General features: G+C 59.1%; 114 protein-coding genes, 4 tRNA genes and 1 pseudogene (1 of these 119 running past the window's edge). 96 read left to right on the top strand and 23 right to left on the bottom strand.

Features of this window, described 5'->3' with window-relative positions:
• Positions 1-256: 256 nt before the first annotated feature.
• Positions 257-853: an FMN-dependent NADH-azoreductase gene (locus tag ACYU7Q_RS10760; protein WP_460609423.1), complete on the bottom strand. Its 597-nt coding sequence runs from the start codon at positions 851-853 to the stop codon at positions 257-259.
• A 219-nt stretch (positions 854-1,072) separates the two neighbouring features.
• Here ACYU7Q_RS10760 and ACYU7Q_RS10755 point away from each other — a divergent pair, with 219 nt between their 5' ends.
• Both ACYU7Q_RS10755 and ACYU7Q_RS10750 read left to right on the top strand, forming a co-directional pair.
• Positions 1,073-1,435: a winged helix-turn-helix transcriptional regulator gene (locus ACYU7Q_RS10755; protein WP_460609422.1), complete on the top strand. Its 363-nt coding sequence runs from the start codon at positions 1,073-1,075 to the stop codon at positions 1,433-1,435.
• Between the two features lie 61 nt (positions 1,436-1,496).
• Positions 1,497-1,913 (top strand): hypothetical protein, encoded by a 417-nt coding sequence (locus ACYU7Q_RS10750; protein ID WP_460609421.1) that lies wholly within the window; start codon positions 1,497-1,499, stop codon positions 1,911-1,913.
• A gap of 12 nt (positions 1,914-1,925) precedes the next feature.
• On the opposite strand, the gene ACYU7Q_RS10745 is transcribed toward ACYU7Q_RS10750, so the two are convergent.
• The gene (locus ACYU7Q_RS10745; protein ID WP_460609420.1) at positions 1,926-2,411 is read right to left on the bottom strand and encodes a peptidase associated/transthyretin-like domain-containing protein; all 486 of its coding nucleotides are present in this window, start codon (positions 2,409-2,411) and stop codon (positions 1,926-1,928) included.
• A gap of 246 nt (positions 2,412-2,657) precedes the next feature.
• On the opposite strand from ACYU7Q_RS10745, the gene ACYU7Q_RS10740 reads away from it, so the two are divergent.
• The 6 genes from ACYU7Q_RS10740 (at position 2,658) to ACYU7Q_RS10715 (ending at position 7,653) form a co-directional block, all read left to right on the top strand.
• On the top strand, positions 2,658-4,148 hold the full coding sequence (locus ACYU7Q_RS10740; protein WP_460609419.1) for a pectate lyase family protein: 1,491 nt from the start codon (positions 2,658-2,660) through the stop codon (positions 4,146-4,148).
• Between the two features lie 195 nt (positions 4,149-4,343).
• Complete coding sequence (locus ACYU7Q_RS10735) at positions 4,344-5,288, top strand: alpha/beta fold hydrolase (RefSeq protein WP_460609418.1); 945 nt, start codon at positions 4,344-4,346, stop codon at positions 5,286-5,288.
• Between the two features lie 84 nt (positions 5,289-5,372).
• Positions 5,373-6,509 carry a sensor histidine kinase gene (locus tag ACYU7Q_RS10730; protein ID WP_460609417.1) on the top strand — a complete coding sequence of 379 codons (1,137 nt, stop codon included), beginning with the start codon at positions 5,373-5,375 and terminating at the stop codon, positions 6,507-6,509.
• Positions 6,510-6,525: 16 nt separating this feature from the next.
• Positions 6,526-6,657 (top strand): GIY-YIG nuclease family protein, encoded by a 132-nt coding sequence (locus ACYU7Q_RS10725; protein WP_460609416.1) that lies wholly within the window; start codon positions 6,526-6,528, stop codon positions 6,655-6,657.
• Between the two features lie 6 nt (positions 6,658-6,663).
• A complete protein-coding gene (locus ACYU7Q_RS10720) occupies positions 6,664-6,816 on the top strand; it encodes a GIY-YIG nuclease family protein (protein WP_460609415.1) in 153 nt (50 codons plus the stop codon).
• Positions 6,817-6,906: 90 nt separating this feature from the next.
• Complete coding sequence (locus tag ACYU7Q_RS10715) at positions 6,907-7,653, top strand: LytR/AlgR family response regulator transcription factor (RefSeq protein ID WP_460609414.1); 747 nt, start codon at positions 6,907-6,909, stop codon at positions 7,651-7,653.
• Between the two features lie 11 nt (positions 7,654-7,664).
• Here the strand turns inward: ACYU7Q_RS10715 and ACYU7Q_RS10710 are convergent, their stop codons facing one another.
• Positions 7,665-8,024 (bottom strand): glyoxalase superfamily protein, encoded by a 360-nt coding sequence (locus ACYU7Q_RS10710; protein WP_460609413.1) that lies wholly within the window; start codon positions 8,022-8,024, stop codon positions 7,665-7,667.
• A gap of 150 nt (positions 8,025-8,174) precedes the next feature.
• Here ACYU7Q_RS10710 and ACYU7Q_RS10705 point away from each other — a divergent pair, with 150 nt between their 5' ends.
• Complete coding sequence (locus ACYU7Q_RS10705) at positions 8,175-9,665, top strand: amidase (protein WP_460609412.1); 1,491 nt, start codon at positions 8,175-8,177, stop codon at positions 9,663-9,665.
• A 9-nt stretch (positions 9,666-9,674) separates the two neighbouring features.
• Here ACYU7Q_RS10705 and ACYU7Q_RS10700 read toward each other — a convergent pair whose 3' ends face one another.
• The 3 genes from ACYU7Q_RS10700 to ACYU7Q_RS10690 all read right to left on the bottom strand — a co-directional run bounded on the left by ACYU7Q_RS10700 (position 9,675) and on the right by ACYU7Q_RS10690 (position 11,736).
• A complete protein-coding gene (locus ACYU7Q_RS10700) occupies positions 9,675-10,175 on the bottom strand; it encodes a DUF421 domain-containing protein (protein ID WP_460609411.1) in 501 nt (166 codons plus the stop codon).
• A gap of 13 nt (positions 10,176-10,188) precedes the next feature.
• Positions 10,189-10,731 carry an inorganic diphosphatase gene (locus ACYU7Q_RS10695; protein WP_460609410.1) on the bottom strand — a complete coding sequence of 181 codons (543 nt, stop codon included), beginning with the start codon at positions 10,729-10,731 and terminating at the stop codon, positions 10,189-10,191.
• Between the two features lie 195 nt (positions 10,732-10,926).
• Positions 10,927-11,736, bottom strand: a complete 810-nt coding sequence (locus tag ACYU7Q_RS10690; protein WP_460609409.1) for a S1/P1 nuclease — start codon at positions 11,734-11,736, stop codon at positions 10,927-10,929.
• 241 nt (positions 11,737-11,977) lie between these two features.
• Between ACYU7Q_RS10690 and ACYU7Q_RS10685 the strand changes: the two genes are divergently transcribed.
• From ACYU7Q_RS10685 to ACYU7Q_RS10675, 3 genes are all read left to right on the top strand, one after another.
• Positions 11,978-12,142 (top strand): hypothetical protein, encoded by a 165-nt coding sequence (locus ACYU7Q_RS10685; RefSeq protein ID WP_460609408.1) that lies wholly within the window; start codon positions 11,978-11,980, stop codon positions 12,140-12,142.
• A gap of 50 nt (positions 12,143-12,192) precedes the next feature.
• Positions 12,193-13,176: a glycoside hydrolase family 43 protein gene (locus tag ACYU7Q_RS10680; RefSeq protein ID WP_460609407.1), complete on the top strand. Its 984-nt coding sequence runs from the start codon at positions 12,193-12,195 to the stop codon at positions 13,174-13,176.
• Positions 13,177-13,334: 158 nt separating this feature from the next.
• Positions 13,335-15,395 carry a matrixin family metalloprotease gene (locus tag ACYU7Q_RS10675; RefSeq protein ID WP_460609406.1) on the top strand — a complete coding sequence of 687 codons (2,061 nt, stop codon included), beginning with the start codon at positions 13,335-13,337 and terminating at the stop codon, positions 15,393-15,395.
• 117 nt (positions 15,396-15,512) lie between these two features.
• On the opposite strand, the gene ACYU7Q_RS10670 is transcribed toward ACYU7Q_RS10675, so the two are convergent.
• Positions 15,513-16,043: a GNAT family N-acetyltransferase gene (locus ACYU7Q_RS10670; RefSeq protein WP_460609405.1), complete on the bottom strand. Its 531-nt coding sequence runs from the start codon at positions 16,041-16,043 to the stop codon at positions 15,513-15,515.
• A gap of 174 nt (positions 16,044-16,217) precedes the next feature.
• Positions 16,218-16,448: a hypothetical protein gene (locus ACYU7Q_RS10665; protein ID WP_198067431.1), complete on the bottom strand. Its 231-nt coding sequence runs from the start codon at positions 16,446-16,448 to the stop codon at positions 16,218-16,220.
• 115 nt (positions 16,449-16,563) lie between these two features.
• Here ACYU7Q_RS10665 and ACYU7Q_RS10660 point away from each other — a divergent pair, with 115 nt between their 5' ends.
• The 6 genes from ACYU7Q_RS10660 (at position 16,564) to nadD (ending at position 20,842) form a co-directional block, all read left to right on the top strand.
• Entirely contained in the window at positions 16,564-17,331 is a 768-nt protein-coding gene (locus tag ACYU7Q_RS10660) for a glycosyltransferase family 2 protein (protein ID WP_460609404.1), read from the top strand.
• The gene (locus ACYU7Q_RS10655; protein ID WP_460609403.1) at positions 17,328-18,380 is read left to right on the top strand and encodes a glycosyltransferase family 9 protein; all 1,053 of its coding nucleotides are present in this window, start codon (positions 17,328-17,330) and stop codon (positions 18,378-18,380) included. Before ACYU7Q_RS10660 ends, ACYU7Q_RS10655 begins: the two co-directional genes overlap by 4 nt.
• A gap of 287 nt (positions 18,381-18,667) precedes the next feature.
• A complete protein-coding gene (locus ACYU7Q_RS10650; RefSeq protein WP_342297556.1) occupies positions 18,668-19,312 on the top strand; it encodes a sigma-70 family RNA polymerase sigma factor in 645 nt (214 codons plus the stop codon).
• A 73-nt stretch (positions 19,313-19,385) separates the two neighbouring features.
• A complete protein-coding gene (locus ACYU7Q_RS10645) occupies positions 19,386-19,676 on the top strand; it encodes a hypothetical protein (protein WP_460609402.1) in 291 nt (96 codons plus the stop codon).
• An 18-nt stretch (positions 19,677-19,694) separates the two neighbouring features.
• Positions 19,695-20,279, top strand: coding sequence for a guanylate kinase (gene gmk, locus ACYU7Q_RS10640; protein ID WP_460609401.1), 585 nt, complete (start codon positions 19,695-19,697; stop codon positions 20,277-20,279).
• Positions 20,276-20,842: a nicotinate-nicotinamide nucleotide adenylyltransferase gene (gene nadD, locus ACYU7Q_RS10635; RefSeq protein ID WP_460609400.1), complete on the top strand. Its 567-nt coding sequence runs from the start codon at positions 20,276-20,278 to the stop codon at positions 20,840-20,842. Before gmk ends, nadD begins: the two co-directional genes overlap by 4 nt.
• A 91-nt stretch (positions 20,843-20,933) precedes the next feature.
• Here nadD and frr read toward each other — a convergent pair whose 3' ends face one another.
• The 3 genes from frr to ACYU7Q_RS10620 form a co-directional block, all read right to left on the bottom strand.
• A complete protein-coding gene (gene frr, locus ACYU7Q_RS10630; RefSeq protein ID WP_198067438.1) occupies positions 20,934-21,497 on the bottom strand; it encodes a ribosome recycling factor in 564 nt (187 codons plus the stop codon).
• A 97-nt stretch (positions 21,498-21,594) separates the two neighbouring features.
• Entirely contained in the window at positions 21,595-22,398 is an 804-nt protein-coding gene (gene pyrH, locus ACYU7Q_RS10625; RefSeq protein WP_460609399.1) for a uridine monophosphate kinase, read from the bottom strand.
• Between the two features lie 43 nt (positions 22,399-22,441).
• Positions 22,442-22,945 carry an acyl-CoA carboxylase biotin carboxyl carrier protein subunit gene (locus ACYU7Q_RS10620; protein ID WP_460609398.1) on the bottom strand — a complete coding sequence of 168 codons (504 nt, stop codon included), beginning with the start codon at positions 22,943-22,945 and terminating at the stop codon, positions 22,442-22,444.
• Positions 22,946-23,131: 186 nt separating this feature from the next.
• Here ACYU7Q_RS10620 and ACYU7Q_RS10615 point away from each other — a divergent pair, with 186 nt between their 5' ends.
• From ACYU7Q_RS10615 to ACYU7Q_RS10435, 37 genes are all read left to right on the top strand, one after another.
• Positions 23,132-25,627 carry a M1 family aminopeptidase gene (locus ACYU7Q_RS10615; RefSeq protein WP_460609397.1) on the top strand — a complete coding sequence of 832 codons (2,496 nt, stop codon included), beginning with the start codon at positions 23,132-23,134 and terminating at the stop codon, positions 25,625-25,627.
• A gap of 171 nt (positions 25,628-25,798) precedes the next feature.
• Positions 25,799-25,878, top strand: a tRNA-Tyr gene (locus ACYU7Q_RS10610).
• Between the two features lie 21 nt (positions 25,879-25,899).
• Positions 25,900-25,972 (top strand) — tRNA-Gly (locus ACYU7Q_RS10605).
• 16 nt (positions 25,973-25,988) lie between these two features.
• Positions 25,989-26,060: transfer RNA gene (locus tag ACYU7Q_RS10600), tRNA-Thr, on the top strand.
• Between the two features lie 173 nt (positions 26,061-26,233).
• On the top strand, positions 26,234-27,424 hold the full coding sequence (gene tuf / locus ACYU7Q_RS10595; protein WP_046245268.1) for an elongation factor Tu: 1,191 nt from the start codon (positions 26,234-26,236) through the stop codon (positions 27,422-27,424).
• A gap of 149 nt (positions 27,425-27,573) precedes the next feature.
• A tRNA-Trp gene (locus ACYU7Q_RS10590) sits at positions 27,574-27,644 on the top strand.
• 62 nt (positions 27,645-27,706) lie between these two features.
• Positions 27,707-27,901 (top strand): preprotein translocase subunit SecE, encoded by a 195-nt coding sequence (gene secE, locus ACYU7Q_RS10585; protein WP_460609396.1) that lies wholly within the window; start codon positions 27,707-27,709, stop codon positions 27,899-27,901.
• Positions 27,902-27,913: 12 nt separating this feature from the next.
• On the top strand, positions 27,914-28,480 hold the full coding sequence (gene nusG, locus ACYU7Q_RS10580) for a transcription termination/antitermination protein NusG (protein WP_196290995.1): 567 nt from the start codon (positions 27,914-27,916) through the stop codon (positions 28,478-28,480).
• Positions 28,481-28,600: 120 nt separating this feature from the next.
• Positions 28,601-29,044, top strand: coding sequence for a 50S ribosomal protein L11 (gene rplK, locus ACYU7Q_RS10575; RefSeq protein ID WP_198067444.1), 444 nt, complete (start codon positions 28,601-28,603; stop codon positions 29,042-29,044).
• A gap of 19 nt (positions 29,045-29,063) precedes the next feature.
• Complete coding sequence (gene rplA / locus ACYU7Q_RS10570; protein WP_331060638.1) at positions 29,064-29,762, top strand: 50S ribosomal protein L1; 699 nt, start codon at positions 29,064-29,066, stop codon at positions 29,760-29,762.
• A 15-nt stretch (positions 29,763-29,777) separates the two neighbouring features.
• Entirely contained in the window at positions 29,778-30,326 is a 549-nt protein-coding gene (rplJ, locus tag ACYU7Q_RS10565; protein ID WP_245115520.1) for a 50S ribosomal protein L10, read from the top strand.
• Between the two features lie 63 nt (positions 30,327-30,389).
• Complete coding sequence (gene rplL / locus ACYU7Q_RS10560) at positions 30,390-30,770, top strand: ribosomal protein bL12 (RefSeq protein WP_460609395.1); 381 nt, start codon at positions 30,390-30,392, stop codon at positions 30,768-30,770.
• 267 nt (positions 30,771-31,037) lie between these two features.
• Entirely contained in the window at positions 31,038-34,907 is a 3,870-nt protein-coding gene (rpoB, locus tag ACYU7Q_RS10555; RefSeq protein ID WP_460609886.1) for a DNA-directed RNA polymerase subunit beta, read from the top strand.
• Between the two features lie 415 nt (positions 34,908-35,322).
• Positions 35,323-39,675, top strand: coding sequence for a DNA-directed RNA polymerase subunit beta' (gene rpoC / locus ACYU7Q_RS10550; protein WP_460609394.1), 4,353 nt, complete (start codon positions 35,323-35,325; stop codon positions 39,673-39,675).
• A 77-nt stretch (positions 39,676-39,752) separates the two neighbouring features.
• Entirely contained in the window at positions 39,753-40,229 is a 477-nt protein-coding gene (locus tag ACYU7Q_RS10545) for a hypothetical protein (protein ID WP_460609393.1), read from the top strand.
• Positions 40,230-40,262: 33 nt separating this feature from the next.
• Positions 40,263-40,586 carry a DUF3467 domain-containing protein gene (locus tag ACYU7Q_RS10540; RefSeq protein ID WP_046245258.1) on the top strand — a complete coding sequence of 108 codons (324 nt, stop codon included), beginning with the start codon at positions 40,263-40,265 and terminating at the stop codon, positions 40,584-40,586.
• 92 nt (positions 40,587-40,678) lie between these two features.
• Positions 40,679-41,245 (top strand): hypothetical protein, encoded by a 567-nt coding sequence (locus ACYU7Q_RS10535; RefSeq protein WP_460609392.1) that lies wholly within the window; start codon positions 40,679-40,681, stop codon positions 41,243-41,245.
• A gap of 99 nt (positions 41,246-41,344) precedes the next feature.
• Positions 41,345-41,776, top strand: a complete 432-nt coding sequence (rpsL, locus tag ACYU7Q_RS10530; RefSeq protein ID WP_068191715.1) for a 30S ribosomal protein S12 — start codon at positions 41,345-41,347, stop codon at positions 41,774-41,776.
• Between the two features lie 90 nt (positions 41,777-41,866).
• The gene (gene rpsG / locus ACYU7Q_RS10525; RefSeq protein ID WP_035567919.1) at positions 41,867-42,334 is read left to right on the top strand and encodes a 30S ribosomal protein S7; all 468 of its coding nucleotides are present in this window, start codon (positions 41,867-41,869) and stop codon (positions 42,332-42,334) included.
• Positions 42,335-42,437: 103 nt separating this feature from the next.
• Entirely contained in the window at positions 42,438-44,576 is a 2,139-nt protein-coding gene (gene fusA, locus ACYU7Q_RS10520; protein ID WP_460609391.1) for an elongation factor G, read from the top strand.
• Between the two features lie 38 nt (positions 44,577-44,614).
• Positions 44,615-44,920: a 30S ribosomal protein S10 gene (rpsJ, locus tag ACYU7Q_RS10515; RefSeq protein WP_035567915.1), complete on the top strand. Its 306-nt coding sequence runs from the start codon at positions 44,615-44,617 to the stop codon at positions 44,918-44,920.
• Between the two features lie 95 nt (positions 44,921-45,015).
• Positions 45,016-46,284: an O-antigen ligase family protein gene (locus tag ACYU7Q_RS10510; protein WP_460609390.1), complete on the top strand. Its 1,269-nt coding sequence runs from the start codon at positions 45,016-45,018 to the stop codon at positions 46,282-46,284.
• 180 nt (positions 46,285-46,464) lie between these two features.
• A complete protein-coding gene (rplC, locus tag ACYU7Q_RS10505) occupies positions 46,465-47,085 on the top strand; it encodes a 50S ribosomal protein L3 (protein WP_196291005.1) in 621 nt (206 codons plus the stop codon).
• A gap of 9 nt (positions 47,086-47,094) precedes the next feature.
• Positions 47,095-47,733, top strand: a complete 639-nt coding sequence (gene rplD, locus ACYU7Q_RS10500) for a 50S ribosomal protein L4 (RefSeq protein WP_460609389.1) — start codon at positions 47,095-47,097, stop codon at positions 47,731-47,733.
• Positions 47,733-48,020, top strand: a complete 288-nt coding sequence (rplW, locus tag ACYU7Q_RS10495; RefSeq protein WP_208178125.1) for a 50S ribosomal protein L23 — start codon at positions 47,733-47,735, stop codon at positions 48,018-48,020. Before rplD ends, rplW begins: the two co-directional genes overlap by 1 nt.
• A gap of 53 nt (positions 48,021-48,073) precedes the next feature.
• A complete protein-coding gene (gene rplB / locus ACYU7Q_RS10490) occupies positions 48,074-48,901 on the top strand; it encodes a 50S ribosomal protein L2 (protein WP_460609388.1) in 828 nt (275 codons plus the stop codon).
• A 3-nt stretch (positions 48,902-48,904) separates the two neighbouring features.
• A complete protein-coding gene (gene rpsS / locus ACYU7Q_RS10485; protein ID WP_068191730.1) occupies positions 48,905-49,183 on the top strand; it encodes a 30S ribosomal protein S19 in 279 nt (92 codons plus the stop codon).
• Between the two features lies 1 nt (position 49,184).
• On the top strand, positions 49,185-49,598 hold the full coding sequence (gene rplV, locus ACYU7Q_RS10480) for a large ribosomal subunit protein uL22 (protein WP_460609387.1): 414 nt from the start codon (positions 49,185-49,187) through the stop codon (positions 49,596-49,598).
• A gap of 6 nt (positions 49,599-49,604) precedes the next feature.
• Complete coding sequence (gene rpsC, locus ACYU7Q_RS10475) at positions 49,605-50,489, top strand: small ribosomal subunit protein uS3 (RefSeq protein WP_460609386.1); 885 nt, start codon at positions 49,605-49,607, stop codon at positions 50,487-50,489.
• A 108-nt stretch (positions 50,490-50,597) separates the two neighbouring features.
• Positions 50,598-51,023 carry a 50S ribosomal protein L16 gene (rplP, locus tag ACYU7Q_RS10470; protein ID WP_196286020.1) on the top strand — a complete coding sequence of 142 codons (426 nt, stop codon included), beginning with the start codon at positions 50,598-50,600 and terminating at the stop codon, positions 51,021-51,023.
• Positions 51,024-51,028: 5 nt separating this feature from the next.
• On the top strand, positions 51,029-51,244 hold the full coding sequence (gene rpmC / locus ACYU7Q_RS10465) for a large ribosomal subunit protein uL29 (RefSeq protein ID WP_460609385.1): 216 nt from the start codon (positions 51,029-51,031) through the stop codon (positions 51,242-51,244).
• Between the two features lie 3 nt (positions 51,245-51,247).
• Positions 51,248-51,544 (top strand): 30S ribosomal protein S17, encoded by a 297-nt coding sequence (gene rpsQ / locus ACYU7Q_RS10460; RefSeq protein ID WP_196286022.1) that lies wholly within the window; start codon positions 51,248-51,250, stop codon positions 51,542-51,544.
• 9 nt (positions 51,545-51,553) lie between these two features.
• Complete coding sequence (gene rplN, locus ACYU7Q_RS10455) at positions 51,554-51,922, top strand: 50S ribosomal protein L14 (RefSeq protein WP_035567895.1); 369 nt, start codon at positions 51,554-51,556, stop codon at positions 51,920-51,922.
• 3 nt (positions 51,923-51,925) lie between these two features.
• A complete protein-coding gene (gene rplX / locus ACYU7Q_RS10450; protein WP_201985300.1) occupies positions 51,926-52,267 on the top strand; it encodes a 50S ribosomal protein L24 in 342 nt (113 codons plus the stop codon).
• Positions 52,268-52,282: 15 nt separating this feature from the next.
• Positions 52,283-52,837, top strand: coding sequence for a 50S ribosomal protein L5 (gene rplE, locus ACYU7Q_RS10445; protein ID WP_201985298.1), 555 nt, complete (start codon positions 52,283-52,285; stop codon positions 52,835-52,837).
• A 12-nt stretch (positions 52,838-52,849) separates the two neighbouring features.
• Positions 52,850-53,119 carry a 30S ribosomal protein S14 gene (gene rpsN, locus ACYU7Q_RS10440; protein ID WP_035567891.1) on the top strand — a complete coding sequence of 90 codons (270 nt, stop codon included), beginning with the start codon at positions 52,850-52,852 and terminating at the stop codon, positions 53,117-53,119.
• A gap of 14 nt (positions 53,120-53,133) precedes the next feature.
• Complete coding sequence (locus ACYU7Q_RS10435; protein WP_460609384.1) at positions 53,134-53,607, top strand: Imm51 family immunity protein; 474 nt, start codon at positions 53,134-53,136, stop codon at positions 53,605-53,607.
• A gap of 266 nt (positions 53,608-53,873) precedes the next feature.
• On the opposite strand, the gene ACYU7Q_RS10430 is transcribed toward ACYU7Q_RS10435, so the two are convergent.
• Together ACYU7Q_RS10430 and ACYU7Q_RS10425 are read right to left on the bottom strand one after the other, a co-directional pair.
• Positions 53,874-54,293: an LPD3 domain-containing protein gene (locus ACYU7Q_RS10430; protein ID WP_460609383.1), complete on the bottom strand. Its 420-nt coding sequence runs from the start codon at positions 54,291-54,293 to the stop codon at positions 53,874-53,876.
• Positions 54,294-54,541: 248 nt separating this feature from the next.
• Positions 54,542-55,276, bottom strand: a complete 735-nt coding sequence (locus ACYU7Q_RS10425) for a hypothetical protein (protein WP_460609382.1) — start codon at positions 55,274-55,276, stop codon at positions 54,542-54,544.
• A gap of 193 nt (positions 55,277-55,469) precedes the next feature.
• Here ACYU7Q_RS10425 and lepB point away from each other — a divergent pair, with 193 nt between their 5' ends.
• The 21 genes from lepB (at position 55,470) to ACYU7Q_RS10320 (ending at position 73,073) form a co-directional block, all read left to right on the top strand.
• Positions 55,470-56,636, top strand: coding sequence for a signal peptidase I (gene lepB / locus ACYU7Q_RS10420; protein ID WP_460609381.1), 1,167 nt, complete (start codon positions 55,470-55,472; stop codon positions 56,634-56,636).
• 141 nt (positions 56,637-56,777) lie between these two features.
• Positions 56,778-57,638: an NAD(P)-dependent oxidoreductase gene (locus tag ACYU7Q_RS10415; protein WP_460609380.1), complete on the top strand. Its 861-nt coding sequence runs from the start codon at positions 56,778-56,780 to the stop codon at positions 57,636-57,638.
• Positions 57,639-57,921: 283 nt separating this feature from the next.
• On the top strand, positions 57,922-58,320 hold the full coding sequence (rpsH, locus tag ACYU7Q_RS10410; RefSeq protein WP_068191741.1) for a 30S ribosomal protein S8: 399 nt from the start codon (positions 57,922-57,924) through the stop codon (positions 58,318-58,320).
• A gap of 27 nt (positions 58,321-58,347) precedes the next feature.
• On the top strand, positions 58,348-58,902 hold the full coding sequence (gene rplF, locus ACYU7Q_RS10405) for a 50S ribosomal protein L6 (protein WP_460609379.1): 555 nt from the start codon (positions 58,348-58,350) through the stop codon (positions 58,900-58,902).
• A 9-nt stretch (positions 58,903-58,911) separates the two neighbouring features.
• A complete protein-coding gene (gene rplR, locus ACYU7Q_RS10400; RefSeq protein ID WP_245115532.1) occupies positions 58,912-59,262 on the top strand; it encodes a 50S ribosomal protein L18 in 351 nt (116 codons plus the stop codon).
• A 90-nt stretch (positions 59,263-59,352) separates the two neighbouring features.
• Complete coding sequence (gene rpsE, locus ACYU7Q_RS10395; protein ID WP_035567955.1) at positions 59,353-59,844, top strand: 30S ribosomal protein S5; 492 nt, start codon at positions 59,353-59,355, stop codon at positions 59,842-59,844.
• Positions 59,845-59,849: 5 nt separating this feature from the next.
• Complete coding sequence (rpmD, locus tag ACYU7Q_RS10390; protein ID WP_190925707.1) at positions 59,850-60,029, top strand: 50S ribosomal protein L30; 180 nt, start codon at positions 59,850-59,852, stop codon at positions 60,027-60,029.
• A gap of 13 nt (positions 60,030-60,042) precedes the next feature.
• A complete protein-coding gene (gene rplO, locus ACYU7Q_RS10385; RefSeq protein WP_201985279.1) occupies positions 60,043-60,492 on the top strand; it encodes a 50S ribosomal protein L15 in 450 nt (149 codons plus the stop codon).
• 15 nt (positions 60,493-60,507) lie between these two features.
• A complete protein-coding gene (gene secY / locus ACYU7Q_RS10380; RefSeq protein ID WP_196286032.1) occupies positions 60,508-61,827 on the top strand; it encodes a preprotein translocase subunit SecY in 1,320 nt (439 codons plus the stop codon).
• 7 nt (positions 61,828-61,834) lie between these two features.
• Positions 61,835-62,620: a type I methionyl aminopeptidase gene (gene map, locus ACYU7Q_RS10375; protein ID WP_460609378.1), complete on the top strand. Its 786-nt coding sequence runs from the start codon at positions 61,835-61,837 to the stop codon at positions 62,618-62,620.
• Between the two features lie 5 nt (positions 62,621-62,625).
• Positions 62,626-62,844, top strand: a complete 219-nt coding sequence (infA, locus tag ACYU7Q_RS10370) for a translation initiation factor IF-1 (RefSeq protein ID WP_035567874.1) — start codon at positions 62,626-62,628, stop codon at positions 62,842-62,844.
• Between the two features lie 21 nt (positions 62,845-62,865).
• Positions 62,866-62,982 (top strand): 50S ribosomal protein L36, encoded by a 117-nt coding sequence (gene rpmJ / locus ACYU7Q_RS10365; RefSeq protein WP_046246595.1) that lies wholly within the window; start codon positions 62,866-62,868, stop codon positions 62,980-62,982.
• Positions 62,983-63,093: 111 nt separating this feature from the next.
• Positions 63,094-63,471: a 30S ribosomal protein S13 gene (gene rpsM / locus ACYU7Q_RS10360; protein WP_196286034.1), complete on the top strand. Its 378-nt coding sequence runs from the start codon at positions 63,094-63,096 to the stop codon at positions 63,469-63,471.
• Positions 63,472-63,558: 87 nt separating this feature from the next.
• Positions 63,559-63,951, top strand: coding sequence for a 30S ribosomal protein S11 (rpsK, locus tag ACYU7Q_RS10355; protein WP_035567868.1), 393 nt, complete (start codon positions 63,559-63,561; stop codon positions 63,949-63,951).
• A 26-nt stretch (positions 63,952-63,977) separates the two neighbouring features.
• Entirely contained in the window at positions 63,978-64,583 is a 606-nt protein-coding gene (gene rpsD / locus ACYU7Q_RS10350; protein WP_196291021.1) for a 30S ribosomal protein S4, read from the top strand.
• A gap of 90 nt (positions 64,584-64,673) precedes the next feature.
• On the top strand, positions 64,674-65,663 hold the full coding sequence (locus ACYU7Q_RS10345) for a DNA-directed RNA polymerase subunit alpha (RefSeq protein ID WP_198067467.1): 990 nt from the start codon (positions 64,674-64,676) through the stop codon (positions 65,661-65,663).
• 170 nt (positions 65,664-65,833) lie between these two features.
• A complete protein-coding gene (gene rplQ / locus ACYU7Q_RS10340; RefSeq protein WP_460609377.1) occupies positions 65,834-66,436 on the top strand; it encodes a 50S ribosomal protein L17 in 603 nt (200 codons plus the stop codon).
• Between the two features lie 232 nt (positions 66,437-66,668).
• The gene (gene eno, locus ACYU7Q_RS10335; protein WP_460609376.1) at positions 66,669-67,940 is read left to right on the top strand and encodes a phosphopyruvate hydratase; all 1,272 of its coding nucleotides are present in this window, start codon (positions 66,669-66,671) and stop codon (positions 67,938-67,940) included.
• Positions 67,941-68,015: 75 nt separating this feature from the next.
• Positions 68,016-68,333, top strand: coding sequence for an FtsB family cell division protein (locus ACYU7Q_RS10330; RefSeq protein ID WP_460609375.1), 318 nt, complete (start codon positions 68,016-68,018; stop codon positions 68,331-68,333).
• Positions 68,334-68,442: 109 nt separating this feature from the next.
• Positions 68,443-72,453, top strand: coding sequence for a CARDB domain-containing protein (locus tag ACYU7Q_RS10325; RefSeq protein WP_460609374.1), 4,011 nt, complete (start codon positions 68,443-68,445; stop codon positions 72,451-72,453).
• A gap of 92 nt (positions 72,454-72,545) precedes the next feature.
• Positions 72,546-73,073, top strand: coding sequence for a hypothetical protein (locus tag ACYU7Q_RS10320; RefSeq protein ID WP_460609373.1), 528 nt, complete (start codon positions 72,546-72,548; stop codon positions 73,071-73,073).
• A gap of 57 nt (positions 73,074-73,130) precedes the next feature.
• Here ACYU7Q_RS10320 and ACYU7Q_RS10315 read toward each other — a convergent pair whose 3' ends face one another.
• Both ACYU7Q_RS10315 and hscA read right to left on the bottom strand, forming a co-directional pair.
• Positions 73,131-74,303, bottom strand: a complete 1,173-nt coding sequence (locus tag ACYU7Q_RS10315) for an anhydro-N-acetylmuramic acid kinase (RefSeq protein WP_460609372.1) — start codon at positions 74,301-74,303, stop codon at positions 73,131-73,133.
• 72 nt (positions 74,304-74,375) lie between these two features.
• Positions 74,376-76,247, bottom strand: coding sequence for a Fe-S protein assembly chaperone HscA (hscA, locus tag ACYU7Q_RS10310; protein ID WP_460609371.1), 1,872 nt, complete (start codon positions 76,245-76,247; stop codon positions 74,376-74,378).
• A gap of 331 nt (positions 76,248-76,578) precedes the next feature.
• Here hscA and ACYU7Q_RS10305 point away from each other — a divergent pair, with 331 nt between their 5' ends.
• The 6 genes from ACYU7Q_RS10305 to ACYU7Q_RS10280 all read left to right on the top strand — a co-directional run bounded on the left by ACYU7Q_RS10305 (position 76,579) and on the right by ACYU7Q_RS10280 (position 84,214).
• Positions 76,579-78,774, top strand: a complete 2,196-nt coding sequence (locus ACYU7Q_RS10305; RefSeq protein WP_460609370.1) for a DUF4331 family protein — start codon at positions 76,579-76,581, stop codon at positions 78,772-78,774.
• Positions 78,775-78,889: 115 nt separating this feature from the next.
• Positions 78,890-80,218 (top strand): tetratricopeptide repeat protein, encoded by a 1,329-nt coding sequence (locus ACYU7Q_RS10300; protein WP_460609369.1) that lies wholly within the window; start codon positions 78,890-78,892, stop codon positions 80,216-80,218.
• A gap of 54 nt (positions 80,219-80,272) precedes the next feature.
• Entirely contained in the window at positions 80,273-80,956 is a 684-nt protein-coding gene (locus ACYU7Q_RS10295; RefSeq protein WP_460609368.1) for a HupE/UreJ family protein, read from the top strand.
• Positions 80,957-81,021: 65 nt separating this feature from the next.
• Positions 81,022-81,411, top strand: coding sequence for a hypothetical protein (locus tag ACYU7Q_RS10290; protein WP_460609367.1), 390 nt, complete (start codon positions 81,022-81,024; stop codon positions 81,409-81,411).
• Positions 81,412-81,567: 156 nt separating this feature from the next.
• Entirely contained in the window at positions 81,568-81,804 is a 237-nt protein-coding gene (locus ACYU7Q_RS10285; protein WP_460609366.1) for a hypothetical protein, read from the top strand.
• A gap of 85 nt (positions 81,805-81,889) precedes the next feature.
• Positions 81,890-84,214: a TonB-dependent receptor gene (locus tag ACYU7Q_RS10280; protein ID WP_460609365.1), complete on the top strand. Its 2,325-nt coding sequence runs from the start codon at positions 81,890-81,892 to the stop codon at positions 84,212-84,214.
• A 108-nt stretch (positions 84,215-84,322) separates the two neighbouring features.
• On the opposite strand, the gene ACYU7Q_RS10275 is transcribed toward ACYU7Q_RS10280, so the two are convergent.
• Positions 84,323-84,625: a T9SS type A sorting domain-containing protein gene (locus ACYU7Q_RS10275; protein ID WP_460609885.1), complete on the bottom strand. Its 303-nt coding sequence runs from the start codon at positions 84,623-84,625 to the stop codon at positions 84,323-84,325.
• 945 nt (positions 84,626-85,570) lie between these two features.
• Positions 85,571-86,506, bottom strand: a pseudogene (locus ACYU7Q_RS10270) (alpha-amylase family glycosyl hydrolase); the annotation flags it as partial.
• Between the two features lie 532 nt (positions 86,507-87,038).
• On the opposite strand from ACYU7Q_RS10270, the gene ACYU7Q_RS10265 reads away from it, so the two are divergent.
• The 5 genes from ACYU7Q_RS10265 to ACYU7Q_RS10245 all read left to right on the top strand — a co-directional run bounded on the left by ACYU7Q_RS10265 (position 87,039) and on the right by ACYU7Q_RS10245 (position 92,203).
• The gene (locus ACYU7Q_RS10265) at positions 87,039-87,926 is read left to right on the top strand and encodes a murein L,D-transpeptidase catalytic domain family protein (protein ID WP_460609364.1); all 888 of its coding nucleotides are present in this window, start codon (positions 87,039-87,041) and stop codon (positions 87,924-87,926) included.
• 459 nt (positions 87,927-88,385) lie between these two features.
• The gene (locus tag ACYU7Q_RS10260) at positions 88,386-89,288 is read left to right on the top strand and encodes a glycosyltransferase family 2 protein (protein WP_460609363.1); all 903 of its coding nucleotides are present in this window, start codon (positions 88,386-88,388) and stop codon (positions 89,286-89,288) included.
• Positions 89,285-90,004 (top strand): GNAT family protein, encoded by a 720-nt coding sequence (locus tag ACYU7Q_RS10255; RefSeq protein WP_460609362.1) that lies wholly within the window; start codon positions 89,285-89,287, stop codon positions 90,002-90,004. Before ACYU7Q_RS10260 ends, ACYU7Q_RS10255 begins: the two co-directional genes overlap by 4 nt.
• A 60-nt stretch (positions 90,005-90,064) precedes the next feature.
• On the top strand, positions 90,065-91,201 hold the full coding sequence (gene rffA, locus ACYU7Q_RS10250; RefSeq protein ID WP_460609361.1) for a dTDP-4-amino-4,6-dideoxygalactose transaminase: 1,137 nt from the start codon (positions 90,065-90,067) through the stop codon (positions 91,199-91,201).
• A gap of 156 nt (positions 91,202-91,357) precedes the next feature.
• Positions 91,358-92,203: a murein L,D-transpeptidase catalytic domain family protein gene (locus tag ACYU7Q_RS10245; RefSeq protein ID WP_460609360.1), complete on the top strand. Its 846-nt coding sequence runs from the start codon at positions 91,358-91,360 to the stop codon at positions 92,201-92,203.
• Positions 92,204-92,281: 78 nt separating this feature from the next.
• On the opposite strand, the gene ACYU7Q_RS10240 is transcribed toward ACYU7Q_RS10245, so the two are convergent.
• The 3 genes from ACYU7Q_RS10240 to ACYU7Q_RS10230 all read right to left on the bottom strand — a co-directional run bounded on the left by ACYU7Q_RS10240 (position 92,282) and on the right by ACYU7Q_RS10230 (position 95,384).
• Entirely contained in the window at positions 92,282-93,346 is a 1,065-nt protein-coding gene (locus ACYU7Q_RS10240) for an Ldh family oxidoreductase (RefSeq protein ID WP_460609359.1), read from the bottom strand.
• Positions 93,347-93,442: 96 nt separating this feature from the next.
• The gene (locus tag ACYU7Q_RS10235; RefSeq protein WP_460609358.1) at positions 93,443-94,396 is read right to left on the bottom strand and encodes a Ppx/GppA phosphatase family protein; all 954 of its coding nucleotides are present in this window, start codon (positions 94,394-94,396) and stop codon (positions 93,443-93,445) included.
• Between the two features lie 103 nt (positions 94,397-94,499).
• A complete protein-coding gene (locus ACYU7Q_RS10230; protein WP_460609357.1) occupies positions 94,500-95,384 on the bottom strand; it encodes a class I SAM-dependent methyltransferase in 885 nt (294 codons plus the stop codon).
• A 117-nt stretch (positions 95,385-95,501) separates the two neighbouring features.
• On the opposite strand from ACYU7Q_RS10230, the gene ACYU7Q_RS10225 reads away from it, so the two are divergent.
• From ACYU7Q_RS10225 to dapF, 3 genes are all read left to right on the top strand, one after another.
• Positions 95,502-95,990, top strand: coding sequence for a DinB family protein (locus ACYU7Q_RS10225; RefSeq protein ID WP_460609356.1), 489 nt, complete (start codon positions 95,502-95,504; stop codon positions 95,988-95,990).
• A gap of 103 nt (positions 95,991-96,093) precedes the next feature.
• A complete protein-coding gene (locus ACYU7Q_RS10220; RefSeq protein WP_460609355.1) occupies positions 96,094-97,914 on the top strand; it encodes a peptidoglycan D,D-transpeptidase FtsI family protein in 1,821 nt (606 codons plus the stop codon).
• Positions 97,915-98,076: 162 nt separating this feature from the next.
• Positions 98,077-98,874 carry a diaminopimelate epimerase gene (gene dapF / locus ACYU7Q_RS10215; RefSeq protein WP_460609354.1) on the top strand — a complete coding sequence of 266 codons (798 nt, stop codon included), beginning with the start codon at positions 98,077-98,079 and terminating at the stop codon, positions 98,872-98,874.
• Between the two features lie 84 nt (positions 98,875-98,958).
• On the opposite strand, the gene ACYU7Q_RS10210 is transcribed toward dapF, so the two are convergent.
• From ACYU7Q_RS10210 to ACYU7Q_RS10200, 3 genes are all read right to left on the bottom strand, one after another.
• The gene (locus ACYU7Q_RS10210; protein ID WP_460609353.1) at positions 98,959-99,639 is read right to left on the bottom strand and encodes a type 1 glutamine amidotransferase domain-containing protein; all 681 of its coding nucleotides are present in this window, start codon (positions 99,637-99,639) and stop codon (positions 98,959-98,961) included.
• Between the two features lie 104 nt (positions 99,640-99,743).
• The gene (locus ACYU7Q_RS10205) at positions 99,744-100,178 is read right to left on the bottom strand and encodes an organic hydroperoxide resistance protein (RefSeq protein ID WP_198067487.1); all 435 of its coding nucleotides are present in this window, start codon (positions 100,176-100,178) and stop codon (positions 99,744-99,746) included.
• 43 nt (positions 100,179-100,221) lie between these two features.
• On the bottom strand, positions 100,222-100,674 hold the full coding sequence (locus tag ACYU7Q_RS10200; protein WP_460609352.1) for a MarR family winged helix-turn-helix transcriptional regulator: 453 nt from the start codon (positions 100,672-100,674) through the stop codon (positions 100,222-100,224).
• A gap of 131 nt (positions 100,675-100,805) precedes the next feature.
• On the opposite strand from ACYU7Q_RS10200, the gene ACYU7Q_RS10195 reads away from it, so the two are divergent.
• The 6 genes from ACYU7Q_RS10195 to ACYU7Q_RS10170 form a co-directional block, all read left to right on the top strand.
• Positions 100,806-101,309 carry a GNAT family N-acetyltransferase gene (locus ACYU7Q_RS10195; protein WP_460609351.1) on the top strand — a complete coding sequence of 168 codons (504 nt, stop codon included), beginning with the start codon at positions 100,806-100,808 and terminating at the stop codon, positions 101,307-101,309.
• A gap of 176 nt (positions 101,310-101,485) precedes the next feature.
• On the top strand, positions 101,486-102,790 hold the full coding sequence (locus tag ACYU7Q_RS10190) for a glycosyltransferase family 1 protein (protein ID WP_460609350.1): 1,305 nt from the start codon (positions 101,486-101,488) through the stop codon (positions 102,788-102,790).
• A gap of 86 nt (positions 102,791-102,876) precedes the next feature.
• A complete protein-coding gene (gene glf, locus ACYU7Q_RS10185) occupies positions 102,877-104,055 on the top strand; it encodes a UDP-galactopyranose/dTDP-fucopyranose mutase family protein (RefSeq protein ID WP_460609349.1) in 1,179 nt (392 codons plus the stop codon).
• A 141-nt stretch (positions 104,056-104,196) separates the two neighbouring features.
• The gene (gene secA / locus ACYU7Q_RS10180) at positions 104,197-107,607 is read left to right on the top strand and encodes a preprotein translocase subunit SecA (RefSeq protein ID WP_460609348.1); all 3,411 of its coding nucleotides are present in this window, start codon (positions 104,197-104,199) and stop codon (positions 107,605-107,607) included.
• Between the two features lie 306 nt (positions 107,608-107,913).
• Positions 107,914-109,443, top strand: coding sequence for a T9SS type A sorting domain-containing protein (locus ACYU7Q_RS10175; RefSeq protein ID WP_460609347.1), 1,530 nt, complete (start codon positions 107,914-107,916; stop codon positions 109,441-109,443).
• A 141-nt stretch (positions 109,444-109,584) separates the two neighbouring features.
• Positions 109,585-110,905, top strand: the 5' portion of a protein-coding gene (locus ACYU7Q_RS10170) for a T9SS type A sorting domain-containing protein (protein ID WP_460609346.1). The gene runs 410 nt beyond the window's last position; the window shows 1,321 of its 1,731 coding nt (coding positions 1-1,321); it begins with the start codon at positions 109,585-109,587; its stop codon lies off the right edge, out of view.

Below are 110,905 nucleotides of genomic sequence, written 5' to 3'. Positions count from 1 at the left end.
ATTCCCAGCCTCGGAGAGTGGAGAATAATGGCTAATTTAATGAATTATTCGATATATAGTATAAATTATTTATTTTTCTGTATTAATCAGTTTTTAATGCCGGTTTAATCTTGCTATAAACCAATGATTTTGCCCCGGAATATTTTCTTGCTGCGATGGCTGAAACGAAATGGCCCCAGCAACGGCTCCACTAATGCGGAACTACTGCTGGGACCAATAACTAGTTAAACGAGCCGTTTGCACGGCCGTCCGGCTTTTATACGGCCACGCTATCGATGCCTTTTTGCAGCGCAGTGGCTTGTAAATCTGGTATCTTAATGCCTTCGGCCCGGGCCACGGTTACGTCGGTCATGCCCAGGAAGCCGAGCATGAAGCGCAGGTAGGGCGTAGCAAAATCAGCGGCCTGCATCGGGCCTTCGGAATAGACCCCGCCGCTGGCCACCGCCAGGTATACCTTCTTGCCCTTAATCAGCCCCTCCGGGCCGGTGGCGGTGTAGCGGAACGTGATGTTGGCCCGCGTGAGGTGGTCGAGCCACGCCTTGAGCGACGAGGTAATGCTAAAGTTGTAGAACGGCACCCCAATCACGAGGGCATCGGCTGCCATCACCTGCGCAATGGCTTCATCGGAGTGGCGCACGGCCTCCTGCTGTTCGGCCGAGCGCCCCTCAACGGGCGTGAAGAAGGCTTGCAGGTGCGCTTCCTCAAGGTGCGGGAAGGGATGGGTGGCCACGTCGCGCACCTCCACGGTGCTGCCCGGCTGCGCGGCCAGCAGCTTGTCGATAATGCCCTGGCTGAGGCGCGTGCTGTACGACTGGGCGCCTTGGGCGCTGGAAATGATTTGCAGAATCTGCATAAAAAAGGGGATGAGGTGAAAAACTGCGGGCTGGCCACTCGTAGCCCATCGGCCACCGGCGCCTGTCCGCTCACTGAGTAGCCAAGCTGTTGTTTGGTACTCAGATTACCTCAAGTAATCAGCTGGGCGTTTGTTAGTAACTTGCCTCAACTACAGATTACGTGGTGGTAGCTTGATTACCGGCAGGTAATCAGCCCTGTTCGTCCTTGCCTTATTGCCATGATCGTACCCGAAGACCATTCCCAATGCGCCCCCACGATGCAGGCCCTGCGCCACGCCCTACTGGTCGTGAATGGCAAGTGGAAGCTCCAGATTATTGTGGCGCTGCTGTCCGGCGCCCGGCATTTCCGCGGCTTGGAGCGCAGCGTGCCGGGCATTTCCACCAAAGTGCTGGCCAAGGAATTGAAGGATTTGGAAGCAAATCAATTCATTACCCGCACGGTGCACCCCGGCCCGCCGGTGGTGGTAGACTACCAGTTGCTGCCCTATGCGCACTCGCTCGACCCCGTTATTGAAGTGCTGAAAGCGTGGGGCACCCAGCACCAGCAGCGCCTGGAAGCGGCCAATGCGGTTTCGGCTTAGCGCCAGATGATGCACTCCTCTGTCATAACTTCCATTTCCTAATAACAGAAGCCTGCCGCCCATGTCCCCGACCCTCGACTATCTGCAATACCAGTTCCGGTCCGACCTTCAGGTACTGGTGGGCCGCTGGCTGCGGCAGCCCACCGATGAGGAGCTGCACGCCGGCTACTACCACCTGCTCGATGCGGCCGAGGCCTGCGGAGCCCGCCTCTGGCTGATTGATGGCCGCCGCCGCGACCATGCCAACCAGCAAAGCACCCCTTGGATGATGGAAGAATTTATGCCCCAGCTGCCTCGGCGCCTGGACGGTACCGTATTTATGGCCTACCTGTTCATGCCCACGCATTTGTACGAGCTGGAGCACGACCCCACGGTGCCGCCGCTCACGTACTTCGACGGGCGCCAGTACCATGTGCAGCGTTTCACCGAAGAGCAGACTGCCATGCAGTGGCTGCAGGCCTGCGCTGCCCAGAGCTAGCCGGGCGTACGCTTACTTCAGGTTGGTGCTTCGGTTGTTGAGGCGCACGACCTGGCCGGCGCGCTTGCCGCTGCGCTTGATGCGGGCGCCCTTGGCTTGCTCCAGCACCAGGCGAGGCAGCGTGCAGTCGGTGAGGGGGATTTCCTGGGGCGTGTAGCCGGCCGCGCCCACCACCAGCGTCTGGCCCTGGTACACGGGGTCGGTGAGGCGAAACTTGCCTTCCGAATCGGTTACATATACGTCGTGGGTGCCTTTTATGAGGAGTGTAGCGCCCACTAAGGGCCGGCCATTGGGCTCATAAATAACGCCGGCTAGCGGCGCGCACGCCAAGCGCATGGCCGTCCGGGGCGCGCTGCTGGCCGCAGGCCGCGCCGACATGGCGATGCGGTCTTGGGCATTGCCGGCCGGCGATAAGGTGCTGGCGCTTTGGGCAGCTACGGTCTGACTGCTGCTTACAACGAAAAGAGTGGCTGCGACGGTGAGGAAAAATTGGCGCATAGGTAAGCGGGTTAAAACGAACGTGTAGTAAGTATTATAAAGATACCGATGAGTAATTAACTATTAATAATAAAAAGTATAATTTTTATTCAAATGATGCTGAATTTAATTTTCCGTCCGGGATAAGAAAGGGTGTGGTAAGCTGCTGTGGTAATCAACTGGCCCGGTTTTTACTTAGCTTCAAAACGCGAGGTTTCACGCCCTATTCACGCAACGGGGCTTAAGTTGTTGCCTTAATCAGCCAGTATGCCCAACATTTCTGAACGTTCTTTTTCTTGTCTGCGCCCGGCGCGGGTGCTTCATTTGCTGGGCTTAAGCCTGTTGTTGCTGCCAGCGACGAGCTGGGCGCAGGGCCTGGTAGCTTTTCCGGGGGCCGAGGGCGCGGGGCGCTTCACTACCGGCGGGCGCGGCACGGCGGCGGTGCCCACCACGGTGCTCGAAGTCACGAACCTGCTCGACGATAACAAACCCGGCAGCCTGCGCTACGCCCTGATGCTGAACGAGACCAAGGCTCCGGCCCGCACCATCGTGTTTCGGGTGTCGGGCACCATTCACCTGCTGTCGCCGCTCTCCATCAACAAGCCGAACACCACCATTGCGGGCCAGACGGCCCCCGGCGACGGCATTTGCCTGGCCGATTATCCGGTGTCGGTGAAGGCCAATAATGTGATTGTGCGCTTTATCCGTTTCCGGATGGGCGATAAGAACCAGAACGGCGGCTTCGTGGATGGCGCGGGCGGCGATGATGCCTTCGGCGGCACGCGCAACAACCACCTCATCGTGGACCATTGCTCGATGAGCTGGAGCACCGACGAGGCCCTGAGCGTGTACGAGGGCGACAGCACCACCCTGCAGTGGAACCTCATCGCGGAGCCGCTGAACTACTCCTACCACTACGAAAAGGGCGATACCGACTACGAGCGGCACGGCTTCGGCGGCATTTGGGGCGGGCAGCATTCGTCGTTTCACCACAACCTGTTTGCGCACTGCAAAAACCGCACGCCGCGCTTCAACGGCAGCCGCTACACGCACCCGGCGGGCTTCGAGAATGCCGATTTCAGCAACAACGTGATTTACGATTGGGGCGAAAACAACGTGTACGCCGGCGAGGGCGGCAACTACAACATCGTAAATAACTACTACAAGCCCGGCCCCAGCACCAACCCCAGGGTGCAGGCCCAGGTGCTGAACCCGTACAAAATCGACAAGGAAAAAGGCCGCCTGCCCTACGGCAAGTTCTACCTGACCGGCAACTACGTGGACGGCGCGCCTGCCGTGACGGCCCACAACTGGCGCGGCGTGGTGATGAACGGCGGCACCGCCGCCGACACCGCACAGTCGAAAGTAGAAACCCCGTTCAACCTCGGCCCGCTGGCCCTGCAAACGGCCCCTGCGGCTTACGAGGCCGTGCTGAACGGCGCTGGTGCCATCTGCCCGCAGCGCGACACGCTCGACCAGCGCATTGTGCGCGAGGTGCGCACCCGCACCGGCACCATCATCGACGTGCAAGGGCACTACCCGCACGGCACGCCCTACAGCATCTCGCAAAAAGCCTGGCCGGTGCTAAAATCCACCCCCGCCTCCCTCGATACCGACCACGACGGCATGCCCGACGCCTGGGAAAAGGCCAACGGCCTGAACCCCAAAGATGCTGCCGACCGCGGCCTGCGCGCTACGGACGGCTACACCAATCTGGAGAATTATTTGAACAGTTTGGTGGGGATAGGGGGGAAGTAGGGCCTGAATAAAGCGAGCCCGTCATGCTTCGCTGCGCTCTGCATGACCGTTCTCATCGCAATCAGTCGTTTCCATTCAGCTGCCAATCCAACCATTCAGCGGGCTGGAATACCGTTCGCGGAAAATGCGTTTCGGCCGCTGAAACGGGCCGGTAAGTTTGGGTCATTCAATCACCATTCACCCCACACTTACCCGATGAAAACTTCTGCTTTCGCCCGCCGCCTGTCCTTGTCGCTGTTGCTGCTGAGCGCGGCGGGGTCCGCCTTCGCCACGAATCCGACTGTTGTGCCCGCCGCCAAAATCGTGGTTGATAACCCCGCCGCCCATCCCACGTTCACGGTGCGGGTGGTGGGCAAGGGCAAGCCGATGCTGCTAATACCCGGCCTGAACTGCACCGGCGCGGTGTGGGACGAAACCGTGGCCCACTACCAATCGCAGTACCAGTGCCACGTTATTTCGCTGGCGGGTTTCGGCGGCACGGCCCCGGCGGCCGTGACCGACCCGCTGCTGCCCGCCGTGCGCGACCAGCTCCTGGCCTACATCAAAACCCAGAAGCTGAACAAGCCCACCGTCGTGGGCCACAGCCTGGGCGGCTTCATGGCGCTGGCCCTGAGCGCGGCCCAGCCCAATGCCATTGGCCCGCTCGTGATTGTGGATTCGCTGCCCTATATGGCTGCTATCCAGAACCCGGCCGCTACCGTGGAAACCGTGCGGCCCATGGCCGATAAGATGCGCCAGCAGATGAAGCAGGGCCACATGCCCGCCGCTGCCCAACGCCAGATGATGGCCGGCATGGTGACCGACACTGCCCGCCAAACCCAGATTGCTCGCTGGGGCATGGCCTCGGACCCCGCCACCACGGCCCAGGCCATGTACGACATGTACACCATCGACCTGCGCAACGACATCAGCCGGATTCAGCAGCCGGTGCTGGTACTGGGGGCCTGGGCCGCCTACGCCCAATACGGCTCGACCAAGGAAAGCACCCGCGCCATCTTCGCACAGCAATACGCCAAGCTGCCGCAGACGCGCATCGAGATGTCGGAGGCCGGCCGCCACTTCCTGATGTACGACGACACGGCGTGGTTTCTGGCCCAGGCCGATGCGTTTCTGAAGCAGCCGGCCGTGGCGAAGAAATAACTCTCAACAGCCCGGATGGCAGCATCCGGGCTGTTATGCGCCGCCGCTACTCCTGTAACTTGCCGTTTGTTAATGCCCCTGCTTATGCCTCGCTCCTCCACCCGCCCCCGTTTGTATTGGCTGCTGCAGATTGGCGGCTGGGGCGCGTATGGCGTGCTGGGTGGCGTGCTGGCGGCGGTTTTCGGCAAGTTCAGGCCGCTAATTATTCCCATTGAAATCATCGTGTCGGGCTCGTTGGTGCTGGGCAGCCACTTGCTACGGCTGTACCTGCGCCGCCACGGCTGGACGCGCCTGCCGCTGGCGGCCCTGCTACCCCGGCTGCTGCTGGGCAACCTGCTGGTGTCGGTGGGCAGCATGGCCCTCACCGGGGTGCTCGTAACGCTGCTGTTTTGGGTGGTGGAGCCGACCGGCCAGGGCAGCAAAGCCTTTCCGTGGCTGCAATACGTGGGCTACACGGCCAACTCGTTTTTCTCCATGCTGCTGTGGTCGGCGGCGTATTTCAGCCTGCATTATTTCGACAACCTGCGGCAGGCCGAAATTGAGAAGTGGAAGCTGACCGCCGCCGTGCGCGACGCCGAAATGCGCACCCTCAAGGCCCAGATTAACCCGCACTTTCTGTTCAATGGCCTCAACAACATCCGCGCCCTGGTGCTGGAAAACCCGGTGCGCGCCCGCGAGATGATGACGCACCTCTCGGACTTGTTGCGCTATTCGCTCCAACTCAACACCCGGGAGCAGGTGCCGCTGGCCCGCGAGTTGGAAATCGTAGAACATTACCTCACCCTCGAAACCCTGCAGCTCGAAGAGCGCCTGACCTACACCCTCGATGTGGCTCCCGCTACGCTCGACGTATTGCTGCCGCCCATGACGCTGCAATTGCTGGTCGAAAATGCCATCAAGCACGGCATTGCGCCCCGGCCGGGCGGGGGCGATATCCACATTTCGGCCCAGGTGGAGCGGCCCGGGCAGGTGCTCATCACCGTGCGCAACCCCGGCCGCTACCAGCCCGACCCTGCCGCCCTCGACCATACCGGCATCGGCCTGCCCAATGCCCACGAGCGGCTGCAATTGCTGTTCGGCCCCACGGCCAGCCTCGTCATCGGCGATGATGCCCGGCAGGCCAACACTGTCACGGCCGAGCTGCGGCTGCCGGTGGGGGCGGCGGTTGTTCAAAAAGGCGGTCATGCAGAGCGCAGCGAAGCATCTTTACCGCTTCGTTGAACAGAACGCCTGCTCCATGTACATCTACATTCTTACCAATACCGGCCGCACGGTGCTGTACATTGGCGTAACCAATGATTTGCCTCGCCGGCTTTATGAGCACAGCACCGCACGTGGCGATGTGAGCAAATTCACCGGGCGTTATTAAGCCGATTTGTTAGTCTATTTTGAACAGTTGCCGGATGCATCACAGGCCATCCCCCGAGAAAAAGTGTTGAAAGGCTGGAGCCGGGCCAAGAAAAACGAGCTGATTCAGGCATTCAATCCGACCTGGCAACCCATTGATTTAGAAACATGGGAAGGCTGATGCAACGAAGCGGTAAAGATGCTTCGCTGCGCTCTGCATGACCCGTTTCTTTCCTGACCAATACGCCAATCGCAGGCTTCCTACCCAACCATGAACGTTTTAATCGTTGACGACTCGCGCCTGGCGCGCACCGAGCTGCACCACCTGCTCCAGGCTTTCCCCGATGTGACGGTGGTGGGGGAGGCCCGCCATGCCGATGAAGCCCGCGCCCAAATCCAGGCCCTGCGGCCCGATTTGCTGCTGCTCGATGTGCAGATGCCGGGCCAGACCGGCTTTGAGCTGCTGGCCTCGCTCGACGCGGCCCCGCACGTCATCTTCACCACGGCTTATGATGAATATGCCCTGCAGGCCTTCGCCGTCAACGCCCTCGACTACCTGCTGAAACCCGTGCAGGAAGCCCGCTTGGCCGCCGCCCTGGCCAAAGCCCGCGCCCGCATCACGGCTCCGGTGCCGGCCGAAGTTGCCGCCGCCGGCCCGGCCGAGGAAGCGCCGCAGGCCCCGCTCACGGCCCAGGACCAGGTGTTTGTAAAGGACGGCGAGCGGTGCTGGTTTGTGAAGCTGGCCGACATCAAGCTCTTTGAAATCAACGGCAGCTACACCCGCATTCATTTTGACAACCACCAGCCGCTTATCCCGCGCACCTTGCAGCAGCTGGAAGCGCGCCTCGACCCCAAAGTGTTTTTCCGCGTCAACCGTCAGCAGATTATCAACCTGAAGTGGATTGCTGGCATCGAGCCCTGGTTCAGCAACACGCTAAAGCTGACGCTGCGCGGCGGAGGCGAGGTGGAGGTGTCGCGGCAGCAGTCGGTGCGGTTCCGGGAGCTGCTGAGCTTGTAGCCGGCAGTGGGTCAGCAGGCACAGAGTTCGGCAAATACCAGACTATTGCCGAACGGGTCGGTCACTTCCACCTGCATCACTCTGTCGCTCCAGGTGGTTTTTTGCAGGGCCGGGCTGGGAAAGACCGAGTCCTTTTTGGTGAGCAGGTAATGGAACGCAATCAGGCCGTTGATTTCGGCAATGGCTTTGGCCCCGGCGCAGCTTTCCTGGGGGGCGCTGGTGAGGTGCAGCACGATGCTGCCGCGCGACACCTGCATGTACAGCGGCTCCTGTTCCGACCGGTCCTCCCAATCAATTCGGAACCCCAGCCAGTCGATATAAAAATCGAGCGCTTGCTGGTAATCAGAAATCCGAAAAATGGGGGTAACCATCAGGATAATTAACTGAGTAGCCGGTGTTGGTTTTGTGCTGATATTTCGTGGAAATATAACGAAAATTTTGTGATTTTCCGCGCCGCTGTCTTGCGTATGCCCACCGCGTCCTTTTTAGATTGCCCGGCCCGATGCGCCTACATTTAGCCCATGATTTCTCCCGCCGAATACGACCGGCTCGACGGATTGGCCCAGGCGGCCCTCGTGCGCGCCGGCCAGCTCACGCCCGCCGAGCTGTGCGCCGCCGCCATTGCCCGCGCCGAAGCCGTGAATCCACGTATCAACGCCGTAGTGTATCCGCTGTACGAGGCCGCCCGGGCGCGCGCCGCCGCTGGGCTGCCGGCCGGTACTTTCGGCAGCGTGCCGTTTCTGCTCAAGGATTTTGGGGCGCAGTACGCGGGCGCGCCGCACACCTCGGGCAGCCGGGCGCTGCGCCACTTCGTGCCCACGCAGGATGCCGAGCTGGTGCGCCGCTGGCAGGCCGCCGGCCTCAACATCCTGGGCAAAACCAACACCCCGGAGTTTGCCCTGATGGGCGTGACCGAGCCTCTGCTCTACGGCCCCACCCGCAACCCCTGGCACCTGGGCCACACGCCCGGCGGCAGCAGCGGCGGGGCGGCAGCGGCCGTGGCGGCGGGCATTGTGCCGGTGGCCGGCGCGGGCGACGGGGGCGGTTCCATCCGGATTCCGGCGGCGTGCTGCGGGCTGTTTGGGCTGAAACCCAGCCGGGGCCGCGTGCCCACCGGCCCCGAGCAGGGCGAAAAGTGGCAGGGTGCGGCCGTGGAGCACGTCCTCAGCCGGTCGGTGCGCGACAGCGCGGCCATGCTCGATGCTACGCAGGGGCCGGATGCGGGCGCGCCCTACTTCCTGCCCAACCCGGCCCGGCCTTATTTAGAGGAAGTGAGCCGCGAGCCCGGCCGCCTGCGCATTGCGTTCAGCCTGGGCCACCCGCTGGGTAGCGCGCTGCACCCGGAGTGCGCCACCGCCGTGCGCGACGCGGCCAAGCTGCTCGAAAGCCTGGGCCACGAGGTGGCAGAGGTGCCGCTGCCCTTCGATGGCCGGGCCGTGGCTTCGGCCTTTCTGATGCTGTATTTTGGCGAAACCGGGGCCAGCATCGCGGCGCTGGCCCGGCACCTGGGCCGTCCCGCCCGCCCCGGCGACGTGGAGCCCACCACTTGGCTGCTGGGCCTGCTGGGCCGCACCTACACCGCTGCCGATTTTGCCGCCGCCCGCCAGAGTTGGAACGACCACGCCCGGGCCTTTGGCCGTTTCCACCAAACCTACGACCTGCTGCTCACGCCTACGCTGGCCACGCCACCCGTGCGCATCGGCGAGCTGCAGCCCAAGCCGCTGGAGCAAAAGCTGCTGAAGCTGGTGAACACCTTCGGCCTCGGCGGCCTCATCCGCCGCTCCGGCATCGTGGAGAAGCTGGCCGAGCAGAGCCTCGAAAAAACGCCTTACACCCAGGTGGCCAACCTTACGGGCCAGCCCGCTATGTCGGTGCCCCTGCACTGGACGGCCGACGGCCTGCCCTGCGGCGTGCAGTTCATCACCCGGCTGGGGGCCGAGGACGTGCTGTTTCGGCTGGCCGGGCAGCTGGAGCAGGCCCGGCCGTGGTTTGACAAACGGCCGGCATTGTAGCCGAATTGACTACTGCTTTTTCACCACGCTGATATTGCCGTCGCGCTCCAGACGCACGGTTTGGGCTTGGTCGGGCGTGGCCAGGTTGCTGTTTTCGCGCACGCCTTCGCGCAGGTCTTCTTCGGTGAGATTGTTGCGGCGCAGATTCTCCGTGTTGGGCCGGCCGTTCTCTACCAGCACCATGCCTTCGCCCTTCACCAGCCGTCCAATGGTTTCACTGCGAAACGAGGCCCAGGCCAGCAGCCGGTGCAGCCCCACCAGCACAAAGCCGGCCAGCATGGTCCCCCAGAACGGCGACGCCGCGACTACGGCCCGGCTCATCACGGCCCCCAGCATAATCTTTACCACCATGTCAAAAGCGGCGTTGGTGCCGAAAGTACGCTTGCCCGACACGCGCAGCAGTGCCAGCGCCGCAAAGAACATGAGCACCGCGCGCACCGTCATTTGCAACGCGGTGATGGTGTGCGAATCGGCGTGCGGGCCAAATAGGGTATCCCAAAGCTCTTTCATAGCGCGGTGGGGCTCAATGGCGGGCTTGCTCAAGCAGGGCGTGCGCTCGCTCCGGACCTACGCGGTGCAGCACCCGAAGCTTCTGGCCCTTAACCTGATTGTAAGAGATGAAAAAATGCTCGATTTCGTGCAGCATTTCGTTCGATAAATCGGCGAGCGAATGAATACCCTTGTGCTCGCGCGAGTCGGCGGCTACGGCCAGCAGGCGGTCGTTGCGCACGGTTTCGCCGGTTTTTTCTTCTTGTTCAATCTCCAAGGCTCCGATGAGACGGGCCTCCACCACGCAGCCCGGAAATGCAGGCGCCGCCAGTATCAGCAGCACGTCGAGCGGGTCGCCGTCTTCGGCCAGGGTGGAGGGCACAAAGCCGAAATCGTAGGGAAAGCTGTGGCCTTCGGGCAGCACGCCTTTGAGCTTGAACACCAGCAAATCGGGGTCGAACGCGAACTTGTTGCGCCCGCCCTTGGGCGTTTCCACCACCACGTGAATGCGGTGGCGCGAGTGGGGAACATGAGCCGGTAGTTGATGCAGCGGAGGGGCCATAGGAAGCGCAGCCAAAGCAGTAGCGTACGTTTGATTGGCTATTTAGGACGGGCAATGTTGCCCTAATGTTACTAGTGCGCAGCTTAACCAGCACCATTGGCTGCGGTGCAATGCTGGCAACAAGCTTCGGCGCCATTCCGGATTTTCTACAAGCAATAAGCCCCAACTGCTTGCGCAATCGGGGCTTATTGGTGTGCATAGTCCATGTTTCTACTTATCAAACGTCTCGTTCAGCACCCCGGCCAGGCGGATGCCGGCTTTCAGCACCTGCTGCTCCACGGTGGGGCCGAAGGTGGGGTAGAAGTGCCAGTCGAACTTGGTGGGCGGGTTGGCCGCACTGGCGTAAATGGGCGTGCAGAGCTGGTACGACTCGAACAGCCAGGTCGTCATGTCGTCCTTCTGCCACTGCTTGATTTGGGTGGGCGTGGCATGGTCGTAGGCCGTGGCCATTTCGCTGTAGGTGAAGCCGGGGTATTCAATCAGGGCCGTGTCCCAAACGCTGTGCAGGTTGGTATCCTCTTTGGTGCGCCAGTTCACAATGATGCTGTTGCCGCCTTTGTCCTCGGCGTGGCCCACGTGCAGGGGCTGGTGCACATCGCCCACCAGGTGAATAACGAATTTGAGGGCCACCAGCTTTTCCTCAGCAGTTTTCTTGGGGTCTTTCAGGTCGCGGCGGGCTTTCAGCAGGGCGGTATAGGCGTTGGTGGGCGGGGCGGGGGCCAGGGTGGCCGGGTCGTTCAGCTGCTTCACGAAGGCGGCAAAGTCGAGCCCAGTAGCCACATTGAGGTAGTGCCAGGGAGCCGTGTCCTTAAACTGTGGGTCGGCGCGCAGTTCATCGGCCCAGGTGCTTACCAACGGCATGGTTTCGTGGCCCAGAATGCGGGCTACTTCACGCTTGGCGGTGGCAGAAAGGTGATTTTCGGCAATTTTGGCCACGGCCCGGTGGCCCATCACGCCCCAAGCCAGCAGGCTAAACGGGGCACACAACAAAGCCAGCAGGGCAACACTTTTTTTGAACATCAGCGAAGAGGGTGGGAGTGAGGGCGAGAGCAAGTGGTTTCCCGGGCTTTCGGGTAACTTCCGGCGCAAGCAGAACCACAAAGCTAGCGCCCGGCCGCAGCAGATGCATGCGCGGCCAGCAAAGTATTTGCGCCCCGGCATAGTCCGATGAAACTGCGCCAGTGGCCCTGCCAGAAAATCCTGACCGACGGCACCAACGTCCTCGCCGCGCACCCACTGGGGCCACCGGTGGCTCGAAGAAATGCAGGCGGCCGGCCTGCGCTACTTTGCCTGGGTGCTGCCCCACAGCCTGCAGGCCCGCCACGCCACCGAAGAGCGGGTGTACCCCATCAGCAACCCCCTGGTGGGCACTTTCGACGACCTCGCTTCGGCCTGCCTGTGGCAGCAGCAGCAGCGAGAGCACTAAGCCACCCGCCGGGTTGCCGCGTACACTGCTCCGTCACCCACCAGCTGCCCATGTTCACCAACCCCGTCATCGACGACAATTTCCCGGACCCCACCATCATCCGTGCCACCGATGGCTGGTACTACGCCTACGGCACCCAGACCAAGCGTGCTGGCGTCATCATCAACCTGCAAGTGGCCCGCTCGCACAATTTGGTGGCCTGGGAATACCTCGGCGAGGGCTTGCCAGCTAAGCCCGACTGGGCGCTGCTGAGCCAGAAAATATGGGCCCCGCACGTCAGTGAGCACGGCGGGCGCTACTACCTCTACTATTCCACCCGACCCGATGGGGCCGACTATTTCAGCCTCGCCGTGGCCGTGGCCGATGCACCTGCCGGTCCGTTCGTGGACGTCGGCCGGCCCATGCTGCCCGGCCCCGGCTTCACCTGCATCGACCCCATGGCGTTCGATGACCCGGCCACCGGCCGCCGGTTGCTGTACTGGGGCTCGGGCTTCGGCCCCATCTGGGTGCGCGAACTGGCCGACGACCGTCTGAGCTTTGCGCCCGGCAGCGCGGCCGTGGCGGTACTGCATCCCAGCGTTTCGCACGACCCTGCCGACTACCATCGCCTCATCGAAGGGGCCTGGGTGCACCAACGTGACGGCTGGTACTACCTGTTTTTTTCGGGTGATAACTGCTGTGGCCCCCGCGCCCACTACGCCGTGCTGGTGGCCCGCGCCCGCCACGCCACCGGCCCCTTCCAGACCTACGCCGCCGCCACGGCCAACCCCTATGCCGCCTTGCTCGCCGCCAATGCCCACTGGCACGCCCCCGGCCACAACTGCGTGGTGACCGATGCCGCCGGCCAGGACTGGCTGGCCTGCCACGCCATCGACCCCCGCCAACCCACGTTCGACGCCATCGACGATTCCGAAGGCTACTCGCGCCGCGTGCTCATCCTGGCCCGGCTGGAATATGATGCCGACGGCTGGCCCACCGTGGCCGACAACTCGCCCGCGTGGCAGCCCCAGCCCGCCCCGGTGGGGCTGAAATAAAGAGCCAGCCAAGCCTCCGGCAACTTTTTGAAGCCGTCCCGCACGCCCTGCAAACGGCTTTTCCGTATCTTCGGCGGCCTCGCTCTTCCGTCTTGCTTATGTCGTTTTCGTTACTGGTTAATCGTGTTGCAAGCCGCAAGTGGGCGAGCGTATTAGGAATGCTGGCAATTGCAGCCGGCCCGGCCCAGGCGCAGGCCCCCGTGCCCGCCGAAACGCGCTGCCTGATGCTGCCCCTGGAGCCGGCCAGCCGCGCCCAACAGTCGGCGCTGGTGGTCGAAGCGCAGGTGCTCGACGCGCGCAGCTTCTGGGATGCCGGCCACCGCCACCTCATCACCCGGCACCGGCTGCAGGTGTTTTCGCTGCTGAAAGGCCAGGTGGCCGACACCACCGGCCTTACCATCCTCACCGAAGGCGGCCGCCTCGGCCTCGACCAGCAAATCCTCACCAATACCCTGCAACTCACGCCCGGCCAGCAGGGCGTTTTCTTCCTAAAAGCCGCAACGTGGCCGGGGCTGCCGACCGGCCCAACGAGCTATACCCCCGTGGGCAGCGAGCAGGGCTTCATCCAATTCAACCCCGCCGAAGGCACGGCCACTGAGCCATTTCGCATCTACAAGGCGTTGGATACGGGCTTTTATCAGGAAATAACCAGCCTCACGGGGCAGGCGCGTCGGGTGTTGCAGGCCAACCCTGCCTTGGCCAAAGCCGCCACCTCCGTGCGGCGCGGCACGGCGGCTCCCACCATTGCCGGGTTTGCGCCCCTGAGCCTGACGGCCGGCACCGGGGCCGTGCTCACCATCACCGGCGACGGCTTCGGCAGCGCCCGGGGCAACGGCTTTGTCGAGTTTCGAAACGCCGACGACGGGGGCTCGACCCGCGTGAAAGCCCGCGATGATGAGTACCTCAGCTGGACCAATAACCAAATCCAGGTGCGGGTACCCTCCACGGCCAGCGGCGGCAGCCCGGTGAGCAGTGGCCACCCCGCCGGCTCCGGGCCTGTGCGCGTCACCACTTCCGACCAGCTGAATGTGGAAAGCAGCACGTCCGTTACCATCGTCTATGCCCTCACCAACGTGGAAAGCACCGACGGTAAGCTTCTGCAACGCCCCAACCACATTGCCCTGAATGCTACTGGCGGCATCACGTTCCGCTTCGGACCCAATTTCACCGCTGCACCGGCCGCGGCCTGGCAGCGGGCACTGGCCACCTGGCGCTGCCAGACGGGCATGAACTGGGAAGCTGGCTCCGCCAACGCCACCAACACCATTGCCGACGACGGCCAGAACGTCGTCGCCTTCGACCAGGGCGCCGAACTGCCCGCCCGCGTCCTGGGCCGCACCACCAGCTACTACAAAGGCTGCTACGCCTCCAACGGCGACGTGGTATTCTGGGTGAAGGAAATCGACATGCAGTTCGACGATGCTACGTCCTTTCAGTTTGGCCCGCTCCCGGCCGGCCCCAGTCAGATTGATTTCGAGTCGGTGGCCGTGCACGAGCTGGGCCACGCCCAGCAGCTGAACCACCTCAACCTGCCCCGCGCGGTGATGCACTACGCCCTGAGCTTTGGCCAGAATACCCGCGTGCTGAACCCGCTTAGTGATGTGGCCGGCGGGCGGCAGGTGCTGCGGGTGCGCAGCTTCCGCAACTTGGGCTGCAGCGGCCCGGCCCTGCTGCCCGCGCCACTCATCGGCTTGAGCGGGCAGTACACAGCCGGTACCGGTTTCACCCTGAGCTGGACCACCCGCGACGAATGCTTCCTGAACCGCTTCGTGGTAGAGCGCAGCCTGAGCGGCGACACCACCGCGTGGGAGCAGATTGCCCTTGTGGCCGCGCGCCCGCCCGCCAGCCAGTACCAGGCCGTGGATGCCCAGCCGCCCGGCGGCCTGCACTATTATCGCCTCCGACTGCAGCGCCCCGATGGCTCGCTCGACAATGCCGCCCCCATCGTATTCAGCTCGGAAAATACCAATGTCAGCATTTTCCCGAACCCGGTAACCGAATCCCGGTTGCGCCTCCAGTTCCCCGCTGCCACCGATGGGACGGTGGTTTTCTGGGTGTTCGACGCGCTGGGCCGCCGCATTCTGGCCACTGCCCTCAGCGTACCCACCGGCCTGAACGTGCTCACCCTGAACCTACCTGATAGCCGCCCTGGCCTCTACGTATTGCGCTGGCAGGACGCGCAGGGCCACACGGGCAGCCGGACGTTCACCCGGCTGTAGGCGTAGTGCCGGCGCGAGGACCGATTTATTGGTAATAAAATCGGGTTGAATAAAACGACCAAACCCCGCCGGATATGAGCCCGGCGGGGTTTGGTCGTTTTATCGCCGCTACGGAAGCTACAAGCTGTGCCCCGTGGCTGGCGTGGCTACAGCCGTGGCCACCGCTGCCACCTCATACCGCCCCAACTGGGCCTCGTCCAGGTTGCCGTTCAGCCATTCATCCTCAATGGTAGCGCCCAGCCTTTTGTAGAAGCCGATGGCGGGCTCGTTCCAGTTCAGCACTTGCCATTTCAGGCGCACCGCCCCGGTGGCGCGGGCCTCGGCCACCACGGCATCAAATAGCAGCCTACCGAGGCCGCCGCGCCGCGCCGCTTCCGTCACCACCAAATCTTCGAGGTAGAGCATCCGGCCCTTCCAGGTGGAGTAAGCGGTGTAGAATAGCGCCAGCCCAATGATTTCAGCCGCCTCATTTTCCAGCACGAAAAAGCCGAAAATAGGAGCCGGCCCAAACCCATCGCGCTGCATAGCGGCCAGCGTGTTGGTCACGGCCTCCGGCGCTTTCTCGTACTCGGCCAGTTCCTGAATCAGGCCCAGCACCTGCGGCAAATCGGCTTCCACGCCCCGGCGCAGCACAATGTTATTTTCCATGAGAATTGAATCAGAAGAAAAAGAAATTGGGCCGCCACCGCCTCAGCAGTAACGGCCCAATGAATCGAAAGCAGAAATACTAAACCACTAACTTGCCCATTCAGCTTGTCCACAACCGGAGGTCAGCGCAGCTAAAATCCGTGAAATCCGCTAAAATCCGAGCGAATCCGTGGTTTACATCTGCGGCTGCATTTTCTTGATGTCCTCCGTAGCGTTCACCGAGTTCAGCTCGCGGAACTGCTCGGGTTGCTTGGCGCCCTTGGTGGTGTCGGGGGCGGCGGGCAGCGGGGGCAGGGCGGTGGTGGCGATGTCATCGTCGCCCTCGGTGGCAGACGGGCCGCACGAAGGCAGCGTGAGCGACAGCAGAGCAGCGGCCAGCAGGCCGGGGAGGAGCGTTTTTTTCATGTGTTGAGAAACGAATTCGGGCGCAAGTTACGCACGCCCGGCGGGTTGCGATACGAAAATATTGCACAAGCGGCCGAAGCCCCGGTCAGTAAAAACGCCGGATATTTGCCCGCTCATGCCCGTCTCACTCTCCGTCGTCATCATCACCTTCAACGAAGCGGCCAACATCGCCCGTTGCCTCCAGGCCCTGGGCGACGTGGCCGACGACGTGCTCGTAGTCGATTCCTTCTCCACCGATGCCACCGTGGAAATCTGCCGCCAGCACGGTGCGCGCGTCCTGCAGCATGCTTTCGCCGGCTACGTGGAGCAGAAAAACTACGCCACCAGCCAAGCCCGGTTCGACTACGTTCTGCAACTGGATGCCGACGAAGTTCTGACCGAAGAGTTGCGTCAGTCCATCCGTCGGGCCAAGGCCAGCTGGCAGCACGCTGCCTACTCGCTGGCGCGCCTCACCAACTACTGCGGCCACTGGGTGCGCCACGGCGGCTGGTACCCCGACCGCAAGCTGCGCCTCTACGACCGCCGCCTGGGCCGCTGGACCGGCCTGCTCCTGCACGAAAAATTCGAAGTGAACCTCGGCCTGACCACCGGCCCGCTCACCGGCGATGCCCTGCACTACAGCTACCACAGCATCGCGCAGCACGTTAGTCAGCTCAACAAATTTACCAGCATCACGGCCCAGGAGCTGGCTCTGCGCGGCCGGACCAGCGTCAACCTGTTCCACCTGCTGCTCAAGCCGCTCTGGAAATTCGTGCACGGCTACGTCTTCCGCTTGGGCTTTCTCGATGGTTTCGCGGGCCTGTGCATCGCCGGCATCTCGGCCTGGGGTGTGTTCCTGAAATTTGCCAAGCTGAAAACCCGCACCGAACAAGCCGAAGCATGAGCCCGGAAAAACCCTTCACTTTCCTCGTATCCCGCACCGATGCCATCGGCGACATGGTCCTGACCCTGCCAGTTTGCGGGCGGCTTAAGCAGTTCTTTCCCGGCTGCCGGGTGGTGCTCATCGGCCGCACCTACACTGCGCCCGTGGCCGCCGCCTGCCCGTGGGTCGATGATTTTCTGAATTTGGATGAGTTAGTAAAGCTGCCCGGAACGGCCCAACTAGAAACCCTGCGCGCCTACGAAGCCGCTGCCATCATTCACGTCTTCCCCAATAAAACCCTCGCCCGCCTTGCCCAGAAGGCCAAAATTCCCTTGCGCATTGGCACCCGCAACCGCTGGCAGCACTGGCTCACCTGCAACCGGCTGGTGGCACTTAGCCGCCGCCACTCGCCCCTGCACGAAGCCCAGCTGAACGCAAAGCTTCTGGCGCCGTTGGGCGATACTTCTGAGCCTTCATTGGTCGAAATAGCGCATCTGGTGCGCCTGCACGCCACCGAGCCGCTCACTCCGCAGCTCCAGCAGTTGCTCCGGCAGCGCCAGCCTGACCAGCTCAACGTCATCCTGCACCCGCGCAGCCGGGGCAGTGCCCGCGAATGGGGGCTCGATAACTTCGCCCAGCTCGCCCGCATGTTGCACCAAGCCGGCCACCGTGTTTTCATCACCGGCACGGCCGCGGAAGGGGAGGAGCTAACCGGTTGGTTGCAGGAAAACGCCGCTTTCCTCGCTGCCGACCTCACCGGGCAGCTCAGCCTGCCGCAGTTCATTGCCTTCATCGCCGCCGCCGATGGCCTTGTGGCCGGCAGCACCGGCCCGCTGCACCTGGCCGCCGCGCTGGGCCGCCACGCGCTGGGCCTCTACCCGCCCATTCGGCCCATGCACCCCGGCCGCTGGGCCCCGCTGGGCAAGCACGCTGAATTCATGGTTTTCGACAAGCCGAATTGCGACGACTGCCGCCAGCAGCCCGCCGCCTGCACCTGCATCCGGGCCATCGAAGCGGCGGCCGTGGCGGCGCGGGTGGCCGCCTGGCAGCCGTTGCCGGTCGAACAATAAATGCCATCTGGCGGCGAACAATGGCCGATTCATCTAGTTAGTTTGCGGCTGATGCCCCGTAGCGCAACCTAGCAGACGCTGCAATCCGTACATCGGGCAATGCGCCGCACGTTGCGTTTTGCTATTTTTGGCTTCTACACAGTTGCCAATAGCATTGCACAGCGGGCGGTTTTGGTATGAAGCAACTCGGCCACCCTCATTTTCGAGTAGCAGCATAGATTGGTTCTGTTGTCATAATCCCCTATTCTTTCGTAGGTTTCGGCCTGCAATTTCCCCCGCCCACCTGTATGAGCGATTCCCCCGAACGGGTCAAACTGAGTAAAGAGGAAAAAGACCGGCGCTTTCAGGCCGAGTTGATGCCCGTGCTCGACCCGCTCTACAATTTTGCCTACCGCCTCACCCTCGACGAGGATGATGCCAACGACCTGGTGCAGGAAACCTACCTCAAAGCGTACCGCTTCTTCGAGTACTTTGAGCCCGGTACTAACGCCAAGGCGTGGCTTTTTCGTATTCTTAAGAATTCGTTTATCAACGACTTCCGCAAGAAAAGCAAGCAGCCCGCCAAAGTCGACTACAGCGAAATTGAGGGCTACTACAACCCCGACGACGTGGAGGCCGAAGGCGAAATCGGCGCTTCCTCGTCCGATATGCGCCAGCAGTCGGCCCGCGACCTGATTGGCGACGAAGTTGCCAGCGCGCTAAATTCTTTGCCAGTTGATTTTCGCACCGTCATCATCCTCTGTGACCTCGAAGGGTTTACCTATGAGGAAATGGCCAAAGTGCTTGATATTCCGATTGGTACGGTGCGCTCACGCTTGCACCGCGCCCGCAATTTCCTCAAGGACAAGCTAGAGAAATACGCCCAGTCAATGGGCTATGGCAATGATGCAATCGACGACGATACGGAACTAACCGAGGCCGAGAATAATTAACGTCTTCAACAGGGACGCATTACTCTCGGCCACCTACTTCATTGCTTCTCACCCCTTTCCTGCCTTTTCAATTATGAACCAATCTGCTACTAAAGAAACCAATACGTCGGCCCCCATTGTAACCGATGGCCCCGACTGCGAACGAGTGAATACTGTACTAGACCAACTCATCGAAGGGCAGCCCCTGACCGCCGAGGAAGAAGACTACCTCTACGACCACGCCACGGACTGCTCGCCCTGCTTCGACGACATTGAGAAGCAGCGCGTGTTCATCGGTTTTTTGAACCAGCGCGTCACCCGGCAGCCCATTCCCGCTACGTTGCACGATGCCATTTTGGCCCGTGTAGGTGCGCAAATGGCCTAATACCGGTAGCTTTGCGCGATGCAAGGCAAAATCATTGTGTTTTCGGCCCCTTCGGGCGCTGGTAAAACCACCATCGTGCACCGCCTCATGGACCGGCTGCCCGAGCTTAGCTTTTCCATTTCTGCTTGTACCCGCGACCGCCGCGGCCGGGCCGAAGTGAATGGCAAGGACTACCATTTTATCTCCGTTCAGGACTTTCAGGACAAAATCCGCAACGACGAGTTTGTGGAGTGGGAAGAGGTGTACGAGGGTGCCTTCTACGGCACCCTGAAATCCGAAATTGAACGCATCTGGGAAAATGGCAAGCACGCCATTCTCGATGTCGATGTGAAGGGTGGCCTTAGCATCAAGGAGTTCTATAAGGACCGGGCGCTGGCGATTTTCGTCCGCCCGCCGTCCATTGAAGTTCTGGAGCAGCGCCTGCAGGCCCGCGCCACCGACTCGCAATCCAGTATTTCTTCGCGGATATACAAGGCCAACTTCGAGCTGGGCTTCGAGAACCGCTTCGACGTCACCGTCGTCAACGACAACCTCGACGAAGCCACCGACCACGCCGAAAAGCTGGTGCGCCAGTTCATCAGCGGCGAGCCGGCCATCGTATGAGCGGCCGCCGGATAGGCTTGCTATTCGGTTCGTTCAATCCCGTGCACACCGGCCATCTCATCCTGGCCGAGCATTTTGCCACGCGCACCGATTTGGCCGAAGTCTGGCTCGTGGTCACGCCCCACAATCCCTTCAAAGCCGCCGCCGACCTGCTGCCCGACACCCAGCGCCTGCGCCTGGTGCAGCTCGCTATTGCCGATAACCCACGCCTGCGCGCCGAGGATATCGAATTCGGCCTGCCGCGTCCCAGCTACACCATCGCCACGCTCGACGCCCTGCGCCTGCGCCACCCCACGCACGATTTTGTGCTCCTGATGGGCAGCGACAACCTCCCCGGCCTCCCGCGCTGGCACGAATCCACCCGCCTGCTCGCCGAAGTCGATATCTACGTGTATCCCCGGCCCGGCTCGCCCAGCCCCGACTTGGCCCCGTTTCCCCGCGTACAGGTCGTAGCTGCGCCGCTGCTCGATATCTCGGCCACCTACATCCGCGAAAGCCTGCGCACCGGTCGTAGCATCCGCTACCTGGTGCCTGCCGCTGTCGAAGCTGACTTGGTGAAGTAAAGCAACGCTGCGAAGCATTAGGTGGAATAAAATCACATAAAAAAAGCCCGACGAGAATTCGCCGGGCTTTTTCGTTTTCAAATCGACCAAATCAGATGGTCATAATCTCTGACTCCTTCTTGCTGAGGACTTTTTCGACTTCGGCAATGTACGAATCCGTTGTTTTCTGCACTTTCTCCTCGGCGCTTTTCACAGCGTCTTCCGAAGCGCCCTCTTTCAGTAGTTTGCGCAACGACTCGTTCACATCCTTGCGGATGCCCCGCACACGCACCTTGCCCGCTTCCGACTCGTTTTTGGCCTGCTTCACCAGGTCGCGGCGGCGCTCTTCCGTCATCGCCGGGATATTGAGCCGTACACCTTCCGCATCAGAAACCGGGCTCAAGCCCAGGTCACTGTTCCGGATGGCCTTGGTTACTTCGCTAATCATGTTTTTCTCCCAAGGCTTGATGAACAACGAGCGAGCATCAGGCGTCGAGATATTGGCAATCTGCGCAATGGGGGTAGGCGTGCCGTAGTAATCCACCCGAACGCCGTCGAGCATTGCCGGCGAGGCTTTGCCCGCCCGGATGCGGCTCATTTCCACGTTTACGTGCGCCAGCGCTTTGCTCATCGACTCGGCGAGCTCATCAAGGTAAAACTGAATTTCTTCGTCCATTTTTGGAAGTGTTGAATTTTGAGGGTTGAATGTTGAATGATGTTGAGTTGGGGTTGAAAGTGTCATTCAACCCTCAAAACTCAACATTCAAAACTTCTTACGCTTGTTCCGGCAGCTTGCCCACCAGCGGCTGAAGCAGGCTCTGCTTGGAATCGAGGAGTGGCTTGCGGCCGTCGCGGCCGGGGCCGGTGCCGCCGGCACTCACCAGCGTGCCCATGGCCTCGCCGTTCAGCAGGCGCTCCAGGTTGCCGGCCGTGTTCATGTCGAACACGATGATGGGCAGGTTATTTTCCTTGCAGAGCGTGAAGGCCGTCATGTCCATCACGTTCAGATTTTTGCTCAGCACCTCGTCAAACGTGATTTCGGGGTAGCGCGTGGCCGTGGGGTCTTTCTCCGGGTCGGCGGTATAAATGCCATCCACGCGGGTGCCTTTCAGTACCACATCAGCCTCAATTTCAATGGCCCGCAGCGATGCCGCCGAGTCCGTGGTGAAATAAGGCGAGCCGATACCCGCCCCAAAAATCACCACACGCCCTTTTTCCAGGTGCCGCACGGCGCGCCGCCGGATATACGGCTCGCACACCCGCTGAATGGTGAGGCCGGAGAGCAGGCGCGTGCTCACTTCCAGCTTTTCCAGCGCGCTTTGCAGGGCCATGGAGTTGATGACCGTGGCCAGCATGCCCATATAATCGCCCTGTACGCGGTCGAGCCCGAAGGCTTCGGCTTCCACGCCGCGATAGATGTTGCCTCCGCCAATCACGACGGCCACCTGTACGCCCGTCGCGGCCACGGATTTAATTTCGGAAGCGTACTGCATCAGCCGCTCGGCGTCGATGCCGTACTGCTGATGGCCCATCAGCGCTTCGCCGCTGAGCTTGAGGAGGATGCGATTGTATTTCAAGTCGAGAGGATTGAGTAGGTCAAGCTAATATTGGTGGCGGGCACTAGGCGAATTGCACCAGCACCTGGCCTTTCTGCACGTTGTCACGCAGAGTCACTTTCACGCTGCCCACCGTGCCATCGGCGGGCGCTTTTAGAATATTTTCCATTTTCATGGCCTCCAATACCAGCAGTGGGTCGCCCTTCTGTACCGTCTGACCAGGCACCACCCGAATATCTACGATGAGGCCGGGCATGGGAGCTTTCAGTTCGTTTACTTTAGCGGCGGCGGCGTTGCTCATACCCAGGCGTTCAAGGAGCAAGTCGAACCGGTCTTTGGCCGCGAGGGCCACGCGCTGGCCGTTCAGCTTGAGCACAATGTTTTTGGTGGCGTGGTCAATTTCGACAACTTCCGCATTGTAGGAGCGACCTTCGTACAGCACATGAAACCGACCTTCGCCCAAATCCACTATGTCCCAGGCTAATGGCTGGCCATTGAGCGTGATAGCGTCGGCGGCGCGATAGTCTACTTCCCAAACTTGGTCGGGGGCGGTGCTGATTTGGAACATTGAAAGCGGATGGGGTGGGAGGAAAGCGGGGTTAAAGGTAGCCCAAATCTCAAATTAATTCAGAAATTGAGGCGTTTTTCGCCTGTTGCAGTTGGCATGAAGTATATGGTTCCGGGCCTTACCAGCCTATTTTTATTCGTACAGTTTCTGGCAGTTGCGCAAAGAGGCACGTCAGGTTCGGACAGGTTGCCCAGTAAAGCCCCCGTTCATAAAAAAGCCACGCCCGCACCAGCAGCTGCGCCCGCGCCAGTCGGCCTCGTTGTGCCGTCATGGCTGCCTTCGGAGGCTCCCATCCAGCCCGCCGCCACCATTCTTACTGAGGTGACGGACACCAAGCTCGATGTGCGGTTCGACTACAAGAAACAGCACCTGCTGGGCACGGCTCTGCTCACGTTGCGCTCGCATTTCTACCCGCAGTCGGAGTTGGTGCTCGATGCCAAAGGCTTCGACGTGCAAAAAGTAGAGTTGGTCAGCGACAAAAAAACCAAGCCGCTCACCTACAATTACAACCGTCGCAAGCTCGTCATTGCCCTTGACCATCCGTACCCGCGCAACACGCCCTACCAAGTGCGCATCGTGTACGTGGCCAAGCCCAACGAACTGCCGCAGGGCGGTTCCGCCGCCATCACCAACGACAAGGGCCTCTACTTCATCAACCCGCTGGGCACGGAAAAGAACAAGCCCCGGCAAATCTGGACCCAGGGCGAGACGGAATCCAACTCCTGCTGGTTTCCCACCATCGACAAGCCCAACCAGCGGATGACCCAGGAAATCAGCATGACCGTTGAAAAGCAATTCAAAACGCTTTCCAACGGTCTGCTCACTTCCTCGCACGCCAACCCCGACGGCACCCGCACCGATAGCTGGAAGCTCAGCGAGCCCCACGCGCCCTACCTCGCCACAATGGTCGTCGGCGATTTCGCCGTAGTAAGCGACTCCTGGCACGGCAAGCCCATCGACTACTACGTGGAGCCGAAATACGCCGGCACCGCCCGCGCCGTCTTCGGCCGCACCCCCGAAATGCTGGATTTCTTCTCCAAAAAGCTGGGCGTGGAATACCCGTGGGAAAAATATGCCCAGGTAGCCGTGCGCGACTACGTGAGCGGGGCCATGGAAAACACCACTGCCTCCACTTTCGGCAGCTTCGTGCAGGCCACCAAGCGCGAACTGCTCGACGCGAATTTCCAGACCTCTGAGTTCGTAGTTGCCCACGAGCTATTCCACCATTGGTTCGGCGACTACGTGACCTGCGAAAGCTGGGCCAACCTGCCTCTGAACGAGTCCTTCGCCGACTATTCCGAATACCTCTGGGCCGAGCACAAGTACGGCGCTGACGAAGCCGGCCTCGTGCAGGAAATCAAAATCAATAATTACCTCGAAGAAGCCCAGAGCAAGCGCGAGCCTCTCATCCGCTACCGCTACCAGAACCGCGAGGACATGCTCGACCGCCATTCCTACGACAAGGGCGGCCGTGTGCTCCACATGCTCCGCAAATACGTGGGCGACGAGGCTTTTTTCGCTTCCCTCAACCGCTATCTGACGCAGAATAAGCTGTCCGCCGTCGAAATCTCCAAGCTGCGCGTCGCCTTCGAAGAAACCACCGGCGAAGACCTGATGTGGTTTTTTAACCAGTGGTTCCTCAAGCGCGGCCACCCCGAACTGCGCATCACCCACAGCTACACCAACGGCCAAGTAAGCCTACGAGTGCAGCAAACCCAGGATACGCTCTTCCAACCTGTATACCGTTTGCCCGTCACCGTAGCCGTCTGGACCGGTAGCAACCAGCCCACCGAGCACCGCATCACCGTTACCAAAGCCGACCAGACCTTCCAACTGCCCGCCAACCAGAAACCCAACCTCGTCAAGTTCGACAGCGAAAGCCAGCTCCTGGCTCAGTTCGATGAAGAGCGCACCACCGATGAATTGGTTTTCCAATTCTACCACGCTCAGAGCTACCAGCAAAAGTCAGAAGTGCTGGAATTGCTCCAGAATAAAACCGACCAGATGTCCGTAAGCAGCATGCTCCGCAACGCTCTCAACGACAAATTCTGGAACGTGCGCCGTCTCGCCCTCGACCATCTCCGCCGCTACCGTGGCCCCGAGCCCGAAGGCATGCGGAAAGACATCCAACGCCTCGCCTCCGACCCTGTGTCCCGCGTCCGCGCCCAGGCCATCACCACCCTTGCCACCTTCCCCGACGGTAATTATGGGGCTATCTACGGCAAAGCTGTTGGCGACAGCTCCGCGCTGGTAGCCGCTGCCGCTCTCGAAGTACTTGCCAAAAAGCCCGAGCCCACCACGCGCCAGCAGGTAGCCGCCATCGAAAATACCACGAGCAGCCCGCTCCTCGTCGCCATCGCCAGCTACTATGCCCTCAACGGCGGCCTCGACCAGTACCCGTGGTTCCTGCGCCGCCTGCCCGACGTGACCGAAGGCGACCTCTACGCTTATTTCCAGTCCTTCGGCACGCTCATGACCCACATCCCGCCCGTAGAGCGCGACAAAGGCCTGAAAATCCTGGAAGATTACGCCCGTAATGCCCCACGCTACGAAATCCGCTTAGGTGCCTACAAGAGCCTCACCTTGTTGCTTCCATCCATGCCCAGCCTCAAAGCCACGCTCCAGAATATCCGCGAGAAGGAAACCGACGACCGGCTCAAAGCATTTTATAACCTTATGTAGGAGCAACTTCCACAAATGGAGTAAAAAAAGAACAACCTTTTTTTACTCCATCCCTTGCCTTGTGTCGAAAAACCTCTAATTTTGCGACTCCTTACGAAACACTACTGGTTCAGCAGTCAGGAAATCAAAAGGGAAAAGCCTCTCGGCAATCGGCCAAGGAGCACCAAAACTGGGGGTATCGCATAGCGGCAATTGCGGGTGACTGTAACTCACCTCCTTCGGGTTCATAGGTTCGAGTCCTGTTACCCCCACTTTTTTACATGATGCCATCTGCGGGAGTAGCTCAGTTGGTAGAGCGGCAGCCTTCCAAGCTGCAGGTCGCGGGTTCGAACCTCGTCTCCCGCTCACGTTTTCAGAATAAGCCGTTTTAGCTCAGTGGTAGAGCACTTCCTTGGTAAGGAAGAGGTCATGGGTTCAAATCCCATAAATGGCTCAGATTATTACACAAGCCCAACAGCCGGAATTATTCTGGCTGTTGGCTCGGTTCTCTCAGGCAAGCGACGCACAGTTTTCTATTACAGTAGGGGCTGAGTCTCGCTTTCTTCGTGTAGGTTCCGATTTTTACCATTCAAATTCACTTCACCACCTCTTTTTTTACTCTTTACAATGGCTAAAGAAAATTTCGACCGGTCCAAGCCGCACGTAAACATCGGTACCATCGGCCACGTCGACCACGGCAAGACCACCCTGACCGCTGCTATCACCATGGTGCTGGCTAACCAGGGCTTGGCCGAAAAGCGTGACTTCTCTTCGATTGACAATGCTCCCGAAGAAAAAGAGCGTGGTATCACCATCAACACCGCTCACGTAGAGTACTCCACCAAGAACCGTCACTACGCCCACGTTGACTGCCCCGGTCACGCTGACTACGTGAAGAACATGGTAACGGGTGCTGCCCAGATGGACGGCGCTATCCTCGTGGTAGCTGCTACCGACGGCCCGATGCCCCAGACCCGTGAGCACATCCTGCTCGCCCGTCAGGTAGGTGTTCCCCAACTGGTGGTGTTCATGAACAAAGTGGACATGGTGGATGACCCCGAGCTCCTCGAGCTGGTGGAAATGGAAATCCGCGAACTCCTCTCGTTCTACGACTTCGACGGCGACAACATTCCGGTTATCCAGGGTTCGGCCCTCGGCGGCCTGAACGGCGATGCCAACTGGGTTCCCAAAATCAACGAGCTGATGGACGCGGTTGACTCGTTCATTCCGATTCCCGCTCGTCTGACCGACCTGCCCTTCCTGATGCCTGTTGAGGACGTGTTCTCGATTACCGGCCGTGGCACCGTTGCTACCGGTCGTATCGAGCGCGGTATCATCAACTCGGGTGAGCAAGTTGACATCCTGGGCATGGGCGCTGCTGCCGGCCTGAAGTCGACGGTTACGGGTGTGGAAATGTTCCGCAAAATCCTCGACCGTGGCGAAGCTGGTGACAACGTAGGTCTGCTGCTCCGCGGTATTGAAAAAGAAGCCATCCGTCGCGGCATGGTTATCTGCAAGCCCGGTTCGGTAACCCCCCACCAGAAGTTCAAGGCTGAGGTGTACGTTCTCTCGAAAGAGGAAGGTGGCCGTCACACGCCGTTCTTCAATAACTACCGTCCGCAGTTCTACCTGCGTACCACCGACGTTACCGGCATCATCTCCCTCCCCGAGGGCGTTGAAATGGTAATGCCCGGCGACAACATCACCATCACCGTTGAGCTCATCAACAAGGTGGCAATGGAGAAAGGCCTCCGTTTCGCTATCCGTGAGGGTGGCCGTACGGTAGGTGCCGGTCAGGTAACCGAGGTTCTCGACTAAGCTCCGGCTTAATCAGTAAAAAAAGCCGCTCTCGAAACTTCGGGAGCGGCTTTTTTACGCTGAAACAGAAGCGAGTATTTGTTTTCTCCGCTGTTTCTCTTACCTTTGCACTCCCTTTAGCGAAATGCGCTTTGCGGGAATGTTTAAAAACGAGTGTAGTTCAAGGGTAGAATAGAGGTCTCCAAAACCTTTGATGGGAGTTCGAATCTCTCCACTCGTGCAATCTGGGCCAGTTGGTCCGCTCCGTGTTATTTCAGCGGCAACGCTGTTTTTCTCATCACAATGGACAAGCTGAGCAATTATTTCCGCACCACCATCGAAGAGATGCGCTACAACGTAACGTGGCCCTCGACGACGGAACTGCAAAAAAGCGCCGGCCTCGTGCTGGTTGGTTCGCTCGTATTTGCCGTGGTGGTGGGCATCATGGATGTCAGCTTTGAGTCGGTGCTTAAAGCGTTTTACAACTCGTTTCGCTAATCAGCAATCAAGATGGGCGAATTGAAATGGTACGTGGTGCGCTCCGTGAGCGGCCAGGAGAAAAAAGCCAAAAATTACCTCGAAACGGAGCTCGGTCGGCACAACCTGACCGAGCTTGTTCCGCAGGTACTGATTCCGGTAGAGAAGGTGTTTGAGATGCGCAACGGCAAGAAGCGCGTCCGTGAGCGGAACCTCTACCCCGGTTACATCATCATCCACGCCGACCTCGGCCACGGTGAGGTGGACCACATCATCACCAGCACGCCCGGCGTGATTGGTTTCCTCGGCGACAAAGACAAGAAGGACGCAACGAACAACAAGCCTGTTCCGCTGCACATTTCGGAAGTCAATCGCATCCTCGGCATCGTGGATGAAGCCGAGCAGCAAGCCGACGCTACCCTCGACAAGCCTTACGTAGTGGGCGAACTCGTGAAAGTAGTAGATGGCCCCTTCAACGGCTTCAGCGGTAACGTGGATGAAGTGTTTGAAGAGCGCAAGAAGCTGAACGTAGTCGTGAAAATCTTCGGCCGCTCGCAGCCGGTAGAGCTTAGCTACACCCAAGTAGAAAAAGAGGTTTAACCTCATCGGTTATACCACGCCGACTAATTGCTCCGGGTCGGTGGGGCTTCCAAACAGGAGTTTATACCAACTGAGGCAAGCGCGAGTTACGACGCAGGAGCCACAGCCAAAACCAACCAAATGGCCAAAGAAATCAGAGGTTATCTGCGTCTGCAGATAAAGGGAGGCGCCGCGAACCCTTCGCCGCCGGTAGGACCTGCACTTGGTAGCAAAGGCTTGAACATCATGGAATTTTGCAAGCAGTTCAATGCTCGCACCCAAGATAAAGCCGGCCAAGTTTGTCCTGTACTCATCACCATGTACACCGACAAGTCGTTCGACTTCGTGGTGAAGACGGCACCGGCTCCGGTGCTGCTCATGGAAGCTGCCAAGTTGCAGAGCGGTTCGAAAGAGCCGAACCGTAACAAAGTAGGCTCCGTGACATGGGACCAAGTGCGCACCATTGCCGAAACGAAAATGCCCGACTTGAACGCTTTCCAAGTGGAAGCCGCCATGAAGCAGGTAGCCGGCACGGCTCGCAGCATGGGCATTACCATCAAGGGTGACTCTCCTTTTGCTGAATAATTAAACGGAGAATAGACAGATGGCACAAGTAAGCAAAAAGCGCAAGGAAGCCCTTGCCAAACACGACCTGACGCAAATGCGCAGCCTCGTGGAAGCCGCAATCGTGGTGAAGGACATTACCTACACCAAATTTGATGCTTCGGTAGATATTGACGTTCGCCTCGGCGTGGACCCCCGCAAAGCGGACCAGATGGTTCGTGGCGTGGCCACCCTGCCCCACGGCACCGGCAAAACCGTTCGCGTTCTGGCGCTCGTGACTCCTGATAAGGAGGCCGAAGCCCTGGCCGCCGGCGCCGACTTTGTGGGTCTGGACGACTATATCTCGAAAATTGAGAAAGGCTGGACTGACATCGACGTAATCATCACCATGCCGGCCGTAATGGCTAAGGTAGGTCGCCTGGGCCGTGTGCTCGGTCCCCGTGGTCTGATGCCGAACCCGAAGTCGGGCACCGTAACGACCGACGTAGCCAAGGCTGTGCAGGAAGTGAAAGCTGGTAAAATCGACTTCAAAGTTGACAAAACCGGTATCATTCACTGCTCGGTGGGTAAAGTATCGTTCGAGCCGAGCATGCTGGCCGAAAACGCCCTGGAAGTAATCCAGACGTTGGGTCGCCTGAAGCCTTCGTCTTCGAAAGGTACCTACATCAAGAGCATCACGCTCAGCAGCACGATGTCGCCCGCCGTTCCGGTGGACAGCCAAGTAAATTCCGCTAGCTAATTAAACCAACCAAACATGACCCGGGAAGAAAAACAAGCCCTCGTGGATGAGTTGAGCGGAAAGATGCAATCGCACAACTCGTTCTACATTGTCGATGCTTCGGTAATGTCGGTAGCGAAAATCAACGACTTCCGTCGCCTGGCGTTCAACCGTGGCCTGGAATACAAGGTGTACAAAAACACCTTTATCCGGAAAGCACTGGATACGCTCGGCCACGACACGTCGGAAATGGATGCCGCGCTGAAAGGCCAGTCGGGCGTACTGTTCTCCACGGAGAGCGGTTCGGCTCCTGCCAAAATGCTGCGCGACTTCTACAAAGCCCAAGCTTACCCCCGCGGTGTTGAGCCCAAGCCCGTGCTGAAAGGTGCTTACGTAGATGCCAGCATCTACATCGGTGCCAACCAGCTCGAAGGCCTGACCACCATCAAAGGCAAGCAGGAACTGCTCGGTGAACTCATCGGCCTGCTCCAGTCGCCCGCCAAGAATGTTATCTCTGCTCTGTCGAGCGGCGGCAACAAACTGGCCGGTATCCTCAAAACCCTCAGCGAAAAAGAGGCCGCTTAATCCGCAGCTTTTTCGCCCTCCAATCAAATTTTCAACAACACATTTTTTTAACAATCTACAGAAATGGCAGATTTGAAAGCATTCGCTGAGCAGTTGGTAAACCTGACGGTGAAAGAAGTAAACGAGTTGGCAACCATCCTGAAGGACGAGTACGGCATCGAGCCGGCTGCTGCTGCTCCCGTAATGGTAGCCGGTGGCGGTGGCGCTGCTGCTGAAGAAGCTCCCGAAGAAAAGACGGCATTCGACGTTATTCTGAAAGCTGCCGGTGGCCAGAAACTGGCTGTGGTGAAACTGGTGAAAGACCTGACCGGTCTGGGCCTGAAAGAAGCCAAAGAACTGGTTGACGGTGCTCCCAAGCCCCTGAAAGAAGGCGTAACTAAAGACGAGGCTGAGTCGCTGAAGAAGCAGCTCGAGGAAGCCGGTGCTGAAGTAGAGGTTAAGTAATTTCTGCTCCTGAAGCATCTCCGGACCCGCTTCGAATAAGGATTAGACCTGGCAACTTAGCCAGGTCTTTTCCTGTTTGTAGCGTGTCAACCGCGCGAGCTACCCGGTTCGCGCTTTTGCTATGTCAGCTAACCATCTTGTTGCAGAGGTGGTTAGGGAGTGCACCGCACCGCTGACGGGCCGCCACCCCGGCCACCTTTATTACGCTTCTGTGTCCATCTTTTAATCCCCATCGCATTGGCTACACCGAAAGCAAAGACGGCTGCCCTGAAGAAAACGGCCGCTGAGCGAATCAATTTCGCCAAGATTAAAAAGGTTATCGAGTACCCGGACTTCCTGGACGTGCAGGTGCGCTCGTTCCAGGAATTCTTTCAGTTGGAAACCGCCGCTGAGCGTCGTTCTAACGAAGGATTGTTCAAAGTGTTCGCCGAGAACTTCCCGATTTCGGACTCGCGCGAAAACTTCGTGCTCAACTTTATCGATTATCACGTCGACCCGCCGAAATATTCGGTGGATGAGTGCATCGACCGTGGTTTGACTTATTCAGTTCCGCTGAAGGCCAAGCTGCGCTTGATTTGCAATGATAAGGACAACGAGGACTTCGAGACGATTGAGCAGGAGGTGTTCCTCGGGAACATTCCGTACATGACCGTGAAGGGCTCGTTCGTTATCAACGGCGCCGAGCGTGTTATCGTATCGCAGCTGCACCGCTCGCCGGGCGTATTCTTCGCCCAGAGCAAGCACACGAACGGCACCAAGCTGTATTCGGCTCGTATTATTCCGTTCAAAGGTTCGTGGATTGAATTTGCCACGGACGTGAACAATGTGATGTACGCGTACATCGACCGGAAAAAGAAATTCCCGGTGACGACGCTGCTTCGCGCCATCGGCTACGGCACCGACAAAGACATTCTCGACCTGTTCGGGCTGTCGGAGGAAGTGAAGTCAGACAAGAAAAACCTCAAGAAAGCCGTTGGTCGCAAGCTGGCTGCCCGGGTGCTCCGCACCTGGACGGAAGACTTCGTGGACGAGGACACCGGCGAAGTAGTATCAATTGACCGCAACGAAGTGTTGCTGGAGCGCGATGCTACCATTGAGGAAGCTGACATCGACGTGATTCTGGAGGCCGGCGCGAAGTCGGTTATTCTGCACCGCGAGAATGTGAACATTGCGGATTTCGCAATTATTTACAACACGCTGCAGAAGGATAACTCCAACTCGGAGAAGGAAGCTGTTGAGCAGATTTACCGCCAGCTCCGGAACACGGAGGCTCCTGACGAAGAAACGGCTCGTGATATCATCCAGAAGCTGTTCTTCTCGGATAAGCGCTACGACCTCGGCGAGGTGGGCCGCTACCGGATTAACAAGAAGCTTCAGATTGGCATGGACCAGGAGTCGCGCGTACTGACCAATGAGGACATTGTGCTCATCGTAAAGTACCTGATTGGCCTGAGCAACTCGAAAGCCATTGTCGATGACATTGACCACTTGAGCAACCGTCGTGTGCGCACGGTAGGGGAGCAGCTTTACGCCCAGTTTGGCGTAGGCCTGGCCCGTATGGCGCGTACCATCAAGGAGCGCATGAACGTGCGCGACAACGAGGACTTCAAGCCGGTGGACCTGATTAATGCCCGCACGCTGTCGAGCGTTATTAACTCGTTCTTCGGCACGAACCAGCTGTCGCAGTTCATGGACCAGACGAACCCACTGGCCGAGGTGACGCACAAGCGTCGCGTATCGGCCCTCGGGCCGGGAGGTCTGTCGCGGGAGCGCGCTGGCTTCGAGGTACGTGACGTTCACTACACGCACTACGGTCGTCTTTGCACGATTGAGACTCCTGAAGGCCCGAACATTGGTCTGATTTCGTCGCTGTGCGTGCACGCTCGCGTGAATGCCATGGGCTTCATCGAGACGCCTTACCGCGATGTGAAAGGCGGCAAGGTAGACATGAGCGAGAACGTGAAGTTCCTGACCGCTGAGGAAGAGGACACCCACCACATCGCGCAGGCCAACTCCCTGCTAGATGAGGGCGGCAACCTGACTCAGGAGTTGGTGAAAGGCCGTTTTGAAGGTGACTTCCCGGTGGTGAACCCGTCGGAATACTCCTACATGGACGTGGCCCCAAACCAGATTGTATCGGTCGCTGCATCGCTGATTCCGTTCCTGGAACACGATGACGCCAACCGTGCGCTCATGGGCTCGAACATGCAACGTCAGGCGGTGCCGCTGCTCCGCCCCGAGGCTCCGATTGTGGGCACGGGTCTGGAAGGCCGCATTGCCACCGACTCGCGCACGCTGATTATGGCCGAAGGCGAAGGCGTGATTGACTTCGTGGACGCCAACAAAATCGTGGTGAAGTACGACCTCACGGAGGACGACATCATGGTGAGCTTCGACGCCGAGCGGGTTACTTACGACCTCATCAAGTTCCGTCGCACCAACCAGGACACCTGCCTCAACCTGACGCCGCTCGTGAAGCGCGGCGAGCGGGTAACGAAAGGCCAGGCGCTCTGCGAAGGCTACGGCACCAACCAGGGCGAACTTGCCCTGGGCCGCAACATGCAGGTGGCGTTCATGCCGTGGCAGGGCTACAACTTCGAGGATGCCATCGTCATCTCGGAGCGCGTGGTGCGCGACGACATCTTTACCTCGATTCACATTGAGGAGTTTGAGCTGGAAGTGCGTGAGACCAAGCGCGGCGAAGAAGAGCTGACTTCGGAGATTCCGAACGTGAGCGAAGAAGCCGTGCGCAACCTCGACGACAACGGCATCATCCGCCTCGGCGCGGAGGTGAAAGAAGGCGATATTCTGATTGGTAAAATCACGCCGAAAGGCGAGACGGACCCCACTCCGGAGGAGAAGCTGCTCCGCGCCATCTTCGGCGACAAGGCCGGCGATGTGAAGGATGCTTCGCTTAAAGCGCCACCCTCCCTGCAGGGTGTGGTGATTGGCACCAAGCTGTTCTCGCGTCCTAAAAAAGACAAGAACCTGCGGGCCAAGTCGAAGAAGGAAGTGGAAGACCTCAAGTCGACCTATGCACAGGAGCTGCGTGGCGTTAAAGCTGTCATGATTGACAAGCTGGTGCAATTGCTGGAAGGCAAAACGTCGCAGGGCATCAAACACCGCTTCGGCGAGGAGATGATTGCCAAGGGCGTGAAGTTCAACCGCAAGAACATCACCGAGGGCATGTTCCCGGAGAAGAACCCCTACAAGGACGAGAGCAACTACGCCGTTCCGGAAGAAGTGAACCTGTTTAAGGACCTGATTCTCGAGGGCTGGACGGCTGATGCCCGCGTGAATGGCCTGGTGCTGGAATTGGTGCGTAACTACGCCAAGCGCCGCAACACCATCACCGCGAAATTCAAGCGTCAGCGCTTCACCCTAGAAGTGGGCGATGAACTGCCCGCCGGCATCGTGCAGCTTGCCAAAGTTTACATCGCCAAGAAGCGTAAGCTGAAGGTGGGTGATAAAATGGCCGGTCGCCACGGTAACAAAGGCGTTGTGGCCCGCATTGTGCGCGATGAGGACATGCCCTTCCTGCCCGACGGCACGCCGATGGACATCGTGCTGAACCCGCTGGGTGTACCAAGCCGCATGAACATCGGTCAGATTTACGAGACCGTACTGGGTTGGGCCGGTTTGAAAATGGGTCGTACCTATTCGACCCCGATTTTCGACGGTGCGACCGAGGAAGAAGTAGCTCGTGAGCTGACCGAGGCGGGCTTGCCCGACTGGGGCCGTGCTTACCTGCACGATGGTCTGACGGGCGACCGTTTCGACCAGCCGGTGACCGTGGGTGTGATTTACATGCTCAAGCTGGGTCACTTGGTTGACGACAAGATGCACGCTCGTTCCATCGGGCCATACTCACTCATTACGCAGCAGCCGCTGGGTGGTAAGGCGCAGTTCGGTGGCCAGCGCTTTGGCGAAATGGAAGTGTGGGCATTGGAGGCCTTTGGTGCTTCCAACGTTCTCCAGGAAATCCTGACCGTGAAATCGGATGACGTGGTGGGTCGCGCCAAGGCGTACGAAGCCATTGTAAAAGGTGACGTTCTGCCCAAGCCGAACATCCCCGAGTCGTTCAACGTGTTGCTCCACGAACTCCGTGGTCTGGCACTCGAAATCACGATGGAATAGTGTTTCAGTGGTTAATTATTAACGGTTAGTGATTAATGTCTAATTGACCACTAACCGTTAATAATTAACCATTAACAGCCTGCTGGCAGGCAACAGGAGGCGCTGATTGAGCGACTCTGGTAATGAAAGGTGAGAAAACGCTTCGGTGAAAGAGGAGCGGGGGCTGTTCCGAGATATGGTCAGTACAGCATCAAAACCCCGGCGAATCTTAATCGAAGGCCTTTTCACCGGTCAGTTCTGCCGAATGGATTTTAAATTTTCGACCTTTTGAAAGTGCCTTTGCTCGACATACCTATCTGTTCCGCAAAGGCACTTTTTTAAGCGTCAACCTGTTTGAACCTCTTGCGCCCTTCTGGCGAATGGTGCAGAATCAAACAGTCCAAAGCCACACAGCTACTAGCTTAACCCCAATCAAATGGCTTTCGCAAAAAACAAGAAAGTAATTCAGGACTTCTCCAAAGTCACCATCTCGCTGGCCTCGCCCGAAGCAATTCTGGAGCGCAGCACCGGCGAAGTGGTGAAGCCTGAAACCATCAACTACCGCACCTACAAGCCCGAAATGGGTGGCTTGTTCTGCGAGCGGATTTTCGGTCCGGTGAAGGACTGGGAATGCCACTGCGGTAAGTACAAGCGCATCCGCTACAAAGGCATCATCTGCGACCGTTGCGGCGTGGAGGTGACCGAGAAGAAGGTGCGTCGGGAGCGCATGGGCCACATCGAACTGGTGGTACCCGTGGCTCACATCTGGTATTTCAAGAGCTTGCCGAACAAAATCGGTTACCTGCTGGGCCTGCCCACCAAGAAACTCGACCAGATTATCTATTACGAGCGGTACGTCGTGGTTCAGCCCGGTACGCTGGCTGAAGAAGGCGTGCAAGTGCTCGACTTCCTCACCGAGGACGAATACCTGGACATCATCGATAAGCTCCCCCGCGAGAACCAGATGCTGCCCAATGAGGACCCCAACAAGTTCATCGCCCGCATGGGTGCCGATGCCCTGCACATGCTGCTGGAGCGCATCAACCTGGACGAGTTGAGCTACTCGCTGCGTGACTCCGCTGCCCACGAAACCTCGCAGCAGCGTAAGGCTGAAGCCCTGAAGCGTCTGCGCGTAGTGGAAGCTTTCCGCGACGCCGCTACCCGCATCGAGAACAAGCCTGAGTGGATGGTCATCCGCATGGTGCCGGTGATTCCGCCGGAACTGCGCCCCCTCGTGCCGTTGGACGGTGGCCGTTTCGCCACTTCTGACTTGAACGACCTGTACCGCCGCGTTATCATCCGCAACAACCGCCTCAAGCGCCTGATTGAAATCAAAGCGCCCGAGGTGATTCTGCGCAACGAGAAGCGCATGCTGCAGGAAGCTGTGGACTCGCTGTTCGACAACTCGCGTAAGGTGAATGCCGTGCGCGCCGAAGGCAACCGTGCTCTGAAGTCGCTGTCCGACATGCTGAAAGGCAAGCAGGGCCGCTTCCGTCAGAACCTGCTCGGTAAGCGTGTTGATTACTCGGGCCGTTCGGTAATCGTCGTTGGTCCTGAGCTGAAGCTGCACGAGTGCGGCCTGCCCAAGAACATGGCGGCTGAACTGTTCAAGCCCTTTATCATCCGCAAGCTCATCGAGCGCGGCATTGTGAAAACGGTGAAATCGGCCAAGAAGATTGTTGACCGCAAGGATGCCGTGGTGTGGGACATCCTGGAAAACGTGCTGAAAGGCCACCCGGTGCTCCTCAACCGTGCTCCTACGCTGCACCGCTTGGGCATCCAGGCATTCCAGCCGCGCCTCATCGAGGGCAAGGCTATTCAGCTGCACCCCCTCGTTTGTACGGCCTTCAACGCTGACTTTGACGGTGACCAGATGGCTGTGCACGTGCCCCTCGGCCCGGCCGCTATCCTGGAAGCGTCGATGCTCATGCTGGCTTCGCACAACATCCTGAACCCCGCCAACGGCGCGCCCATCGCGGTACCGTCGCAGGACATGGTTCTGGGCCTGTACTACGTGACCAAAGGCAAGCGCAGCACCGAAAACGAGAAGATTCTGGGCGAAGACCGGATGTTCTACTCGGATGAGGAAGTTGTTATCGCCATCAACGAAGGCCAGCTGTCGAAGCACGCCTTTATTAAGGTGCGTACCAAAGTGCGCGACGAAAACGACGACCTCGTGACCAAGGTGGTTGACACTGTGGCCGGCCGCGTGCTGTTCAACCAGCTCGTGCCCGAGGAAGTAGGCTTCGTGGACGAGCTGCTGACCAAGAAAAAGCTTCAGCAAATCATCTCGCTGGTGTTCAAGCGCACGGGCATGGCCCGCACGGCGCAGTTCCTCGATGACATCAAGACCCTCGGTTTCCAGTCGGCCTACAAAGGCGGTCTGAGCATGGGTCTAGGCGACATCAACATCCCGAAAGAGAAGGACGAGCTGGTGAAGCAGGCGCAAGCCGACGTGGCGGCCGTAACCCAGAACTACCAGATGGGTTTGATTACGGACAACGAGCGTTACAACCAGGTTATCGATATCTGGACGCGCATCAACAACCAGATTACGGAAACGTTGATGGGCCGTCTGGAGAAGGAAAACCAGGGCTTCAACTCCATCTACATGATGATGCACTCGGGAGCCCGTGGCTCGCGCGAGCAGATTCGTCAGCTGGGCGGGATGCGTGGCCTTATGGCCAAGCCTCAGAAGTCGCTGCAAGGCTCGATTGGCGAGATTATCGAAAACCCGATTCTGTCGAACTTCAAAGAAGGCCTCGACGTAATCGAGTACTTCATCTCGACGCACGGTGCCCGTAAAGGTCTGGCTGATACGGCTCTGAAGACGGCTGACGCCGGCTACCTGACCCGGCGTCTGGTGGACGTTTCGCAGGACGTGATTGTGAACGAGCAGGACTGCGGTACGTTGCGTGGCATTGAGACCTTCGCCCTGAAGGACAACGAGGACATCGTGGAGCCGCTGGCTGAGCGTATCCTGGGCCGCGTGACGGTGCACGACATCGTGGACCCGCAAACCAGCGAGGTTATCCTGGCTTCGGGTTCCGAAATCAAGGAAGACATCACCCGTCGTATTGATGCTGCCGGCATTGAGTCGGTGGAGATTCGCTCGGTGCTGACCTGCGAAAGCAAGCGCGGCATCTGCGCCAAGTGCTACGGCCGCAACCTGGCTTCGGGCCGCATGGTGCAGCGGGGCGAGGCCGTAGGTGTTATCGCCGCCCAGTCGATTGGTGAGCCCGGCACGCAGCTGACCCTGCGTACCTTCCACGTAGGTGGTACGGCTTCCAACATTGCGGTGGAATCGAGCATCAAAGCCAAATTCGCTGGTGTGGTTGAATTCGAAGACGTTCGCACCGTGGCTACCACCAACGCCGAAGGCGTGAAGGGTGCCGTGGTGATGGGCCGCTCGGGTGAAATCCGCATCGTGGAGAAAGGCACGGGCCGCGTCTTCACGTCCAACCACGTTCCCTACGGCTCGTTCATGCTGGTAGAGGAAGGCCAGGAAGTGGAAAAAGGCACGGAGCTGAACACCTGGGACCCCTACAACGCCGTTATTCTGGCCGAGTTTGATGGTACGGTGCAGTTTGATGCCATCACCGAAGGCATTACCTACCGCGAGGAATCGGACGAACAGACCGGTCACCGCGAGAAGGTTATCATCGAGTCGAAGGCCAAGGACCAGAACCCGTCCATCATCGTGCGCCCGGGCAAAAAGGGCGATGTCGAAGGCCAGAAAGCTTACAGCATCCCGGTGGGCTCGCACTTGAACGTCGAGAACAACGAGAAAATCACGGCTGGTCACATCCTCGCCAAGATTCCTCGCTCGGTGGGCAAGACCCGCGACATCACCGGTGGTCTGCCGCGTGTAACGGAGCTTTTCGAAGCCCGGAACCCGTCGAACCCCGCTGTGGTATCGGAAATCGACGGCGTAGTAACCTACGGCACCGTGAAGCGTGGCAACCGTGAAATCTTCGTGGAGTCGAAAGACGGCGTGAAGAAAAAATACATGGTGCCGCTGTCGAAGCACATTCTGGTGCAGGACAACGACTTCATCCGCGCCGGCATGCCGCTGTCGGATGGTGCCATCACGCCTTCGGACATCCTGAGCATTCAGGGCCCCGGCGCCGTGCAGGAATACCTCGTGAACGAGATTCAGGAAGTGTACCGCTTGCAGGGTGTGAAAATCAACGACAAGCACATCGAAGTGGTGGTGCGTCAGATGATGCAGAAAGTCGTGATTCTGGATGCCGGTGACACGTCGTTCCTCGAAAACCAGGTGATTGATAAAATCATCTTCATGGCCGAGAACGACATGATTATCGACATGAAAGTGGTGACCGAAGCCGGTGACTCGACCAACCTGAAGCCCGGTCAGATTGTGACGGCTCGTCGCCTCCGCGACGAGAACAGCAGCCTGAAACGCCGCGACCTTGCCCTCGTGCAAGTGCGCGACGCGCAGCCTTCGGTATCGCGTCCCACGCTGCAAGGCATCACGCAGGCCTCGCTGGGCACGGCCTCGTTCATCTCGGCCGCTTCCTTCCAGGAAACGACCAAGGTGCTGAGCGAAGCCGCCATCCGTGGCAAGGCCGACCAGCTGCTGGGCCTGAAGGAGAACGTAATCGTCGGTCACCTCATCCCGGCCGGTACTGGCTTGCGCGAGTACACGCGTCAGGTAGTAGGCTCGAAAGAGGAGATGGAAGCTGCCCAAGCCGCCCAGGCCGCCGAAGCTGCCGTTCCCGCCAAGCGCCCCAGCCGTGCTGGCAAGCGCGAAGTGTCGGCTGAGTAATCAGTCGTAGGTTTGTAATGGAAAAGCCGACTGGGGTGACCCGGTCGGCTTTTTCTTTGCCCTAAAATCTCGCGCTAATGAAACTCCCGTTACTTTTCAGTTTATTCATTCTCTTAACGGGCTGTTCTATGGATTCGAAAAATCCGCCACTCCGAGAAGCTGCTAAATCAAAGTATCAGGTGGGCCAAGTGTGGTCTTACAATACTCGTGCATCGGAGCCCGACGCAAAGCTGACAATAGTCAAAATAGAAGGCCAAGACAGCATTGGTAACATCATTCACGTTTACGTGGATAATGTGAAAGTCAAAACGTCATCGAATCCTGACAAATACAGCGAGACTATTTCGCATATGCCATTTTCTGAAGCAGCTATTGATTCAAGTGTGACTAAGCAAATCGGAACAGTGAAGGAGCTTCCTGATTTTAAAGAAGGCTACGACGAGTGGCGTCAGAGCTTTGATGCTGGCCATGCCGGCGTGTTTTCCATCACCGTTGGGAAAGCAGTCGAATACATGGAAACGACAATGCTGCAAGGGCATGAGGCTAAGGATTAGCCAAAACTTAATTGAAACCTCGTACAAACTACTATGCAACCAACCGACCAAAACCCGGACCCCAACGCCATCAACATCGAGCTTTCCGAAGCCATGGCCGAGGGCGAATACGCCAACCTCGCCATGATTGCGCACAGCAACAGCGAGTTCGTGATTGACTTCATCCGCATGATGCCCGGCCTGCCCAAGGCCAAGGTGAAGGCACGCATCGTCGTCACGCCCGAGCACGCCAAACGCCTGCTGCAAGCCCTCACTGAGAACATTGAGCGGTTTGAAGCCGCCTTCGGTACCATCAAGATGCAGAGCGAAGCCCCCAGCTACCCCATGAACTTCGGCGGCGCGGTAGGGGAGGCGTAAGCTGAACCAGAAGCCCTAGCTGCGAAAGCGCCTCCATTTTTCAGTGGAGGCGCTTTCTATCTTTAATCAGAAGAAGGAAACACTGCCGAAACATGGATAAGAAACGAATTCGTGGCTTAAAGCGACACTTGCGCAACCACCAGAAACGGGCAACAATCCAAGAGCCATTTAATGAGGAGAGGATGCATAAGCTGCATTACGATTATGCGAACCTAGGATTAGCGCCTTGGCGAGTAAACGGCAAGCCTCCGGTTGCTATTCGAAAGTTGTGGGTAAGCCAATTGGTGGCCAATTATAAGGAATGGCACAAGCAAATAGTAACTCGATACGATGACTTCTACCTAGCAGTATGGATTTATGACCCAACCTTCGGCGAGTCTCAAGTAGTAGCCGCAATCCAAGAAAGGATGGACGGTTATGCAGAAATGCATGGAGAGATATTAGACCTGCCACTGCCTGTAGAGTATCGGTCACTGCCTGGCATAAACGACTTACAATGGACTGCTCGAGAATACCTCACGGTCGATTATCCCGAATACTTCGCACAATTGGGCGCTTGGGGAAGAAGGAAACCGCATTGGCCAGTTGTGGATAGCAACGGCGATACACTTATCATCATACAATTGGGCGTCGTGTGGGTCGGCCAGATAGCGCCTTGAAAATTAACATCCTCACTCTGTTTGCTATTGCGCCGGAATACTCTTACCTTTGCAAGCCAAATTTTAGGGGCAAACGGCTCCAAACCAACCATTCTCTAAATGCCAACCATTAACCAACTCGTACGGAAAGGCCGTGAGGCTTTGACTACCAAGTCGAAGTCGCCCGCCCTTGATTCGTGCCCGCAGCGTCGGGGCGTGTGCACCCGTGTGTACACCACCACGCCTAAGAAGCCGAACTCGGCTATGCGCAAAGTGGCCCGTGTGCGCCTTACCAACGGTAAGGAAGTAAACGCATACATCCCCGGTGAAGGCCACAACCTCCAGGAACACAGCATCGTGCTGATTCGTGGCGGCCGGGTAAAAGACTTGCCAGGCGTACGTTACCACATCATCCGTGGCGCCCTGGACACCGCCGGTGTAAGCGGCCGGACCCAGCGTCGTTCGAAGTACGGTGCCAAGCGTCCGAAGCCCGGTCAACCCGCCGCAGCAGCTGGCAAGGGTGGCAAAGGCGCACCCGCTAAAAAGAAATAAATAGAATTAGTAGCGAGTAATAAGTATTGAGTGGCAGGCCAGTCCTGCTGCTCGCTACTCAATACTTACTACTACATACTTACTACTATCATGAGAAAGTCAAAACCGAAGAAGCGCATCTTGCTGCCGGACCCTAAGTACAAGGAGACGCTGGTAACCCGTTTCGTGAACTACATGATGTACGACGGCAAGAAAAACCTGGCGTACACCATCTTCTATGACGCCTGCGACCTCGTGGAGCAGCGCACCAAGGAGAGCGGCCTCGAAATGTGGCGCAAAGCGTTGAACAACGTGATGCCCACCGTGGAAGTAAAAAGCCGCCGCGTAGGTGGTGCCACCTTCCAGGTTCCGATTGAAGTGCGCGCTGACCGCCGCATTTCGGTGGGTGCCAAATGGATGATTCAGTACGCCCGTCGTCGTGGTGAGAAGACCATGAAGGACAAGCTGGCTGGCGAAATCATCGCTGCTGCCAAAGGCGAAGGTGCTGCCGTTAAGAAAAAAGACGACACCCACCGCATGGCTGAGGCCAACAAGGCCTTCTCGCACTTCCGTTTCTAAACCAAGTGCGAATGAACGAATGAGTGAATGAGTGATTTAACCCTAACGGAACCTAATCACTGATTCACTCATTCGCTTATTCACAAACTCACTCATTGTAATAATGGCCGTTAATAAAGACCTCTATTACCTCCGCAACATCGGGATTATGGCGCACATCGACGCCGGTAAAACCACAACGTCGGAGCGTATTCTGTACTACACGGGTAAAACCCACAAAATCGGGGAAGTGCACGACGGTGCCGCCACGATGGACTGGATGGAGCAGGAGCAGGAGCGCGGCATCACGATTACTTCGGCTGCCACCACCACCTTCTGGAACTACCCCACCGACATCAAGGGTGACCCGACTGCTGACACCAAGCAGTACAAAATCAACCTGATTGACACCCCCGGCCACGTTGACTTCACGGTAGAAGTTGAACGTTCGCTGCGCGTGCTCGACGGTGCCGTGGCTCTGTTCTGCGCCGTTTCGGGCGTTGAGCCGCAGTCGGAAACCGTATGGCGTCAGGCTGACAAGTACAAAGTGCCCCGCATCTGCTTCGTCAACAAGATGGACCGTGCTGGTGCTGACTTCTTCAAAGCAGTGAACGAAATCAAGGAGAAACTGGGCGCAAACCCCATTCCCCTGCAGATTCCGATTGGTGCCGAAGAAACCTTCAAAGGCGTAGTTGACCTGCTGACTGGCAAAGCCATCGTGTGGGACGACAAAACCGAAGGCAAGTCGTACGACGAAATCCCCGTTCCCGAGGACCTTGTTGAAACGGTGGCCGAGTGGCGTCAGAAGCTCGTTGAGAGCGTAGCCGAGTACGATGACGCGTTGCTGGAGAAATTCTTCGACAACCCCGATTCCATTACGAAAGAGGAAATGATGGTTGTTATCCGCCAGGCGGTTATCGACATGAAATTCTCGCCCGTACTGTGCGGTTCGGCCTTCAAAAACAAGGGTGTACAAACGATGCTGGATGCCGTTATGGCCTACCTGCCGTCGCCGCTCGACATGCCTGCCATCATCGGTACCAACCCCGAGACCGGCGAGGAAATGGAGCGTCACCCCGACAACTCGGAGCCTTTCACCGCTCTCGCTTTCAAAATTGCTACCGACCCGTTCGTAGGCCGTCTGTGCTTCTTCCGCTGCTACAGCGGCGTGCTGGACTCGGGCTCGTACGTGCTCAACAACCGCACCGGCAAGAAGGAGCGTATCTCGCGCCTCATGCAGATGCACTCCAACAAGCAAAACCCCATCGACAAGATTCAGGCCGGTGACATTGCTGCAGGTGTTGGTTTCAAAGACATCAAAACCGGCGACACGCTTACCGACGAGAAGAACCCCATCGTCCTTGAGTCGATGAGCTTCCCCGAGCCGGTAATCGGTTACGCCATCGAGCCGAAAACGCAGGCCGACGTTGATAAAATGGGCATGGCCATCGCCAAGCTCATCGAGGAAGACCCCACGCTGCGTGTGAACACGGACGAAGAAACCGGTCAGACCATTCTCCGCGGCATGGGCGAATTGCACCTTGAAATCATCATCGACCGCATGCGTCGTGAATTCAAAGTGGAAATCAACCAGGGTGCACCGCAGGTGGCTTACAAGGAGATTCTCACCAAGAAAGTTGACCACCGCGAAACCTACAAGAAGCAGACCGGTGGCCGCGGTAAATTCGGCGACATCGTGTTTGAACTGGGCCCGAAAGAAACCGAGCCGGAGAAACCCGGTCTGGAGTTCGATAACGCCATCGTAGGCGGTGTTATCCCCCGCGAATTCATCCAGCCCATCCAGAAAGGTTTTGAAGAAGCCATGAAGCGTGGTCCGCTGGCCGGCTTCCCGCTCGAAGCCATGAAGGTGCGCCTCTACCACGGTTCGTTCCACGACGTTGACTCGGACGCCCTGTCGTTCGAACTCGCCGCCCGTGACGGTTTCCGTGAGGCTGCCAAGAAGGCCGGCCCGAAATTGCTGGAGCCCATCATGGCCGTTGAGGTGGTTTGCCCCGACGAGTACACGGGGCCCGTAACTGGTGACTTGAACCGTCGTCGTGGTCTGATGAAGGGCATGGACACCAAAGCCGGTGCCCAGGTTATCAAGGCCGATGTTCCGCTGTCGGAACTGTTCGGCTACGTAACCGCACTCCGCACGATTTCGTCGGGTCGTGCTTCGGCTTCGCTCACGTTCTCGCACTACGAGCAAGTGCCCAGCAACCTGGCCGATGCCATTGTTGCCAAAACCAAAGGAGGTAAATAAGCTTTTCTAACGGGGGCAATCGGCCCCCACCAATTCCAATGAACCAGAAAATTCGCATTAAGCTGAAAAGCTACGACCACAACCTCGTAGACAAATCGGCCGAGAAAATCGTGAAAGCTGTGAAGGCCACCGGTGCCATCGTTAGCGGCCCGATTCCTTTGCCGACCCAAAAGGAGAAGTTCACCGTGTTGCGCTCGCCCCACGTGAACAAGAAGAGCCGGGAGCAGTTCCAGCTTTGCACCTACAAGCGCCTCGTCGACATCTTCTCGACCTCGTCGAAGACCGTTGATGCCCTGATGAAGCTGGAATTGCCCAGTGGCGTTGACGTAGAAATCAAAGTCTGAGGCACCGATTTCAGTCTTAATTGAGTTAAAGCCCCACCGCACGAGTTGCGGTGGGGCTTTTTCTTTGGAACTTGCGGGGCCACTACTCATTCTTCATGCTTGCTGTCTTTTCTCTTGCGCGACTACACCGCTCTGCTTTCTTCTTCTGTGCCTGCATTATCATCAGCATTTTCCTAGTCAATTGGCTGCGGGTAGCGCTGGGTATTGCCATGGGAGGGCTGGCGGTGACCAGTGTGGTTTTCGCCGTGGTGCATAAGCGCATTGCAAACCGTGCGCTGTGGCCAGTCTTTGGGAGCATCGCAATGGTCTTTGTGCTGCATTTGCTAGCCGGATTCCATACGCAAGCCGATAATATGGATGAGTATCGGTTTGACTTGGGAATGCAGCTGCCATTTCTGATTCTGCCGCTTTCATTTTGGCTGTTGCCCCCGTTGCCCAGTCGCTACTTACGCTGGTTATGGGGGATTTTTATTGCCATGACGGTGCTGGCAGCTTTTGGTGCCACCATCAACTACTTATTGCATGCACGGGAAATCAACGAGTCCTATATGCACTCCAAAGTGATGCCGACCGAGCCGGACCACATCCGCTTCAGTATCATCATTACCATGGCAATTGCCGCAGCTGTTTTACTGCTGGCCCATCGGGCAATACCACTAGCATGGCGTAGTTGGGTTAAAGCTGCCATTATAGGTCTGGCGTTATTCCTGCACCTGCTAGCCGTGCGCAGTGGGGAAATGACCTTTTATGCATTGGGTGCGATGGCTGTATTCTGGCTGGGCTTTTCTAGGAAGGAGTGGAAAAAAGCGGGCCTTTTAGCAGCAGTACTGGTATTGTTACCCGTGGTGAGCTACCTGGCATTTCCCACTTTCCGCAACAGGGTATACAATACCCAGGAAGATGTGAGCAAAGTTCAGGAGAGTTCTGAAGGGAAGAATTTCTCCATCTCGGCCCGGGTGTATTCTTACCAAGCTGCTCTGGCCGTATGGCGTGATAACAAGCTGGTAGGAGTGGGGAAGCCGAACCTGGAGGGCGAAATAGCCAAACGCTATGCGAAGCTGCACCCGCAACTCACACCGGAATTCTACATTTTGCCTCATAACCAATACCTGTACAACTTAGCGGCTTATGGCACAATTGGGTTGCTTGTATTCTGCCTAAGCCTATTCTATCCGGCTTGGTGGGCGCGCTGCAAGCCTGCGCCGCTGCTTTTAGCACAATATGTCAGCATTGCCATGTCGTTCCTCGTTGAATACACGCTGGAAACGCAGATTGGCCTAGCCTTCGTGGTCTTCTTTCTGCTGCTGGCCCTGCAAGGCTCTCTGCCCAGCGATGACCCAGACCTGACTTGGCGTCCCGCTTAGTAGCAGCCATGTATCCAAGGGAAGGGTAGGAGAAGTGCCATTCTACGGAGCTAACAGCCTCACTGCGAAAATATTTCTGAACACCATTGGGATAGCCCGGGCTTTTTTTCTATCTTTGCACTCCCTTAGCGAAAACGGCACTCGGCCGTTTTCTTTTTGTGTCATTTAATCATTAACAGAATGCCTGGCATTATCGGTAAGAAAATCGGTATGACAAGCCTCTTCACTCCGGACGGGAAGAACATTCCCTGCACGCTCATCGAAGCGGGTCCGTGCGTAGTGACGCAGGTTAAGACTATCGCGAATGACGGTTACACCGCCATTCAAATTGGGTACGGCGAGAAAAAAGAGAAGAACACCACCAAAGCCTTGGTTGGTCACTTCAAAAAAGCCGGTACGACCCCCAAGAAAAAACTGGTTGAATTCCGCCTCGACGCCGAATCGACCTACGCCGCTGGCGCTACCATCGACGCGACTCTCTTCGAAGAGGGCGAGTTTGTGGACGTAGTAGGCACTTCCAAAGGCAAGGGTTTCCAGGGCGTTGTAAAGCGTTACAACTTCCAGGGTGTTGGTGGCCAGACCCACGGCCAGCACAACCGCCTGCGTCACCCCGGTTCTATCGGTGCGTGCTCGTGGCCTTCGCGCGTATTCAAAGGAATGCGCATGGGTGGCCGGATGGGCAACGACCGCGTGAAAGTGCAGAACCTGAAGGTGATGCGCGTAGTAGGCGACAAGAACCTGATTCTGGTGAGCGGCTCGATTCCCGGCGCGAAGAACTCTTACGTGGTAATCGAGAAATAGACTAGTACGATGGAACTCGCAGTATATAACCTCAAAGGCGAAGACACCGGCCGCAAAGTGACCCTGTCTGACGCCATCTTCGGCCTCGAAGTAAACGAGCACGTGATGTACCTGGACGTGAAGCAGTACTTGGCCAACCAGCGCCAGGGTACGCACAAGTCCAAGCAGCGCAACGAAGTGCACGGCACCACGAAGAAGCTCAAGAAACAAAAAGGTACGGGCGGTGCCCGCGCCGGCAGCATGAAGTCGGGTGTGTTCGTTGGTGGTGGCCGCATGTTCGGTCCTCAGCCCCGCGACTACGGCTTCAAGCTGAACAAGAAGACCAAGCGCGTAGCACGCCTCTCGGCTCTGTCGAGCCTAGCCAAAGACGGCAAGATTTCCCTCGTGGAAACCATCTCGCTGGCTGCTCCCCGCACCAAGGACTTCGTTGCCATCCTCGACGGCCTCAAGCTGAACAATGGCAAAAAGACCATGCTCGTGACCGGTGAGGTCAACAAAAACGTGCTCCTGAGCGCCCGCAACCTGCAAAAAGTGAAAGTGTCGACGCCCATCGGCCTCAACACCCACGACCTGCTGAACACGGATACGCTCCTGATTTCGGAAGACGGCATGGCTTCATTGGTTGAACTCTATAGCACCGCCGAATAATGAGCACCCTGAAACGCCCCATCGTTACCGAAAAGGCCACCGGCCTTAACGAGAAAGGTCGCTACACGTTCGAAGTGGAGCGCACCGCCAACAAAGTGCAAATCAAAAAGGACATCGAATCGCTGTACGGCGTGACGGTGACCGAAATCAACACGATGCGCACCATTGGCAAAATGAAGTCGAAAGGCACCAAAGGCGGCCAGGTTTCCGGTCGTCGCGCCCACGGCAAGAAAGCCATTGTGACCGTGAAAGAAGGCGACGTTATCGACTTCTACGGCAACCTCTAGGCCGACCAAGCTTCGCCTCAAATTTTTCGCCGCAAAAGCACAACTAGCTAGTAATGGCACTTAAAAAACTCAGACCAACAACCCCAGGGCAGCGCTTCCGCGTTGCGCCGGCGTTCGACGAGATTACGACGTCGACCCCGGAGAAGTCGCTGATGACTTCCCTCAGCAAAACGGGTGGCCGGAACTCTTCCGGTAAAATGTCCAACCGCTACATCGGCGGTGGTCACAAAACCCAGTACCGCATCGTGGACTTCAAGCGCGACAAAGCCGGTGTTCCGGCCGTCGTGAAGTCCATCGAGTACGACCCCAACCGCACTGCGCGCATCGCCTTGGTAAACTATGCCGATGGTGAGAAGCGTTACATCATCGCTCCCGCCGGCATGACGGTAGGCACGAAGATTGTGTCGGGCCCCGGCGTCGCTCCCGAAGTAGGCAACACCCTGCCGCTGCGCGAGATTCCCCTCGGTACCATCCTCCACAACATCGAGTTGCAGCCCGGCCAGGGCGCAGCAATGGCTCGCTCGGCTGGCACCTACGCCCAAATCGTAGCCCGCGAAGAGAAGTATGCCACGCTGAAATTGCCTTCGGGCGAGATGCGCATGGTGCTCGTTACCTGCATGGCCACCGTTGGTACCGTGTCGAACGGCGACCACATGAACACCGTGATGGGCAAAGCCGGCCGCAACCGCTGGGCTGGTCGTCGTCCGCGCGTTCGTGGTGTGGTAATGAACCCTGTCGACCACCCCATGGGTGGTGGCGAAGGCAAATCGTCGGGTGGTCACCCACGGAGCCGCAACGGTATTTTGGCTAAGGGCCAGAAGACCCGCAACAAGAACAAGTATTCGGAGAACCTGATTGTGAGCCGCAAAGGCAAGAAGTAATATATGGCACGTTCACTCAAAAAAGGGCCGTACATTGACTTCCGGCTGGAAAAGAAAGTCACGGCACTCGAAACGGCTGGTAAGAAATCGGTGGTGAAGACATGGTCGCGCCGCTCGATGATTTCCCCGGATTTCGTTGGCCACACGTTCGCTGTTCACAACGGCAATAAGTTCATCCCGGTGTATGTGACCGAGAACATGGTAGGACACAAGTTGGGCGAATTTGCCCCGACGCGTAACTTCCGTGGTCACGTCGCCAAAAAAGATAAAGGCAAGCGCTAAGATGGAAGCAGTAGCAAAACTCCGCAATGTGCCGACCTCGCCTCGCAAGATGCGTTTGGTGGCCGACCTCGTGCGCGGCAAGAAAGTGACCCAGGCCCTTGGCCTGTTGCGCTTCGAAGCCAACATCGGCGCCGAGAAGATTGAGAAACTGCTCCTGTCGGCCTTGGCCAACTGGCAGCAGCACAACGAAGACGAGCGGATTGAGGACGCAAACCTCTACATCAGCGAAATCTTCGTGGACGAAGGACGCCAGCTGAAGCGCCTGCGCCCCGCCCCCCAGGGCCGTGGCCACCGCATCCGCAAGCGCAGCAACCACGTGACGCTGAAAATCGACACGAAGGTTGAAAAGCTTGGTTCCAAGCACGCCAAGCAAGTTGGCACTACCGAAAACCCTAAGGCCGACGCCAAATCCTAAGTTAATATGGGACAGAAAGTAAATCCGGTTGGCTTCCGCTTGGGAGTTATCAAAGGCTGGGACTCCAACTGGTACGGCGGCAAGGACTTCGCCGAGAAACTGGTGGAGGACGAGAAAATCCGCAAGTACATCAACGCGCGCATTCAGAAAGGTGGCATCAGCCGCATTGTGATTGAGCGCACCCTGAAGCGCATTACCATCACCATCAACACGGCTCGTCCGGGTGTGGTAATCGGTAAAGGCGGCCAGGAAGTTGACAAGATTAAGGACGAGCTGAAGCAAATCACCAGCAAAGACGTTCAAATCAACATCTTCGAAATCAAGCGTCCGGAGTTGGATGCCAAGCTGGTAGGCGAGAGCATCGCCCAGCAGCTGGCCGCTCGTATCTCCTTCCGTCGCGCCATGAAAATGTCGATTCAGGCCGCTATGCGTGTTGGTGCCGAAGGCATCAAGATTCAGTGCGGTGGCCGTCTCGGCGGTGCGGAAATTGCCCGTTCGGAGCAGTACAAAGAGGGTCGTACGCCGCTGCACACGCTGCGCGCCGATATCGACTATGCTTTGTCGGAAGCTCAGACCGTGTATGGCAAAATCGGCATCAAGGTGTGGGTGATGCGCGGTGAGGTGTTCGGCAAGCCCGACCTCTCGCCGAACCAGCAACTCACCAACCCCGGTGGCGGCGAAGGTGGCGGTGGTCGTCGTGACGACCGCGGCCCCCGCGGTGAGCGTCGCGAAGGTGACCGTGGCCCCCGTCGTGACGGTGGTGCCGGTGGCCGTGGCGGCAACGACCGTGGCTCCCGCGGTGGTGCTGGCGACAACGCTGGTCCCCGTCGCAACGGCCCCGCCCAAGGCGGTGGTGCTGCCGGTGGTGCCGCTCGCGGCCCGCGTCGCTAGAACAAAGTCAAGCCATTTCGCTTCGTTTGCCGCTTTCAGGTGAACGAAGCGAAATGTTCGGCTGTTCGCCCCTCTCTTTTAAGAACACTCTTTTTACAATAAACTAAAATGTTACAACCGAAAAGGACCAAGTATCGCAAGATGCAAAAGGGTCGCGTGACAGGCTTGGCCTACCGCGGCAGCTCCATAGACTTCGGTTCGTTCGCCATCAAGTCGCTGGAAGTGTCTTGGATTACGGCTCGCCAAATTGAGGCTGCCCGTATCGCCATGACCCGCGCCATGAAACGCGAAGGGCAAGTATGGATTCGCATTTTCCCCGACAAGCCGATTACCAAGAAGCCCGCTGAGGTGCGCATGGGTAAAGGCAAAGGCTCGCCCGAGTATTGGGTAGCCTGCGTGAAGCCCGGCCAAATCATGTTCGAGTCGGACGGCGTTTCGCTGGAAGTAGCCAAGGAGTCGCTCCGTCTGGCCGCTCAGAAACTGCCGGTGAAAACTTCTTTCGTGGTTCGCCGCGACTACACCGAAGCCGCCTAATTCCGATGAAGAACAAGACCGACCTCAAAGGCCTTTCCGCTGACCAGCTGAAAGAGCAAATCAAATCCGAGCAGGCTCAGGGCCAGCAGCTGCGTTTCGCTCATGCGATTTCGCCCCTGGAAAACCCCGCCCGTCTCAAGGCTAACCGTAAGACTGTCGCCCGTCTGCTCACCGAGCAGAACCGTCGCAAGAGCGAGCAGTCCACTAACTCCGCTCAATAACCGATGGCAACCGACGTAACAACCCAAGACCAAGCCGTAGCTGAAGACTCGCGCAACATGCGCAAGGAAATCACCGGCACGGTAACGAGCTCGAAGATGGACAAGTCCATCACCGTGGCTGTGGTGCAGAAACAAAAGCACCCCAAGTACGGCAAGTTCGTGACCAAAACCACGAAATTCCACGCCCACGACGAGAAAAACGAGTGCGGCGAAGGCGACACGGTGCGCATCATGAGCACCCGTCCGCTGAGCAAGACCAAGCGGTGGCGCCTGGTTGAAATTGTTGAACGCGCTAAATAATCTGAACCGATGATACAGCAAGAATCCCGCCTGACGGTGGCCGACAACAGCGGCGCCAAGGAAGTCCTCTGCATCCGCGTTTTGGGTGGCACGGGCAAGAAATACGCCAGCGTTGGCGACAAGATTGTGGTAGCCATCAAGTCGGCTATCCCTTCGGGCAACGCCAAGAAAGGCACCGTGAGCAAGGCCGTCGTGGTACGTGTGAAGAAGGAAGTGCGCCGCAAAGACGGTTCGTACATCCGCTTCGACGACAACGCCGCCGTGTTGCTCAACAACAACGACGAGCCCCGCGGCACGCGCATCTTCGGCCCAGTGGCCCGCGAGCTGCGTGAGCGTCAGTTCATGAAAATCGTATCCTTAGCCCCCGAAGTACTCTAAGCCATGGCTATCAGAAAAGCAGACCCCGTGCAGCTGCACGTAAAGTCGGGCGATACCGTGAAGGTGATTGCTGGCGACGAAAAGGGCAAAACCGGCGTTATCAAGTCGGTGAACCGGGTGACTCAGCGCGTAACCGTTGAGGGCCTGAACCTGGTGACGAAACACAACAAGCCGAGCGCCAAATCGCCCCAGGGCGGCATCACCAAGATGGAGGCGCCCATGCACGTGAGCAACGTGCAGGCTATCAACCCCACCACCGGTGAGCGGGTGCGCAAAGGCGCCGCAGCGGCTGCAGCTCCGGCTGCCCCTGCCAAAGCCAAGCGTGCCTCTGCCAAAACGGCTTAAGCAGCCCCCACCATCATGGCCCGTCTCAAAGACATTTATAAAAAAGACGTTGTACCCGCGCTCCAGGAGAAATTCCAGTTTAAGAGCATTATGCAGGTACCCCGTATCACCAAAATCTGCATCAACCGCGGCATTGGCGCGGCGGTAGCCGACAAGAAGTTGGTCGACAACGGCGTGGAAGAACTGACGGTTATCACCGGCCAGAAAGCCATCGCCACCATCGCCAAGAAATCGGTGTCGAACTTTAAGCTCCGGGAAGGCATGCCCATCGGTGCGAAAGTGACGCTGCGCGGCGAGAAAATGTACGAGTTCATGGACCGTCTCTTGACGGTAGCCCTGCCCCGCGTACGTGACTTCAAAGGCATCAACGACAAAGGGTTCGATGGCCGTGGCAACTACACGCTCGGTGTGAAGGAGCAAATCATCTTCCCCGAAATCTCGATTGACAAAATCAAAGGCATCTCGGGCATGGACATCACGTTCGTGACCACCGCCGAGAACGACGAGCAGAGCTACGAGCTGCTGAAGGCGTTCGGTATGCCTTTCGCCAACGCTAAAAAAGACGCTTAATCTTCCGAACTCATGGCTAAAGAATCCATCAAAGCACGGGAGCGCAAGCGCATTGCCACCGTGGCCCGCTACGCTGAGAAGCGCAAGGCTCTGAAAGCTGCCGGCGACTACGAAGGTCTCGACAAGCTGCCCAAAAACGCTTCGCCCGTGCGCCTGCATAACCGCGACATGATTGACGGCCGCCCCCGCGGCTACATGCGCAAGTTTGGCATCAGCCGCGTGCGTTTCCGCGAAATGGCGCTCGCCGGGAAAATCCCTGGTGTGACGAAGTCGAGCTGGTAGTATCCAGCACGGATATGTTTACAAAAGAAAAAGCCCTTGCATTGCTATGCTTGGGCTTTTTCTTTTGTCTAATAATCAGTTGTACTGATAAACGTTCTCCTGAAAAACCATCTGCCCCACCTGTGGAAAACCCATTCCCTTTCGACGTAACAAAAGTTACTCCTGTCGAGCTAGAAGAAGAAAATCGCCGCTACTGTATTCAAGCGCCGGTAGGTGAAATTGACGGCTATTATGAGCTATTCGAAGAATACGGCTTTGGTGGCAATGGGCCTTCATGGGTGGAACACATCAGCGCAATACTAGATGAGAAAGACCCACAGGTTTTGGACCATTTAGAATTTGACGAAGAGGGGGACACGTTTTTAGTGTATGCCGATAGCGAGGAGATTGTGAATCGGTTTATGAAAGCCGTTCATCCAGTCTTCGCAAATAAGAAGAGCCTGAAGAAGTATTTGAGTAAAGCAGACCCAGATAATTTTTCAGAATAGGAGTTGAGATATGAAAAGAGGGTTGCTCCATTATTGGGCAACCCTCTTTTGTATTCAGGCTGTATCTCCTGAGCACCCAGCCCCTGCAAGTTTCTTCAGATGCGTGCCGGGCGGGAGAGGAACTCAATCTGCGGCAGTAGCGTATCTAGCGTATCTTTGGATAGATAATAGGCACTAAAACGGCTCGTTCCGTTTAGCCCCCTTCGCCATACTGGCTCATCCGCAAGGTGTCTGCGGCCCCGGTACTTATGGCGGAGGGGGTTTTTCTATGCCACGGCCACGATGTGGTCGTAGAAGTAGTGGCCGCCGGTTTTCTCCTTCACGAGCAGGCGCAAGTGGTAGTCGATGCCATCGATGCGGGCGTGGGCCAGGAAGATGTGGATGCGGAGAACATCAGGTGCATCGGTGGGTTTGCGGGGCAGCAGCTGGTCGTGGTGGGCTTGCGCTAGGGCTTCGGGTATGCCGAGGGTGGCCAGCAGGCGCACTTCTTCCACATCAGCCACGCGGCCGGGCGCCAAGCTGGTGACGGGGTGCCGCCGGCTGTCCTTGTTGAACTCGATGAGGGTATTGGTTTCGACATTGCGCACGGGCTCGCGGAAATGCTCTTTCACCCAGTCGCCTACCTTACGGCGCAGTTCGTTGATGGTGTCGTAAGAGCCGATTTGGGTGCTGGAAATGTCGACCATCGGGTAGAATTGAGGAAAACGAAAGGTAACGCACCAGTATGGTAACGCATCAATTGAGCCTGCCGCCACTCCAAGTTTCTCCAAATGCCCGCCACTCATTTAACGGGGCACTTGAGAAAAAATAAAGTGCCCGTAGAAAGTCCTACGGGCACCAACAGAAAAATGCGGGCCTTCGTAGGAAACCCTACGGGCACCAACAGAAAAATAGGGAGCCCCGTAGGACGTCCTACGGGCATTCACAGAAAAACCTAGGCCTCCGTAGCATTCGCGCCGGGGGCCGCGGCATCGGCGGCGGGCTGGTGCTGGCCGTGGGGCAGCACCGAGAAGTCGAAATAGGTGGCCACGCGCTCCGGGGTACGGTAATAGTGGGCCAGCAGGGCGGTGTAGGCCCCGAAGAGTTCTATCAGCAAATCCGTTTCGTCGGCATCGAGGTCGGAGCTGGCCGACTTCACCAGCTTCTTGCGGGCATCCTGGGTGTTGCGGGCTTCGGCGTATTGTTCGGCCAGGGGCTGGGCGGCTTTGAGCAGGTTCGCTCCATCGGGCACGTCGGCCTTGTGCTCGTTCAGCGTTTTTACGAACCGGGCGAAGGCCGTGCCCATGCTCTTGCGCGAGGCCGAGGAAAACTCGGTGCGCCCGGCCGGAAAGAATTCCTTGAACAGGGCGGGGTTGTCTTCCTCCAGCGCCGCGAAATTCTTCTTATAGGCCCGTTTCATAAACTGCTTGATGAGGCCGAAGACGGTATCGGCCGTCAGGGTTTGGGAGCCGCGCCCGGCGCTAGCCCCGGCCGAAGTCGTCAGGTTTGCATCGAACCCGTCGTAGAGCGGCTGCAGCAGGTCGAGCTGCGGCTGAAACTGCTTGCCATCCTGCTCCAGGGCCTGGATGGTATAGCCGGCAATGGCCTTCAAGTTCTGCCGCGACACCACGAGGTAGAGCAACCAGTTGCGGAATTTGGTGCTGAAAAGCTTGTTGGGGGATTTGGCCATTGGGAATAGGGTAAATAAACCACGGGCATTGTTGCCCGCAGGCGCCTCAATAGTAGGCAGGAAAAGCTGGGGAATAGGGGAGGGGCGTGGCTATATTGTCCTACCGTACTATTTCACTCATCGGTGCGTTAGGGCACTTCCTGTTGCTGCGGCGCTGCCGTGGCTATTGTCTCACCCTCTTCAGCCAGAACCCATGCGGATACCTTTCTTCCAGACCAAACGCGCCACCCCCAATGCAGCGCCCAAGCCGCCCAAAACCAAAACCCGCGAGTGGGCCGACTCACTGATTTTTGCGATTGTGGCCGCCACGCTGCTGCGCTGGTCAGCGGTGGAAGCCTACACCATTCCCTCCGAAAGTATGGAGGGCACGCTGCTGGTGGGCGATTACCTGTTTGTGAGCAAGCTGCATTATGGCCCCATCACACCCCAAACGCCCTTGCAGGTGCCCCTCACGCACCAAACCCTGTGGGAGCACGGCCCGCAGAGCTATTCCGACCTCATTCAACTGCCTACCTACCGCTTCCCGGGGTTCAGCTCGGTGCAGCGCAACGATGTCGTGGTCTTCCACGTGCCGCACGAGCCCCAGCGCCCCGCCGACCTCCGCACCAACCTCATCAAGCGCTGCATCGCAGTAGCCGGCGATACGCTGGAAATCCGCAACGGCCAGGTGTTCCTCAACGGCCAGCCGGGCGCGGTGGCTGGCCTGCCTCAGACCACCTACTTCATGGCCGTGCCCGCGCCCAATGATGAAATCCGCCAAGCCCTGCGCGAGCATGGCGTGGTCGATTACCGCGAGCCCGATGGCATCCCCCAGGTCGTGGCCGACCCGACCACCGGGCAGTCGGGTTTCGTCATCAGCTGCCCCGCTGCGGTGGCCAGCTACTTCCGCCAGCAGCCCTACGTGAAATCCCTTACTGTGCTGCCCTACGAGGTCCAGCTATTCCCCGATGCGGCCGACTTCGATGTCTCCACCGCCGCTAGTGCCGCGCCCAACCATTGGCAGCTCGACCAGTACGGCCCCCTGCCCGTGCCGAAGAAAGGCCAAACCATCACCCTGACGCCGGCCAATGCGGCGGTTTACTACAAAATCGTGTCGCAGTACGAACACAACCAAGGCATCAGCTGGAAGGATGGCATGATTCAGCAAAACGGCCAGCCGCTGACCCGCTACACCATTAAGCAGAACTACTACTTCATGATGGGCGACAACCGCCACAACTCCGAGGACTCCCGCTTCTGGGGTTTCGTACCCGAAGACCACATTGTAGGCAAAGCCGTGTTTGTGTGGCTTTCCCTCAACCCAAACGCGGGGTTGCTGGACAAGGTGAGGTGGAGCCGCCTATTCCGGCCCATCGACTAGCCACCGGCTGCTTGCGCCACCGGTCAGTTAGAAAATGGCGGGAACTGAAATAAACTGGGTTGTTCCGTCATTCGGAACAACCCAGTTTGCCGTTTATAGCCTACGCTGGCAACTGCGCCAGTTTGCCATTTATAACCCATCATGGAATCACCAATCACCACCGGCTGGATAGGCCTGGGCAACATGGGCACGCCCATGGCCCGCCGCCTGCTTGCCGCCGGCCACCCCGTAGTGGCCTACAACCGAAGCCCCGCCAAAACCGAAGCTCTGCGCGCCGAAGGCGCCACCGTCGCCGCCACGCCCGCCGCTGTGCTCGACGCCGCGCAAGTCACCTTCCTCATGGTGTCAGATGACCAAGCCACCAGGGAGCTTTTCACCGGAGAGCACGGCCTGTTGCAGTCGTCGGCCACCGGCAAGCTCATCGTCAACATGAGCACCGTGTCGCCCGGCGTCAGCCAAGAGATGGCTGCGCTAAACCATGCTAAAGGCCACGAGTACCTCGACGCCCCAGTATCTGGTAGCGTGAAGCAGGCCGAAAGCGGCCATCTCGCGATTATGGTCGGCGGCGAAGACGCGGCGTTCCGGCAGGCCGAACCCTTGTTCGCACACCTCGGCAAGCTTGCCCTGCGCGTGGGCCCGATCGGCGCGGGCAACACCGCTAAGCTCGCCATGAACACCCTGCTCGGCTTCCAAGCGCAGGGCCTAGCCGAAGCTGTCGTCTTCGCCCAGCAGCACGGGCTGGAAACGGCTGACCTGCTCAACCTCATCAAGAGCAGCGCCCTGGCCAGCGTCTTCATCAACATCAAGGGGGAAGCCATTCTTAACGAGAACTACCAAGCCGCTTTCGCCCTCAAGCTGCTCGCGAAAGACCTGCGCCTAGCCAAAGCCGAGGGTTACAATACGCCGCTGGCCAACGTGGTTCACCAGACCTTCCAGGAGGCGGAAGCCGCGCACGGTGACGAAGACGTGATTGCCATTCTTAAGCATCTGCAGCAGCAATAGCGCCGCTGCAGATTCGATGTCTTTCGGGCAACAGCCGTTTGGCTTCCAAGAATATTTCTGTCAGGCACTTGCAAAAGCCCCTGAAAGCCTGCTACCTTTGCACACCCAAAACCTGAGGCTTGCCTCAAAAACCATTTGGCAGGTTGCCAAAAGAAACCATTGGCCGGACCGTCGCCGGACGTGCCAAGTAGTCTTAACCCGAAATTTCGTTAGGCGCCATTGGCAGCCGGGCGAAATTTTCTTATCTTTGCGCTCCGAAAAAAGCGGACGTATTTAATTATCAATGAACACTGACCCCATTGCCGACTACCTGACCCGGGTACGCAACGCCATCAAGGCGAACCACCGGGTGGTAGAAATCCCGGCCAGCAACATCAAAAAGGAAATCACGAAAGTGCTGTACCACAAAGGGTACATCCAGTCGTACCGTTTTGATGATTCGTCGGTTCAGGGCACCATCAAAATCGCCCTGAAGTACAACCCGACCACGAAGGCCCCCGCCATCACCAAGCTGCAGCGCGTTTCGACGCCGGGCTTGCGTCAGTACGTGGCCGCCGACAACCTGCCCCGCGTCCTCAGCGGCCTGGGTGTGGCCATCATCTCGACCTCGAAAGGCGTGATGACCGAGAAAGAGTGCAAAACCGAGAACGTGGGCGGCGAGGTGCTGTGCTACGTGTACTAGTCCGGAACCGCTTTAGCAAATTCAATTATGTCACGTATTGGTAAACTGCCGATTTCCGTCCCCGCCGGGGTCGCTATTTCGGTCGACAACAACAACGCGGTGACGGTGAAAGGCCCTAAGGGCTCGCTCACTACGCAAGTAGACCGCGACATCACCGTAGCCGTGGAAGATGGTACCCTCACCGTAACCCGTCCCACCGAGCAGAAGCGCCACAAGGCCATGCACGGCCTCTACCGCTCGCTCATCAACAACATGGTGACCGGTGTTAGCGCTGGTTTCGAGAAGAAACTGGAACTGGTTGGCGTAGGTTACAAAGCCTCGCTCGTAGGCAGCACGCTGGAACTGGCCCTCGGCTACTCGCACAACGTGTACATCGCCCTCCCCGGCGAAGTAACCGCTACGGCCGTTACCGAAAAAGGTAAAAACCCGATTGTTACGCTCAACAGCATCGACAATCAGCTGCTGGGCCAAGTGGCCGCCAAAATTCGTTCGCTGCGCAAAGTGGAGCCCTACAAAGGCAAAGGTGTGCGCTTCGTGGGCGAGATTATCCGTCGCAAAGCTGGTAAAACGGCCTCTAAATAAATTCGCATCATGGCATTTGATAAAGCAACTCGCCGCAAGCGGATTCAGCGCATCATCCGCACGAAAGTGTCCGGCACCTCGGAGCGTCCGCGCCTGTCGGTGTTCCGCAGCAACACGGGCATTTATGCTCAGATTATCGACGACACGACCGGCCGCACCCTGGCTGCCGCTACGTCGAAAAAAGTAACCGCCGAAGGTGGCAATGGCGTGGCCCTGGCCGCTGCCGTAGGCCGTCAGGTAGCCGCGGTTGCTCTGGAGAAAGGCATCACGAAAGTGGTGTTCGACCGCTCGGGTTACCTCTACCACGGTCGCGTAAAATCATTGGCTGAAGGTGCTCGCGAAGGCGGCCTCAATTTCTAAACTATCATGGCGCAAGAACGCGACAACAATCGTCCTGGCGGAGACCGTCAGCGCAGCAACGACCGCGACCGGAACAAGGACAACTCCCGCATGGGTGCTGACTCCGACTTCAAAGAAAAAGTAGTAGCCATCAACCGCGTAGCGAAGGTGGTGAAAGGCGGTCGCCGCTTTAGCTTCTCTGCCATCGTGGTAGTAGGCGACGGCAACGGCAACGTAGGCTACGGCCTCGGCAAAGCCAACGAAGTAACCGACGCCATTGCCAAAGGCATTGACGACGCCAAGAAGAACGTGGTGAAAGTGCCGATGTACAAGCACACCGTTCCCCACCTCATGGAAGGCCGCTACGGCGGTGGTTTTGTGCTCATCCAGCCGGCTGCTGCCGGTACGGGTGTAATCGCCGGCGGTGCTATGCGCGCCGTGTTCGAGAGCGCCGGTATTAAGGATGTGCTGGCGAAGTCGAAAGGCTCGTCGAACCCTCACAACGTGGTTAAAGCTACGTTTGCAGCCCTCGCCAAAATGCGCGACCCGTTGCAAATCGCTCAAGCCCGTGGTATTTCTTTGGCCCGCGTTTTTAACGGTTAATTGACATGGCACAAATTCAAGTAAAGCTCGTGCGCAGCGCCATTGACCGCCCCGAGCGTCAGAAGCGTACCGTTCAGTCCCTCGGCCTGAACAAACTCAACAGCACTGCTACCCACGAATCGAACCCGTCCATCCTGGGCATGGTGAAGAGCGTGCAGCACCTGCTCCAAGTAACCGAACTGTAAGACTATTATCGTCATGCTCAATCTCAGCAATCTATCGCCCGCCTACGGCTCGACTAAAAACGAGAAGCGGATTGGCCGGGGCGAAGGCTCCACGCGCGGTGGCACGTCGACCCGTGGTCATAAAGGTGCCAAGTCGCGTTCGGGCTACAAGCGCAAGTCCGGCTTTGAAGGTGGCCAGATGCCCCTCCAGCGCCGTGTTCCCAAGTTCGGCTTCACGAACATCAACCGCGTCGAGTACAAAGCCATCAACCTCGATGTGCTCGCTGGCCTTCTCGAGAAGAACAGCGCCACCACCCTGGATGCCGCTTACTTCGTGGCCGCCGGTCTGGTTTCGAAAAACGCCAAAATCAAAGTTCTCGGCCGCGGCGAAATCGCCACTGCTGTTGAAGTTCATGCTCACGCCTTCTCGAAATCGGCTATTGAGGCCATCGAGAAAGCTGGCGGCAAAGCGGTAACGCTCTAATAGCTACCTTCGGCAATGAATAAGTTTATCGAGTCGATAAAAAACATTTTTGCGATTGAGGATTTGCGTACGCGAATCCTCAATACGCTTTTCTTCATTGCCATCTATCGCCTAGGCGTTTACGTGGTGTTGCCGGGCGTTGACCCCACGCAACTCAAGACCGGCGCCCAAGGCTTGTTTGGCATTCTGGATACGCTGCTTGGTGGCGCTTTCAGCCACGCGTCGATTTTCGCGCTGGGCATCATGCCGTACATCTCGGCGTCGATTGTGTTGCAGCTGCTCACCATCGCCGTGCCCTACTTCCAGAAGCTCCAGAAGGAAGGCGAGTCGGGACGTAAGAAAATCAACCAGTACACCCGGATTCTCACGATTCCGATTGTGTTGGCCCAATCGGTTGGCTTCATTGCCACGATTAACGCCGAAGCCATCATCAATCCCGGCACGTTCTTCACCGTTTCGACCATGATTATCATCACGGCCGGCACGTTGTTCTGCATGTGGCTGGGTGAGAAAATTACGGACAAAGGCATCGGCAACGGTATCTCCATGATTATCATGATTGGCATCGTGTCGCGTCTCCCCGGTGCCATCATCGGTGAGGCTGCTGCTAAAGGCGTGAACAAGTCGCTGATTTTCCTGCTGGAAATGGTGGTGCTGTTCCTCGTGGTTATGGCGGTTATTGTGCTCACGCAAGCGGTACGCCGCATCGCGGTGCAGTATGCCAAGCAGGTAGGCGGCACCACGCAGCTGGATGCGCAGCGTCAGTTCATTCCCCTTAAAGTGAATGCGGCCGGCGTAATGCCCATCATCTTCGCGCAGTCGTTGATGTTTGTGCCCGCCATCGTGGCGTCAGTATGGCAGAACCAGAGCGATACCGCCAGCTACATCGGCGTGAAGTTCTCGGACTACACTTCGTGGCAGTACAACCTTACTTTCGGCCTGCTGATTATCATCTTCACCTACTTCTACACGGCCATCAGCGTCAATCCGAACCAGATTGCCGATGACCTGAAGCGGAGCGGTGGTTTCGTACCTGGCGTGAAGCCTGGCCGCGATACCTCGGAATACATCGATGAAATCCTGACGCGCATCACCCTGCCGGGTGCCGTGGCGCTGGCCCTCATCGCCATCTTCCCCGCGCTGGCTTTGTTGTTGGGCGTTACCCGTCCGTTCTCGGCTTTCTATGGCGGCACTTCGCTCATCATCATGGTGGGCGTAGTACTCGACACGGTGAACCAAGTGCAGAGCTACTTGTTGATGCAGCACTACGACGGCATGATGAAATCGGGTAAGCTGCGCGGTCGCACGGCCCAGCCCATTTCCATCGCCTCGTAACCAAGCAATGGCAAAAGGTCCGATACAATACAAAACCGAAGAAGAGATTGACCTCATGCGGGCCAGTGCCCAGTTGCTGTCCCGGGCTCACGGCGAAGTCGCGAGTCTCATCAAGGAAGGAGTGACGACGCGACAGCTTGATAAGCGCGCGGAGGAATTCATCCGAGACAACGGCGGGATACCCTCTTTCAAAGGTTTATACGATTTCCCCTACAGCCTGTGCCTCTCGCCAAATGCGGTAGTGGTGCACGGGTTCGCCACCGATGAGCCGCTAAAAAGCGGCGACATCATCTCGGTGGACTGCGGGGTGTTGCTGAATGGCTACCATTCAGATAGTGCTTACACCTACCCAATCGGGGAGGTGGCGCCGGAAGTGCTGACGCTGCTGAAGGAAACGAAAGCTGCGTTATACAAAGGCATCGAACAAGCCGTGAGCGGCAACCGCGTGGGCGACATCAGCTACGCTATCCAGAACCATGTGGGCCCGTTGGGCTACGGGGTGGTGCGCGAGTTGGTTGGCCACGGAGTTGGCGCGAAGCTGCACGAAAGCCCCGATGTGCCGAACTACGGCAAGCGGGGTTCCGGGCCGCTCTTGCAAACTGGGTTGGTCATCGCCATTGAGCCGATGGTGAACCTGGGCAAGAAAGACGTGGTGCAGGAGGCAGATGGCTGGACTATCCGCACCAAGGACCGCAAGCCCTCGGCGCACTTCGAGCACACCGTAGTAGTTAGAAAAGAAAAGGCGGAAATTCTCACCTCCTTTGAATACATCGAAAAAGCATTGCAGCAGTAGCCCTTATGGCAAAACAAGCCTCGATTGAGCAGGACGGAACCATCCTGGAAGCCCTTTCCAACGCCATGTTCCGCGTGGAATTGGAGAACGGTCACCAGCTGATTGCCCACATTTCGGGCAAGATGCGGATGCACTACATCAAGATTCTGCCCGGCGACAAGGTGAAACTGGAAATGTCGCCCTACGACTTGTCGAAGGGCCGGATTAAGTATCGTTATAAATAAACCCGTTTCCCTTCACAGGTCATGAAAGTAAAAACCTCGGTGAAAAAGCGTAGCGTGGACTGCAAACTGGTCCGCCGTAATGGCAAGCTCTACGTCATCAACAAGAAAAACCCCCGCTTTAAGCAGCGTCAGGGTTAATTCAATTTTTAGAACCCCGGAACCTTGGGTACTGAGTCGTTGGTTATTAGCCTTCGGCCCGCCTTCCAAGCAGTTGCCGGGTTTCTGTCCGCAAACACATAACCACACACAATGGCTCGTATCGCAGGGGTTGATATCCCGGACAACAAGCGCGGCGAAATTTCGCTGACCTACATCTTCGGCATCGGCCGGAGCAACGCCAGCAAGATTCTGGTAAAAGCTGGCGTCGACGTCAATAAGAAGGTGAAGGACTGGACCGACGAGGAGTCGGGCGCCATCCGTGCCATCATTGCCGCCGAGCACAAGACCGAAGGCGTGCTGCGCTCGGAAGTAACGACGAACATCAAGCGTTTGATGGACATCGGCTGCTACCGTGGTCTGCGTCACCGCAAAGGCCTGCCGGTTCGTGGTCAGCGCACCAAGAACAACTCGCGTACCCGCAAGGGAAAGCGTAAAACGGTGGCCGGCAAGAAGAAGGCAACGAAATAAACTTAACCGGGAATCGGCGCTGGCTCTGGCGAGTGATGCACTCGCACAGCCAGCGCCAACACCTCCCGCATTTTTTGCGATAACCAAATGGCACAAAAAAGAAAAGACAAAGCCAAGAAGCGCGTTGTCGTGGTGGAGCAGGTGGGCCAGGTACACATCCGTGCCTCGTTCAACAACATCATCATCTCCATCACCAACAACAACGGTCAAGTTATTTCGTGGGCTTCGGCCGGCAAAATGGGCTTCCGCGGTTCGAAGAAAAACACGCCTTACGCCGCTCAAATGGCGATGAGCGACTGCGGCAAAGTGGCCCACGACCTGGGCATGCGCAAAGCCGAAGTATTTGTAAAAGGTCCAGGCTCGGGCCGTGAGTCGGCCATCCGCGCCCTCGGCAACGTGGGCATTGAGGTGACCACCATCCGCGACGTAACGCCGCTGCCGCACAACGGCTGCCGCCCCCCCAAGCGTCGTCGCGTTTAGTTTTCCACTTCAGAAATTAGATTACAATGGCACGTTATACCGGCCCTACCTCAAAAATTGCCCGTCGCTTCAACGAGCCGATTTTCGGCCCGAGCAAAGCGCTCAATAAGAAAGCCTATCCTCCGGGCCAGCACGGCCGCGGCCGTCGCAAGAAGCAATCGGAGTACGCTGTCCAGCTGATGGAGAAGCAGAAGGTGAAGTACATGTACGGCATGTTGGAGAAGCAATTCGAAAACCTGTTCCACAAAGCAGCAGCGCTCCCCGGTATCACCGGCGACAACCTGCTCGCCCTGCTGGAAGCCCGTCTGGACAACGCCGTGTACCGTTTGGGCATCGCCTCGACGCGTCGCGCTGCTCGCCAGCTCGTGGGTCACAAGCACATCACCGTGAACGGTGAAGTGGTGAACATCCCTTCGTACCACCTCCGTCCCGGCGACATCGTGGCCGTGCGCGAGAAGTCGAAGTCGCTGGAAGCCATCACCACGAGCCTGTCGGTTCGCAACTCGCGCCAGTTCTCGTGGCTGGAGTGGGACGGCAAGGAGTTGGCAGGCAAATTCCTCAACGCCCCCGCCCGTGAGCTGATTCCGGAGAAAATCACCGAGCAGCTCATCGTCGAACTGTATTCGAAGTAAGTAACGCTACTGGTAGCGGCCCGGCAGTTTGTCGGGCCGCACTTGTGCTTATACTTCACCAATTTTTTTCTAATTTTTTACGCCCCACATATGTCAATCTTAGCTTTTCAGATGCCGGAGAAAGTGGTGATGGAGAAATCCGACGACTTCACCGGGACGTTTGAATTTAAGCCGCTCGAGAAGGGCTACGGCGTCACCATCGGCAATGCGCTGCGTCGCATTCTGTTGTCGTCGCTGGAGGGTTTCGCCATCACGTCGGTGCGCACCAACAGCGTGCTGCACGAGTTTTCGACCATCGAAGGGGTGATTGAGGACATGTCCGAAATCATCCTGAACCTGAAGATGGTCCGCTTCAAGAAGGTGAGCGACGCCATCTCGGATAAAATTACGGTGCGCGTGAAAGGCCAGGATACCTTCTCGGGCGCTGATATTGCCAAGTTCGCCAGCGGTTTCGAAGTACTGAACCCCGACCACGTGATTGCTCACTTGGACCCCAGCGTGGAGCTGGAGTTGGAGCTGACGATTGCGCGCGGCCGTGGCTACGTGCCCGCCGACGAGAACAAGCCGGCTGACCAGGTTTTCGGTCAGATTGCCATCGACGCTATCTACACGCCCATCAAGAACGTGAAGTACAGCATCGAGAACACCCGCGTGGAGCAGAAAACCGACTACGAGAAGCTCGTTATCGAGATTCAGACCGATGGTTCGATTCACCCGGAGGACGCGCTGAAAGGTGCGGCCAACATCCTCATTCAGCACTTCATGCTGTTCTCGGATAACACGATGACCCTTGAAGGTCCGCGCGTGACCGAAGACGAGCCGATTGATGAGGAAACCATGCAGATGCGCAAGATGCTCAAGACTCCCCTGGAGGATATGGAGCTCAGCGTACGGGCTAAGAACTGCCTCAAGGCGGCCGACATCAAGACGATGGGCGAATTGGTGCAGCTCGAAATTGCCGATATGATGAAGTTCCGCAACTTCGGCAAGAAGAGCCTGACCGAACTAGAAAACCTCGTGGAAGAGCGCGGTTTGGAGTTCGGCATGGACCTGGGCAAGTATCGCTTGGACGAAGACTAGCATTAGAATACCGGATGTGCTGATTGGCTGAACTTGTTCAGCGGGTTAGCACATCTTCTTTTTTTATCCATTTACTATTTCACCAGTGTGCCCAAGGGGCAGCGGTTCTAATGAGGCCTTGAGGCCCGCCGTGGTCGCCGCCCGCAAGCACACATTTTTTCAAACGACCGATGCGTCACGGAAGAAAAATCAACCACCTGGGCCGGACTACCGCCCACCGCCATGCCATGTTGTCGAACATGGCTTCGTCGCTCATCCTGCACAAGCGTCTGACGACGACTGTGGCCAAAGCCAAAGCCCTGCGCAAGTACGTGGAGCCGATGCTGACCAAGTCGAAGGAAGACACGACGCACTCGCGCCGCATGGTGTTCGCTGCCCTGCAGGATAAAGAGTCGATTAAAGAGCTGTTTGGCAACATTTCGGGCAAAATTGCTAACCGTCCCGGTGGCTATACCCGCATCCTGAAGCTGAGCGATACCCGTCTGGGTGACAACGCCGAGATGTGCATCATCGAGCTGGTGGACTTCAACGAGACCCTGATTGAGTCGAAGCAGGCTGCTGCCGACAAGGCTGCTGCTGGCACTACCCGTCGTTCGCGTCGTGGTGGCAAGAAGGCTTCGGGCGACGCTGCTACTTCGGCTACCGAAGTGAAAGGCGAAGCTGTTGCTCCGGCCGCAGTAGTAGAACAGTCGGCTCCGGCTGACACGGCTACGGAAACTGTGAAAGACGGCGAGAGCCGCGAAGAAGCTAAGGCTGACGAAGCTGGTGCTTAATTCGTAGCAGTTGCTGCAAAGTGAAAAGGGACGCTCCGTGAGGGGCGTCCCTTTTTTGTGCGAAATTTTAGATGAACGGGAGTAAATCAGATTGCCATTTGGGGCCGATTCAATCGTTAGCGCAAGCAAGAGGGAGGTGTTGCAAAACGTTCTTTTAATACCGTGAGCGTGCTTATGCCGGCTGATTCGCGTACGTTTGCAGCATATTTAACTGTTTACAAAACGACTTGCTATGAGCTTCATCTCGCAAATTCACGCTCGCCAGATTTTTGATTCCCGCGGTAATCCGACGGTAGAAGTTGACGTCACGCTTGACTCCGGTGTCGTAGGCCGCGCCGCTGTTCCTTCGGGGGCTAGCACGGGCAAACACGAGGCTGTAGAGCTGCGCGACGATGATAAGTCCATGTACATGGGCAAGGGCGTGCTGAAGGCCGTAGATAACGTGAATTCGCGCATTGCCGAGGAGTTGGTCGGTTTCTCGGTGTACGAGCAGGCGCTGCTCGATAAGATTATGCTGGAAATGGACGGCACGCCCAACAAGGCGAACCTGGGCGCTAACGCCATTCTGGGCGTAAGCTTGGCCGCCGCCCGCGCTGCCGCGCAGGATGCTGGCATGCCGCTATACCGCTACATCGGTGGGGTAGGGGCCTCGACGCTGCCGGTGCCGATGATGAACATCCTGAACGGTGGCTCGCACGCCGACAATTCGATTGACTTCCAGGAATTCATGATTATGCCCACGGGTGCTTCGTCTTTCTCGGAAGCATTGCGCTGGGGTACGGAGATTTTTCACCACCTGAAGAACGTGCTGAAGAAGCAAGGCTTCAGCACGAACGTAGGTGATGAGGGCGGCTTTGCGCCGAATATCAAGTCGAACGAGGACGCTATTAAGATTGTATTGCAGGCCATTGAAACGGCCGGCTACCGCCCCGGCGAGGACGTGTTCATTGCGATGGACGCGGCCGTGTCGGAGTTCTACGAGGATGGTGTGTACCACTTTAAAAAGAGCACCGGTGATAAATTGACGTCGAGCCAGATGGTGGACTACTGGGCTGACTGGGTGAAGAAATACCCCATTATCAGCCTGGAGGACGGCATGGACGAAGACGATTGGAGCGGCTGGAAATCCCTCACTGAGCGCGTGGGCAAGCAAACCCAGCTGGTGGGTGACGACTTGTTCGTGACCAACGTGGACCGTTTGCAGCGCGGTATTGATGAGGGTATCGCCAACGCCATCCTCATCAAGGTAAACCAGATTGGTACGTTGACCGAAACCATCAACGCGGTGAACCTGGGCCGTCGCAACGGCTACAAGTCGGTGATGAGCCACCGCTCGGGCGAGACGGAGGACAGCACGATTGCTGATTTGGCCGTGGCGTTGAACACGGGTCAGATTAAGACGGGTTCGGCTTCGCGCTCCGACCGGATGGCTAAGTACAACCAGTTGCTCCGCATTGAGGAGGAGTTGGGCGAGGTGGCGTACTTCCCCGGCAAGAAGATGTAATTATTTCAGTGATTAAGAGCACAAACGGCCAATTTCGCATTAGCGAAATTGTCCGTTTGTATTACCTTTATATCGATGAATCTACCTTTCTTCATTAGCCCGATACTTCGGGTAGTGCGCAGCTTCTATTTTTTGACCGGCATGGGCTTTTTAGTCTGGATGCTGGTATTCGACGCCAACGATGTGGGCAAGCAGTTCGACATCTACCAGAAGTGGAAAGAGCTGCGTAATGAGAAGCAATATTACCTCGATAACATTGAGGTGGTAAAAAAAGACCGGGCCGAATTGATGAGCTCGCCGGCGCTGCTCGAAAAATTTGCGCGGGAAAAATACCTGATGAAGCGCCCTGGTGAGGACGTGTTCGTATTGGTGCCTCAAAGCGAAAATCAATAGCGGGAAACTGAGATAATGCAATAGCACAGCAATATTGCTGTGCGAAAACTGTTGCCTCTCTACTTCTGACAGTACTACTAATTCTCTTTTCACTCCTAATCCTTTTCACATGAAACAATCCTACGATGCGATTTTTCGGAAACCTTTGCGCTGGTGCGTATTGGTGGCTGTGCTGCTCTGGAGCCAGCTGGCGAATGCGCAGACCTACCTGCTGCCCACATCGGGCATTACTACCGTAACTACTTGTGCGGGCACACTCTATGACGATGGTGGGGCATCGGGCCCATATTCGAGCAACGCACTGGGGGGCACTACGCTGGTGCCCGCCACGGCCGGTAATAAAATCCGCCTGCAATTCAACCAGTTCAACATCGACCCTTACTACGATGTGGTGCGGATTTATGACGGTAGCTCGACCTCGGCTCCGCTGATTGGCGAGTATACCAACTACAACCTGCCCCCAGCATCGGTGTATGCCACCAACGCGACGGGTAGCCTAACGGTGGTGCTCCAAAGCGACTATTACTATACCGCGAGCGGTATTGAGGCGGCTGTTTCGTGCGTGACTACGGTACCGCAGGCCGATTTGGCCGTGCAGGGGGCTTCGGTGAGCCCGCTGAGCACGGTGGCGGGTAATCCGGTGTCAGTGAGCTGCTCCATCTACAACATTGGGGCCGGGGTGGCCACCAGCAGCAGCGTCGGCTATTATTTCTCGACGGATGCCACGCTGGATGCCAACGACGTGCTACTGGGCAATTCGACGGGCTACGCGCTGAACCCGGGCTTGTCGAGCAGCCGCTATGCCTCGGTCACTATCCCGGCTACGACTGCTCCGGGCAGCTATTACATTCTGTTTGCCGGCGATTACCTGGGCCAGGTAAGCGAGAGCAATGAAAACAATAATGTGGCCTCGGTGAACGTGACGGTGACGGCACCGAGCATCGACCTGACCATTTTGCAGCCTTCGGTAACGCCGACTACTACGGCTGTAGGCACGCCGATATCCATGAGCTGCTACATCCTGAACACGGGCAATGCCACGGCTACCAGCAGCAGCGTTGGTTTTTATATCTCAACCAACACGACGCTGGACGCTAATGACATCCTGCTGACTTCCCAGTATGGGGGGGCGCTCACGACGACGTATTCGTCGTCGCGCTACGGCACGGCTGCTATTCCGACGGGCCTGACGCCTGGCACATACTACATTTTATTTGTGGCCGACTATCAGGGCCAGGTAGCGGAAACCAACGAGACGAACAACGTTGCTTCCGTTGCCATTACGGTGGCACCTCCCGGCGTGGATTTGATAGTGCAGCAGCCTTCGCTCTATTACAACTCTACCGTGGCCGGGGGCTCGGTGCAGGCCTCGGCTTCGATATATAACCAAGGCAACGTGACGGCCACGAGCAGCACGATGGGCTTTTACCTCTCGACCAACACCACGCTGGATGCCAACGATGTGCTGCTGTCGACCGTGACAGGTGGTTCATTGGCCGCTAACTTGTCTGCTTACCGCTCGGCCAACCTGACGGTGCCAGTAGGCACAGCGGCGGGTAGCTACTACGTGCTATTTGTGGCTGACCCCACGAACGTGGTGACGGAAACCAACGAAACCAACAACGTGAGCAGCTTGCCGCTGACGGTGGTTGCCCCGACGATTGACCTGACGGTGAGCTACCCGTATGTATCGCCGACTACGGTGGCGTCGGGGAACGGTGCCAACGTCTCCTGCTACCTCAACAACCTGGGCAATGCCGTGGCTAGCCCTGCGAACGTCGGTTTCTATTTATCAACGGACAATACCTTCAGTGCGAATGATGTGCTGGTGGGCAGCCAAGCCAATACCTCGCTGTACGGCGGCGGTTATCTGAGCATTTACTCGCCCATCACGGTGCCGACCGGCACTGCTTCGGGCACGTACTACCTGCTGTTCGTGGCCGACCCGGCCAACGCCGTGACAGAAACCAACGAGAATAACAACGTGGCCAGCACCACCCTTATCGTAACGGCTCCGGGCATTGACCTGCAAATGAGCCAGGTGTACGCCACGCCCTACACCGTTGGGGCCGGTGGCGGGCTGAACCTGAGCTCGTACATCTACAACACGGGCAGTATCGCCTCGCCGAGTAGCACCGTGGGCTACTATCTGTCGACTAACTCGACTTTGGATGCCAATGACGTACTGCTGACTACCGTAGCCGGGACCCAGCTGGCGGCCAATGGCAGCTCGTACCGTACGGCTTCGGCTACGGTTCCGACGGGCACGACACCGGGGTACTACTATGTGCTGTTCGTGGCCGACCCGGCCAACGCCGTGACGGAAACCAACGAAAATAATAACGTCGCCAGCACCACTATTCAGGTAGTGGCCCCCACGATTGATTTGACGGTGAGCTATCCGTATGTATCGCCGACTACAGTGGCGGCGGGGGCCGGTGCCAACGCTTCGTGCTATCTCAATAACCTGGGCAACAGCACGGCCGCCCCAGCCAACATTAACTTCTACTTGTCGACGGACAACGTATTCAGCGCAAATGATGTGCTGGTGGGCAGCCAAACCAATCCCACGCTGACCGGCGGCGGCTACCTGAGCATTTACTCGCCCATCACGGTACCGACCGGCACAGCTTCGGGCACGTACTACCTGCTGTTCGTGGCCGACCCGGCCAACGCCGTGACAGAAACCAACGAGAATAACAACGTGGCCAGCACCACCCTTATCGTAACGGCTCCGGGCATTGACCTGCTGATTTCGCAGGTGTTCATGAACCTCACCTCGGTAGCACCCGGTACTCCGGTGGCGGCCACTTCCTACATCTATAACGCGGGGAACACGACTTCGCCGAGCAGCAGCGTGGGCTATTACCTCTCGACCAACGCCACGCTGGATGCCAACGATGTGCTGCTGAGCACCACCACCGGCGGGCAGTTGGGTGCTTACCAGTCGTCCACTTCGTACAGCAACGTGACCATCCCGACAGGTACGGTCGCAGGCACCTACTACTTGCTGGCCGTAGCCGACCCGCTAAACGTCGTAACGGAAACCAACGAAACCAATAACGTCGGCACTTATCAGTTCACCGTGACGGGACCCTTCACGGGCACCATCGTGCCTTTCTCGGGCACTAATACCGTGACCACCTGCAGCACGACGGTGTATGACCATGGCGGATTCGGCAACTACTCAGACAATGCCAATGGCACGCTGACCATCAACCCCGGCACGGCCAACAGCCGCATCCAGCTTTCGTTTAACTCGTTTGTGGTAGAGACTTGCTGCGACCGACTGATGATTTACGATGGTCCGAACGCACAGTCGCCGCTCCTGGCCACGCTCACGTCCATGCCGTCGCTGCCTATTATGGCGACCAACTCGACCGGCGCCCTCACGCTGGTGTTCACCAGCGATGGCAGCGTAACGGCTTCGGGCTTTGATGCGGCCGTGACGTGCGTGACTGCCCCCACGATTCTGCCCGACCTGCTGCTGACGCAGATAGGCGCTTCGCCTTCGTCGGTACCTGCCGGTAATAACCTGTTGTTGAGCGCTACTGTAGCCAACCAGGGCGGTGGCTCAGCGGCCAGCTCGGCTGTGGGCTACTACCTCTCGACCAACCAGACGCTGGATGCCAGCGACGTCTTGCTGGGCACCAGCGCCGGTACCTCGCTGGCAGCGAGCGTGAGTGCCAACCGTCAGTTGTCAGCGGCCGTGCCAGCCAGCACCACGCCCGGTGCTTACTACGTGCTGTTTGTGGCCGACCCGCTGAACGTGGTAGCCGAAACCAACGAAACCAACAACCTGGCTTCGCTGGCCGTGACGGTAACCACTGGCTTGGCCAGCCGTGAGCAAACTGCTGGCTACAACGTGGCTGTAGCACCCAATCCCGTGGCCAATGGCAACGCTTTGCGCGTGCAGTTCACGGGCGTGGGAGCCAATTGTGCTGCTTCGGTAGACTTGTTCAATGCCCTGGGGCAGCGGGTGAGCACGCAGCAAATGCAGTTGGGTACCGGCCGCTCCAATCAGGCCGAGATTTCGACGCGTGGCCTGGCCACCGGGGTATATGTGCTGCACCTCACCGGCACTAACCTGAACGTGACGCGCCGTGTGGTAATCGAATAACCTGCGCAAGCTAACCGGCCCCACCAAAGGCCGGAGCGGGGGCGGCGGCCCGGACCAAGGTCCGGGCCAGCCGCCCCCGCTTATTTTTGGCCATGCAAGCACTTACGGCCCTGAGACAAATGCGGTGGCAAATCAGCATCAGGACAAGCCTGCTGGTGCTGGTGCTTGTTGCGGCAGGATTGGTCGGCGGTGGCTTGGGGAGGGCGCGGCAGGTTGCGCAAACCGGCCCGCCGCTCAGCCAGGGGCAGGCAGCCGGCCAGTTTCTACGGGCCGTACTTCGCGCCAATTATTCGTTCGCCTACAGCAGGCTGGCACCGGAAGTCCGGCAGGGCATTAGCCTAGCGAGGTTTACTACGGCGGCCCGCCCGCTTTGGAAAAGTGGCCAGCGTCCCGGGCGCGGTACCGCCATCGAACTCTACAAACTGGGCGTGCGCTTAGGCGATGGGGGTAGTTCGCGACTATTCTACAGCTTTTCTTTCGCGGCTGATTCCAGCCTACGAGTCCCATCAGATGTACTGGAGGTAACGTTTCGGGACACGGCTTCGCGGGCGATTCTGGGCTTTGGTCTGCGCACCAGTGCCATTGTGAAGCCACACAAGCAAGTTGGGAAAATCCATTAAGCCGGTAGTATTCAATTCGACCGACTCTCCCACATGAACCCTAGTTACATTGAAGGGCTACGGCAGGCAGATTTTGCCCAGACTGATGCCCGGATTGCCCGCCATGGTTTCGTTGGCCAGCACAGCAAATAACACGGCTTCCTTGGCATCGGCCGGAATGCCCAGCGCATCAATGGGCGCAAAACGGGCGGTGGGCAGGTGCCGCTGCAGGGCCTGGAGCAGCGCGCCGTTGTGGCTGCCGCCGCCGCTCACGTAGCAGGCTACATTGGACCGCTCGGCTTCTGGAAGGCACTGCGAAACGGCGCTCGCTACGCCGGTAGCAGTTAGCTCAACCAGCGTGGCCAGTACATCGGCGGGTGAAAGGGAAGCGGTGTCGGTTTTGATTTGAGCCTCGTGCAGGTAGTCGGGTCCGAACAGTTCCGGACCGGTCGTCTTGGGCAGCGGCGCGGCGAAAAACGAGTGGCTCAGCAGTTCCTTCAGCAATGCTGTGTGAACGGTGCCACTGGCCGCAATCGTGCCGTTTTCATCATACTCACGGCCCGGAAAATGCCGCCGCGTCACGGCATCGAGCAGGGTATTGCCGGGGCCGGTATCGGTGGTGAGAGGCAGACCGGCGACGGGCTGGGCCGGTAAGTAGGTGAAGTTGGCAATGCCGCCGAGGTTGAGCAGCAGACGGTTTTCGTTGGGAGAGGAAAACAGCAGTTGGTCGGCATAGCCGGCCAGTGGGGCACCCTCGAAGCCGTGGGCCACGTGTTTCTGCCGGAAATCGGTCACGGTGATGATGCCGGTGAGCGCCGCCAGGTGGTCGCCATCGCCGATTTGGAGCGTGGCGTGGTGCGGGAAACGGGCCTGCTGGTGCTGGTGGCGCGGCGCGTGCCAGATGGTTTGCCCGTGGCTGGCAATGAGGTCGACCTCCGCCGCTGCTACCTGCCAGGAGTGCAGGCAGACCAGCACCATTTCTGCGTGTTGCCGGGCCACTTCGGCATTGAGAATAGTAACATCCTGCAACGCCACATTGGGCTGCGAAATGGCGCGCAGCCGTTGCCGGAATTCTGACGAGTAGGGCAGGGTGGCAAAATGCTCTAGCGTGGCGTGCATCCCGGCCCCGTGGCCCTCACAACGGCACAGCGCCACATCCAGCCCATCGAGGGAAGTGCCCGACATCAGGCCGATGATGCGACGGCTGGGCTGCTGGGCCAGTGCGAAAAGGCGAGCGAGGTAGGGATTCAAGGGTGGGCCTTTGAGAACTTTTGCGAAGGTATAAAAAGCGGTTTGTGCCCCGTTGTGCCAATTGCTGGGTTGCTACTCGATTTTCTTGCCCGCCATGGCTTGCTGGATGGAGATGTTCATCACCCGCTCGGCGTAGGGGCGCGTGAGCTCATCAAGCTCGTCCATGGCTTTTAGAATGGGGTCGCGCTCAGTGCCGGCCAGCGCGGCCTGCACCGTGGCTACCTGGGCTTCGGTAGCAGTCAGCTCGGCTTCAGTGAGGTGCTGGCGGTTTTTGCGGGTGAAGTTATTCACCTGATACAATAACTGCTCGGCTGCGGTGCGGGCTTCGATGAGCAGGCGCGCGGCTACGTCGTCTTTGGCATTCACCAGCGAGTCCATCAGCATCTGCTCCACCTGGTCGTCGGTAAGGCCGTACTGCGGCTTTATTTCCACCTGCTGGCGGGTGTTCGAGCGCAGCTCAATGGCTTCTACTTTCAGGATGCCGTCGGCGTTCAGCAGGAAGTTCACGTCGACCTTGGGCAGGCCAGCGGGCATGGCCGGGATGCCGGTCAGGGTGAATTCGCCCAGCTTGCGGTTCTGGCTCACGAGGTCGCGCTCGCCCTGGTACACGGCAATCTTCAGGTTCACTTGCCCGTCCACGCTGGTGGTGTACTGGCGGCCGGCCTTGGTCGGGATTTTCGAGTTGCGCGGAATAATGGGGTCCATCAGCCCGCCCAGCGTTTCGATGCCCAGCGTGAGCGGCGTCACATCCAGCAGCAGCACGTCGCGCCGGTTGCCGGCCAGAATATCGGCCTGAATGGCGGCGCCGAGCGCTACCACCTCATCGGGGTTCAGCGAATTATTCGCCGGCTGGCCGAAGAACTCCGAAACTGCTTCATACACCAGCGGCACGCGGGTAGAGCCGCCCACCAGCAGCACCGCATCAAGCTTGGTTTCAAGCTTGGCATCGGCCAGGGCCTGGCGGCAGGCGTCAATGGTGCGGTCTACCAGCGGGCGGATGAGGCCGTTGAACTGCGCGCGGGTGAGCGTGACGGTGGTATTCTGACCGGCCTCGTCGGTGAGGTGGGTGGTGAAATCGTCGTGCTGGCTGAGGTACTTCTTGGCCATCTCGGCGGCCAGGCGCAGCTGCTGTTGCAGGTGCGGGTTGGTGTGGAAGGCATCTGAGAGGCCGAAGGTGGCCGTCCAGTGGTCCACCACGGCGCGGTCCAGGTCGTCTCCGCCGAGGTAGGTGTCGCCGTTGGTGCTCAGCACTTCAAAAATGCCCTGCTGGATGCGCAGAATGCTGATATCAAACGTGCCGCCGCCGAGGTCGTACACGGCCACGGTTTTCTCTTCGTCGGGGTCGAGGCCAATGCCGTAGGCCAGAGCCGCGGCCGTGGGCTCGTTCACGATGCGCAGCACTTCGAGGCCGGCAAGGCGGCCGGCGTCGCGGGTGGCCTGGCGCTGCGAGTCGTTGAAATAGGCCGGCACGGTAATAACGGCGCGGTTTACCGGGGTTTTGAGGGCATGCTCGGCGCGGGCGCGCAGCTCCCGCAGGATGGCGGCCGACAACTCGATAGGGGAGAAGAAACGGTCATCGACCCGGATTTTGACCAGGCCTTCGGAGTTGTCGTCGATAACCTTGTAGCCGAGCTGGGTGGCGTGCTGGCCCAGGTCGCGGTAGCTTTTGCCCAGCAGGCGCTTTACCGAGTAGATGGTGCGCTGCGGGTCGGTGAGGAGATACTCACGCGCTTCGGTGCCCACGATAGGGTCGGCCCCATCGGCGGGAAAATGCACCACCGACGGCACGATGGTGCCCCGGCCCAAATCATTGATGGCAGCGGGCTGGCGGCTTTCGGGGTGCACGTAGGCCACGAGGCTGTTGGTGGTGCCGAGGTCGATGCCGACGATGATTTCTTCTTGCTGAAGGCTGCCGGTGGCCAGGTTGATTGCTACTGTAGCCATATAAACGGGGAGCGGCCACTATCGGCGGCCCGAAAAATGAAAATTGATGGCGCCGAAAAGCGCAGTGCAAAAGTACGGGCTAAACCGCGCCATTGCCGGAGCAATAAAGGCCTTGGGGCGTGCGATTAAGACAAGCCAAAATCTTGTTGAAATTATTATTAGAAAAAAACAAACCGGAGCCGCGAGTCCGAACGTAAGGAAAGTACAACTGCGCAACCGGGTTCAAAAAGGCCACATCACATGGGGTTTTCAGGGCTATACTGTTCAGCTTATGAGTCTTTTTTAGCTTGCCTTACACCTTCACCTCCTAACCCTTTTCCAGACATTTTTTATGAAAAATCTACTTACTCGCCCTCTTTTCCAGGCTGCTCTGCTCGCAACCGCGGCCGGAGGAGTGGTGGCTCTGAGCAGCCAGCACAACACGCTGGAGGCCTCCAGCCACCGCGAAGCCCCGCTTATCGCCGACGACCCGTTGGCCGATAACACCGACCTCTACGCCTTCCGTAGCCCCGACTCGCCTAACAACGACGGCAACGCCAGCGTCACCATCATTGCCAACTACATTCCGTTGGAACTGCCCCAGGGCGGCCCGAACTACAACACGTTTGGCGAAAATATCCACTACGAAATCCACGTGAAAAACAACCCGGCTACGTCCGGTGATGACATCACGTACCGTTTCACGTTCACCCGAACCAACGAAGCCGCCAACGGTACTTTTTTCAATATCCGGCTAGGCCTTCAGAACCTGAAAACGACTTACATCGTCGAGAAAAGCGTGGGCAATGGTGCATTCACAACTATCCTGAGCAATGGAGCAGTGCCGCCGCCTAACATTGGGCCGCGCTCCATCAACGGTGCCGCGGGGCTGAATCAGTCGGCTCCTTATGGCACGCTGATGACCAGCGCTACTTACTTGCAGACCCTGTCGGATGGTACCAAAATATTCTGCGGCCCAACGGATGACCCATTCTTTGCGGACCTCGGCGGCATCTTCGACCTGGGTGGCATTCGCGCCCCCGGCGCGGCCCGCGATGGCCTGGCCCGCAAGAACACCCACGCCATTGCCCTGCAAATCCCGGTGACTGTTCTGGCTAAGGCCGGTACTGCTGCCCTGTCCAGCACCACCAATATCCTGGATTCGAACTACATCATCGGCGTGTGGGCTTCGGCCAGCCGGCCTTCTACCCGCGTGCTGTCGGCCACGGGGGCTGCGCCTACCACGTCGGGCAACTACGTGCAAGTGTCGCGCATCGGCATGCCGCTGCTGAACGAAGTTATCAACCCCATTGGGGCTAAAGATGCTTGGAACTCCGGTACTCCTTATGCGGAAGTTGCTGCTACGGATGACTACCTGTCGAACCCCGAGCTGGGTCTGTACCTGGCTGATAACGTGCCAGTAGCCCCGGCTGCTCCCAAGCCTGCTAACCAAACGTACTACGGGGAAGCTATTTCGCCTCCCGGTACGCCGCTCAATGGGCTGCGCATCCAGAGCAAGTCGCTGGCTGGCCAGGCCCTGGGTGGTTTGGGCGGGGCTAGCTTCGCTGGCTTCGACTTCCGCAACGGTGCGGCCGGCCTGAGCGGCCTGGCCGGCAACACTGCCTTGAACGGCACGGCATTGGCCGCTAATGCCTATGGCCCGTACCTGCTGCGCGCCGGCAAGCCGCGCTCGGTGGATATTTTGCCCATCTTCCACACAGGGGTTCCCAACCTGGCTCCGTACCAGTTGGCTACCGGCAAAAACGGCAACCCGCTGGCAGCCGGCAAGCCTTTCATCAACAACTTCCTGTTGGTGGGTGGTTCGGCCAGCAACCCCGGCGGCGACATGCTGCGCCTGAACATGGCCGTGCCGCCGACGGCCCGCAACTCGGCTAGCTTCAGTTCGGAAGGCCTGCTGGCTGCCGCCGTGCTGGGCCTGACGAATGCTACCTACAATACCACCACGACCGTCCAAAACATTCCCAACATGGACGGCTTCCCCAACGGCCGCCGCCTCGAGGATGACGTGACCCGCATTGAGCTGCAAGCCGTGGGTGGTGCGGTGCTGGCCGCCATTGGCCTGTGGTACGACGACTACACCCCGACTTCGACGAGCCCTGTTACCGCGCAGTTGGGCAACGTGCTGAACTTCAACGCGGGCGTTACGGCCAACGATACCACGTTCAGAGCCGCTTTCCCATACTCGCAGACGCCCTGGAGCGGCACTACTGCCCAGCGCACGGCTCTGGCTCAGCGTTCGGCCAGCCTGGGCTTGTCGCCCAACCTGACGGTGGCTAATGCTTACCCGAACCCCTTCGCCGACCGCACCACGCTGCGCTTTGAGTTGCCCACCAAAGGCACGATGAGCGTTGTTATCAGCGACGTGACCGGCCGCAAGGTGGCTACCATTGCCAAGGATAAGTCTTTCGGTGCCGGTGCCAACGAGCTGGCCTGGACGCCCGGCCGCGATGTTGCCCCCGGCCAGTACATCGCCACGCTGTACAACGGCAGCACGGTTGTGCAATCGGTACGCATCGAGCGCCAGTAATAGCGCCGGAAGCTGATTAAAAAGAGCCGTCGTTTGGTCCTCGTTTGGACTGGCGGCGGCTCTTTTTTAGGCGTTATGTTTACGCTACTCCTCCACTCAGTCATCTTTCTCTGTTTTGAAAAAGTACTTATACCCCGGTTTATTGGTTGTTTTCGGCGTAATGGCGGCCGCCATATTCTTGTTTAAAAAGCCGGAGGTTCGCACGCCGGAGCTGAAAGACCGGCGCGGCAGCCTGTCGGTGGGCAACGAATGGCTGAACACCAAAGCCGCCATCGAGGGCCTGCTGGCCAAGCTGCGCACCAATCCGAAGGACCAGAAAAGCCGCCTGCTGCTGGCCCAGGCCTACATGCAGGAAGGGCGCGTCACCGGCGACCATCCGTATTACGACGGCGCGGCCATGGACCTGCTGGAGCAAGTGCTGGCCGCCGAACCCGAAAACTTTGAAGCCCTGTGCTGCAAAGCCTCGCTCTGCCTCACGCAGCACCACTTCGCCCAGGGCCTCGGCATTGCCGAGCAGGCCCAGAAACTGAACCCCAACAGCGGCTTCGTCTACGGCCTGCTGACCGATGCCAACGTGGAAATGGGCCACTACGAAGAGGCTATCAAGATGGCCGACAAAATGAACGCCGTGCGCCCCGACCTGCCCGCCTACGCCCGGGTGAGCTACCTGCGCGAGATTTACGGCGACGTGCCCGGGGCCATTCAGGCCATGGACATGGCCGCCAAAGCCGGCTACATTGGCCTGGAGCAAACCGAGTGGACCCGTGTGGCTCTGGGCCACCTCTACGAAGTGAGCGGCGACACGGCCCGCGCCCGGGGCTACTACCTCATGGCGCTTGTGGCCCGCCCCGGCTACGCCTATGCGTTGGCTGGCCTGGGCCGTATGGCGGCGGCGCATAAGGATTATGCCCGGGCCATCAAGCTTTATCAGGAGGCCCGCATTACGGTGAAGGACTACGCTTTCGCCGATGAGCTGACCGACCTGTACCGCCTCAACGGCCAGCCGGCGGAGGCCGACAAAATGGCGAAGGAGTCCATCGATATGCTGGCCAACGCGGCCAAAGAAGCCGACAGCAACGAGCAGATGGGCCACTACGCCGACCGCGAGCTGGCCTACGCCTACCTCAAAACCAACGAACTGGACAAGGCTCTGGAGCACGCCAAAATCGAGTATGCCCGCCGCCCCGACAACATCGACGTGAACGAAACCATGGCCTGGGTGCTCTACAAGCGCGGCCAGTATGCCGAGGCCCAGAAATACATGCAGGTGGCCCGCCGCACGGGCTCGAAAAACCCGGTGCTGCTGTGCCGCGCCGGCCTCATCCTCACCAAGCTCGGCAAGAATGCCGAAGGCCAGACCCTGATTGAGAGCTCGCTGAAAACCGCGCCCTACCTCAACCCCGAGGTAGAGGCTGAGGGTAAGAAGCTGTTGGCCGCTCGGTAAAACTGTAGCGTGGACTCGCAGAGTCCACGCTACATTGCTTTGAAACAGCCTCTTATGAAGCCCCTCGTACTGTCCCGTGAAATGCGCCGCGCCCTGGTGGCCCTGCCGCTGCTGGTGCTGCTGGCGCTGCCCGCTGCCGCGCACGTCCTCAACACGGACCTGAGCAAGCTCTCGCGCACGGAAATTTTCTGGACTTACCTGCAGCTGGGCTTCACGCACATCATTCCGCTGGGGTTCGACCACATTCTGTTCATCATCAGCCTCTACATTCTGGAGCCCCGCCTGAAGCCGGTGCTCATGCAGGCCACGGCGTTCACGGTGGCGCACTCCATCACGCTGGGGCTGGCCATGTACGGGTTTATCCAGCCGCCGTCGTCGGTTATTGAGCCGATTATCGCGCTGTCCATCCTGTTTGTAGCCATCGAGAACATCATCACCGATAAGCTCAATCCGTGGCGGCTGCTCATTGTGTTTGGCTTCGGGCTGGTGCATGGCATGGGTTTCGCCAGCGCCCTCACGGGACTGGGGCTGCCGCAGAAGGACTATTTCGGCTCGCTCATCTCCTTCAATGTGGGCGTGGAGCTGGGCCAGGTGTCGGTGATATTGCTGTGCTGGGCGCTGGTAGGCCGCTGGGCCGCCAACAAAAGCTGGTACAAGCAGCGGGTGGTGGTGCCGGTGTCGGTGGTTATCGGCCTGATAGCGGCTTACTGGACCGTAGAGCGCGTGTTTTTTGCTTGAAGTTTTACCATCTCCATCTATCCCATCAACTGCGCCGTAGATAGCGCCACCCTTGTCCCGCACTCATGGCCTTCCGCCCGTACCTCACGCTGCTGCTGCTGCTCAACTACCTGCTGGTAGTGGGGGCAGGCCTCGTGGAGCGCCCGGCAAAGGTGATTGACCGGCCCTTTGCCTATGTGCACAGCTCGGATTGCCAGCTGAAGCATACGCTGCGGCTGGGCTGCTTCGACGACTGCAACGGCGTGCAGTACACGGTGCAGAAAAACGGTGAGCGCCTGCCTTTGCAGCAGCTGCTTTCCACCTTCAAAGGGCTGGACACGCACTGCCTGACGGAAACGCGGGTGGTGTTTGCCCGGCCCGTTTTTAGTGCTGCCGAGGTCCGGCGGGCGGCCTGTGCAGTGGCCGTGCCCGTGGGCTACCGGGGGCAGGTTGAGTTGCCGCCCTGTCGGGGATAAGTTGAGCTTTGGCTTCGAACTGCTAAGTAGTTGGTTCGAATTCAAACGGGGGCACTGCGCACGACTGCCGATAAGGAGCCGTGCTGTCTCATCTTATCCAACCATCCGACGCAGCTTGCGGGCCACCGTGCCCGGGCGCGTTCAACTCCTTATACCATGATTTTTCGGGCCAATCCCTTCCAACCCGTAGCGGGCGCTACGGGCATTGCTTCGCGTGTGCAGCTGCCCACGGCGGGCCACATTGCCACCAATCCCCTTGGCCTAAGCGGCCGTTCTGTGCTGCCTGGCACCGCCGCGGCCCTGCGCAGCCCTGCGCGCGGCCACCTGGGCCAGCAGCGCACGCAGCACCAGGTGCAGTGCCGCGCCAATTGCATGAGCAAGGCTAACTTCTAACGGGTTCAATTTTCCATCCACGTAAATGAGTCAGCAACAGCCGGCCCCGAAGCGCCGGCTGTTGCTGGCCTTGCTGCCAGATTAGATGAAACAACTTCTTACTGCACTTTCGGTCTGGGGAATTATTCTCGGGCTGTTTTTGCCAATGCAGACCGCGCAGGCGCAAGGCACCGCCACCTTGCGCGGCACCGTGGCCGACTCGCTCTCGGGCCAGCCGGTAGCGGGCGTGAGCGTGGGCCTGCTGGGCCAGCCCGGCGGCACCGCCACCGATGCGCTGGGCAACTTCCGCTTGACCAACCTGAAACCCGGTAGCTACGCGCTGCGGGTAAGTGCGCTGGGCTACCGCGTCCAGACCGTGCCCGTGACGCTAAGGGCCGGCGAAAGCCCGCGTCTAAACCTGCGCGTGGCCGCCACCACGCTCAGCCTGGCCGAAGTGACCGTGAGCCAGCCCCGCGACCCCAACCAGAGCCTGGCCGCCATCTCACACATCGACCAGCTGCTGCGGCCTGTGAACTCGGCCCAGGACCTGCTGCGCCTCGTGCCGGGCCTGTTCATTGCCCAGCACGCGGGTGGGGGCAAGGCCGAGCAGATTTTCCTGCGCGGCTTCGACTGCGACCACGGCACCGACTTCGCGGTGAGCGTGGACGGGTTGCCGGTGAACATGGTGAGCCACGCCCACGGCCAGGGCTACGCCGATTTCCACTTCGTAATCCCCGAAACGGTGGAGCAGCTGAAGGTGTACAAAGGCCCGTACACGGCGCGGTTTGGTGATTTTGCCACGGCCGGCGCGGGCGAGTTCAGCACCAAAACCCGGCTCGAGCACAGTCAGGTAAAGCTCGAAGTGGGCCAGTTTGATACGCGCCGGGCGCTGGTGATGGTGGACCTGCTGGGCCAGAACCACCACCTGCTCAGCAAAAAGCCGGAAAGCGCCTACGTGGCGGCCGAGTACAACTTCACCAACTCGTATTTCGACCAGCCACAGCACTTCAAGCGCTTCAATGGGATGGCCAAATACACCGGTCATCTCTCGGATAAAACCTCGCTCACGCTGCTGGGTTCGCATTTTACCTCAAACTGGGATGCTAGCGGGCAAATTCCCGAGCGCGGCATTCGGGAGGGCATCATCTCGCGCTACGGCAGCATCGACCCCACCGAGGGCGGCCGCACCAGCCGCACCAACGCCAGCGTGGTGTTCACCACCGCGCTGCCCCACGAGGCCGTGCTGCGCCAGCAGGCCTACTGCTCGAAGTACGATTTCAGCCTGTTTTCCAACTTTACGTTCTTCCTGCACGACTCGATAAATGGCGACGAAATCAACCAGACCGACGACCGGCACCTGTTTGGCTACACGGCCACCTACGAGCGCGACGACCAGCTCGGCAGCCGCAGCCTGCACAGCACGCTGGGCGTGGGCACCCGCAACGATTTCTCGACCCTGGGCCTGCGCCACACCGTGCGCCGGCAGGTGCTCGATACCATTAGCACGGGCCGCCTCTTCGAGCAAAACATCAACGCCTACCTCGACGAAACCCTGACCCTGACCGACCGCCTCACGGTGAACGCGGCCGTGCGGGCCGACTTTTTTACCTTCGATTTCCGGGGCCTGCTCACCGATGAGAGCTCCGGCGCGCGCGCCCCGCTGGCCGGCCGCGTGGCCCGGGCCCGCGTGTCGCCCAAGCTCAACCTCTACTACCAACTCACGCCGGCCGTGCAGCTGTTTGCCCGCTCTGGTTTCGGGTTTCACTCCAATGACGCGCGGGGCGTGATTCAGGGCGTGAATGCCAACGTGCTGCCCAGGGCCGTGGGCTCCGAAATCGGCAGCACGTTTAAGCCGCTGCCCAATCTGGTGGTGAATGCGGCCCTGTGGAGCCTGCATTTGCAGGATGAGCTGGTGTACGTGGGCGACGAGGCCGTGGTGGAAAGCACCGGCCCCACCCAGCGCTATGGCCTCGATTTGTCGGTGCGCTACCAGCTGGGTAGCCGCGTGTTTGTCGATGGCGACTTCAACTACAACCACGGCCGCCAACTCGATGCGCCCGAAAAGGCCAGCTACATTCCGCTCGCGCCCACCTTCACCAGCACCGGCGGCATCACCTACAAGGCCCCCCGGGGCCTGAGCGGCAGCCTGCGCTACCGCCACATCGACTCACGCCCGGCCAACGACGATGGCAGCATTACCGCCCGCGGCTATTTCCTGCTCGATGCCGTACTGGCCTACACCACACCCCGATTCCAAATCGGGGCCTCGGCCGAAAACCTGCTGAACGTGCAATGGAACCAGGCCCAGTTCGCCACCCAGACCCGCCTGATAAACACGCCCAAACGCGAGCCCCTCGAAGGCATCGACGAGCTGCACTTTACACCCGGCACGCCATTCTACGCCAAGCTAAATGTGAGCGTGTTTTTCTAATTCCGCTGGCGTGCGTCACTGACGCGCGCCAGCGGGACGGCGTGAATAACATAACAAAAAGCCTCTCCGGAAAACCGGAGAGGCTTTTTGTTGCAGAATGAGGGAGGCTTATTGCACCGCTACCTTCTGGCTTACGTGGAACTCGGGCACGCTGAGCTGGTAGATGCCGGCTGGCAGCGCTTTCTTCACGCCGAGGCGCAACTCGTTGGAGCCGTTGTAGAGGCGCACGGTTTCCTGGTGCACCAGGCGGCCGGTGAGGTCGTGCAGCTGCACGGTGGCGGCCTGCTCGCGGTTGGCAGTAATCACCACATCGATGCGGTCGGCGGCGGTGGGGTTAGGGTACACCAGCACTTCGGCAGCGGCGGCCTCCTGGGTGGTGGCCAGCGCGTTGGCGTCGCGGCGGCCGGTCATGGCCCCGGTTACCACGGTGGGGGCGGTGTAGGTCACCTTCACAAATGCACCCTGGCTCGGGTTGGCGGTGCTGGCGTTTTTGGCTTTGAGCGTGTACCAGCCTTCGGTGGTGGGCGTGTAGGTGCCCGTAAGGGTGCCGGTGCCGGTCTGGCTGCTCACCACGGTGCCGGCGCTGTTGAGCACGGCCACCGTGAGGCTGCGCGTGGCATCAACGGGGTAGAGGTTATAGGTGACGCTTTTGTTGGCGGCCATGTAGATGCGGCCGGCCGTGCGGTAGGCCGTGCTGGCGGCCGGCAGGGCACCGCCCTGGCCCAGCGAGCGGCTGTCGGAGTCGCCGAGGTCGTCGGCCAGCTCCCATTCCTGGGTGGTGGTCAGGGCCGGGCGGGTGTAGCCGGTGGTGGCGTTGGTGGGGGCCCATACCGAGTAGCCGCGCCGGCCGCCGGCGGCCGTGCCGTTGCACGGCGGCGTGTTGATGGCCACCGTCTGCGAGGCGCTCACCGTCACGGTGGCGGTGCCGTTGGCGCCCGAATAGTCCTTGAGCACGGTGCCCGGGGCGAAATCGCAGCTCACCGTGTTGTTCTGCCAAGTGGTGTAGTTGTCGTTGATGCCGATGATGGCCTTGGTGCTGCGCTCAATCACGAGGTGGTCGGCGGCCTGCCAGCGCACTTTGTACGCGCCGTCCTTGAAGTGCAGGTTCTGGTGGCACCACACCAGGTTCACGAGGTCGTCGCGGGTGGGCAGGTCCACGGTGCTTTTGGGGCTGTGGCTGTAGCGCTTGCTGGTGTTGCCCACGTTGAACACATCCTCAAAAAACAGCATCGGCGAGCCGTCCATGGCCAGCGCGGCGGCGTACACGGCCGACAGGCGCGGGTCGAACGGGTCGATGTGCGGGGCCAGCTCCGAGCCGGTGTTCCAGCCGGTGTAGTTGCCGTTGGCGTCCACTTGGGGGCGCATGGTGTCGTGGTTGTTCACGAAGGGCACCGTGCGGTGCACGTACGTCCCGCCGATGTTCACCACGCGGGTATTCTGCTGGTAAGTGGGCAGGGTGCCGATGTCGAAGCTGCCGCCCTGGCTCACAATCTGGTACAAGCCATTGCGCAGCGAGAAATCGAAGGTTCCGGCGCGGTTGTTCACGTTGGCTACCCAGCCATCCATCTGCGAGGCCGAGCCCACCCATTCGCCCACGGCGTACATGGTGGCCCCGCCGCTGGCCCAGCCGGCGTTGCTCTGCAGATTATACAGGAAATCCTCGCTGGCGAAGTCTGGGAAATGCTTCACCGCATCCATCCGCACGCCATCGAAGCCCACCTGCTTCTTGTACCAAATCAGCCAGTTGCGGTTGCCGGTGCGCATGTAGTCGCTGGCCTGCGCGGGGTTGTAAGTGGTGGCGTTGGAGCTTTGGCCGTAGGAGCCGGGGTAGTAGCTGATGTCCGGCCCGAAGTAGGGCGCGTTCCAGTCGCCCGTGGTCGAGTTGTTGCCCTGGTTGGGGTTAAAGTTCTCCCAGTTTTTCGAAAAGCGTCCCGAGCGGCTGTAGTAGTCGGCGGCGCTCTCGTCGGTCACGGGCTTGGCGTAGCTCACGTAGCGGAAGTTCTTGTACTTGCTGGTCGTGTTGTCTTCCCAGGCGGCCGGGTCCTGCCCGCCCGCGCCATTCGATGAGCCGGCCCCGTCGTTATGGTTCAGCACCACGTCCTGAATAACTTCCACGCCGTTGGCGTGCAGCACGGCCACGGCGCGCAGCAGCTCGTCCTTGGTGCCCATGCGCGTGGCCAGGAAGCCTTTTTGCCACTTATCGCCCAGGTCGTAGTTGTCGAAAGGGGAGTAGCCGTTGCCCTGGTTGGCGTTTTTGATGGTCGGCGGAATCCAGATGGCGTCCACGCCCATGGTTTTGAGGCGCGGGGCGAGGTCGGCGAGATAGTTGGCCCAGCCGTTGGGGTAGTTTGAGTTCCAGAAATCCCACCAGAAGCCCTGCATCACTACTTTTTGGGCGTGGGCGCTCTGGTTGCCGGCTCCCAGCAGGGCCATCGCCAGGGCCAGTGTGAACCGGAATCGTTTGCGGAATGGAAAATGGGGTGAAAAGTGCATCATGTGTGGGAATTTGGGTTTTATGAAGAAAAAGTGAAGTGTGGCTCGCCAGTCAGCCGCCACCCAAAAACACGGGTTTTATTGCTGATTGACGGTATCAAGGTAGAAGAAATGGTTTGTATGACCTTGAAATGACAAAATATTATTTGTGCATACGATTGCATTTTTCGAATAATTGTGCTATGCGGGCATTTATTGTTCATCAAGCCGTGGGTTGCGTGGGTGACGCGCTTTAGCTGTTGCCCTCGCGCCGCCTGCCGCTCAGCCTAAATTTGGGCAAAAGCGCTGGCCAGTTTGCGGTAGCTGTAGCGGCCTGCCGTAATTTCGACGCATGGTTAGGTCGAGAGCAACATGGGACATTACCAAAACGGCCGCCAAAAGGGCGCACTTTGTTAGCTGCCTGGCGGCGGCACTGTCCGTGGCTGGCTGCCAGCTGCGGGCCGAAGAGTCGCAAACGCCATCCCAAAAACTTGTCTCGGCCGTAGCGCCCCGCGTGCCAGCCGTTGCGCCAGTTGCGACGGCCCCGGCCGATGTGCCCGATTCCCTCCGCCTCACGCCAGTGCCCGCGCTGGCTGCCGTGCCCGATACGCTGCACCAAGCCATTCGGCAACTGCACATCGCCCTCGGTCCCGCCGCTGCCGAACTACGTCCCGAAGTGCTGGAGCAGGCCTGCGTGGGCTACCTCACGCTGCACCCCACCGGCCGCATCGAGCGTGCCGGCCTGCTGGCCGTGGCCGACATGGACCTGCCCAACACCACCGAGCGCCTCTGGGTCATCGACCTCAAGAATGCCCAGGTGATACACCGCAGCCTCGTCGCTCACGGCGAAGGCTCGGGCCACCTGCGAGCCCGCCGCTTCTCCAACCAGGAGTCTTCGGCCTGCACCTCGTTGGGCTTCTACCGCACGGCCGGCACCTACGACGGCATCCACGGCTACTCACGCCGCATCGAAGGACTCGACAAGGGCCAAAACACCAACGCCTTCGACCGCTACGTGGTGCTGCACGCGGCCGACTATGCCAGTCCCAAATACATCGAGAAATACGGCCACCTTGGCTACAGCCGGGGCTGCCCGGCGCTGCCGCCCGAGCAATTCAAGGACATCATTGCTACGCTGCGGGTGGGCAGCATGCTGCTCGTGAGCGGTCCGGGGCTGGCGTCGCGGTGGCTGGACGGCGGGGCCGCCGGGCGGCGGTTTTTGCAGCGCGGCTGGCGCTGAAGGTGCTGGAACAGCCCCGGCGCCGAAAAGCGTGTTGTGCTGGTGCGGCAGTCCTGCGCCCCGCCTTGTGGCTAATATAATATCGCGTCAGCGGGTGCATATTTGCTGACAATTGTATGGGCACAAATCTTTTTTTGCCTTCTTTCAACGGATGGCAAGGTCAGGCAACTTGGCTGGTAACAACTCAGGCGCTATCAACTAAATAGTATCCCCGAGCATGTGGGCCTGCTGCTGGCCTCATTATCGGCATGCCCCGAACGAGCTTGCTAACCGACTTGAGCAAGAACTTAACCCATTGGGTGAATCAAGCCCATGCCGTATTTTAGGTAAAACCTGTGTGCGGAGCATAAATCCGGGGAGTAGCGCAGCGCAGTAGGAAGGAAATTTGCCGTGTATTTAGTGATGTGGAAATAAGTGAACAACAGCAGTACCGAAGCCGGAGAAGTTTATTTTTCTATCGTGAGCCCGGTGTACCGGGCCGATACGCTGGTTGCGCAATTGGTGAGCCGGATAATAGCCGCGGTCGAGCCTTTGGGCCGGCCCTTTGAGATTATTCTGGTGGACGACCGCAGCCCCGATAATTCGTGGGCAGCCATCTTGGCACAAACCACGGATGAGCGGGTGCGTGGGTTTCGCTTATCCCGCAATTTTGGGCAGCACCGGGCCATCACGGCCGGCCTGGAGCAGTGCCGCGGCGAGTGGATTGTGGTGATGGACTGCGACCTGCAAGACCAGCCCGAAGAAATCCCTGGCTTATACCACGAGGCGCTGAAGGGGTACGACCTGGTCTTCGCGCGCCGGGTCGAGCGCCAGGATTCCTGGCTGAAGCGAACCGGTTCCCGCGCATTCTACCGGGTGTTGTCCTACCTCACCGAAACCAAGCAGGACCCGGCCATCGCCAACTTCGGAATCTATCACCGCAAGGTGGTAGACGCGGTGCTGACTATGCGGGAAAGCATCCGCTATTTCCCTACCATGGTCCGGTGGGTGGGTTTCCGCAGCGGGGGCCTTGCCGTCACCCACGCCGAGCGCTCGGAGGGCACCAGCAGCTACAACCTGCGTAGCAACATCAATCTGGCCCTCGACATTATTCTGGCCTATTCCGACAAGCCGCTGCGCCTCACCGTGAAACTGGGCCTGACCATTTCGGCCGCCGCATTCGGCTTCGTGCTCATCACATTGGCCCGCTACCTGCTGGGCCACAGTTGGGAGCCGGGCTACGCCAGCCTCATCGTATCCATCTGGTTTTTTGCGGGCTTGCTGCTATCGGTGCTGGGGGTAGTGGGGCTGTACATCGGCAAAACCTTTGAGCAGGCGAAAAACCGGCCTATATTTCTTATCGATACAACCAGCTTATCATGAGTGCGGTAGTGCAGTTGCTGGATTGGGATAGCCGCTTTTTCGGTTTCGGGGTAGCCCGCATTCTGTGTGAAACCCCTACCGCCGATGAAGTACGGACGGCTTTGGCCATGTGCCGCGCCGCCGGCACGCGGCTAGTGTATTGGCACGTGCCCTACCACGACTTGGCGGCCCACCAACTTGCGGAGCAGCACAATGCGTGGCTGGCCGACCGCAAAGTGACCTTTGCAATGGTCCTAGGCGCCGTCGAAGCCGCCCCGCTCGATGCCGACATTGTGCCCATTACCGTCCTTACGCCGCAGTTGGAGTCGCTGGCTTGGCAGAGCGGGGAGTATTCGCGCTTTGCGCTGGACAAGCGCTTGCCTGCCGATGCCTTCCGGAAATTGTATAGCCAATGGCTGCGCAACTCCCTGAATGGGAATATCGCGCGGGCAGTATTCACGCTGACCAATACCGCGGGCAAGGAGTTGGGCCTGCTGACGCTGGGTGAGAAAAATGGCCGGGCCGACATTGGCCTGCTGGCAGTGGATGAGCAGGCCCGTGGCCAGCGGGTGGGCAAGCGCCTGGTAGCCGAGGCCCGGCGCTGGGCAATTGGGGCCGGCTATACCGAATTACAAGTCGTGACGCAGCGGGCTAACGTAGTGGCGTGCGACTTCTACGAAAGCTGCGGCTTTGCTATCGGCCACGAGGAGCACCTTTATCACCTCTGGCTGGACTAGCTAAGGCGCGTGGTGGTGCGACGGGCCGATATACCTTTGTGGTGCTCATCCGCACTGTTCATGCCCACTACAATTCCCTTTAATAAACCTTATTTGTCGGGACCGGAAACGCGCTACATAGAGGACGCTGTGCGCTCCGGCAAAATTTCGGGCGACGGCATTTTCACCAAGCGGTGCCATCAGTTTTTCGAACAGGAGCTAGGCTTTGCTAAGGCACTGCTCACCACCAGCTGCACCGATGCGCTGGAAATGGCTGCCATCCTCCTGAATCTGCAACCCGGTGACGAGGTCATCGTGCCCGCCTACACCTTTGTGAGCACTGCCAATGCGTTTGTGCTGCGGGGCGCAAAAATCGTTTTTGCCGACAGCACCGCCGAAAATCCTAACTTGGATACGGCATCGCTCGCGGGCTTGGTAACGGACCGTACGCGGGCCATCGTGCCGGTTCATTACGCGGGCATTGCCTGCGACATGGATGCCATTCAGGCCGTGGCCGACCGGCACGGGCTGGCCGTGGTAGAAGATGCCGCGCAGGCCATCGACAGCTACTACAAAGGCAAAACGCTGGGGACCCTCAGCGACCTGGCCGCCTTTTCATTCCACGAAACCAAGAACATTATTTCTGGTGAAGGCGGGATGCTTGCCATCAACAACCTTCGCTACGCGCAGCGAGCCGAGATTATCCGGGAAAAAGGCACTAACCGCTCCTCTTTTTTTCGGGGCGAGGTTGATAAATATGCTTGGGTAGACATTGGTTCCAGCTTTTTGCCTTCTGATATCATTGCGGCGTTTTTGTGGGCGCAGCTGGAACATCTGGCGGACATTCAGACCCAGCGCAAAGCCATTTGGAACCGGTACTTTGAAGCATTTAATGTGCTGGTGCCGCAGGGAGTGGGCCTGCCAGCGATACCGGCATATGCCACCAATAACGGGCATATGTTCTATCTGGTAACCCGCAGCCTGGCAGAGCGGGGGGCTTTAATTGACCACCTGAAGCTGCAACAAATAATGCCCGTGTTTCACTACCTGTCGTTGCACAAGAGCCCTTTTTACGCGGCTCAGCACGACGGCCGCGAACTGCCTTGGTCTGACCACTACACCGATTGTCTGGTAAGGCTGCCGCTGTACTACGAGCTTACGCCTGACTTGCAGCAGCGCGTAATCGATGGCGTGCTGGAGTTCTACGCGCAACAATAGGGACTGCTGTGCCTTTTTGCCGGGGCCGGAAACGGAATCATTTAGGCCGGTAGGGCGTTTAAGAACGACCACCGGGATTTCTATTCCGTATATGGTATCGAGTGAGTTATTGCGTTTGCATCGGCTCATTTTGTTTCTTCACCAGCCACTTCGATTATGCACCAGCACCAGCCCAGCATTGTTCAGCGCAAACGCAAGAGCCTGCGCCGTCAGCGCCTGGCGCGTCGCGTTCTGCCCTTCCTGGCGTCATTGTTTCTGGCCACGCCGTTGGCGGGTAATATCCAGCAGTCGGTGGCTGGCTCGCGCAACGAAGTGCGGATGCCCAAGATGAACTTCTCACCCAAAGTGCAGTTCGACCAGGAGCTGCGGGCTACCTACAACGCCCTCGGGGCCGAGCAGGAAGGCCTGCGTTTCGAAACCTTTGCCAAAGCCATGACTGGCTACCTCAACCTGCGTCAGGATGGCAAGCTGGCCGAGGATAAGCAGCTACTGACGGTCATCGACTTCGACCTGCCCAGCACTGAAAAGCGCCTCTGGGTGCTCGATTTGGCCAAAAACGAAATCCTGTTTCACACCCTTGTGGCCCACGGCCACAACTCGGGCGAGAACGAAGCCACCAACTTCTCCAATACCGACCAGAGCAACATGAGCAGCCTCGGTTTCTACGCCACGGGTAGCGAGTACGAGGGCAAGCACGGCCACTCGCTCCGCCTCGAAGGCTTGGACGAAGGCTACAACACCAACGCCGCCGCCCGCTCGGTGGTGATGCACGGGGCCGACTACGTGAGCGAAGATTTCATCAAGCAAAACGGCCGCCTGGGCCGCAGCCTTGGCTGCCCGGCCCTGCCAATGGACCAATACGCACAGATTATTGACGCGGTGAACGGCGGAACCTGCTTGTTTTTAAATAAGTCGGACGCCGGATATACTTCGCAGTACCTAAACCAGGATGTGGCTATTGCGGCGCTGGTGCCCCATGCTACAAGTAATGGTGTTTCTTAAGCGCTGATAGATTTTATATAAAAAAGGCCCTCTTCTGATGCGGAGGGCCTTTTTGTGCTTTTGAATGGCTGGTTCAGGCTACAACTTCACGCCAAACTTCGCGCCTACGCCTTCCAAGTCTTTCACTACCGCATCGAGCAGCGGAATGCCTTCCAATAGGCGGTGGGCTGCCATTTCACGCTCCGGGTCGCCGGGGATGAGCACCTTTTTGCCCTCCACCGCCTGGGCGTTGCGGAAAGTCGAAATCCAGTTGTCCATGTGCGCTTTAAACTCATCGGCGGGCCGGAAAGCATCGACGCGCATGGCGCCAAAAAAATGGCCCAGGCCCTGGCCCACGGGGTTGGCCGAAGGCTGCAGGAAAGCCACGAACGGCGGTACCCATGGGCCGTAGTTCGCGCCGGAAAGTACCGCCGAGAAAATATCGACAATGCTACCCAGGGCATAGCCTTTATGCGAGCCGGTGGCTCCGCCAAGGGGCAGCAGCGCGCCGCCGTTTTTCACGGCGTTGGCATCGGTGCTGGGCTGGCCGTCGGCGGTTTGGGCCCAGCCTTCGGGCAGAGGAGTGCCTTTGCGTTGGGCAATTTCGAGCTTGCCATTGGCAGCGGTGGTGGTGGCCATGTCGGCCACAAAATCGGGCTGTTCGCCGGCGGGTACGGCCACGGCAATGGGGTTGGTGCCGAGCAGGCGGTCAAGCGAATAAGTTGGCGCAACCAATGGCGAAGCATTGGTCATGGCAATGCCAATCATGTCGTGGGCCAGGGGCAGCATGGCGTGGTAGCCGGCAATGCCGAAGTGGTTGGAGTTCTTCACCGAAACCCAGCCGGTGCCCACCTGCCGGGCCTTTTCAATGGCCACCCGCATGGCCTTGGGGCCCACCACGAGGCCGAGGCCGCCGTCGCCATCTACCACGGCAGTGCTGGGCGTTTCGTAGGTCACGCCCACGCGGGGCGTGGCGTTGATGCGGCCGGCCTCCCACAGGCGCACGTAGCCCACGAGGCGGGCCACACCGTGCGAATCTACTCCGCGCAAATCAGCCGAGAGCAGGGTTTCGGTGGCGAGGGTGGCGTCTTCTTCGGAGCAGCCGATGCTGCGGAATATGCTTTCGGTGAAGGAGAAAAGCTGGCTGTAGGAAAAGGTGGACATGGAGGAGGATAGATGTAGCGTGGACTCTGCGAGTCCGCGCGTGGGCGGCGGTATAGGCGATGCGCGGACTCGCAGAGTCCACGCTACAGGCAGATGCTACGGCCGCAGCATTTCCGCCAACAGGCCTTCTTTCAGCGCGTAAGCCGAGGTGCGGATGCGCGTGATTTCCGCAATGCCCAGCACGAAATCAATGAGCACGGCTGCTACCACCAGCATATCGGCCCGCATGGACAGGATGCCGGGCAGGGCCTTGCGCTGCTCATGGTTGCCGCTGAGCAGGTGGCGGTAGCTGGTTTGGAAGGATTCCAGCGTTAGTTCGGTGCAGGGCGGCAACTGGCTTTCGGGGCGCAGCTGGCCGATTTGCATGTCGGCTAGGCTATCGAAGCTGCCCGATGCGCCCACGAGGCTGGCGGGGCGGTAGCGCTGCACGGCTTCGAGGAGCGGCTCCAGCACGGTGCCGAGGTAGCGCTGCTCGGCCTCCACGGCTTCGGCGGGAAATACGCCGCTGGGGTCGGGGAAAAACTTGTCGAGCAAGCGCTGGGCCCCAATTTCGAAGCTTTGCTTCCAGAAAATGGTGTGCTGGTTGGCAATGATGAACTCGACCGAGCCGCCGCCGATGTCCATAATCAGCTGCGCTTCTTCGCCCAAATCCACGGCCTGGCGCACGCCCTGGCAGATGAGCTCGGCCTCTCGCTCACCGGGAATGACGTTGACCTGAATGCCGGTTTGCTCGAAGATGTCGCGCACCAGCTCGGGGCCGTTTTTGGTAACGCGCATGGCGCTGGTGGCCGTGGCGCGCACCTCCGTCACTTCGTGCAGCTCCATTTCTTCCTTGAAACCGGCCAGCGTGTGCAGGGCGCGGGCATAGGGCTCGGGTGCGATGATGCCCCGGCTGATGCCGCCCTCGCCGAGGCGCACGCCGGCTTTGGTGCGCAGCAGCACCAGCGGCTTTTCGCCAGGCGTTTTGGGGATTTCCACGATGAGCAGGTGGAAGGTATTGGTGCCCAAATCAATGAGCGCAAGGCGGCGATGGGCGTGCGGCGTGTGCATAAGGGAAGTAGCGCAGACTTTTAGTCCGCGAGTTTAGCGAAGCAGTGAGGCAATACGGCTGATGAGCCGGCGCGGACTAAAATCCCTGCCGGAGACGACCGCGCTACGTGGCAAACCGGCAGAACGTGCCCAGCGGCAATTTCCGCTGGCCGGCATCGTGCAGGTAAATCTCGCCCAGCTCGCGCACAGCCTTTTCGCCGGGGAAGATGGCCGTGGTCAGGTTGTCGAGAATCAGGGCTGAGAAGCCCAGCGAGTACAGGTTCACCACGAAGAAATGGTCCTCGGGGTCGAGCAACTGCTGGCTGAGTTTCAGCATTTCGTTTAGCTCATCTTCGAGCTGCCATTTCTCGCCGTTGGGGCCGCGGCCATAGGCGGGCGGGTCGAGGATGAGGCCCTGGTACTTGCTGCCGCGCTTCACTTCGCGCCGCACGTATTTCATGGCGTCTTCCACCAGCCAGCGCACGCCGTCGAGCTGGCTGGCTTCCATGTTGTCGCGGGCCCAGAAATTCACCTGCTTCACCGAGTCGAGGTGCGTCACGTCGGCCCCGGCGGCGCGGGCGGCCAGCGTGGCGGCTCCGGTGTAGGCAAACAGGTTGAGCACGCGCGGGAGCTTGGCGCGGCGCTTCTTCGTTTGGTTAAAGATGAACTGCCAGTTGGGGTCCTGCTCCGGAAATAGGCCCACGTGCTTGAACGATGATAAACCCAGCCGGAATTTCAGCTTCAGGCCATCGGGCCGCTCGTAGGCAATCACCCACTGCTCGGGCATGCTGGGCTTGAGGCGCCACTGGCCTTTTTCGGTAGAGCCGGGGGCGCGGGCGAAAGCGGCATCGGCCCTTTCCCACTCCTTGAGCGGCAGGTGCGGGTCCCAGATGGCCTGCGGCTCGGGGCGGGCGAGGATGTATTTGCCAAAACGCTCCAGCTTCTGGAAATTGCCGGAATCAATCAGCTCGTAATCGGGCCAGGGGGAGGTGGTGAGGAAGTCGTACATAAGCAGGCCGCAAAGGTAGGGGCCGTGCCCGGTAGGGGCGAGGCGCCACGGCCGCAGCTTTTCCGATGCGGCTGCCGTATTTCAGCTTACCTCATTCCACCATTCCTTCTCTTCATCATGTCCGAAATCACCCGCCTGCTCGACCAGCTCCGCCGCGCTTTCGATGGCGAACCGTGGTCCGGCCCTTCGCTGCTGTATACCCTCAAAGGCCTGACGGCCGCCCAAGCCGCTCAGCGCCCCATTGCCACTGCCCACAGTGTTTGGGAAATCACGCGCCACGCCGGCGTGTGGGCCGATGTGGCCCGGCGCCGACTGGTAGAAGGCAAGCTGGTACAGGTAAGCGACGTCGAAGACTGGCCGCCACAGCCTCGAAACCCCACCGCTGCTGATTGGCAAGCCGTGCTGGCGGACCTGCGCACGGCGCACGGGCAACTGCTGACCGCTGCGACAACCATCACCGATGAAATCCTCGACCGGTCAATCAATACCATTATCGATGAGCGGGTGGGCTACGGCTCTTCCATTTACGTGACCCTGCACGGCGTGGCCCAGCATTACCTCTACCACGCCGGGCAAATTGCACTGTTGCGCAAAGCCGTAGCCTAATGCCGTGGCCAAATTCCCGCTCGCAGCCAGGCTTCGTGAGGTGGCAGGCCCTGTTCATCGAAACCGGCGGGCCAACCCGCTGGCAGAACACTAGCTTTGCCGGATGCTGCCTGCCAACCGCAAGAAGTTAGCCGCATTACTTGTTCTTCTGCTGGCCGGATTCGTTCTGGTACTGTGGTGGCGACGTACGCCCGTGCCCGGTATCGGCGTCATCCTGCCGCACGACACCTACACACCGCGCCGCGAGGCCTTCTGGCCGCATCGGGGCCGGATTCTCGACCGCAACGACTCGGTGCTGGCCTACACTGAGCAGCGCTACCTGCTGGTGCTGCCGGCCTGGGGCCGGCTTGATTCCACCCGTCTCAACCGCCTGCTGGGCTGGCCCGATAGCGCTTTCGAGTACCGCAGCCGTGACCTGCGCCGCCGCGAATTGCCCTTGCAGCTGGATTTAACGGCTGCCGAATACGCCATCCTGCGCCGCCACCAGAGCGAGTGGCCCAAGCTCAAACTGCGCGAATACACGGCCCGCAACTACACCACGCACGTGGCCGCGCCCGTGCTGGGCTACGCCTATGCCAATGCTCAGCCCTTTCTGTACCAGGCGCAACGGCTGGCGTGGGGCCGCTTCTACCGCCTGCGCAACGGCGGCCTCGAAACCTATTACAATGGCCTGCTAAAAGGCAGTTTCGGCGCCTACCACCCGTTAGTCGACGTGCTGAACCAGCCCCACGGCACCTGGGCCCCTGACACCACCTATCACCCCGGCCAGGACCTGCACCTCAGCCTCGACACCGAGCTGCAGGCCTACGCCGAGCGCATCATGCGCGAGCGCAAGGGCTACATCGTGGCCCTCGACCCCGCTACCGGCGAAATCCTCTGCTACGTCTCGGCCCCCACCTATGACCCCGCCACCATCACTGCCCTCGGCCGGGGCCGCGAGCGCAGCGCCCTGCTCCTGGGCGAAGACATGCCGCTACTCAACCGCGCCGCGCTGCAAGCCAGTCCGCCGGGTTCGGTGTTCAAGCTGGTGAACGCGGCCGTGGCGCTGCAGCTGGGCGGCATCACGGCCACCACCGGCTTCCGCTGCGACCAGTCGCTCATCAACTGCGTGCACGAGCACCCCAACGCCCGCAACCTCACCCAGGCCCTCAAATACAGCTGCAATCCCTACTTCTACCAGGTGATGCGCAACGTGGTGAACAACGTTCCCGACACCCTGGCCCAGCCCGTGGACACCTGCGCCCAACGCCACCTAAACCTGGCCGCCTGGACGCGCCACGTCAAATCCTTCGGCCTCGACACGCTGCTGGGAGTCGATTTGCCCCAGGAGCGCCCCGGCTTCATCCCCACGCCCGCCTACTACGACCGCCGTCGCGGCCGTTGCGGCTGGACTTACGGCAGCATCTATTCCCTCAGCATCGGCCAGGGCGAAATCAACCTCACCGGCCTGCAAATGGCCAACGTGCAGGCCATCATCGCCAACCGCGGCCATTACTACATCCCGCATTTTGTGCGCAGCGTGGGCACCAGCGGCCCCCTGGCCCGCTTCCGGCAAATGCACCGCACGCTGGTCGACAGCGTCCATTTTGCCGAGCTCATCCCCGGCATGGTGGCTGCCCTGCGCCGCGGCGGCACCGCCGAGCTGGCCAACCTCGACGACGTCGGCATTTCGGTAGCTGGCAAAACCGGCACCGTGCAAAACGACGAGGGCGACGACCATGCCACCTTCGCCGGCTTCGCCCCGGCCGATAAGCCGAAAATCGTGGTGGCCGTCTATATCGAAAACGCCGGTTTCGGCGGCCTCTCCGCCGCCCCCTGCGCCGCCCTGATTATGGAAAAATACCTGCGCGGCAAAATCGCCCAAAAGCGCAAGCGCTGGGAAAACTGGCTCCGTTGCGGCGATTTGGCCGAGCAGGGCCATTGAGGAGATGAACGATAAGGGGCCGCGGCGGTTTCTTTGCAGATTAAAACAGAACGTCATGCAGAGCGCAGCGAAGCATCTTTACTGCAATAGCAATTTGATTTGCTTCCGAGGGAAAGATGCTTCGCTGCGCTCTGCATGACCGTTCTTACAGAGACTTAAACTATGCAATTCCACAAATACCAGGGCACCGGCAACGACTTCGTGATGATTGACGACCGCGCCCGCGCCTTCGACGAAACCGACCACGCCCTGATTGCCCAGCTCTGCCACCGCCGCTTCGGCATCGGGGCCGATGGCCTGATTCTGCTGCGCAACAAGCCCGATTTTGATTTCGAAATGGTGTACTTCAACGCCGACGGCCGGCCCAGCTCCATGTGTGGCAACGGCGGCCGCTGCACCGTGGCTTTCGCCAAATTCCTCGGCCTTATCGGGGCCGAAACCCGTTTTCTGGCCGTGGATGGCCCCCACGACGCCCGCGTGGAGCCCGACGGCACCGTGCGCCTGCGCATGATTGACGTGAACGCGCCCATCGAAGCCGAAATAGGGGAGGAAGACGTGTTCCTGCACACCGGCTCGCCTCACCACATCCACTTCCTCGACCCCGAAGAAGGCCATAAACTGGCCGAATTCGACGTGTACGGCACCGGCCACGACATCCGCTACGACCAGGCCTACGACCCCGCCGGCACCAACGTCAACTTTGTGGAAGTGCCCGCCGACCCTGCCCATGCCTGGCCCGTGCGCACCTACGAGCGCGGCGTCGAAAACGAAACCCTGAGCTGCGGCACCGGCGTCACGGCCGTGGCGCTGGCGGCCTCCCAGCGCGGCGCGGTGTCGCCAGTGCGCCTGCAAACCATGGGCGGCGAGCTGGAAGTGAGTTTCGAGCACCGCCCCGATGGCGGCTTTGCCAACGTGTGGCTGAGCGGCCCGGCGGTGCGGGTATTTGGCGGGGAAATTTAACCTTGTTTACTCACCAATACAACATACAAAAGGCCTCCCGCTGATGCAGGAAGCCTTTTGTATGCTCAGTTGAAGATGCTTGGCTTACTTCGCCAGCATCTTCAGCATCGTCTGTGCCGCTGGCTCCGACGATGCCGGGTTCTGGCCCGTAATCAGGTTGCCAGCCGTTACCACGTAAGGCTGCCAGTCGGCCCCTTTCGAGTAGTTGCCGCCATTTTCTTTCAGCATGTCTTCAACCAGGAAGGGCACCACGTTGGTCAGTTGCACGGCCTCTTCCTCGGTGTTGGTGAAGCCGGCTACTGCCTTGCCGCGTACCAGCGGCTCGCCGTTGGCCGCCTTCACATGGCGCAACACGCCGGGAGCGTGGCACACCAGCGCCAACGGCTTGCCGGCGGCAAAAGTGCTTTCGATAAGGGCAATGGACTGCGCGTCCTCAGCCAAATCCCACAGCGGGCCGTGGCCACCGGGATAGAACACGGCATCAAAATCCTCAGCCTTGATGGTGTCGAGCGTCACCGTATTGGCCAGGGCTTTTTGAGCGGCCGGGTCTTTTTTGAAACGTTCGGTGGCTTCGGTTTGGGCGCCGGGCTCGTTGCTCTTGGGGTCGAGGGGCGGCTGGCCGCCTTTGGGCGAAGCAAGCGTGATATCAGCCCCGGTATCCACGAAAGTATAGTAGGGGGCCGCAAATTCTTCGAGCCAGAAACCGGTTTTGCGGCCGGTGTTGCCGAGCTCGTCGTGCGAGGTCAAAATCATGGCGATTTTCATGGGATGAGTAATTAAGGATGAACGGAAAATCTTGCTGGAAACGACAAGGCCCCGGCGTAGACCGAGGCCTTGTGAGAACAAGTTAAAAACGGAAACGACTGCGCTTAGGCGTTGGTCGTGGTGGTGAGGTTCACCTCGATGTTGCCCTTGGTGGCTCGCGAGTAGGGGCAGATGCCGTGGGCGGCTTCCACCAGCTCCTCAGCCTGCTTCTGCTCGATGCCGGGCAGGTTGACGTGCAAATCGGCCGAGATGCCGTAGCCGCCGTCCTCTGCTTTGCCGAAGCCGATGAGGGCTTCCACGGTCACGTTGTCGAGGCGTACTTTGGCCTGGCGGGCGGCCACGCCCAGCGCACCTTCAAAGCAGGCGGCATAGCCGGCGGCGAAGAGCTGCTCGGGGTTGGTGGAGCCGGCTTTGCCGGGGCCGCCCATTTCCTTGGGCGTGCTCAGCGTCAGGTCCAGCACTTGGTTGTTGGAGGTAATCTGGCCGTCGCGGCCGCCTTTGGCTTTGGCCTGGGCAGTGAAGATTTTTTCGATTTTCATCGGGAATTGGTAAGAAAAGTGGGTAAGCAATAAGCGCGGGCGGCTAAGCCAGCTGGGTAAGTAAGTGCGTGAGGTGCGTGCGCAGGGCTACTATTTCGGCTTCCGACATCTGCATTTTGTCGAGCATCTGCATCGGGATTTGCTGGGCCTGCGCTTCCAGTGCTCGGCCGGCCGGCAGCAGCGCAATGATGACCGACCGCTCGTCGCGCGGGTCGCGGCGGCGGCTCAGCCACTGCTTTTGCTCCATGCGTTTGAGCAGCGGCGTGAGCGTGCCCGAATCCAGGAGCAGCTTTTCACCCAATTCTTTTACCGTCAGGTGCTCATGCTCCCACAGCAGCAGAAACACAAGGTACTGTGGGTAGGTTAAGTCGAGGGCCTGCAACAGCGGCTGGTAGGCTTTGGTAATGAGCCGCGACACGGCATAAACCGGAAAGCAAATCTGGCTTTCCAGCTTCAGCAGCGAGTTCGGGGCGGATGGGGTGGGGGAGGTGGCCATGTGGTTTCGCAAAGGCAAACGGATAATGGTTGTATAATGTTTGATTGTGCACAATTTATTTTTTCGTATTTCCATTCTTGGCCATCCTGGCGCGGAGTGCGGTTGAGCATAGGCTTTACCTTTACCCCACCATGCACCTGCGCGCGCTCGAACCCGACGACCTCGAATTCCTTTACGCCCTCGAAAACGACCCCGATATCTGGGGCGTGTCCGACACGCTTGCGCCCGTCTCGCGCCATGCCCTGCGTGCGTATCTGGAACACGCCGCTACGGATTTCTACGTAGTGCGGCAGTTGCGCCTCGTCATTACTACTGAAATTGGCAGCCCGGCTGTGGGCATCGTCGACCTGTTCGACTACGACCCGCTGCATCAGCGGGCCGGCGTGGGCATCACCATTCTGGCCCGCGAGCGACAGCACGGCTACGCCCGGCAGGCCCTGGAGATGCTGAAAAACCACGCCCGCACCATCCTGCGCCTGCACCAGATTTACGCCACCGTAGGTGCCCACAACCTGCCCAGCATGAGGCTTTTCGCTGCTGCCGGATTCCGGAAGGTGGGCACGCGGCAGGCGTGGCTGCGCACCGCCACGGGCTGGCAGGATGCCGTGGAGTGGCAGTGCCTGCTGGATAGCTAAAAAATTAACATAGCCGTATATGTAGTTGGTAAAGTGAAGAATTGGTGAGCTTTAGCAAAGTAAGCTGGGCTATATCTTTTGGCTGGCAGGCTCCGTATAGGGTAGCAAGCGTCCAGGACGGGTAGGTTGAGACTCCCTCCGGCACGGCGCGAAACTTCTTTTTCCTGCCATTCTTCATGCCCCCTTCTTCGACGGTGGATGCGCTCCTGCGTGCCTCTGCCAACGCTGGCCGGCCCAGCGAATCAGCTGCCGAAAACAAACATCCTTATACCTTGCCCGACCTGGTGTGCTTTGCCCACTTGCACTGGGATTTTGTGTGGCAGCGGCCGCAGCACCTCATGTCGCGCTTTGCCCAGCAGGGCCGGGTATTCTACGTCGAAGACGCTTTCTACCACAACGACGACCTCATCGAGCCGCACGTTGAAGTTAAAGACCGCGACAATGGCGTGAAAGTGGTGGTGGTGCACCTGCCCCAGCGCCTGCGCGCCGACGCCGAAGCCGCCGACCAGGCCGAATTTGAGGTCCTGACCCACTATTTTGCTGAGCAGGGAGTCACGAAGTACATCTTCTGGTACTATACGCCCATGGCCTTGGGCAAGTCGCGTCAGTTCCAACCCGAGCTCACCGTGTACGACTGCATGGACGAGCTGGCGGCTTTCAAATTTGCCCCGCCCGAACTCAAAAAGCGCGAGCAGGAGCTGTTCGCCAAGGCCGACCTTGTGTTCACCGGCGGCCACACGCTCTACGAATCCAAGCGCGAGCAGCACCCCGACGCGCACCCTTTCCCGAGCAGCATCGATAAGGCCCACTTCGGCCAGGCCCGTGGCCCCATGGCCGAGCCCGCCGACCAGGCCGGCATTGCGCACCCCCGCATTGGGTTCTTCGGCGTGGTGGATGAGCGGCTGGATATTGAGCTGCTGCGTCAGCTTTCGCAAAACCACCCCGAATGGCAGTTTGTCATCATTGGGCCGGTGGTGAAGATTGACCCTGCCACCTTGCCCCGCACCGCCAACGTGCATTACCTGGGCGGCAAGGACTACAAGGAACTGCCCGCCTATTTGAAGGGTTGGGATGTAGCAACGCTTTTATTTGCTGATAACGAGAGTACGAAGTTCATCTCGCCGACTAAAACCCCAGAGTACCTGGCCGCCGGCAACCCCGTAGTGAGCACGCCCATTCGCGATGTGGTGCGGCCCTACGGCGACCTGAACCTCGTGCAGATTGCCGACAACGCTGCCGATTTCGGCAAGGCCATCGAAAAGGCCCTCACCCAGCGCGACGATGCCGACTGGCGCCAGCGCACCGATGATTACCTGGCCACCATCTCCTGGGACCAGACCTGGCAGCAGATGGTGGACCTGATGCAGGACCGCCTGTGGGCTAAAAAGCCCGATGCCTCCACCACCACCGTGGCCGGTGCGCCCCTCATGGCCACCAAGGTTTCGGAAGTGTACCTGCCGCCCGTCACGCCTGTTCGGTAAGCGTATTGCCTTGTTTGCCTGATTTTTAATACATCGATTCCCTCCCTCTAACGTTCTTTCCTTACTTCATTTCCATACCCTGAGCTATGTTTGATTACCTCATCGTTGGGGCCGGTTTTGCCGGCAGCGTGCTCGCCGAACGGCTGGCCACCCGTAGCAACAAAAAAGTCCTCGTAGTAGACAAGCGTAGCCACATTGGCGGCAATGCGTACGACCATTACAACGAAGACGGCATCCTGGTGCACAAGTATGGCCCACACATCTTTCATACCAATTCGAAAGACGTTTTTGACTACCTCGGCAACTTCACCGACTGGCGCCCTTATGAGCACCGCGTGCTCGCCTCCGTTGATGGCCAGCATGTGCCGATGCCCATCAACCTGGATACCATTAACAAGCTTTACGGCCTGAACCTGACCAGCTTCGAGGTCGAAGAGTTCTTTGCTTCGGTGGCTGAGCAAGTCGATGTTATCAAGACCTCGGAAGACGTGGTGGTGAGCAAAGTAGGCCGTGAGCTCTACAATAAGTTTTTCAAGAACTATACCAACAAGCAGTGGGGCCTTGACCCCTCGCAGCTCGATAAATCGGTGACCAGCCGCGTGCCCACCCGCACTAACCGCGACGACCGGTATTTCACCGATACCTACCAGGCCATGCCCCTGCACGGCTACACCCGGATGTTTGAGAACATGCTCAACCACCCGAATATCAAGGTGATGCTGAACACGGATTACCACGAAATCATGGACTTCATTCCCTTCAAGGAAATGATTTTCACGGGTCCCGTAGACGAGTATTTTGACTTCAAATTCGGCAAGCTGCCCTACCGTTCGCTCGAGTTCAAGCACGAGACGCTGAACAAGGAAAAGCACCTCGCCGCCCCCGTGGTGAACTACCCCAATGAGCACCCCTACACGCGCATCACCGAGTTCAAAGCCCTCACCGGCCAGGACCACCCCAAAACGGCCATCGTGTACGAGTACCCGCAGGCCGAGGGCGACCCGTACTACCCCATCCCGATGCCCGAAAACGCCGAACTGTACAACAAGTACAAGAAGCTGGCCGATGAGACGCCCAATGTGCACTTTGTAGGCCGCCTTGCTACCTACAAGTATTACAACATGGACCAGGTAGTGGCCCAGGCCCTGACGCTTTACAAGAAGCTGACCGAGAAAGAAAAAGCTGCGAAGCCCGCGCTGCCCGCCATCTCTGGTAGCACTGCGCTGGTGGAGAAGCTGGTGAGCCGCTCGCCGAAGCAGGAGTAGTGCTGTAGCGTGGACTCTGCGAGTCCGCGCTACAAAAAAGCCCCGCCAATTTGGCGGGGCTTTTTGTTTTGGGACGGTTTTAGCGGAAGGCTGCGTAAATTTGAGGTGCGCCACGGCGCTTATCGCTATAAATACTACCTGATGTTTGAATTCCTAGGCAAGACCGTCGCCAAAATATTTGGCTCCAAGTCGGAGCGCGATTTAAAGGAAATCGTGCCCTACGTGGCCCTGATTAATGCCGAATATGCCAAACTGGCCGGTTTGACCGATGACCAGCTGCGCGACCAGACCGACGCCGTGCGTGCCCGCATTGCCGAGCGCCTTGCCGGCCTCGACGGACAGATTGCTGGCTTGCACCAGCAAATCGACACGCAACTGCAGCTGGACGTGGCCCAGAAAGAGGTGCTGTTCGAGCAAATTGACGCGCTGGAAAAGCAGCGCAACAAAGACCTCGAAGCCGTGCTGCTGGAAGTACTGCCGCAGGCTTTCGCCATCGTGAAGGACACGGCGCGCCGATACAAGGAAAACGGCCAGCTGGTGGTGACGGCCAACGCCCACGACCGCGAATACGCCGCTACGCACCCCAACTGCGTGATTGAGGGCGACAAGGCTATTTGGAGCAACAAGTGGACGGCTGCTGGCGCCGAAATCACCTGGGACATGGTGCACTACGACGTGCAGCTGATTGGCGGTGTGGTGCTGCACCAGGGCAAAATTGCCGAAATGGCCACCGGTGAGGGCAAGACGCTGGTTTCGACGTTGCCGTCGTTCCTCAACGCGCTGTCGAAGCGCGGCGTGCACCTCGTAACGGTGAACGACTACCTGGCCAAGCGCGACTCGGAGTGGAACGCGCCGCTGTTCGAGTTCCACGGCATTACCGTGGACTGCATTGACAAGCACCAGCCCAACACGCCGGAGCGCCGCAAGGCCTACCAGGCCGACATTACCTACGGCACCAACAACGAATTCGGCTTCGACTACCTGCGCGACAACATGGCGCGCGACCCCGAGGAACTGGTGCAGCGCAAGCACCACTACGCCATGGTCGACGAAGTGGACTCAGTGCTGATTGACGATGCGCGCACGCCGCTCATCATCTCAGGCCCGGTGCCGCGCGGCGACGTGCATGAGTTTTACCAGCTCAAGCCGCGCATTCAGCGCCTGGTGGACGAGCAAAAGAAGCTGGTGCAGAGTTACCTCGTACAGGCCCGCAAGCTCATCGCCGAAGGCAAAACCGGCGTGGAGGACACCGACAAAAACGGCATCGGCGGCCTGCTGCTGTTCCGCGCCTACCGCGGCCTGCCCAAGAGCAAGCCCCTCATCAAGTACCTCTCGGAAACCGGCATCCGGCAGGTGCTGCAAGCCACCGAAAACCACTACCTGGCCGACAACTCGCGCCAGATGCCCAAGGCCGACGAGCCGCTGTTCTTCACCATCGACGAGAAGAACAACCAGATTGAGCTGACCGAAAAAGGCATTGACTTGATTACGGCCCAGGGCGAAGACCCCAAGCTGTTCATCATGCCCGATATCGGCATGGCCATTGCCGAAATTGAGAAAAACAATGCCCTCTCGGCCGAGGAGAAGCTCCAGCAGAAAGACAAGCTGATGAGCGACTACAACGAGAAGAGCGAGCGGGTGCACACCGTGAACCAGCTGCTGAAGGCCTACACGCTGTTTGAGAAGGACGACCAGTACATCCTGACCGAAGACGGCAAGGTGAAAATCGTGGACGAGCAAACCGGCCGCGTGATGGAAGGCCGCCGCTACTCCGACGGCCTGCACCAGGCCATCGAGGCCAAGGAAAACGTGCGCGTGGAAGACGCCACCCAGACCTACGCCACGGTGACGCTGCAGAACTACTTCCGCATGTACCACAAACTGGGCGGCATGACCGGTACGGCCGAAACCGAAGCCGGCGAGTTCTGGGAAATCTACAAGCTCGACGTAGTGGTGATTCCCACCAACCGCGCCATCTCGCGCAAAGACGCCGACGACCAGGTGTACAAGACGGTGCGCGAGAAATACAACGCCGTGGCCCTGGAAATCCAGAAGCTGGTGGAAGCCGGCCGCCCCGTGCTGGTGGGTACCACTTCGGTAGAAATTTCGGAGTTGGTCTCGCGCATGCTGAAGCTGCGCGGCATTCAGCACCAGGTGCTCAACGCCAAGCAGAACCAGCGCGAGGCCGAGATTGTGGCCGCCGCCGGCTACCCCGGCACCGTGACCATTGCCACCAACATGGCCGGCCGCGGTACCGACATCAAGCTGCGTGAAACCTCGCGTGAGGCGGGTGGTCTGGCTATCATCGGCACGGAGCGCCACGAAAGCCGCCGCGTCGACCGTCAGCTGCGGGGCCGCGCCGGCCGCCAGGGCGACCCGGGTACTTCGCAGTTCTTCGTGAGCCTGGAAGACAACCTGATGCGCCTGTTCGGCTCCGACCGGATTGCGAAGCTGATGGACCGCATGGGCATGGAAGAAGGCGAAGTGATTCAGCACTCGATGATTACCAACTCCATCGAGCGGGCCCAGAAGAAGGTGGAGGAAAATAACTTCGGCACGCGCAAGCGCCTGCTGGAGTACGACGACGTGATGAACGCCCAGCGCGAGGTGGTGTACAAGCGCCGCCGCAACGCCCTGCACGGCGACCGCATGGAAGTCGACATCCTCAACATGATTTACGACGTGAGCGAGGACATCGCCAGCGGCCACAAAATCACGGGCGACTTCGAGGATTTCAAGCTGAACGTCATCAAGGTGTTTGGCTACGACACCTACATCACGGCGCAGGAAATGACCAGCCTGCCGCTGCCCGCCCTGACGCAGAAGCTGTACGACGAGGCCCTGGGCTACTTCCAGAGCAAGAACGAGCACATTGCTTCGAATTCGCTGCCCCTGGTGAACGACCTGCTGAGCAACGGCGCGCCTTACGAGAACATCGCTGTGCCCTTCACCGATGGCAAAAAGCAGGTGCAGGCCATTGCCAACCTGCGCCGCGCCCAAGCCACCGGCGGCCACGACATCCTTCGCCAGATGGAGAAAGTGGTGGTGCTGTCCGTCATCGACACGGCCTGGACTCAGCACCTGCGCCAGATGGACGACCTGAAGCAAGTGGTGCAAAACGCGGTGTACGAGCAGAAAGACCCGCTGTTGGTGTACAAGTTCGAGAGCTTCGAGTTGTTCAAGCGCATGATTGGCAAGGTAAACGAGGAAACCACCACTTTCCTCTTCCACGCCGACGTGCCGGTGAACACCAGCATGGTGGGCACCAACGAAGAGCAGGACTACTACCTCGACGACGAGGAGCAGCAAACCAACTTCACCGTGGAGCACGAGTCCAGCCTCGACTCGCTCGGTGCCGGCCCCGAGGACATGGGTCCCGACTATCAGTCGCCTCAGGTAGCCGAGAAGCAGGTGCCCGTGCGCAGCCACAAGGTGGCCAACCGCAACGACAAAGTGAACGTGCAGTACATGGACGGCACCGTGAAGCGCGATGTGAAATACAAATCAGTGGAGCAGGACGTGGAAAGCGGCCGCGCCGTGCTGGTGGACTAATTAGCCCGCCTGATTGGATTGAATGTAAACGCCCCGGCCGGTTGGTCGGGGCGTTTACATTGTTGGTGTATAGCGTAGGTCCCGGCAGTCAGAAAGGAAAGTACATTTGCTTCAATAAAAAACTTATTGCAAAGCAAGAGTATGTACTCCGTTTACGATATGAAGCACATTTTCGCTCTTTTATGTCTGCTTCGTAGGCAGCCGTTTTTCTTATTTTTGTTGCTGAGTGCTACTACCGCATGGGCACAGGCACCCGGTTGGCAAACGGCAGTAGGGGCGAGTGGTAGCTCATCGCAAATAACTGCTGTGGCTAGCGATGCCGCCGGGAATGTGTACGTAGCCGGGTACTTCTCGGGCACCCTCGTCCTAAGCAGCATCACGCTGACCGGGCGCGGCAGCTCCGACGCATTTGTAGCCAAGTGGAGCCCCGCTACTAATAGCTTTGTTTGGGTGCAGCCTTTTGGCAATATCGGACAGGATGAAGCCTTTGCAATTACCGTAAGCGGGAACAGCGTCTACGTGGCGGGCGACTTTAGCACCAGCGTCGCGTTCGGCACCACCACGCTCACCAGCGTAGGGCTGACCGATTGCTTCGTGGCGAAGGTGGTGGATGCCGGTACCAGCAGCACGGTGGCTTGGGCGCAACGCATGGGCGGGGTGGGGTTTGATGCTAGCGTAGCCCTCGCCGTGAATGGGGCCAGCGTGTATGTGGGTGGGTCCTTTACCAACGGTGCCGCCGACTTCGGGCCCTACACCGTAGCAAATCTGGGCAATACCGATGGCTTTGTGACTAAGCTGGCCGATGCCGGCACAACGGCCTCGTTTGCTTGGGCGCAGGGCCTGGGCGGTACCGTCAGCGACCGGGTGCTGGGCCTCGCAGTGGCGGGAAACATGGTGTACGCGACTGGCTATTTCAATGCCCTAGCCATGTTTGGTTCCACCTCCCTCACCAGCCTGGGACGCTCCGACGTGTTTGTGGCAAAGCTGGCGGACGCCGGGGCTACGGTCTCGTTTGCCTGGGTGCAGCGCGCCGGTGGCACCGATGACGAGCAGGGCCGCGCCTTGGTTGTGAATGGCACGCAGGTATATGTTACGGGTGTTTTCTACGGTCTGGCTACCTTCGGCACAACGGTACTCGCCAGTGCCGGGCTCGAGGACGTCTTCGTTGCAAAGCTGACCGATGGGGGCGCTTCGGCCACCCACGCCTGGGCGCAACGGCTGGGTGGCGGCGGCATAGATTGGGGCAGCGCAATAGCGCTCAACAGCGGCAGCATCTACGTAGCGGGGGCCTTTACCGGCACTTCTGTGATTGGGCCGAATATCTTACCCAGCGCAGGTTCCTATGATGGGTTCGTGGCGCGGCTGGCCGAAACCGCTACATCGGCCACCGTGGTATGGGGGCAGCAATTGGGCGGTGTGCAGTTTGACCAGGCACAAGGTCTCGTAATAAGCGGCTCGCGCTTGTACGTGGCTGGCACTATCAGCCCACCCGCGACTTTTGGCCCGTTCACCATTCCCGTTGGTATTGGCACGAACAACCAGTTCGGCTTCCTGGCCACCCTGGGCAGTGCAGCGCTCGGCGCTACGCCCGCCACTGCGCTGGGTGCTATTTCCTTCTTCCCCAATCCTGCTCACGGCATGGTCACCGTGCAGCTGCCCTCTATCACCGGCCCCGCCACCCTCACCCTGCTCGACGCCATAGGCCGCCCCGTGCGCCGCTTCACCACTGCCAATTCCCAAACCACCCTCGACCTCACCGGCCTTGCGCCCGGCCTCTACGCCGTGCGCAAGGCCGCCGGCGGCAGCACCGCCACCCGCCGGCTGGTGGTAGAGTAAAATATCTTGCCGGGCAGCCTTACCTGCGCCCACGCTCCGACCAACCGGTTGGGGCGTGGGCGTTTTTGTGGGGCCATGATTAAACCAGCTGCTGCCGCGATGGTCAACGGGAATACGCACAACTCCGAATTCCCTGTTTTTATGAAACAACCCTTTACCCTGATGCGCCGCTTGCTACTGGCTGCGCTGCTGTTTGGAAAATGTGGCCTGGAGGCCGTCCACGCCCAGGCCCCCGCCTGGCAAACGGCCACAGCCGTGGCCACGGCCAGCAACGGCGCTTATACCGTGACGGCCAGCGCACCCGATGCCGCCGGCACCAACCTGTACGTGACCGGCTACTTCGCGGGCACCGTGGCCATGGGTGGGGCGCTGCTCACCAGTGCCGGGGCCACCGATGTATTTGTGGGCAAGTGGAACATAGCCAACCAGCGTTTCGCCTGGGTACAGCGGGCCGGTGGCCCCAACAACGACCAGGCGCTGGCCCTCACAGTACGGGGCCAGAGCGTATTCGTGGCCGGCACGTTTGGCGTGGCGGCCAGCTTTGGTACTCTCAACCTGACGGCGGCCGGGGCCACCGACGGCTTCGTGGTGAAGCTGGGCGATGCGGGCAACAGCGCCAGCTTTGTGTGGGCGCAATCCGTGGGCGGCCTCAACGAGGACCGGGCCACGGCCCTGGCCGTGAGCGGGGCCAATGTGTACCTCACCGGCACCTTCCGCAGCCAGACGGCCACGCTGGGCAGCCTCAGCCTCAACAACCCCACTGCCGGGGCCACCACAGCCGGTCTGGCCCACATCTTCATCACCAAGCTCACCGATGGGGGCACCACGGCCGCCTTTGTGTGGGCGCGGGCCTTTGGGGGCAATGCGGCTGATGATGCCGCCGCTGCTCTGGCCGCGAACGGCAGCAGCGTGTACCTGGCCGGCGACTACACCGGCAACCTGAACCTGGGCGGCAGCAATACCCTCAGCAGCAGCGGAGGGCGCGATGTGTACATCCTCAAGTTCATGGATGGCGGTGCCAACGCAGCCCTGGCCTGGGCCAAGAGTGCGGGCGGTACCAGCGCCGACCTGGCCCAGGCCCTGGCCGTGAGCGGCACCAGCGTGTATGTGGCCGGGGCCTTTGGCGGCTTCGCCATCTTCGACCTGAATGCCGTAGTGAGCGCCGGTACGGCCAACGCCTTTGTGGCCAAGCTGGCCGATGCTGGCACCAGCAGCACCTTTACCTGGGCGCAGCAGGCCGGCGGCACCGCTACCGATGCCGCCGCCGCCCTGGCCGTGAGCGGCCCCGACGTGTACGTGGCTGGGGCTTTCACCAGCCCGGCCGCCACCTTCGGGGCCATCAGCCTGGCCAATAGCTCGGGGGCCACCGCCCGCACGGCCGATGTATTTGTAACCCGACTAAACGACACCGGCCCGGCCAGCACGTTTGTGTGGGCCCAGAAAGCCGGCGGCACCGGCGGCG

This window comes from Hymenobacter terrigena (genome assembly GCF_054776515.1).
This window is presented reverse-complemented; position numbering and strand designations above follow the sequence as displayed.

What these genes read in the sequence shown, in the direction of transcription:
- ACYU7Q_RS10760 (WP_460609423.1), bottom strand. Translation starts at nt 853, where the DNA reads ATGCAGATTCTGCAAATCATTTCCAGCGCCCAAGGCGCCCAGTCGTAC.
- ACYU7Q_RS10755 (WP_460609422.1), top strand. Translation starts at nt 1,073, where the DNA reads ATGATCGTACCCGAAGACCATTCCCAATGCGCCCCCACGATGCAGGCC.
- ACYU7Q_RS10750 (WP_460609421.1), top strand. Translation starts at nt 1,497, where the DNA reads ATGTCCCCGACCCTCGACTATCTGCAATACCAGTTCCGGTCCGACCTT.
- ACYU7Q_RS10745 (WP_460609420.1), bottom strand. Translation starts at nt 2,411, where the DNA reads ATGCGCCAATTTTTCCTCACCGTCGCAGCCACTCTTTTCGTTGTAAGC.
- ACYU7Q_RS10740 (WP_460609419.1), top strand. Translation starts at nt 2,658, where the DNA reads ATGCCCAACATTTCTGAACGTTCTTTTTCTTGTCTGCGCCCGGCGCGG.
- ACYU7Q_RS10735 (WP_460609418.1), top strand. Translation starts at nt 4,344, where the DNA reads ATGAAAACTTCTGCTTTCGCCCGCCGCCTGTCCTTGTCGCTGTTGCTG.
- ACYU7Q_RS10730 (WP_460609417.1), top strand. Translation starts at nt 5,373, where the DNA reads ATGCCTCGCTCCTCCACCCGCCCCCGTTTGTATTGGCTGCTGCAGATT.
- ACYU7Q_RS10725 (WP_460609416.1), top strand. Translation starts at nt 6,526, where the DNA reads ATGTACATCTACATTCTTACCAATACCGGCCGCACGGTGCTGTACATT.
- ACYU7Q_RS10715 (WP_460609414.1), top strand. Translation starts at nt 6,907, where the DNA reads ATGAACGTTTTAATCGTTGACGACTCGCGCCTGGCGCGCACCGAGCTG.
- ACYU7Q_RS10710 (WP_460609413.1), bottom strand. Translation starts at nt 8,024, where the DNA reads ATGGTTACCCCCATTTTTCGGATTTCTGATTACCAGCAAGCGCTCGAT.
- ACYU7Q_RS10705 (WP_460609412.1), top strand. Translation starts at nt 8,175, where the DNA reads ATGATTTCTCCCGCCGAATACGACCGGCTCGACGGATTGGCCCAGGCG.
- ACYU7Q_RS10700 (WP_460609411.1), bottom strand. Translation starts at nt 10,175, where the DNA reads ATGAAAGAGCTTTGGGATACCCTATTTGGCCCGCACGCCGATTCGCAC.
- ACYU7Q_RS10690 (WP_460609409.1), bottom strand. Translation starts at nt 11,736, where the DNA reads ATGTTCAAAAAAAGTGTTGCCCTGCTGGCTTTGTTGTGTGCCCCGTTT.
- ACYU7Q_RS10685 (WP_460609408.1), top strand. Translation starts at nt 11,978, where the DNA reads ATGCAGGCGGCCGGCCTGCGCTACTTTGCCTGGGTGCTGCCCCACAGC.
- ACYU7Q_RS10680 (WP_460609407.1), top strand. Translation starts at nt 12,193, where the DNA reads ATGTTCACCAACCCCGTCATCGACGACAATTTCCCGGACCCCACCATC.
- ACYU7Q_RS10675 (WP_460609406.1), top strand. Translation starts at nt 13,335, where the DNA reads ATGCTGGCAATTGCAGCCGGCCCGGCCCAGGCGCAGGCCCCCGTGCCC.
- ACYU7Q_RS10670 (WP_460609405.1), bottom strand. Translation starts at nt 16,043, where the DNA reads ATGGAAAATAACATTGTGCTGCGCCGGGGCGTGGAAGCCGATTTGCCG.
- ACYU7Q_RS10665 (WP_198067431.1), bottom strand. Translation starts at nt 16,448, where the DNA reads ATGAAAAAAACGCTCCTCCCCGGCCTGCTGGCCGCTGCTCTGCTGTCG.
- ACYU7Q_RS10660 (WP_460609404.1), top strand. Translation starts at nt 16,564, where the DNA reads ATGCCCGTCTCACTCTCCGTCGTCATCATCACCTTCAACGAAGCGGCC.
- ACYU7Q_RS10655 (WP_460609403.1), top strand. Translation starts at nt 17,328, where the DNA reads ATGAGCCCGGAAAAACCCTTCACTTTCCTCGTATCCCGCACCGATGCC.
- ACYU7Q_RS10650 (WP_342297556.1), top strand. Translation starts at nt 18,668, where the DNA reads ATGAGCGATTCCCCCGAACGGGTCAAACTGAGTAAAGAGGAAAAAGAC.
- ACYU7Q_RS10645 (WP_460609402.1), top strand. Translation starts at nt 19,386, where the DNA reads ATGAACCAATCTGCTACTAAAGAAACCAATACGTCGGCCCCCATTGTA.
- gmk (WP_460609401.1), top strand. Translation starts at nt 19,695, where the DNA reads ATGCAAGGCAAAATCATTGTGTTTTCGGCCCCTTCGGGCGCTGGTAAA.
- nadD (WP_460609400.1), top strand. Translation starts at nt 20,276, where the DNA reads ATGAGCGGCCGCCGGATAGGCTTGCTATTCGGTTCGTTCAATCCCGTG.
- frr (WP_198067438.1), bottom strand. Translation starts at nt 21,497, where the DNA reads ATGGACGAAGAAATTCAGTTTTACCTTGATGAGCTCGCCGAGTCGATG.
- ACYU7Q_RS10620 (WP_460609398.1), bottom strand. Translation starts at nt 22,945, where the DNA reads ATGTTCCAAATCAGCACCGCCCCCGACCAAGTTTGGGAAGTAGACTAT.
- tuf (WP_046245268.1), top strand. Translation starts at nt 26,234, where the DNA reads ATGGCTAAAGAAAATTTCGACCGGTCCAAGCCGCACGTAAACATCGGT.
- secE (WP_460609396.1), top strand. Translation starts at nt 27,707, where the DNA reads ATGGACAAGCTGAGCAATTATTTCCGCACCACCATCGAAGAGATGCGC.
- nusG (WP_196290995.1), top strand. Translation starts at nt 27,914, where the DNA reads ATGGGCGAATTGAAATGGTACGTGGTGCGCTCCGTGAGCGGCCAGGAG.
- rplK (WP_198067444.1), top strand. Translation starts at nt 28,601, where the DNA reads ATGGCCAAAGAAATCAGAGGTTATCTGCGTCTGCAGATAAAGGGAGGC.
- rplA (WP_331060638.1), top strand. Translation starts at nt 29,064, where the DNA reads ATGGCACAAGTAAGCAAAAAGCGCAAGGAAGCCCTTGCCAAACACGAC.
- rplJ (WP_245115520.1), top strand. Translation starts at nt 29,778, where the DNA reads ATGACCCGGGAAGAAAAACAAGCCCTCGTGGATGAGTTGAGCGGAAAG.
- rplL (WP_460609395.1), top strand. Translation starts at nt 30,390, where the DNA reads ATGGCAGATTTGAAAGCATTCGCTGAGCAGTTGGTAAACCTGACGGTG.
- rpoC (WP_460609394.1), top strand. Translation starts at nt 35,323, where the DNA reads ATGGCTTTCGCAAAAAACAAGAAAGTAATTCAGGACTTCTCCAAAGTC.
- ACYU7Q_RS10545 (WP_460609393.1), top strand. Translation starts at nt 39,753, where the DNA reads ATGAAACTCCCGTTACTTTTCAGTTTATTCATTCTCTTAACGGGCTGT.
- ACYU7Q_RS10540 (WP_046245258.1), top strand. Translation starts at nt 40,263, where the DNA reads ATGCAACCAACCGACCAAAACCCGGACCCCAACGCCATCAACATCGAG.
- ACYU7Q_RS10535 (WP_460609392.1), top strand. Translation starts at nt 40,679, where the DNA reads ATGGATAAGAAACGAATTCGTGGCTTAAAGCGACACTTGCGCAACCAC.
- rpsL (WP_068191715.1), top strand. Translation starts at nt 41,345, where the DNA reads ATGCCAACCATTAACCAACTCGTACGGAAAGGCCGTGAGGCTTTGACT.
- rpsG (WP_035567919.1), top strand. Translation starts at nt 41,867, where the DNA reads ATGAGAAAGTCAAAACCGAAGAAGCGCATCTTGCTGCCGGACCCTAAG.
- fusA (WP_460609391.1), top strand. Translation starts at nt 42,438, where the DNA reads ATGGCCGTTAATAAAGACCTCTATTACCTCCGCAACATCGGGATTATG.
- rpsJ (WP_035567915.1), top strand. Translation starts at nt 44,615, where the DNA reads ATGAACCAGAAAATTCGCATTAAGCTGAAAAGCTACGACCACAACCTC.
- ACYU7Q_RS10510 (WP_460609390.1), top strand. Translation starts at nt 45,016, where the DNA reads ATGCTTGCTGTCTTTTCTCTTGCGCGACTACACCGCTCTGCTTTCTTC.
- rplC (WP_196291005.1), top strand. Translation starts at nt 46,465, where the DNA reads ATGCCTGGCATTATCGGTAAGAAAATCGGTATGACAAGCCTCTTCACT.
- rplD (WP_460609389.1), top strand. Translation starts at nt 47,095, where the DNA reads ATGGAACTCGCAGTATATAACCTCAAAGGCGAAGACACCGGCCGCAAA.
- rplW (WP_208178125.1), top strand. Translation starts at nt 47,733, where the DNA reads ATGAGCACCCTGAAACGCCCCATCGTTACCGAAAAGGCCACCGGCCTT.
- rplB (WP_460609388.1), top strand. Translation starts at nt 48,074, where the DNA reads ATGGCACTTAAAAAACTCAGACCAACAACCCCAGGGCAGCGCTTCCGC.
- rpsS (WP_068191730.1), top strand. Translation starts at nt 48,905, where the DNA reads ATGGCACGTTCACTCAAAAAAGGGCCGTACATTGACTTCCGGCTGGAA.
- rplV (WP_460609387.1), top strand. Translation starts at nt 49,185, where the DNA reads ATGGAAGCAGTAGCAAAACTCCGCAATGTGCCGACCTCGCCTCGCAAG.
- rpsC (WP_460609386.1), top strand. Translation starts at nt 49,605, where the DNA reads ATGGGACAGAAAGTAAATCCGGTTGGCTTCCGCTTGGGAGTTATCAAA.
- rplP (WP_196286020.1), top strand. Translation starts at nt 50,598, where the DNA reads ATGTTACAACCGAAAAGGACCAAGTATCGCAAGATGCAAAAGGGTCGC.
- rpmC (WP_460609385.1), top strand. Translation starts at nt 51,029, where the DNA reads ATGAAGAACAAGACCGACCTCAAAGGCCTTTCCGCTGACCAGCTGAAA.
- rpsQ (WP_196286022.1), top strand. Translation starts at nt 51,248, where the DNA reads ATGGCAACCGACGTAACAACCCAAGACCAAGCCGTAGCTGAAGACTCG.
- rplN (WP_035567895.1), top strand. Translation starts at nt 51,554, where the DNA reads ATGATACAGCAAGAATCCCGCCTGACGGTGGCCGACAACAGCGGCGCC.
- rplX (WP_201985300.1), top strand. Translation starts at nt 51,926, where the DNA reads ATGGCTATCAGAAAAGCAGACCCCGTGCAGCTGCACGTAAAGTCGGGC.
- rplE (WP_201985298.1), top strand. Translation starts at nt 52,283, where the DNA reads ATGGCCCGTCTCAAAGACATTTATAAAAAAGACGTTGTACCCGCGCTC.
- rpsN (WP_035567891.1), top strand. Translation starts at nt 52,850, where the DNA reads ATGGCTAAAGAATCCATCAAAGCACGGGAGCGCAAGCGCATTGCCACC.
- ACYU7Q_RS10435 (WP_460609384.1), top strand. Translation starts at nt 53,134, where the DNA reads ATGTTTACAAAAGAAAAAGCCCTTGCATTGCTATGCTTGGGCTTTTTC.
- ACYU7Q_RS10430 (WP_460609383.1), bottom strand. Translation starts at nt 54,293, where the DNA reads ATGGTCGACATTTCCAGCACCCAAATCGGCTCTTACGACACCATCAAC.
- ACYU7Q_RS10425 (WP_460609382.1), bottom strand. Translation starts at nt 55,276, where the DNA reads ATGGCCAAATCCCCCAACAAGCTTTTCAGCACCAAATTCCGCAACTGG.
- lepB (WP_460609381.1), top strand. Translation starts at nt 55,470, where the DNA reads ATGCGGATACCTTTCTTCCAGACCAAACGCGCCACCCCCAATGCAGCG.
- ACYU7Q_RS10415 (WP_460609380.1), top strand. Translation starts at nt 56,778, where the DNA reads ATGGAATCACCAATCACCACCGGCTGGATAGGCCTGGGCAACATGGGC.
- rpsH (WP_068191741.1), top strand. Translation starts at nt 57,922, where the DNA reads ATGAACACTGACCCCATTGCCGACTACCTGACCCGGGTACGCAACGCC.
- rplF (WP_460609379.1), top strand. Translation starts at nt 58,348, where the DNA reads ATGTCACGTATTGGTAAACTGCCGATTTCCGTCCCCGCCGGGGTCGCT.
- rplR (WP_245115532.1), top strand. Translation starts at nt 58,912, where the DNA reads ATGGCATTTGATAAAGCAACTCGCCGCAAGCGGATTCAGCGCATCATC.
- rpsE (WP_035567955.1), top strand. Translation starts at nt 59,353, where the DNA reads ATGGGTGCTGACTCCGACTTCAAAGAAAAAGTAGTAGCCATCAACCGC.
- rpmD (WP_190925707.1), top strand. Translation starts at nt 59,850, where the DNA reads ATGGCACAAATTCAAGTAAAGCTCGTGCGCAGCGCCATTGACCGCCCC.
- rplO (WP_201985279.1), top strand. Translation starts at nt 60,043, where the DNA reads ATGCTCAATCTCAGCAATCTATCGCCCGCCTACGGCTCGACTAAAAAC.
- secY (WP_196286032.1), top strand. Translation starts at nt 60,508, where the DNA reads ATGAATAAGTTTATCGAGTCGATAAAAAACATTTTTGCGATTGAGGAT.
- map (WP_460609378.1), top strand. Translation starts at nt 61,835, where the DNA reads ATGGCAAAAGGTCCGATACAATACAAAACCGAAGAAGAGATTGACCTC.
- infA (WP_035567874.1), top strand. Translation starts at nt 62,626, where the DNA reads ATGGCAAAACAAGCCTCGATTGAGCAGGACGGAACCATCCTGGAAGCC.
- rpmJ (WP_046246595.1), top strand. Translation starts at nt 62,866, where the DNA reads ATGAAAGTAAAAACCTCGGTGAAAAAGCGTAGCGTGGACTGCAAACTG.
- rpsM (WP_196286034.1), top strand. Translation starts at nt 63,094, where the DNA reads ATGGCTCGTATCGCAGGGGTTGATATCCCGGACAACAAGCGCGGCGAA.
- rpsK (WP_035567868.1), top strand. Translation starts at nt 63,559, where the DNA reads ATGGCACAAAAAAGAAAAGACAAAGCCAAGAAGCGCGTTGTCGTGGTG.
- rpsD (WP_196291021.1), top strand. Translation starts at nt 63,978, where the DNA reads ATGGCACGTTATACCGGCCCTACCTCAAAAATTGCCCGTCGCTTCAAC.
- ACYU7Q_RS10345 (WP_198067467.1), top strand. Translation starts at nt 64,674, where the DNA reads ATGTCAATCTTAGCTTTTCAGATGCCGGAGAAAGTGGTGATGGAGAAA.
- rplQ (WP_460609377.1), top strand. Translation starts at nt 65,834, where the DNA reads ATGCGTCACGGAAGAAAAATCAACCACCTGGGCCGGACTACCGCCCAC.
- eno (WP_460609376.1), top strand. Translation starts at nt 66,669, where the DNA reads ATGAGCTTCATCTCGCAAATTCACGCTCGCCAGATTTTTGATTCCCGC.
- ACYU7Q_RS10330 (WP_460609375.1), top strand. Translation starts at nt 68,016, where the DNA reads ATGAATCTACCTTTCTTCATTAGCCCGATACTTCGGGTAGTGCGCAGC.
- ACYU7Q_RS10325 (WP_460609374.1), top strand. Translation starts at nt 68,443, where the DNA reads ATGAAACAATCCTACGATGCGATTTTTCGGAAACCTTTGCGCTGGTGC.
- ACYU7Q_RS10320 (WP_460609373.1), top strand. Translation starts at nt 72,546, where the DNA reads ATGCAAGCACTTACGGCCCTGAGACAAATGCGGTGGCAAATCAGCATC.
- hscA (WP_460609371.1), bottom strand. Translation starts at nt 76,247, where the DNA reads ATGGCTACAGTAGCAATCAACCTGGCCACCGGCAGCCTTCAGCAAGAA.
- ACYU7Q_RS10305 (WP_460609370.1), top strand. Translation starts at nt 76,579, where the DNA reads ATGAAAAATCTACTTACTCGCCCTCTTTTCCAGGCTGCTCTGCTCGCA.
- ACYU7Q_RS10295 (WP_460609368.1), top strand. Translation starts at nt 80,273, where the DNA reads ATGAAGCCCCTCGTACTGTCCCGTGAAATGCGCCGCGCCCTGGTGGCC.
- ACYU7Q_RS10290 (WP_460609367.1), top strand. Translation starts at nt 81,022, where the DNA reads ATGGCCTTCCGCCCGTACCTCACGCTGCTGCTGCTGCTCAACTACCTG.
- ACYU7Q_RS10285 (WP_460609366.1), top strand. Translation starts at nt 81,568, where the DNA reads ATGATTTTTCGGGCCAATCCCTTCCAACCCGTAGCGGGCGCTACGGGC.
- ACYU7Q_RS10280 (WP_460609365.1), top strand. Translation starts at nt 81,890, where the DNA reads ATGAAACAACTTCTTACTGCACTTTCGGTCTGGGGAATTATTCTCGGG.
- ACYU7Q_RS10275 (WP_460609885.1), bottom strand. Translation starts at nt 84,625, where the DNA reads ATGACCGGCCGCCGCGACGCCAACGCGCTGGCCACCACCCAGGAGGCC.
- ACYU7Q_RS10265 (WP_460609364.1), top strand. Translation starts at nt 87,039, where the DNA reads ATGGTTAGGTCGAGAGCAACATGGGACATTACCAAAACGGCCGCCAAA.
- ACYU7Q_RS10255 (WP_460609362.1), top strand. Translation starts at nt 89,285, where the DNA reads ATGAGTGCGGTAGTGCAGTTGCTGGATTGGGATAGCCGCTTTTTCGGT.
- rffA (WP_460609361.1), top strand. Translation starts at nt 90,065, where the DNA reads ATGCCCACTACAATTCCCTTTAATAAACCTTATTTGTCGGGACCGGAA.
- ACYU7Q_RS10245 (WP_460609360.1), top strand. Translation starts at nt 91,358, where the DNA reads ATGCACCAGCACCAGCCCAGCATTGTTCAGCGCAAACGCAAGAGCCTG.
- ACYU7Q_RS10240 (WP_460609359.1), bottom strand. Translation starts at nt 93,346, where the DNA reads ATGTCCACCTTTTCCTACAGCCAGCTTTTCTCCTTCACCGAAAGCATA.
- ACYU7Q_RS10235 (WP_460609358.1), bottom strand. Translation starts at nt 94,396, where the DNA reads ATGCACACGCCGCACGCCCATCGCCGCCTTGCGCTCATTGATTTGGGC.
- ACYU7Q_RS10230 (WP_460609357.1), bottom strand. Translation starts at nt 95,384, where the DNA reads ATGTACGACTTCCTCACCACCTCCCCCTGGCCCGATTACGAGCTGATT.
- ACYU7Q_RS10225 (WP_460609356.1), top strand. Translation starts at nt 95,502, where the DNA reads ATGTCCGAAATCACCCGCCTGCTCGACCAGCTCCGCCGCGCTTTCGAT.
- ACYU7Q_RS10220 (WP_460609355.1), top strand. Translation starts at nt 96,094, where the DNA reads ATGCTGCCTGCCAACCGCAAGAAGTTAGCCGCATTACTTGTTCTTCTG.
- dapF (WP_460609354.1), top strand. Translation starts at nt 98,077, where the DNA reads ATGCAATTCCACAAATACCAGGGCACCGGCAACGACTTCGTGATGATT.
- ACYU7Q_RS10210 (WP_460609353.1), bottom strand. Translation starts at nt 99,639, where the DNA reads ATGAAAATCGCCATGATTTTGACCTCGCACGACGAGCTCGGCAACACC.
- ACYU7Q_RS10205 (WP_198067487.1), bottom strand. Translation starts at nt 100,178, where the DNA reads ATGAAAATCGAAAAAATCTTCACTGCCCAGGCCAAAGCCAAAGGCGGC.
- ACYU7Q_RS10200 (WP_460609352.1), bottom strand. Translation starts at nt 100,674, where the DNA reads ATGGCCACCTCCCCCACCCCATCCGCCCCGAACTCGCTGCTGAAGCTG.
- ACYU7Q_RS10195 (WP_460609351.1), top strand. Translation starts at nt 100,806, where the DNA reads ATGCACCTGCGCGCGCTCGAACCCGACGACCTCGAATTCCTTTACGCC.
- ACYU7Q_RS10190 (WP_460609350.1), top strand. Translation starts at nt 101,486, where the DNA reads ATGCCCCCTTCTTCGACGGTGGATGCGCTCCTGCGTGCCTCTGCCAAC.
- glf (WP_460609349.1), top strand. Translation starts at nt 102,877, where the DNA reads ATGTTTGATTACCTCATCGTTGGGGCCGGTTTTGCCGGCAGCGTGCTC.
- secA (WP_460609348.1), top strand. Translation starts at nt 104,197, where the DNA reads ATGTTTGAATTCCTAGGCAAGACCGTCGCCAAAATATTTGGCTCCAAG.